At 64.0% G+C, this 113,661-nt stretch carries 107 protein-coding genes, 1 tRNA gene and 2 pseudogenes (1 of these 110 only partly in view); 78 read left to right on the forward strand and 32 right to left on the reverse strand.

The window, feature by feature from the left end; all coding sequences use genetic code 11:
- Positions 1-36 precede the first annotated feature (36 nt).
- On the reverse strand, positions 37-1,233 hold the full coding sequence (locus tag FXB38_RS03375; RefSeq protein ID WP_148749359.1) for an amidohydrolase family protein: 1,197 nt from the start codon (positions 1,231-1,233) through the stop codon (positions 37-39).
- 159 nt (positions 1,234-1,392) lie between these two features.
- Between FXB38_RS03375 and FXB38_RS03380 the strand changes: the two genes are divergently transcribed.
- The 9 genes from FXB38_RS03380 to FXB38_RS03420 all read left to right on the forward strand — a co-directional run bounded on the left by FXB38_RS03380 (position 1,393) and on the right by FXB38_RS03420 (position 5,838).
- Complete coding sequence (locus FXB38_RS03380) at positions 1,393-2,166, forward strand: ferredoxin--NADP reductase (protein WP_148749360.1); 774 nt, start codon at positions 1,393-1,395, stop codon at positions 2,164-2,166.
- Between the two features lie 106 nt (positions 2,167-2,272).
- Entirely contained in the window at positions 2,273-2,599 is a 327-nt protein-coding gene (locus FXB38_RS03385) for a hypothetical protein (protein ID WP_148749361.1), read from the forward strand.
- A 124-nt stretch (positions 2,600-2,723) separates the two neighbouring features.
- Complete coding sequence (locus FXB38_RS03390) at positions 2,724-3,992, forward strand: cytochrome P450 (protein ID WP_148749362.1); 1,269 nt, start codon at positions 2,724-2,726, stop codon at positions 3,990-3,992.
- A gap of 193 nt (positions 3,993-4,185) precedes the next feature.
- Positions 4,186-4,596, forward strand: coding sequence for a CBS domain-containing protein (locus tag FXB38_RS03395; protein ID WP_246229636.1), 411 nt, complete (start codon positions 4,186-4,188; stop codon positions 4,594-4,596).
- A gap of 50 nt (positions 4,597-4,646) precedes the next feature.
- Complete coding sequence (locus FXB38_RS03400; RefSeq protein ID WP_148749364.1) at positions 4,647-4,832, forward strand: hypothetical protein; 186 nt, start codon at positions 4,647-4,649, stop codon at positions 4,830-4,832.
- A gap of 15 nt (positions 4,833-4,847) precedes the next feature.
- The gene (locus FXB38_RS03405; RefSeq protein ID WP_148749365.1) at positions 4,848-5,048 is read left to right on the forward strand and encodes a hypothetical protein; all 201 of its coding nucleotides are present in this window, start codon (positions 4,848-4,850) and stop codon (positions 5,046-5,048) included.
- A 3-nt stretch (positions 5,049-5,051) separates the two neighbouring features.
- The gene (locus FXB38_RS03410) at positions 5,052-5,279 is read left to right on the forward strand and encodes a hypothetical protein (protein ID WP_148749366.1); all 228 of its coding nucleotides are present in this window, start codon (positions 5,052-5,054) and stop codon (positions 5,277-5,279) included.
- Between the two features lie 6 nt (positions 5,280-5,285).
- Positions 5,286-5,561, forward strand: coding sequence for a hypothetical protein (locus tag FXB38_RS03415; protein WP_246229638.1), 276 nt, complete (start codon positions 5,286-5,288; stop codon positions 5,559-5,561).
- Positions 5,562-5,595: 34 nt separating this feature from the next.
- Positions 5,596-5,838 (forward strand): hypothetical protein, encoded by a 243-nt coding sequence (locus tag FXB38_RS03420; RefSeq protein WP_148749367.1) that lies wholly within the window; start codon positions 5,596-5,598, stop codon positions 5,836-5,838.
- A gap of 41 nt (positions 5,839-5,879) precedes the next feature.
- On the opposite strand, the gene FXB38_RS03425 is transcribed toward FXB38_RS03420, so the two are convergent.
- From FXB38_RS03425 to FXB38_RS03435, 3 genes are all read right to left on the reverse strand, one after another.
- Entirely contained in the window at positions 5,880-7,130 is a 1,251-nt protein-coding gene (locus FXB38_RS03425) for a DUF763 domain-containing protein (protein ID WP_148749368.1), read from the reverse strand.
- A gap of 97 nt (positions 7,131-7,227) precedes the next feature.
- Complete coding sequence (locus FXB38_RS03430; protein ID WP_246229640.1) at positions 7,228-8,088, reverse strand: ABC transporter substrate-binding protein; 861 nt, start codon at positions 8,086-8,088, stop codon at positions 7,228-7,230.
- A 10-nt stretch (positions 8,089-8,098) separates the two neighbouring features.
- Positions 8,099-9,082: a tripartite tricarboxylate transporter substrate binding protein gene (locus FXB38_RS03435; RefSeq protein WP_148749369.1), complete on the reverse strand. Its 984-nt coding sequence runs from the start codon at positions 9,080-9,082 to the stop codon at positions 8,099-8,101.
- Between the two features lie 115 nt (positions 9,083-9,197).
- Here FXB38_RS03435 and FXB38_RS03440 point away from each other — a divergent pair, with 115 nt between their 5' ends.
- From FXB38_RS03440 to FXB38_RS03475, 8 genes are all read left to right on the forward strand, one after another.
- Positions 9,198-9,908, forward strand: a complete 711-nt coding sequence (locus tag FXB38_RS03440; RefSeq protein ID WP_148749370.1) for a TetR/AcrR family transcriptional regulator — start codon at positions 9,198-9,200, stop codon at positions 9,906-9,908.
- 74 nt (positions 9,909-9,982) lie between these two features.
- A complete protein-coding gene (locus FXB38_RS03445) occupies positions 9,983-10,954 on the forward strand; it encodes an amidohydrolase family protein (RefSeq protein ID WP_148749371.1) in 972 nt (323 codons plus the stop codon).
- Positions 10,954-11,838: an amidohydrolase family protein gene (locus FXB38_RS03450; RefSeq protein ID WP_148749372.1), complete on the forward strand. Its 885-nt coding sequence runs from the start codon at positions 10,954-10,956 to the stop codon at positions 11,836-11,838. The genes FXB38_RS03445 and FXB38_RS03450 overlap by 1 nt, the downstream gene beginning before the upstream one ends.
- Positions 11,835-13,136: a C4-dicarboxylate transporter DctA gene (gene dctA, locus FXB38_RS03455; protein WP_148749373.1), complete on the forward strand. Its 1,302-nt coding sequence runs from the start codon at positions 11,835-11,837 to the stop codon at positions 13,134-13,136. The genes FXB38_RS03450 and dctA overlap by 4 nt, the downstream gene beginning before the upstream one ends.
- A 66-nt stretch (positions 13,137-13,202) precedes the next feature.
- The gene (locus FXB38_RS03460; RefSeq protein WP_148749374.1) at positions 13,203-13,916 is read left to right on the forward strand and encodes a PIG-L deacetylase family protein; all 714 of its coding nucleotides are present in this window, start codon (positions 13,203-13,205) and stop codon (positions 13,914-13,916) included.
- Positions 13,913-14,596 (forward strand): 4-carboxy-4-hydroxy-2-oxoadipate aldolase/oxaloacetate decarboxylase, encoded by a 684-nt coding sequence (locus FXB38_RS03465; RefSeq protein ID WP_148749375.1) that lies wholly within the window; start codon positions 13,913-13,915, stop codon positions 14,594-14,596. The genes FXB38_RS03460 and FXB38_RS03465 overlap by 4 nt, the downstream gene beginning before the upstream one ends.
- Before the next feature lie 27 nt (positions 14,597-14,623).
- Entirely contained in the window at positions 14,624-15,493 is an 870-nt protein-coding gene (locus tag FXB38_RS03470; RefSeq protein WP_148749376.1) for a substrate-binding domain-containing protein, read from the forward strand.
- Positions 15,490-16,407 (forward strand): DUF1932 domain-containing protein, encoded by a 918-nt coding sequence (locus FXB38_RS03475; protein WP_187434645.1) that lies wholly within the window; start codon positions 15,490-15,492, stop codon positions 16,405-16,407. The genes FXB38_RS03470 and FXB38_RS03475 overlap by 4 nt, the downstream gene beginning before the upstream one ends.
- A gap of 16 nt (positions 16,408-16,423) precedes the next feature.
- Here FXB38_RS03475 and FXB38_RS03480 read toward each other — a convergent pair whose 3' ends face one another.
- From FXB38_RS03480 to FXB38_RS03490, 3 genes are all read right to left on the reverse strand, one after another.
- Positions 16,424-16,741, reverse strand: coding sequence for a hypothetical protein (locus FXB38_RS03480; RefSeq protein ID WP_148749378.1), 318 nt, complete (start codon positions 16,739-16,741; stop codon positions 16,424-16,426).
- Positions 16,742-16,893: 152 nt separating this feature from the next.
- Positions 16,894-18,099, reverse strand: a complete 1,206-nt coding sequence (locus tag FXB38_RS03485) for an amidohydrolase family protein (protein WP_148749379.1) — start codon at positions 18,097-18,099, stop codon at positions 16,894-16,896.
- Between the two features lie 36 nt (positions 18,100-18,135).
- Positions 18,136-19,377 carry an amidohydrolase family protein gene (locus FXB38_RS03490; protein ID WP_148749380.1) on the reverse strand — a complete coding sequence of 414 codons (1,242 nt, stop codon included), beginning with the start codon at positions 19,375-19,377 and terminating at the stop codon, positions 18,136-18,138.
- 236 nt (positions 19,378-19,613) lie between these two features.
- Here FXB38_RS03490 and FXB38_RS03495 point away from each other — a divergent pair, with 236 nt between their 5' ends.
- The 3 genes from FXB38_RS03495 to FXB38_RS03505 are packed head-to-tail and all read left to right on the forward strand — an operon-like array spanning position 19,614 to position 22,731.
- Positions 19,614-21,665: an FUSC family protein gene (locus tag FXB38_RS03495; protein ID WP_148749381.1), complete on the forward strand. Its 2,052-nt coding sequence runs from the start codon at positions 19,614-19,616 to the stop codon at positions 21,663-21,665.
- Complete coding sequence (locus tag FXB38_RS03500; protein ID WP_148749382.1) at positions 21,662-21,868, forward strand: DUF1656 domain-containing protein; 207 nt, start codon at positions 21,662-21,664, stop codon at positions 21,866-21,868. The genes FXB38_RS03495 and FXB38_RS03500 overlap by 4 nt, the downstream gene beginning before the upstream one ends.
- Positions 21,865-22,731 (forward strand): efflux RND transporter periplasmic adaptor subunit, encoded by an 867-nt coding sequence (locus FXB38_RS03505; protein WP_148749383.1) that lies wholly within the window; start codon positions 21,865-21,867, stop codon positions 22,729-22,731. Before FXB38_RS03500 ends, FXB38_RS03505 begins: the two co-directional genes overlap by 4 nt.
- Positions 22,732-22,760: 29 nt before the next feature.
- On the opposite strand, the gene FXB38_RS03510 is transcribed toward FXB38_RS03505, so the two are convergent.
- Together FXB38_RS03510 and FXB38_RS03515 are read right to left on the reverse strand one after the other, a co-directional pair.
- Positions 22,761-23,879, reverse strand: a complete 1,119-nt coding sequence (locus FXB38_RS03510) for a glycoside hydrolase family 172 protein (RefSeq protein WP_148749384.1) — start codon at positions 23,877-23,879, stop codon at positions 22,761-22,763.
- A 93-nt stretch (positions 23,880-23,972) separates the two neighbouring features.
- Positions 23,973-25,598, reverse strand: coding sequence for a long-chain fatty acid--CoA ligase (locus FXB38_RS03515; RefSeq protein ID WP_148749385.1), 1,626 nt, complete (start codon positions 25,596-25,598; stop codon positions 23,973-23,975).
- Between the two features lie 206 nt (positions 25,599-25,804).
- Between FXB38_RS03515 and FXB38_RS03520 the strand changes: the two genes are divergently transcribed.
- The 10 genes and pseudogenes from FXB38_RS03520 to FXB38_RS03570 all read left to right on the forward strand — a co-directional run bounded on the left by FXB38_RS03520 (position 25,805) and on the right by FXB38_RS03570 (position 34,795).
- Positions 25,805-27,664: a flavin-containing monooxygenase gene (locus FXB38_RS03520; RefSeq protein ID WP_148749386.1), complete on the forward strand. Its 1,860-nt coding sequence runs from the start codon at positions 25,805-25,807 to the stop codon at positions 27,662-27,664.
- 202 nt (positions 27,665-27,866) lie between these two features.
- The gene (locus FXB38_RS03525) at positions 27,867-28,685 is read left to right on the forward strand and encodes a lytic murein transglycosylase (protein WP_148749387.1); all 819 of its coding nucleotides are present in this window, start codon (positions 27,867-27,869) and stop codon (positions 28,683-28,685) included.
- 111 nt (positions 28,686-28,796) lie between these two features.
- The gene (locus FXB38_RS03530) at positions 28,797-29,018 is read left to right on the forward strand and encodes a hypothetical protein (protein ID WP_148749388.1); all 222 of its coding nucleotides are present in this window, start codon (positions 28,797-28,799) and stop codon (positions 29,016-29,018) included.
- A 12-nt stretch (positions 29,019-29,030) separates the two neighbouring features.
- A complete protein-coding gene (locus FXB38_RS03535; protein ID WP_148749389.1) occupies positions 29,031-29,453 on the forward strand; it encodes a hypothetical protein in 423 nt (140 codons plus the stop codon).
- Positions 29,454-29,843: 390 nt separating this feature from the next.
- A complete protein-coding gene (locus tag FXB38_RS03540) occupies positions 29,844-30,290 on the forward strand; it encodes a MaoC family dehydratase (protein WP_148749390.1) in 447 nt (148 codons plus the stop codon).
- Positions 30,291-30,391: 101 nt separating this feature from the next.
- Positions 30,392-30,889 carry a hypothetical protein gene (locus FXB38_RS03545; RefSeq protein WP_148749391.1) on the forward strand — a complete coding sequence of 166 codons (498 nt, stop codon included), beginning with the start codon at positions 30,392-30,394 and terminating at the stop codon, positions 30,887-30,889.
- Between the two features lie 162 nt (positions 30,890-31,051).
- Complete coding sequence (locus tag FXB38_RS03550) at positions 31,052-32,170, forward strand: helix-turn-helix transcriptional regulator (RefSeq protein ID WP_148749392.1); 1,119 nt, start codon at positions 31,052-31,054, stop codon at positions 32,168-32,170.
- A gap of 110 nt (positions 32,171-32,280) precedes the next feature.
- Positions 32,281-33,402, forward strand: coding sequence for a helix-turn-helix transcriptional regulator (locus FXB38_RS03555; protein ID WP_148749393.1), 1,122 nt, complete (start codon positions 32,281-32,283; stop codon positions 33,400-33,402).
- Between the two features lie 219 nt (positions 33,403-33,621).
- Positions 33,622-33,879: a hypothetical protein gene (locus FXB38_RS42550; protein WP_187434632.1), complete on the forward strand. Its 258-nt coding sequence runs from the start codon at positions 33,622-33,624 to the stop codon at positions 33,877-33,879.
- Between the two features lie 186 nt (positions 33,880-34,065).
- Positions 34,066-34,795, forward strand: a pseudogene (locus FXB38_RS03570) (sulfite exporter TauE/SafE family protein).
- On the opposite strand, the gene FXB38_RS03575 reads toward FXB38_RS03570, so the two are convergent.
- Complete coding sequence (locus FXB38_RS03575) at positions 34,792-37,992, reverse strand: efflux RND transporter permease subunit (protein ID WP_148749395.1); 3,201 nt, start codon at positions 37,990-37,992, stop codon at positions 34,792-34,794. The pseudogene FXB38_RS03570 and the gene FXB38_RS03575 sit on opposite strands and share 4 nt — an antisense overlap.
- A 185-nt stretch (positions 37,993-38,177) precedes the next feature.
- The gene (locus FXB38_RS03580; RefSeq protein WP_148749396.1) at positions 38,178-39,419 is read right to left on the reverse strand and encodes an efflux RND transporter periplasmic adaptor subunit; all 1,242 of its coding nucleotides are present in this window, start codon (positions 39,417-39,419) and stop codon (positions 38,178-38,180) included.
- 201 nt (positions 39,420-39,620) lie between these two features.
- Between FXB38_RS03580 and FXB38_RS03585 the strand changes: the two genes are divergently transcribed.
- Both FXB38_RS03585 and rnz read left to right on the forward strand, forming a co-directional pair.
- Entirely contained in the window at positions 39,621-40,223 is a 603-nt protein-coding gene (locus FXB38_RS03585) for a TetR/AcrR family transcriptional regulator (RefSeq protein ID WP_148749397.1), read from the forward strand.
- Positions 40,224-40,269: 46 nt separating this feature from the next.
- Complete coding sequence (rnz, locus tag FXB38_RS03590; RefSeq protein ID WP_148749398.1) at positions 40,270-41,175, forward strand: ribonuclease Z; 906 nt, start codon at positions 40,270-40,272, stop codon at positions 41,173-41,175.
- 16 nt (positions 41,176-41,191) lie between these two features.
- Here the strand turns inward: rnz and FXB38_RS03595 are convergent, their stop codons facing one another.
- Positions 41,192-42,040 (reverse strand): IclR family transcriptional regulator, encoded by an 849-nt coding sequence (locus FXB38_RS03595; protein ID WP_148749399.1) that lies wholly within the window; start codon positions 42,038-42,040, stop codon positions 41,192-41,194.
- A 139-nt stretch (positions 42,041-42,179) separates the two neighbouring features.
- On the opposite strand from FXB38_RS03595, the gene FXB38_RS03600 reads away from it, so the two are divergent.
- From FXB38_RS03600 to FXB38_RS03655, 12 genes are all read left to right on the forward strand, one after another.
- Positions 42,180-43,100, forward strand: a complete 921-nt coding sequence (locus tag FXB38_RS03600) for a dihydrodipicolinate synthase family protein (protein ID WP_187434646.1) — start codon at positions 42,180-42,182, stop codon at positions 43,098-43,100.
- A gap of 27 nt (positions 43,101-43,127) precedes the next feature.
- Positions 43,128-44,267, forward strand: coding sequence for a four-carbon acid sugar kinase family protein (locus FXB38_RS03605; RefSeq protein ID WP_148749400.1), 1,140 nt, complete (start codon positions 43,128-43,130; stop codon positions 44,265-44,267).
- Positions 44,264-45,301, forward strand: a complete 1,038-nt coding sequence (pdxA, locus tag FXB38_RS03610) for a 4-hydroxythreonine-4-phosphate dehydrogenase PdxA (protein WP_148749401.1) — start codon at positions 44,264-44,266, stop codon at positions 45,299-45,301. The genes FXB38_RS03605 and pdxA overlap by 4 nt, the downstream gene beginning before the upstream one ends.
- A 13-nt stretch (positions 45,302-45,314) precedes the next feature.
- A complete protein-coding gene (locus FXB38_RS03615; protein WP_246229641.1) occupies positions 45,315-46,445 on the forward strand; it encodes an iron-containing alcohol dehydrogenase in 1,131 nt (376 codons plus the stop codon).
- A gap of 66 nt (positions 46,446-46,511) precedes the next feature.
- Complete coding sequence (locus FXB38_RS03620) at positions 46,512-47,483, forward strand: Bug family tripartite tricarboxylate transporter substrate binding protein (RefSeq protein WP_148749403.1); 972 nt, start codon at positions 46,512-46,514, stop codon at positions 47,481-47,483.
- 178 nt (positions 47,484-47,661) lie between these two features.
- Positions 47,662-47,735: transfer RNA gene (locus FXB38_RS03625), tRNA-Gln, on the forward strand.
- Positions 47,736-47,890: 155 nt separating this feature from the next.
- Positions 47,891-48,256 (forward strand): DUF1428 domain-containing protein, encoded by a 366-nt coding sequence (locus FXB38_RS03630; protein WP_187434633.1) that lies wholly within the window; start codon positions 47,891-47,893, stop codon positions 48,254-48,256.
- A gap of 397 nt (positions 48,257-48,653) precedes the next feature.
- Positions 48,654-49,907, forward strand: a complete 1,254-nt coding sequence (locus FXB38_RS03635; protein ID WP_148749405.1) for an ABC transporter substrate-binding protein — start codon at positions 48,654-48,656, stop codon at positions 49,905-49,907.
- 67 nt (positions 49,908-49,974) lie between these two features.
- Positions 49,975-50,838: a branched-chain amino acid ABC transporter permease gene (locus FXB38_RS03640; protein ID WP_148749406.1), complete on the forward strand. Its 864-nt coding sequence runs from the start codon at positions 49,975-49,977 to the stop codon at positions 50,836-50,838.
- 27 nt (positions 50,839-50,865) lie between these two features.
- The gene (locus tag FXB38_RS03645) at positions 50,866-51,837 is read left to right on the forward strand and encodes a branched-chain amino acid ABC transporter permease (protein ID WP_148749407.1); all 972 of its coding nucleotides are present in this window, start codon (positions 50,866-50,868) and stop codon (positions 51,835-51,837) included.
- Positions 51,827-52,594: an ABC transporter ATP-binding protein gene (locus tag FXB38_RS03650; RefSeq protein ID WP_148749408.1), complete on the forward strand. Its 768-nt coding sequence runs from the start codon at positions 51,827-51,829 to the stop codon at positions 52,592-52,594. The genes FXB38_RS03645 and FXB38_RS03650 overlap by 11 nt, the downstream gene beginning before the upstream one ends.
- Positions 52,591-53,310, forward strand: a complete 720-nt coding sequence (locus FXB38_RS03655) for an ABC transporter ATP-binding protein (RefSeq protein ID WP_148749409.1) — start codon at positions 52,591-52,593, stop codon at positions 53,308-53,310. The genes FXB38_RS03650 and FXB38_RS03655 overlap by 4 nt, the downstream gene beginning before the upstream one ends.
- 45 nt (positions 53,311-53,355) lie before the next feature.
- Here the strand turns inward: FXB38_RS03655 and FXB38_RS03660 are convergent, their stop codons facing one another.
- The 3 genes from FXB38_RS03660 to FXB38_RS03670 form a co-directional block, all read right to left on the reverse strand.
- Positions 53,356-53,928 (reverse strand): invasion associated locus B family protein, encoded by a 573-nt coding sequence (locus tag FXB38_RS03660; protein ID WP_187434634.1) that lies wholly within the window; start codon positions 53,926-53,928, stop codon positions 53,356-53,358.
- A 64-nt stretch (positions 53,929-53,992) separates the two neighbouring features.
- Positions 53,993-57,130, reverse strand: coding sequence for a multidrug efflux RND transporter permease subunit (locus tag FXB38_RS03665; protein ID WP_148749410.1), 3,138 nt, complete (start codon positions 57,128-57,130; stop codon positions 53,993-53,995).
- A complete protein-coding gene (locus FXB38_RS03670; RefSeq protein WP_148749411.1) occupies positions 57,127-58,302 on the reverse strand; it encodes an efflux RND transporter periplasmic adaptor subunit in 1,176 nt (391 codons plus the stop codon). Before FXB38_RS03670 ends, FXB38_RS03665 begins: the two co-directional genes overlap by 4 nt.
- A 401-nt stretch (positions 58,303-58,703) precedes the next feature.
- Between FXB38_RS03670 and FXB38_RS03675 the strand changes: the two genes are divergently transcribed.
- The 7 genes and pseudogenes from FXB38_RS03675 to FXB38_RS03705 all read left to right on the forward strand — a co-directional run bounded on the left by FXB38_RS03675 (position 58,704) and on the right by FXB38_RS03705 (position 67,401).
- The gene (locus FXB38_RS03675) at positions 58,704-58,943 is read left to right on the forward strand and encodes a hypothetical protein (protein WP_148749412.1); all 240 of its coding nucleotides are present in this window, start codon (positions 58,704-58,706) and stop codon (positions 58,941-58,943) included.
- Positions 58,944-59,177: 234 nt separating this feature from the next.
- Positions 59,178-61,588 (forward strand): annotated as a pseudogene (locus FXB38_RS03680) (TonB-dependent receptor).
- 312 nt (positions 61,589-61,900) lie between these two features.
- Positions 61,901-64,414 (forward strand): TonB-dependent receptor, encoded by a 2,514-nt coding sequence (locus tag FXB38_RS03685; RefSeq protein ID WP_148749413.1) that lies wholly within the window; start codon positions 61,901-61,903, stop codon positions 64,412-64,414.
- Positions 64,415-64,434: 20 nt separating this feature from the next.
- Positions 64,435-65,124 (forward strand): Fe2+-dependent dioxygenase, encoded by a 690-nt coding sequence (locus FXB38_RS03690; protein ID WP_148749414.1) that lies wholly within the window; start codon positions 64,435-64,437, stop codon positions 65,122-65,124.
- Entirely contained in the window at positions 65,121-66,134 is a 1,014-nt protein-coding gene (exbB, locus tag FXB38_RS03695) for a tonB-system energizer ExbB (RefSeq protein ID WP_148749415.1), read from the forward strand. The genes FXB38_RS03690 and exbB overlap by 4 nt, the downstream gene beginning before the upstream one ends.
- 3 nt (positions 66,135-66,137) lie before the next feature.
- Positions 66,138-66,599 carry a TonB system transport protein ExbD gene (gene exbD, locus FXB38_RS03700; protein ID WP_148749416.1) on the forward strand — a complete coding sequence of 154 codons (462 nt, stop codon included), beginning with the start codon at positions 66,138-66,140 and terminating at the stop codon, positions 66,597-66,599.
- Positions 66,600-66,609: 10 nt separating this feature from the next.
- Complete coding sequence (locus FXB38_RS03705; RefSeq protein ID WP_148749417.1) at positions 66,610-67,401, forward strand: TonB family protein; 792 nt, start codon at positions 66,610-66,612, stop codon at positions 67,399-67,401.
- Positions 67,402-67,500: 99 nt separating this feature from the next.
- On the opposite strand, the gene FXB38_RS03710 is transcribed toward FXB38_RS03705, so the two are convergent.
- The 8 genes from FXB38_RS03710 to gntR form a co-directional block, all read right to left on the reverse strand.
- Complete coding sequence (locus FXB38_RS03710; protein WP_148749478.1) at positions 67,501-67,923, reverse strand: hypothetical protein; 423 nt, start codon at positions 67,921-67,923, stop codon at positions 67,501-67,503.
- A 103-nt stretch (positions 67,924-68,026) separates the two neighbouring features.
- Positions 68,027-68,707: a site-2 protease family protein gene (locus FXB38_RS03715; protein ID WP_148749418.1), complete on the reverse strand. Its 681-nt coding sequence runs from the start codon at positions 68,705-68,707 to the stop codon at positions 68,027-68,029.
- 181 nt (positions 68,708-68,888) lie between these two features.
- The gene (locus FXB38_RS03720; protein ID WP_148749419.1) at positions 68,889-69,281 is read right to left on the reverse strand and encodes a GFA family protein; all 393 of its coding nucleotides are present in this window, start codon (positions 69,279-69,281) and stop codon (positions 68,889-68,891) included.
- Positions 69,282-69,284: 3 nt separating this feature from the next.
- The gene (locus FXB38_RS03725; protein ID WP_148749420.1) at positions 69,285-70,442 is read right to left on the reverse strand and encodes a serine hydrolase domain-containing protein; all 1,158 of its coding nucleotides are present in this window, start codon (positions 70,440-70,442) and stop codon (positions 69,285-69,287) included.
- A 28-nt stretch (positions 70,443-70,470) separates the two neighbouring features.
- A complete protein-coding gene (locus FXB38_RS03730) occupies positions 70,471-71,217 on the reverse strand; it encodes an SDR family NAD(P)-dependent oxidoreductase (protein ID WP_148749421.1) in 747 nt (248 codons plus the stop codon).
- 21 nt (positions 71,218-71,238) lie between these two features.
- Positions 71,239-71,970: an SDR family oxidoreductase gene (locus FXB38_RS03735; RefSeq protein ID WP_187434635.1), complete on the reverse strand. Its 732-nt coding sequence runs from the start codon at positions 71,968-71,970 to the stop codon at positions 71,239-71,241.
- 165 nt (positions 71,971-72,135) lie between these two features.
- Entirely contained in the window at positions 72,136-73,965 is a 1,830-nt protein-coding gene (locus FXB38_RS03740; RefSeq protein ID WP_148749423.1) for an IlvD/Edd family dehydratase, read from the reverse strand.
- Positions 73,966-74,092: 127 nt separating this feature from the next.
- Positions 74,093-75,190 carry an HTH-type transcriptional regulator GntR gene (gntR, locus tag FXB38_RS03745; protein ID WP_187434636.1) on the reverse strand — a complete coding sequence of 366 codons (1,098 nt, stop codon included), beginning with the start codon at positions 75,188-75,190 and terminating at the stop codon, positions 74,093-74,095.
- Positions 75,191-75,395: 205 nt separating this feature from the next.
- Between gntR and FXB38_RS03750 the strand changes: the two genes are divergently transcribed.
- From FXB38_RS03750 to FXB38_RS03800, 11 genes are all read left to right on the forward strand, one after another.
- Positions 75,396-76,457: an ABC transporter ATP-binding protein gene (locus FXB38_RS03750; RefSeq protein WP_148749424.1), complete on the forward strand. Its 1,062-nt coding sequence runs from the start codon at positions 75,396-75,398 to the stop codon at positions 76,455-76,457.
- 56 nt (positions 76,458-76,513) lie between these two features.
- Positions 76,514-77,827 carry an ABC transporter substrate-binding protein gene (locus FXB38_RS03755; protein WP_148749425.1) on the forward strand — a complete coding sequence of 438 codons (1,314 nt, stop codon included), beginning with the start codon at positions 76,514-76,516 and terminating at the stop codon, positions 77,825-77,827.
- 68 nt (positions 77,828-77,895) lie between these two features.
- The gene (locus tag FXB38_RS03760; RefSeq protein ID WP_148749426.1) at positions 77,896-78,843 is read left to right on the forward strand and encodes a carbohydrate ABC transporter permease; all 948 of its coding nucleotides are present in this window, start codon (positions 77,896-77,898) and stop codon (positions 78,841-78,843) included.
- 2 nt (positions 78,844-78,845) lie between these two features.
- Positions 78,846-79,721 (forward strand): carbohydrate ABC transporter permease, encoded by an 876-nt coding sequence (locus FXB38_RS03765; RefSeq protein ID WP_148749427.1) that lies wholly within the window; start codon positions 78,846-78,848, stop codon positions 79,719-79,721.
- A gap of 97 nt (positions 79,722-79,818) precedes the next feature.
- Positions 79,819-80,805, forward strand: a complete 987-nt coding sequence (denD, locus tag FXB38_RS03770; protein WP_148749428.1) for a D-erythronate dehydrogenase — start codon at positions 79,819-79,821, stop codon at positions 80,803-80,805.
- Positions 80,806-80,835: 30 nt separating this feature from the next.
- Entirely contained in the window at positions 80,836-81,801 is a 966-nt protein-coding gene (locus FXB38_RS03775; RefSeq protein WP_187434637.1) for a sugar kinase, read from the forward strand.
- Positions 81,802-81,814: 13 nt separating this feature from the next.
- Positions 81,815-82,465 (forward strand): bifunctional 4-hydroxy-2-oxoglutarate aldolase/2-dehydro-3-deoxy-phosphogluconate aldolase, encoded by a 651-nt coding sequence (gene eda, locus FXB38_RS03780; RefSeq protein ID WP_187434638.1) that lies wholly within the window; start codon positions 81,815-81,817, stop codon positions 82,463-82,465.
- A gap of 60 nt (positions 82,466-82,525) precedes the next feature.
- Complete coding sequence (locus FXB38_RS03785; RefSeq protein ID WP_148749431.1) at positions 82,526-83,695, forward strand: acetyl-CoA acetyltransferase; 1,170 nt, start codon at positions 82,526-82,528, stop codon at positions 83,693-83,695.
- Positions 83,696-83,821: 126 nt separating this feature from the next.
- Positions 83,822-84,028: a hypothetical protein gene (locus FXB38_RS03790; protein WP_148749432.1), complete on the forward strand. Its 207-nt coding sequence runs from the start codon at positions 83,822-83,824 to the stop codon at positions 84,026-84,028.
- A 574-nt stretch (positions 84,029-84,602) separates the two neighbouring features.
- Positions 84,603-85,130 carry a carboxymuconolactone decarboxylase family protein gene (locus FXB38_RS03795; RefSeq protein ID WP_148749433.1) on the forward strand — a complete coding sequence of 176 codons (528 nt, stop codon included), beginning with the start codon at positions 84,603-84,605 and terminating at the stop codon, positions 85,128-85,130.
- Between the two features lie 28 nt (positions 85,131-85,158).
- Entirely contained in the window at positions 85,159-85,461 is a 303-nt protein-coding gene (locus FXB38_RS03800) for a nucleoside triphosphate pyrophosphohydrolase family protein (RefSeq protein ID WP_187434639.1), read from the forward strand.
- A 7-nt stretch (positions 85,462-85,468) separates the two neighbouring features.
- On the opposite strand, the gene glsA is transcribed toward FXB38_RS03800, so the two are convergent.
- Positions 85,469-87,313: a glutaminase A gene (gene glsA / locus FXB38_RS03805; RefSeq protein ID WP_187434640.1), complete on the reverse strand. Its 1,845-nt coding sequence runs from the start codon at positions 87,311-87,313 to the stop codon at positions 85,469-85,471.
- 146 nt (positions 87,314-87,459) lie between these two features.
- A complete protein-coding gene (locus FXB38_RS03810) occupies positions 87,460-87,681 on the reverse strand; it encodes an acyl-CoA carboxylase biotin carboxyl carrier protein subunit (RefSeq protein WP_148749435.1) in 222 nt (73 codons plus the stop codon).
- 94 nt (positions 87,682-87,775) lie between these two features.
- Between FXB38_RS03810 and FXB38_RS03815 the strand changes: the two genes are divergently transcribed.
- Both FXB38_RS03815 and FXB38_RS03820 read left to right on the forward strand, forming a co-directional pair.
- The gene (locus FXB38_RS03815; RefSeq protein WP_187434641.1) at positions 87,776-88,750 is read left to right on the forward strand and encodes an IclR family transcriptional regulator; all 975 of its coding nucleotides are present in this window, start codon (positions 87,776-87,778) and stop codon (positions 88,748-88,750) included.
- The gene (locus tag FXB38_RS03820) at positions 88,680-90,239 is read left to right on the forward strand and encodes an acyl-CoA carboxylase subunit beta (RefSeq protein ID WP_148749437.1); all 1,560 of its coding nucleotides are present in this window, start codon (positions 88,680-88,682) and stop codon (positions 90,237-90,239) included. Before FXB38_RS03815 ends, FXB38_RS03820 begins: the two co-directional genes overlap by 71 nt.
- Before the next feature lie 491 nt (positions 90,240-90,730).
- Here the strand turns inward: FXB38_RS03820 and FXB38_RS03825 are convergent, their stop codons facing one another.
- Positions 90,731-91,006 carry a DUF3303 domain-containing protein gene (locus tag FXB38_RS03825; protein WP_018319867.1) on the reverse strand — a complete coding sequence of 92 codons (276 nt, stop codon included), beginning with the start codon at positions 91,004-91,006 and terminating at the stop codon, positions 90,731-90,733.
- Positions 91,007-91,385: 379 nt separating this feature from the next.
- Here FXB38_RS03825 and FXB38_RS03830 point away from each other — a divergent pair, with 379 nt between their 5' ends.
- Positions 91,386-91,922 carry a hypothetical protein gene (locus FXB38_RS03830; RefSeq protein WP_187434642.1) on the forward strand — a complete coding sequence of 179 codons (537 nt, stop codon included), beginning with the start codon at positions 91,386-91,388 and terminating at the stop codon, positions 91,920-91,922.
- 27 nt (positions 91,923-91,949) lie between these two features.
- On the opposite strand, the gene FXB38_RS03835 is transcribed toward FXB38_RS03830, so the two are convergent.
- Both FXB38_RS03835 and FXB38_RS03845 read right to left on the reverse strand, forming a co-directional pair.
- Positions 91,950-93,425: an FAD-binding oxidoreductase gene (locus tag FXB38_RS03835; RefSeq protein WP_148749438.1), complete on the reverse strand. Its 1,476-nt coding sequence runs from the start codon at positions 93,423-93,425 to the stop codon at positions 91,950-91,952.
- Positions 93,426-94,390: 965 nt separating this feature from the next.
- Positions 94,391-95,587 (reverse strand): patatin-like phospholipase family protein, encoded by a 1,197-nt coding sequence (locus FXB38_RS03845; RefSeq protein WP_148749440.1) that lies wholly within the window; start codon positions 95,585-95,587, stop codon positions 94,391-94,393.
- A gap of 219 nt (positions 95,588-95,806) precedes the next feature.
- Here FXB38_RS03845 and FXB38_RS03850 point away from each other — a divergent pair, with 219 nt between their 5' ends.
- The 3 genes from FXB38_RS03850 (at position 95,807) to FXB38_RS03860 (ending at position 99,145) form a co-directional block, all read left to right on the forward strand.
- Entirely contained in the window at positions 95,807-96,589 is a 783-nt protein-coding gene (locus FXB38_RS03850) for an acetoacetate decarboxylase (RefSeq protein WP_148749441.1), read from the forward strand.
- Positions 96,590-96,699: 110 nt separating this feature from the next.
- Positions 96,700-97,719 (forward strand): transporter, encoded by a 1,020-nt coding sequence (locus FXB38_RS03855; protein WP_148749442.1) that lies wholly within the window; start codon positions 96,700-96,702, stop codon positions 97,717-97,719.
- A 22-nt stretch (positions 97,720-97,741) separates the two neighbouring features.
- A complete protein-coding gene (locus FXB38_RS03860; protein WP_187434643.1) occupies positions 97,742-99,145 on the forward strand; it encodes a carbohydrate porin in 1,404 nt (467 codons plus the stop codon).
- On the opposite strand, the gene FXB38_RS03865 is transcribed toward FXB38_RS03860, so the two are convergent.
- From FXB38_RS03865 to FXB38_RS03875, 3 genes are all read right to left on the reverse strand, one after another.
- Positions 99,142-100,437 carry an MFS transporter gene (locus tag FXB38_RS03865; protein ID WP_148749443.1) on the reverse strand — a complete coding sequence of 432 codons (1,296 nt, stop codon included), beginning with the start codon at positions 100,435-100,437 and terminating at the stop codon, positions 99,142-99,144. The genes FXB38_RS03860 and FXB38_RS03865 overlap by 4 nt on opposite strands.
- Positions 100,438-100,551: 114 nt before the next feature.
- Entirely contained in the window at positions 100,552-101,748 is a 1,197-nt protein-coding gene (locus tag FXB38_RS03870; RefSeq protein WP_148749444.1) for an acetyl-CoA C-acyltransferase, read from the reverse strand.
- Positions 101,749-101,877: 129 nt separating this feature from the next.
- On the reverse strand, positions 101,878-102,648 hold the full coding sequence (locus FXB38_RS03875; RefSeq protein WP_187434644.1) for an enoyl-CoA hydratase: 771 nt from the start codon (positions 102,646-102,648) through the stop codon (positions 101,878-101,880).
- 158 nt (positions 102,649-102,806) lie between these two features.
- Between FXB38_RS03875 and FXB38_RS03880 the strand changes: the two genes are divergently transcribed.
- Positions 102,807-103,346: a PaaI family thioesterase gene (locus FXB38_RS03880; RefSeq protein ID WP_148749481.1), complete on the forward strand. Its 540-nt coding sequence runs from the start codon at positions 102,807-102,809 to the stop codon at positions 103,344-103,346.
- Between the two features lie 59 nt (positions 103,347-103,405).
- Positions 103,406-104,026 (forward strand): TetR/AcrR family transcriptional regulator, encoded by a 621-nt coding sequence (locus tag FXB38_RS03885; protein WP_148749446.1) that lies wholly within the window; start codon positions 103,406-103,408, stop codon positions 104,024-104,026.
- A 115-nt stretch (positions 104,027-104,141) separates the two neighbouring features.
- Here FXB38_RS03885 and FXB38_RS03890 read toward each other — a convergent pair whose 3' ends face one another.
- Entirely contained in the window at positions 104,142-105,050 is a 909-nt protein-coding gene (locus tag FXB38_RS03890; RefSeq protein WP_148749447.1) for a LysR family transcriptional regulator, read from the reverse strand.
- Between the two features lie 98 nt (positions 105,051-105,148).
- Here FXB38_RS03890 and FXB38_RS03895 point away from each other — a divergent pair, with 98 nt between their 5' ends.
- The 8 genes from FXB38_RS03895 to FXB38_RS03930 all read left to right on the forward strand — a co-directional run.
- Positions 105,149-106,645, forward strand: coding sequence for a CoA-acylating methylmalonate-semialdehyde dehydrogenase (locus tag FXB38_RS03895; RefSeq protein WP_148749448.1), 1,497 nt, complete (start codon positions 105,149-105,151; stop codon positions 106,643-106,645).
- Between the two features lie 149 nt (positions 106,646-106,794).
- Positions 106,795-107,940: an isobutyryl-CoA dehydrogenase gene (locus FXB38_RS03900; protein ID WP_148749449.1), complete on the forward strand. Its 1,146-nt coding sequence runs from the start codon at positions 106,795-106,797 to the stop codon at positions 107,938-107,940.
- Positions 107,937-109,004, forward strand: a complete 1,068-nt coding sequence (locus FXB38_RS03905) for an enoyl-CoA hydratase/isomerase family protein (protein WP_148749450.1) — start codon at positions 107,937-107,939, stop codon at positions 109,002-109,004. Before FXB38_RS03900 ends, FXB38_RS03905 begins: the two co-directional genes overlap by 4 nt.
- Complete coding sequence (mmsB, locus tag FXB38_RS03910) at positions 109,001-109,921, forward strand: 3-hydroxyisobutyrate dehydrogenase (protein WP_246229645.1); 921 nt, start codon at positions 109,001-109,003, stop codon at positions 109,919-109,921. The genes FXB38_RS03905 and mmsB overlap by 4 nt, the downstream gene beginning before the upstream one ends.
- Entirely contained in the window at positions 109,921-111,636 is a 1,716-nt protein-coding gene (locus tag FXB38_RS03915) for an AMP-binding protein (RefSeq protein WP_148749452.1), read from the forward strand. Before mmsB ends, FXB38_RS03915 begins: the two co-directional genes overlap by 1 nt.
- Before the next feature lie 161 nt (positions 111,637-111,797).
- Entirely contained in the window at positions 111,798-112,277 is a 480-nt protein-coding gene (locus tag FXB38_RS03920; RefSeq protein ID WP_148749453.1) for a MaoC family dehydratase, read from the forward strand.
- A gap of 231 nt (positions 112,278-112,508) precedes the next feature.
- Positions 112,509-113,426: an SDR family NAD(P)-dependent oxidoreductase gene (locus tag FXB38_RS03925; protein WP_148749454.1), complete on the forward strand. Its 918-nt coding sequence runs from the start codon at positions 112,509-112,511 to the stop codon at positions 113,424-113,426.
- On the forward strand, positions 113,423-113,661 hold the start of the coding sequence (locus tag FXB38_RS03930) for a BaiN/RdsA family NAD(P)/FAD-dependent oxidoreductase (protein ID WP_148749455.1). Its footprint extends 988 nt past the window's final position; only the first 239 of its 1,227 coding nucleotides appear in the window; the start codon lies at positions 113,423-113,425; the stop codon falls past the right edge of the window. The genes FXB38_RS03925 and FXB38_RS03930 overlap by 4 nt, the downstream gene beginning before the upstream one ends.

The raw sequence follows: 113,661 nt of genomic DNA on the forward strand, positions 1-113,661 counted from the left end.
TTCGCTTTGCCCACCCTACTGCACCGTCTCGCCAGCCTACTTCGCCACCACCTCCGGCACTCTCCCCGCCGGCGGCGTATTGCGGCTACGTTGCGTGCGCACGATGCCATCGATGATGGTCATGCCGATGCCGGGGAGGTCGCCGAGCTGGACGCTCTCCAGAATGGTCTTGCCGGGCGAGTGCTGCGCCTTGTCCATGATGACGAAATCGGCGGAGCGGCCGACCTCGATCAGGCCGCAATCGAGCTGCCGCATCCGCGCGGTGTTGCCGGTGGCCAGGCAAAACGCGATCTCGGCCGGCAGATCGCCGAGCGAGGACAGCATCGAGACCATGCGCAGAATGCCGAGCGGCTGCACGCCGGAGCCGGCCGGCGCGTCGGTGCCGAGGATGACGCGATGCAGATCGCCCATCTCGCGCGCAATGCGCAGCGTGAATAGCGCCGAGCGCTCGTTGCCGTTGTGCACGAGCTCGAGGCCGCGCTTGCAGCCTTCACAGATGCAGCGGATCTGATCGTCGGGGAGCGCGGTGTGGCCGCCGTTGATATGGCCGACCACGTCGGTGTCGGCCTCCAGCACCACGTCCTTGTCGATCAGGCCGGAGCCGGGGATCGAGGGGCCGCCGGTGTGGATGGTGCTCTGGATGCCGTATTTGCGGGCCCAGCCAACCATCTTTCGCGCGGTCGGACCGTCCTTGACGCCGCCAAGGCCAACTTCGCCGAGCAGCTTGACGCCGGCCGCGGCCAGCTCCTTGAAATCCTCCTCGACCATCTCGCATTCGATCACGGGGGCACCGGCGTGAACCTTCACGCCGCCGGGCCGCAGATTCCAGAATGCGCGCTGGGCGAAGATCGCCATCGCCTTCAACCCGACGACGTCGCGCGGGCGACCGGGCATGTGAACCTCGCCGGCGGAAATCATCGTGGTGACGCCGCCGTGCAGGTTGCTGTCGATCCAGCCGATCTGGTTCTGCCGCGGCGTCCAGTCGCCCGCGACGGGGTGGACGTGGCTATCGATCAGGCCCGGCGCCACCGTGGTGCCGTTGGCCTCGACGATGGTGGTCGCATCGTCGGTATTGACGTCCTTGAAACGGCCGATCGCGGTGATCTTGCCGTTCTCGGCGACGATGGTGTCGCCATCCAGGATCGGCTTTTCCATCGCGCCGGACAGGATCAGGCCGATATTTCGGATCACGAGCTTCGAGGGTCCGGTGGCCTGGGGTGCGTCATGCGCCATGGAAGGGCTCCTTATTCCTAACTGCAACGCTTTCGATCTTGGGCAGCCTTGACCGCGGGATCAAGTCGGATTATTCATTTGTGTACGAATGATTGTGTATTAATGACGCATAGCTGACCGGCCTCGAAAAACCGCATTGGAAGCGACAGGGAAGGTGAGATGAGCAATTTCAATCAGGAAAGCGTTTTGAGCGTCCATCACTGGACCGACACGCTGTTCTCCTTCAAGACCACCCGCAGCCCGACCTTCCGTTTCCGCAACGGCGAGTTCACCATGATCGGGCTCAAGGTCGGCGAGAAGCCGCTGCTGCGGGCCTACAGCGTCGCCAGCGCCAATTACGAGGACACCCTCGAATTCTTCTCGATCAAGGTGGCGGACGGCCCGCTGACCTCGCGGCTCCAGCACCTGAAGGAAGGCGACGAGATCATCGTCAGCCGCAAGGCGACCGGCACGCTTGTCATCGACAATCTCGAAGAGGGCCGCAATCTCTATCTCATCGGCACAGGCACGGGTCTTGCGCCGTTCCTTAGCGTGATCAAGGATCCCGAGACCTACGAGCGGTTCGAGAAGGTCGTGCTGCTGCACGGCTGCCGCCACGTCAAGGAGCTCGCCTATGGCGAGATGATCACCGAGCACCTGCCGAAGGACGAGATGCTCGGCGAGTACATCCAGAACCAGCTTATCTACTACCCGACCGTGACGCGCGATCCCTTCCGCAACCGCGGCCGCATCACCGATCTTATCACCTCGGGCAAGCTGTTTGCCGATATCGGCCTGCCGGGGCTTGAGGCCGCCCATGACCGCGTCATGATCTGCGGCAGCCCGGCGCTGGTCGCCGACACCCGCATGCTGCTCGGCGAGCGCGGATTCGCCGAAGGTAACCACGGTGAGCCGGCCCAGTTCGTGGTCGAAAAGGCCTTCGCTGAGCGCTAGACGCGGAAGTTTCGCGCAATAAGACCGCATTTTCGCCGCCGCACGGGCGTTGCGGCGCCGATTCGGCGCGCGATACACTGTGGGAGCGAATCAGCGGAGTTCCCACATGGTTGCGGACAGCGACAGCAACATCGCCTGGCACCGGGTTCAGTTGAAGAAGAACCGCGCCGAGCTGAAGGCGCTCGAAACCGCGCGCTTCATGATGGGCGAGATCGCGTCCTCGAAGCGCGATGGCCAAACCCAGAAGTCGATCGCCGACCTCAAGCGCAAGATCGCGCAATCCGAACGCGCCATTGCCGACCACGACAAGCGCACGCGCCGTCCGCTCGGCACTGACGTGCAAAGCCTGAGCAATGGCAGCTGGAGCCATTGGGACGCCTATACCAACCAGCAGCAGCGCAAGGCCGGGCCGCGCTCGCCGGGGCGTGGTTAGTCCCGCTGCCCAAAAAGCCGGTTCCCGCCCTTGCGCCTGCGGCGTCGCTCACCATCTCGTTGACGCGCCACCAACCAGTTCGGTGATCCCATGTTCGGTGATCCCATATGCGTTCGGTGATCCCATGACACCGCGACTCGATTTAACCAGCGAGGCCTTCTTTCGCGATCCGCCCAAGGCCATCGCGGCCCTGCGGGCGTCCGGCCCTGTCGTCGCGACGCGCTTTCCGCTTGTCGGCGACGTCTGGATCACCACAACCCACGATGCGACCGCGCAGGTGCTGAAGGACAGCACGATCTTCACGCTGCGCAAGGAAGATGGCGACGTTGCCGGCTTGCGCTGGTGGATGCCGGGGCTGGTCAGGACCATCGCCAACAACATGCTGACGATGGACGAGCCGGATCACACACGGCTGCGCAGCATCGTGGACGAGGCCTTTCGCCGCCGCGCCATCGTTGCGATGGAGCCACGCATCCGTGCCATCGCGGATGGCCTGGCCGATGAGCTGTTTGCGAACGGCAGCCCTGCCGATCTCGTTCAGAGCTATGCGCGCATCCTGCCGCTCTCGGTGATCTCCGAGCTGCTCGGTCTGCCGATGGCCGATCGCCCGCGCTTCATTGCCTGGGCCAATGCGATGTCCTCGCTGACGAACGTCGTCAGCTTCTTTCGTCTGCTGCTCGCGTTCCGCAAGATGCGCTTCTATCTCGAAGAGCAATTGCAGATCGCGCGCGAGCGGGGCGGCGAGGGCCTGATTGCCGAGCTGGTCCAGGTCGAGCGCGAGGGCGGTGAGATCACGCCGGACGAAATGGTCTCGATGGTGTTCCTGCTGCTCGCGGCGGGCTCGGAGACCACCACGCATCTCATCAGCGGCTCGGTTTACGAACTGCTCAGGAATCCAGGATTGCGTGACTGGCTGGAAGAGGACTGGAGCCGCGTCGGGCTCGCGGTCGAGGAATTTTTGCGTTTCGTCTCGCCGGTGCAGTTTTCAAAACCGCGCTATGTGCGGCGGGACGTTGAGCTGGAAGGCGTCCGCCTGAGCAAAGGCGATCGCGTCATGGTCATGCTCGCGGCGGCGAACATGGACCCGGCGGTGCACGACCAGCCGGCGCGGCTCGATCTCGAACGCAAGCCCAACCGCCACATGTCCTTCGGCACGGGAATCCATTTCTGTCTCGGACATCAGCTTGCGCGGATCGAGGCGGCTTGCGCGCTGGAGGCACTGTTCGTGCGATGGCCGAAATTGGGTCTGGCCGTCGATCCCGCGCAGGTCCGCTGGCGCAGGCGTCCGGGCCTTCGTGCCATTGCGCGACTTCCTGTCGCGGCAGACGGCCGCGGAACGCATGTCGCTGCCGCGCAAATGGTGCCTGAGCGTTCCCTCGCGCAAGCGGACTGACCCCCGGGGTCTTCGAGAAATCGCCAGACCGGCCAGTTCCATCGGTCGAGCGCGGAACCTGCGTACGACGATACAGGATTCGTCGGAGCCAAAGCGAACGTCGCACCAGGCCTCGAAACCTTCTGTAGAACGGCCGCGTTATCCATGGAGCTCGCAAGATCATAGAGGTGCAATCATGCAAGTTCGGGAAATCATGACGCCGTCGGTGCATATTGCAGATCCCAACATGACCATCCGCGAAGCCGCACGTTGGATGCGGGCCGACAACGTCGGCGCGCTTCCGGTCGGCGAAAACGATCGTCTGGTCGGCATGATCACAGATAGAGACATAGTCATGCGTGCGGTCGCTGAGGAGCGATCAGCCGGCAACACCTCGGTTCGTGAGGTGATGTCGGAGGGCGTTTGCTATTGCTTCGAGGACGACGACGTGGAAGGCGCCTCGCAACAGATGGCGACACATCAGGTCCGACGCCTGCCGGTGCTCAACAGGCAAAAGCGTCTGGTTGGCGTCGTCGCGCTGGCCGACATCAGCAGGACTGATGACGAATGGGCGCAGGATGCGTTGAAGGACATTTCCGCGCCCACCGACATGGCGCGACTTTGAAACCAGTGCGCGAAATCAGTTTCGCCGCACCATTTTCGCAAGAGGCCGACATGACCAGCAAAATGCCACCAGTGCCAAATGCCAATCAAAGCCGAAAGGGAACCGGGGACGACAAACGGACGCCCCCAGACCATGTGCCGCACGGTCAGCAGCGCGTGCAGAATCCGAACCAGCAGGGTCAGCAGGGCAACATCAAGCAGAACACGACCAATCAGGGCTACCAGCAGGACCGCTAAGGAGGCTGCATTCCCATGTCGACATCCACCAAGACACCAAACACCATTCGTCAGGGCGGGCCCGGCGCTTCGCACGAGAACGCGAAGGCGCCGCTGGAGATCAAGAAACCACCGGCGGACGACCCGCACCGGCAGCACAGCCGGGTGTCGGGCGGCGGCGGTGAGCATGATTCCCATCACCGGCATGATCCCGCCGGAAAGGGAGGAGGCAGGTGATCCATGAGCAGCAAGCAACCGAAACTGTACACTCCAACCAGCAAGGACATGCGCGAAAATCCCCTGATCGGTGGATCGAAGGGAACGAACATGGCCGGTACTTCGCCTGACGATCTGGAAGACGCGATGGGCGAGAACACGATCGAAGGCGACGTCGAGAATGATGTCACCATTGGCGGCGGTATCGACAAGGACGTCGCGCGCAGTGGCTCACCACGTAGAGGCCGGTGAGAGGAATTGGAGATCGAGATGCAAGGCAAGAAAACCCATGAACAACAGGTCCGCATCCTCGAGCGCAAGACCGATGCACCCGATCGGCGCCAGCTCGAGCAGGCCATTGGCCACAATCCGGAGGACACGAGGGTTCATCGTCCCAGACCGGAGGCGCGGCATAGCGAGTTTGCGGTGAGTCGCGGCGGCCTCAACCAGGAGAGCGATCACAACAAGCACAACAATCCGGGGCAGAGCGGCCATAAGCCGCCCAAGCCTTCACCGCAGCAGCAGAAACACTGAGCTTCGGGGGCGAGCATTTCAAGAGGGTAAGCCGATGCCAGGTGGACGTGGCAGCAAGACGCATTTCGGAGCGGGCATGCATGGCAAGGGCGACGGTACCGGTGCCCTCGCCGATATAGCGAAGGACAAGATCGGCGACAACGAGGTCCTGTCCAATCGCGACAAGGCGCAGCATTCCGACATCAGAGGCATGGATAGCAAATTCATCCAGACCGAGCAGTATCAGGATCACGCAGCCAATCGCCTTGGACATGACGAGGAGCCTACGAACGATTGATCCACGTGGAGAAGCGTCCTCCCGTCCAACTGCGGACCCGATCACCCGGTCCGTTTTTTTGGTGTGGCGAGGTCGCGCTCCCAGCCGAATACTGAACGACCATCGAGCTCAGGCGAAGCCGCGCGCTCGCCGGCGATGAAGGCCTCAACCGACGGCCCCTGCGCGGTGCGCTCGAGCCGCCGCGCTTGGTCGTCGAGGCGCTTGATCGCCTGCATCTCCTCCTCGCGTCCGAGCTTGGCGTTCTCGATCGCGCCCTTCAGCACGCGGATGGTCTCGTCATAGACCTTGATCGGGACGGGGTAGGGATGCCGGTCCTTGCCGCCATGAGCGAGCGAGAAGCGCGCCGGGTCCTTGAAGCGATAGGGTGCGCCGTGCACGACTTCCGCGACCATCGCCAGCGACCGCACGGTGCGCGCGCCGACACCCGGCGTCAGCAACAGCTCGGGGAAGTCGACCGGGCCGCGCTCGGCGGCAGCTGCCAGCGTGCCATGCAGGCGGCGCGCGAACACGTCCTTCGGCCTGACATCATGGTGCGCGGGCATGATCAGATGCGGCAGCATCGCCTGCGCCGGCTCGGGCGGAGTCCCGGTGAGCCGCTCGAACTCGTTGAGGATGCGATCGGGGCCGAGGTCGGTCAGCAGCTCGAGCTGCGCATGGCGCGAGACGTCGGCGCGATGGTCGGTGAGATTGACGATCTCGCCTTGCTGCGGGCCGTCGATCGCGCTGTGCGGGGCCTCGACGAAACTCTTCAGCGCTTCCGAGTGCCAGTGATAACGCCGGGCCTGGCGTTTGTCGCCGTTCATTCCCTGCTGCACGACGGTCCACTTGCCGTCGGCTGTGACGAAGAAGCCGTGGAGATAGAGATCAAAGCCGTCCTGCACGGCGGCGCTGTCGACTTTCGCCACCAGCCGGCTGGCGCGCGTGAGCTTTGCGCCGTCGAAGCCGATGCGGTCGCCGAGCTGCATCAGCTCGTCCGGTGTCTTGCGCGAATGCTGGCCGCGGCCGCCGCAGACATAGATGCCGAGCTCGTCCTGAAGCGGGCCGAGCCCGCGCTTCAGTGCACCGATCACGGAGGTGGTTATCCCTGAGGAGTGCCAGTCCATCCCCATCACGGCGCCGAACGACTGGAACCAGAACGGATGCGACAGCCGCTGCAGGAATGCATCGCGGCCGTAATGATGTACCACCGCCTGCGTGACAATCGCGCCGAGCGAGGCCATGCGGCTCGCCAGCCATGGCGGAACCCGCCCGGTGTGGAGGGGAAGATCGGCGCTGCCGGTTCGTCTGGTCATGAGTGGCCCAAGCTAGCCCAGTTCGGCGACGGTTGCATCAGCGGAATGCTGTTGCATGGGACGGGGAAGCGGAGCGAGCCGGACAGCGTTGAGCGGGCTATCCGCGACGAGATGCCGGAAGCCCTGCTGCGCGAACGCGCGCAATTGAGCGGTGCGGTCCTGCCCTATTAGCCTTCGTCGCGCCGCGTAAGCCCGCCTGCTGCTGGATCGTATCCAAGGCGCCGGACGACTGCTCCTCTGCGACGAAGCTGTTGAGCAGCGGGAGCGCGCTCTCACGTCCCTTGGGGATCGCGATGGCCATGTGCTCGGCGCCCCAATTGCCGTCGAGGATCTTTGCGCCCGGCATCTGGTCGGACATCTCGAATAGCGTCGGCTTGTTGGTGGCGTAGAGATCGATCTCGCCGCGGCCGAACATGGCGATGGCGATCTTGACGCTCTCGGCAGGAACGATGGTTGCGTTCTTGAACTTTGCAGGCAACGTCCGCTCGGAGGTCGAGCCCTTGGTGACGCCGATCTTCACGCCCGGCTTGTCGATATCCTCGATCTTGCCGATCGGGGAATTCACTGGAACGAGATAGCCGAGCTCGATCGCCAGCACGGGCTGGCTGAAGCTGACCTCGTTGGCGCGGGCCGGGGTGGCGTTGGTCACGGTGAAATCGACCTGGCCGTCGTGGATCGCGGTGACGATGTCGGCGACACGCTGGAACCTGACATAGTCGATGGGAACGCCGAGCCGGTTCGCCAGCTCTCCGCCGAGATCGTAGGCGAGGCCGTGCGGCTTGCCGGCTGCATCTGTGACCATCGAGGTCGGGCTGCCCGGATAGATGCCGACGCGCAACGTGCCGCTCGGCGCCAGCAGTTTTGCTTCCCCGTCGGCGTGCGCGAGCGCGCCGAACATGCTGACGACTGCGATTGCGAGCACGGCGCCGCGTGCAACGTGCCCAGAAGAAGTCCTCATGTGAATGGTCTCACTGCGCGCGGATGTCGGCAGCCTTCAGCACCGGTTCCCATTTGGTCGTCTCGGCATGCATGTAGGCATCGAAATCCTTGGCGGAGGAGCCGACCGGGGCCGCGCCGATCTTGCCGAGCGTCGCCAGCACATTCGGATCCTGCAGCGCCGCCTTCAGGTCGGTCTCGAGTTTTGCGACGATCTCCGGCGGCATTTTTGCCGGTCCAAGCATGCCCCACCAGACCGAGACATCGTAGCCGGGGACGCCGGACTCGGCGACGGTCGGGACATCAGGTAGCGCCTTGGAGCGCTCGGCCGTGGTCACCGCGAGCGCGCGCACCGGGCCGCCGCCTTCGAGCTGGCCGATCGCTTCCGCGAGCGGATTGATGCTGAGCGGAATCTCGCCCGCGATCACGGCGGTCAGCGCCGGCGCCCCGCCCTTGTAGGGGATCGCGACGATCTTGGTGCCGGACATGTATTTCAGAAGCTCGCCGGCGAGATGCGCCGAGGTCCCGTTGCCGGACATGCCGTAGGAGAGCTTGTCCGGCTCCTTCCTGGCCGCGGCCAGAAGATCGCCGAGCGTCTTGTAGGGGCTGTCCTTGGCCACCACGATCGCAAGCGGCGAGGAGGCGACTTCACTGATCGCGGTAAAATCCTTGAACGTGTCATAGGGCACGCTCGGATAGATGAACTGGTTCAGCGGATGGCCGCTGGCAACCAGGATCAGCGTGTAGCCATCGGGCGCGGCCTGTGTCAGCGCCTGCGAGGCGACGATGCCGCCGGCGCCGGGGCGGTTGTCGATCACGGGCTGCTGGCCCCAGGCTTTTGCGAGTGCCTGGCCGAGCGTCCGCGCCAGCACGTCGACCGCGCCGCCGGCGGCGTAGGGCACGAGAATGTGGACCGGCTTGCTCGGATAATTGTCGGCGGCTTGCGCGAAGCCGCCTGCGAGCAGCAGACCGGCACCGAGCATCACGGCGCCGACCTTCTTGTTCAACCCCAGCATATTCAGCACTCCTTGGGGCATTCGCGTCCGTGCGGTGGTGTTCCGAGCCGCTTCCGGACGTTGCCCGTGGTTTTTGTTGACGAGACCTTATCTTTTGTACGATAGTACAAATCACATGCTACGCAAGCCCACCAGCAAGGAAACGGCCCGCAAGCCGAACATGCGCGAGGCGATCCTCGCCGCGGCCGAGGAGCTGTTCGCCACCAACGGCTTCAACGCCGTCTCGGTGCGCGACATCGCACAGGCGGCCGGGGCCAATCCCGGCAGCGTGACCTATCATTTCAAGACCAAGGACGGCTTGCTGCTGGAGATCTACCGGCGCCATTGCGGGCCGATGAATTTGCGCCGCTCGGAGCTGCTCGCCGCCGCCAAGCGCGTGCGCGATCTCCAGGACCGGCTGGAAGCGGTGGTGCGGGCCTATGTGGTGCCGGCCTTCACATCCGGCAGCGATCTTGCCGGCGGCGGCGCGCGCTTCACGCGGCTGCGCGCCGTGATGTCGGCGGAAGGCAACGAGGTCGCGCGAAAAATCATCGCGCAGACCTTTGACGACACCAGCCACGCCTTTATCGACGCGATCCACGACAGCCTGCCGCACATTCCGCGCACCGACATCGTCTGGCGCAGCCACTTCCTGCTCGGCGCACTCTATTACTCGCTGGTGACGCCGGATCGCGTCTCGCGCCTGTCGCGCGGCGAGGCCGACGGCGGCGATCCCGCCAATGCCATCGAGCAATTGGTGCAGGCCACCGTCGCCGCCTTTCAGGCGCCGGCGCTCGACCAGGCCGTACCCGCGAAGCGACGGCCGGTCGTCAGCAGCAAGACTTGAAAGAAACCGCCCGAGTGGAGGCGCGTAACAGCGCTTCCGCTCGCAAGCGGACATGTGATGGGGTGTTTGAGGAAATGAACAGGCGGGAGTGCTTGCATCTCTTGACCGGACTGGCCGGCGCCGCGCGCGCGAGCCAAGCGCGTGCGCAAGGGGCCGAGCCCAAAGCCGAATCCAAGCCGATCCCGACGATTGATCCGCCGGATCCAAATCCCAAGACGCCGTCGTTCAAGCTGCCACCGAAATCCTGCGACAGCCACACCCACATCTTCGGGCCGGCGTCCCGTTATCCCTTCTCGGAGAAGCGTCCCTACAACACCGCCGACGCGCCGCTGGAGATGTTCCGCAGTGTGCACGAGAAGATCGGCGTCGAGCGCTGCGTGATCGTCAATGCCACGGTCCACGGCACCGACAATCGCGTCGTCACCGATGCGATCGCGCAGAGCGAGGGCGCCTACAAGGGCATCGCCAATGTCAGCGACGAGATGACCGGGAAGGAGCTGGCGGCGCTCGACAAGGGCGGCATCTGCGGCTGCCGCTTCGCCTTCCTCAAGCGCCTCGGTGGCGTCGGCGACATGACCAAGTTCCAGCGTATCGTGCATCGGGTCGCCGAGCTCGGCTGGCACATCGACGTCTATTTCGAGCCCGGCACGATCGCCGAATTCGCGCCGATCCTGACCGCGCTGCCGACGCCTTACGTGATCGACCACATGGGCACGGTCCAGGCCGCGAAAGGTCTCGACGATCCCGGCTTCACTGCGCTGCTCGATCTCCAGAAGAGGGACGAGAAGTGCTGGGTCAAGATCACCGGCCTCGAGCGGGCCTCCGCCGCCGGCAAGCCGTTCCACGACGCGGTGCCGTTCGCGAAGGCGCTGATCGACAACGCGCCCGGGCGCGTCATCTGGGGCACCGACTGGCCGCACCCCAACGTCAAGGTGATGCCGAATGACGGCGATCTTGTCGATTTGATCCCGCTCTACGCGCCCGGCAAGGCGATCCAGCAGAAGTTGCTGGTCGACAATCCCGCCCGCCTCTTCAAGTTCAGCTGATGAATATGATGTACACGCCAACCATTCCGCCGCCGGATCCAAACACGCGCACGCCGAAGTTCAGGCTGCCAAAGCTGTCCTGCGATGCGCATTGCCACATCTTCGGGCCCGGCGCGAAATATCCTTATGCGCCGGATCGTTCCTACACGCCGCCGGATGCTCCGCTCGAGGACTTCAAGGTCCTGCACGCCAAGCTCGGTGTGGAGCGCGCGGTCATCGTCAATGCCAGCGTGCATGGCATCGACAATACGGTGGCGCTCGACGCCATCGCGCAGAGTAACGGCGCCTATCGCGCGGTCGCCAATATCGACGACACCATCACCGAACGCGGGCTTCGCACTCTGCACGAGGGCGGCTTCCGCGGCTGCCGCTTCAATTTCGTCCGCCATCTCGGCGGCGTCCCTGACAAGAGTGTATTCAACCGCATCATCGCGATGGTCGCGGCGCTCGGCTGGCACGTCGATCTGCATTTCGATGCGATCGACCTGCCCGAATATGCGGACATGCTGACAAGGCTGCCGCTGAGCTACACCATTGACCATATGGGGCGGGTGAAGGCCTCCGAGGGGCTCGACCAGCTTCCGTTCAAGATCTTGATCGAGCTGATGCAGCGTGACGAAAAGTGCTGGGTCAAGATCTGCGGCTCGGAACGGGTGTCCTCCGCCGGCCCACCATTCACCGATGCCGTGCCGTTCGCGCGCAAGATCGTCGAGACGGCGCCCGACCGCATCATCTGGGGCACGGACTGGCCACATCCCAACGTCAAGGTGATGCCGAATGATGGCGACCTCGTCGATCTGATCCCGCTATTCGCGCCGGAGCCGGAGCTTCAGCAGAAGATCCTGGTCGATAATCCCGCGCGGCTGTTTGGATTCGACGAATGACGGCGATGGCGGTCGACAAGCCGCGCGCCCGCGCCTGGTGGAAGGAGCTCTGGATCCAGGTGCTCATTGCCATGGCAGCCGGCATCGCGCTTGGGATCGTCAGTCCCGAGGCGGGCACGAAGATGCAGCCGCTCGGGGACGCCTTCATCAAGGCGATCCGGATGCTGATCGCGCCGATCATCTTCTGCACCGTCGTCCATGGCATCGCGCATATGGCCGACATGGCGCGGGTCGGGCGGGTCGCGGTCAAGGCCATCATCTATTTCGAGGTCATGACCACGATCGCGCTGATCATCGGTCTCATCGCGGTGAATGTGCTCAAGCCAGGCGCCGGCATGAACATCGATCCCGCCAGCATCAATGCCAGCGCGGTTGAGCCTTACGTCAAGCAGACGGCGGTGATCGGCTTCGTGCCGTTCCTGATGAATATCGTGCCCGCGACGTTCATCGGCGCCTTTGCCGAGGGCAACATCCTCCAGGTCCTGTTCATTTCGGTGCTGTGCGGCTTCGCGCTGGTGCAGCTCGGCGAGCGCGCCGCACCCCTGGTCAATTTGATCGACATCTCCGCCAGGATGGTGTTTGCCGTGGTCGGCTTCGTGATGTGGGCAGCTCCAATCGGCGCGTTTGGCGCGATCGCCTTTACCGTCGGCAAGTTCGGCGTCGGCTCGCTGGCCTCGCTCGGCAAGCTGCTGGGCGGGTTCTATCTCACCTGCGTGATTTTCATCATCGTGGCGCTCGGCCCGGTGGCGCGTCTCTGTGGCTTCTCGCTGCTGAAGCTGATCCGCTACATCTGGGAGGAGCTATTGATCTGCATCGCCACGACGTCGTCCGAGACGGTGCTGCCGCGGATGCTGACCAAGCTGGAGAAAGCCGGCTGCGAGAAGAGCGTGGTTGGGCTCGTGATCCCAACCGGCTATTCATTCAATCTCGACGGCACTTGTCTCTACCTTGCCGCCGCTTCCGTGTTCCTGGCGCAGGCGACCAACACCCCGTTGGGGCTCGCCGAGCAGATCGAGCTGCTGCTGATTCTGCTCGTGACCTCCAAGGGCGCGGCGGGCATCGCGGGCGCGGCCTTTGTCGTGCTGGCGGCGACGCTGTCCGCCACCGGCTCCATCCCGGTGACGAGCGTCGCGCTGGTGCTCGGCATCCATCGCCTGATGTCGCAAGGGCTGACGCCGACCAATCTGATCGGGAACGCGGTGGCGACCATCGCGATTGCCAAATGGGAAGGGGCACTCGATCGCGAGCGCCTGAAGCGCGTGCTCGACGGCGAGGAACCTGCGGCTGCCGCGGCCTGATGAAATTGCTGCCGGGATGACGCAACCAGCCTATGATGTTGACGAACGAAAGAGGGGAGTAGTCCCATGAAAACAGGTCTCGTGATCACCGCCCATCCCGGCGATTTCATCTGGCGCGCCGGTGGCGCCATCGCGCTGCATGCGAAGAAGGGCTATCGCATGAAGATCGTCTGCATGTCCTTCGGCGAGCGCGGCGAGAGCCAGTTCGCCTGGAAGGAAAAGGGCGCGACGCTGGAATCGGTCAAGGCGGGCCGCAAGGACGAGGCGGAGCGGGCGGCAAAGCTGCTCGGCGCGGAGATCGAGTTCTTCGATTGCGGCGACTATCCGCTGAAGCTGACCGAGGCGCATTTCGACCGCATGGTCGACATCTACCGCGAGCTCAATCCGAGCTTCGTGCTGACGCACGCGCTGGAAGACCCCTACAATTTCGACCATCCGAACGCGGCGCACTTCGCGCAGGAGACCCGTGTGGTCGCGCAGGCCATGGGTCACAAGCCGGGCGCTCAGTACCAATATTCGGCGCCGCCGGTGTTTCTGTTCGAACCGCACCAGCCCGAGCAGTGCAACTACAAGCCGGACCTGCTTCTGAAGATCGACGAGGTCTGGAAGGAAAAGTACGAGGCGTTCCAGATCCTCGCCGCGCAAAAGCATCTGTGGGGGTATTACGAGCGCGTCGCGCTCAACCGCGGCATCCAGGGTAGCCGCAACACCGGCATTCCCATGACCTATGGCGAGTCTTATCAGCGCCTGTTCCCGACGGTTGCGGAGGTGCTGGCATGAAGCCGGTCGTCGTTCGCAACATCAAGCGTGCCGATCCCGCTGGCATGGCGGAATATGGCGTCTCGACCGTGCACGAGGCCTATGGTCGCATCGGCCTGATGAAACCGTACTTGCGGCCGGTCTGGGCGGGCGCGTCGATCGCCGGTCCCGCCGTCACCGTGCTGGCGCAGCCAGGCGACAACTGGATGATCCATGTCGCCGTCGAGCAGTGCAGGAAGGGCGACATCCTCGTCGTCGGCTGCACCACCGACAATACCGACGGGATGTTCGGCGAGCTGCTGGCGACTTCGCTTCAGGCACGCGGTGTGCAGGGATTGATCATCGATGCCGGCTGCCGCGACGTCAAAGCGCTGCATGAGATGAGTTTTCCGGTATGGTCGCGCGCGGTCTCGGCCAAGGGCACGGTCAAGGCCACGCTCGGCTCGGTCAACGTCCCCGTGGTCTGCGCCGGCGTCAACGTTGATCCCGGCGACGTCGTCGTCGCCGATGACGACGGCGTCGTGGTGGTGCCGAAGCGCTATGCCACCGAGGTCGCCGAGAAGGCGAAGAAGCGCAATGCCGACGAGGGCGGCAAGCGCAAGCGCCTTGCCTCGGGCGAGCTGGGCCTCGACATGTACAGCATGCGCGAGGCGCTGGCGAAGGCCGGGCTCGTCTACGTCGACAATCCAGAGGACGTCTAAGCGGGATAAAAGAAGCGGAGCGCACCGATGGACCGTCTCAAGCTGAAGGCTGTGCTCGGCAGTCACCCCCATGTCCAGGCGATGAAGCGCGGCGAGCTCCGCTCCGAGCTGTTCGACCTCGATTTCATCGAGTACACGCCGACCAACGCGGCTTTCAGGCCGATGGTGCGCGAGCAGGCGTTTGACGTCTGCGAGATGGCGATCGTCACCTATCTGATGGCAAAAGCGCACGGCAAGCCGCTGGTGCTGCTGCCCGCGACCATGATGGGCCGCTTCCAGCATTCCTATGCGCTGTACAATCCCGCGCGTGGGATGCTGGGGCCATCCGATCTCGAAGGCAAGCGCGTCGGTATCCGCTCCTTCACGACGACGACGGGAGCCTGGATCAGGGGCATCCTCGCCAACGACTATGGCGTCAATCTCGACAGGATCCGCTGGGTGACGTTCGAGGATCCGCATGTCGCCGAATATGTCGACACCACCGAGCGGGCGCCGAAGGACAAGAAGGTTTTGGAGATGCTGCTTGACGGCGAGGTCGACGCTGTCCTCGGCGAGACGTCGAACGACCCAAAGCTGAAGCCGCTATTTCCCGATCCGGCTGCTGAGGGCGCGAGATGGTTTGCCCGCCGCGGCGTGGTGCCGGTCAATCATCTCGTGGTCGTGACCGAGAGCCTCGCGAGATCGCGCCCCGACGTGGTTGCGGGCATCTATGATCTGCTCAAGCAGAACAAGGCGCAGGTAGGATCGCCAGCGACGCCCGACTTCGTTCCGTTCGGGATCGAGGCGAACAGAAAGCCGTTGGAGCTGATCGTCGACTACGCATTCCAGCAGGGGCTGATTCCGCGCCGCTATGCAGTCGAGGAGCTCTTCGACGCGACGACACGAGGGTTGAACTGATGTCGGATCCGAGGCGATGGCAGATCGGGCTGGTTGGCTACGGCGAGGTCGGCAGGATTCTTGCTGAGGATTTGCGCCAACAGGACATCAGGGTCGCCGCCTATGACATCAAGCTCGGAGACGAGCAGGGCGCATCGCTGAAAGAGCACGCGACGAAATTCGGCGTGGCGCTCGCTGCCTCTCACACCGAGCTGACGGCGAAATCCGATTTCATCATCTCCGCCGTCACCGCGAGCCAGGCGGTGCCAGTGGCAAAAGCCTGCGCGGGTGCGATCAACCAGGGCACCTGGTTCCTCGATTTCAACTCGGCCTCGCCGGGCGCCAAGCAGCGTGCGGCGGCGCTGATCGATGGCGCCGCGGGCCGCTATGTCGAGGGTGCCGTGATGACCTCGGTGCCGCCTTATCGGATCAAGGTGCCGCTGCTGCTGGGCGGTCCCGGCGCGAAGGAGCTCGAGCCGCTGCTGAATACGATCGGCTTTGCGGCGAAGGTCGCGAGCGACAAGCTCGGTGTATCTTCAGCCGTGAAGATGTGCCGCAGCATCATGATCAAGGGCCTCGAGGCCATGGTCATCGAGAGTTTTACGACCGCGCGGGCCTATGGCGTCGAGGACGCGGTGCTGGCTTCGCTGACGGAAACCTTTCCCGCGATCGATTGGGAAAAGCAGGGCGCTTATTTCTTCCAGCGCGCGATCGAGCACGGCCGCCGCCGTGCCGAAGAGGTGCGCGAGGTCGCAGAGACCGTGCGCGAGGCGGGGCTGACGCCGTGGTCGGCGCAGGGTACGGCCGAGCGTCAGGCCTGGGTGGCCGATCTCGCCGACAAGGGCCTGTTCGGCACGAAGGGAACGAAGGAATTTGCGCGTAGCGCGGATTGGCGCACCGAGGCGGATCGCATTCTAGCGAAGATCAAGCGTTAGAGCCGAACGCACCCGCTTAGCTCGGGATACTGCCGCAGTCGCGATAGCCCGAGATCTCGTCGCGGGCGGCCTCGATCAAGTCGATGAGGCGCGTGGCTTCGCCGACGACGTCCTTGGTGCGCTCGGTCCTGAATTCGGTCAGGATCATGCGAATGCACTTGTCGGCGGTGTCGAGCGTCCGCAGCGCGCGAGCCGTGTCGTCCTGCGTTTGGATCGCCGAGATGTCGAGGCCCGACAGGACCTCACCAATGCCATTGAGCCGCTTGACGGCGGTTTCGGCGGGCGTGCTGGCCCGAAGGGACTGGTAATCAATGCTGCTGAATGCGCTGAACATATCCAGACTTCAGTAAACGCAGATGGTCAGTGCAAGGTCTTAGTAAGACGACCGGACCCTTCTCGCAACGCGTGGGGGCTACGGACCGGGATTCTACCGGACTCAGCCACCGCCCAGATCGGCGGTAAAATCGGATGGAAACGATCGGGGGATTAGCTGCGTTTTCCGACTATTTTACCGTTCGACGCAACAAGTTTGCCCTCCTTGTACACGGAGCGACCCTGCGGCACCGCCACCACAGCCTCCGGAACATGTTCCGCATTCAGTGTGACGAAATCGGCTTTGGCGCCGACGCGCAGGCCGTAGCCGTCGAGCCGCAGCGCTTTCGCGCCGGCTTGGGTGACAACATCGAATGCGATACGCAATTCCTCGTCGATGTTGAAGCCCGAGCGATAGCCGAGCGTCGTCGCCCGGCGCAGCATGTCGCCGTCGCCATAGGGCCACCAGGAATCGCGGATGTTGTCGTTGCCGCTGAACACGGTCACCCCGGCGCTACGCAGCGCCAGGATAGGCGGGAAGGCGCGGGCGCCGGGTGCATTCGTCATGATCGCGACGCCGGAGCGGGCGAGGGTGTCGGCGACTGTCTTGAGTTGATCTGCGGAAATATCGCCGAGCCCGTAAGCGTGGCTGATGGCGACATGACCTTCCATGCCGAGCGCACGCGTGCGCGCTGCGATCTGCTCGATCTCGAATGCGCCCAGCGTGCCCATATCGTGCAGGTGAATGTCGACGTCGATGCCGTGCTTGTTGGCGACGCCAAACACCACATCCAGATGCTTCTCGACATCGCGATCGAAGCTCGCGGGATCGAGCCCACCGACGAGGTTCGCGCCGAGGCCGATGGCTTCGTCGAGCAATTGCGGCGTGCCCAGGCTTGCCAAAATGCCGCTCTGGGGAAAGGCGACGAGCTGGATGTCGATCAGGCCGCGATAGTCCTCGCGCACGCGCAAGATCGTCTCCAGCGACTTCAGGCCGACCGAGCCGTCGACCATCACGTGGCTGCGCATCTGCGTGCTGCCGTGGGCGATGCAGAGATCGAGCTGGTTGCGCGCTCGCACGTCCATCGGCGCAGCCTCGGCCATATTCCGGGCCTGGAAAGCCACGCGCTCATGCACGTTGAATCCATCAGTGCATGGCTTGTGCGGACGCCAGGCGTCGCCATAGAAGCTGGTGTCGAGATGGATGTGGCCTTCGACGAAGCCGGGAACGACGAGGGCGTTGCCGAGGTCGATCGTCTCGGCACCGCCGGTGGGCGTGTCAGCCGGCATGATCGCGGCGATACGCCCGTTCTTGACCGCGATGTGATGGCGAGCCCCGCCGTCGAAGCGGGCGTTCAGGAAGATCTTGTCGAAGGCCATCCGGTTGCTCCGTTGGTCGATTTGTCGTTGTGTGGCTCAGTCTTGCGGCTTAAGCAGCGTCGCTCGCTTCCGCTCAAAAGTCTGCCGCCCGCTCTTGAACCCCATCAAGATATCCGGCAGCTCGGCGATGGCGAAGCGGCTGTCCTGCGTGTCGAGCACGACGAGATCGGCGGGCTTGCCCATCGCGATCCCGTAGTCTGTGAGGTTCATCAACCGCGCCGGCAGTTCGGTGACGAGATCGAGGCAGATGTCGAAGTCGCCGACGGTGGCGTGGGCGACATTGGCGTAAAAGTTCGCCATTCGCAGCAGCGAGGCATCGCCGAACGGCGTGAAGGGATTGAGCACGTTGTTGGTCGCGACCGAGCAGATGATGCCGTCGCCGGCGAGCTTGTGCGCGAGCGTCAGGCCGCGCGGCGCGTTGTGGGTGGCCTCGCGTCCCATCAGGTAGAGATCGGTCGCGGGTAGCACGGTGACGGCGACGCCGGCCTTCGCCAATTGCGCGATGGCCGCCTTCAGCCGTTCCGGCGGCAAGGCCGAGAGTTTTGTGGCATGTCCGATCGCGACGCGACCGCCGTAGTTGCGCTGTTCGGTCTGTCGGCAGACCTCGTCGAGATGCGACCAGGAGGGATCGAGATCGAAGTCGAGATGGAGATCGACGTCGAGGTCGAATTCCTCGGCGAGGTCGAAGATGCGCGCGAGATGCGCGTTCGGGTCGGTGTCCGTATAGGGGCAGCCGCCGATCGCTTCGGCGCCGTCGCGCAAGGCCCGGACCAGCAGATCCTCGGCTCCGGGATCGTTGGTCAGACCCTCCTGCGGAAAGACGCAGAGCGCAAGATCGATCGCCCAGGCATAATCGCGCTTGAGGGCCTTGACCGCCTCGAAGCTGCGCAAGCCGATGCGCGGGTCAACCTCGACATGGGTGCGCATCCGCGTCGTGCCGTGGACGATGGCGCGCTCGAGCACTTTTGCGCCGCGAGCATAGACGTCGTCGACGCCAAAATCCCGCTTCATCGCCGAGACGGCGCGGATGGCATCGCCGAGCGTCCCGTGGATGTGCCCGCAACGCTCGAGCAGGCAGGCCTTGTCGAGATGGATGTGGGTGTCGACGAAGCCGGGCAGAGCCAGCCGCCCCCCGATATCGATCTCGATCGCCTCGCAGGCCAGTTTTGGTTCGATCGCGGCGATCCGTCCGCTCTTCACGCCGATATCGACGGGCGTAGGGGACGATCGCAACAGGGCGTTGCGGAAGATCAGGTCGAGGGCGGTCTGGGCGGTCATCAGGGGAATCTTGCTGGAGAACTTATAGCGGTCGGCGAGCTGCGGTGGGCAGCAATGTAGCGGGGGACATGACGAAAATATATGCGTTCCCGGACCCCCCGGCGCACATCGAGAGCTGTGATAGCTGATCGACGCAGGCCGGTCTGGCGGAAGGCCCGCGCCTGGGCTATCAACCGTTCGATTGGCATGGATGCGCAACCCGCAGCGGCCGGTCGCGACCAAGAGGCGAAATAGCCATGCGGGCAGATGAGCCGTTCCTGGTCCGCCACGCGGACCTTATTTTCGCTTTGAAGACGTTTGCCGCGTCGATGCTGGCGCTGGTCATTGCGCTCGCGATGGATCTGCCGCGGCCGTATTGGGCGATGGCGACCGTCTACATCACCTCGCAGCCGCTCGCGGGCGCGACCAGCTCAAAGGCCTTCTTCCGCGTGATGGGCACGCTGGTCGGCGCGACCATGACGGTGGCGCTGGTGCCGAACCTCATCAATGCGCCCGAACTGTTGTGCCTCGCCATCGCGCTCTGGGTCGGGCTGTGCCTGTATCTCTCGCTGCTCGACGGCACGCCGCGCAGCTACGTCTTCATGCTGGCGGGGTATACCGTCGCGCTGATCGGCTTTCCCTCGGTGTCCGAGCCCGGCGCGATTTTCGACACCGCGGTGGCAAGGCTCGAGGAAATCTCGCTCGGCATCATCTGCGCCAGCCTGGTCTCGACCATCGTGTTTCCCCGCAGCGTCGCGCCGGCGGTCGCCGGCCGTGTCGACAGCTGGCTCCTGGATGCGCGCCGCCTCAGTCAGGTCGTGCTGCTGCGTGAGGGCACCGGCGAAACCCGCCGCGGCAAGCGCCTCAAGCTCGCGACCGATATCGTCGAAATCGACACCCTCTCCGCCCACCTCGCCTATGACCGGCTGACCGATCGCAATGCGGTGACCGGCCTCGGCGAAATCCGGCTGCGCATGCTGATGCTGCTGCCTGTGATCGCCTCACTGGAGGACCGGCTGGCTGCGTTGGGGGAGGAGGCTCTGCGCCGGCAGCCGGAGCTGAAGCGATTGCTGGAGGATATCGCGCAATGGATCGTCAGCGACGTGAGCGCGCGGCAACCGGCCGAGCGGATCCGCGCTATGATCGCGGAGCGGCAGGCGGTGCTCGACGACAGCGCGTCCTGGGAGCGGATCATTATCACGAGCCTGCTGTCACGACTGCGCGACCTCGTCGATCTCTCCCGCGACTGCCGCGAGCTGACCAAGGCGATCGCCGGGAACCGGAACGTCTCGACCCTCGATCTGGCCTTCCATTCCGAAGCCGGCGCCGCGCCCGTGCGCCACAGGGATCGCGGGCTCGCGCTGTGGTCGGCGGCCGGTGCGGCCGTGGCGATCCTGATCTGCTGCGCGTTCTGGATCGGCACGGGCTGGCCCGATGGCGCCTCGGCGCCAATGATGGCGGCGGTGGCCTGCTCGTTCTTCGCAGCCCAGGACGAGCCGGCGCGCTTCATCCGCAGCTTCGGCCTGTGGTCGCTGGTCGCCATCGTGGTCGTTGCGATCTATCTGTTCGCGCTGGTGCCCGCGATCTCCCATATCGAGGTGCTGGTCGTCGCGCTGGCGCCGACCTTCCTGCTCTATGGCTTCCTGATCGCGCGGCCGGCAACGGCGGGCACCGGCATGGCGCTCGCGGCCAACACCGCGACGCTGCTTGCGCTGCAATCGACCTATATCGCGGATTTCGCCTCCTACGCCAATTCCGCCGTCGCGTTCTTCGTCGGCGTCCTGATCGCCGAGCTGGTGACGCGGATCGCGCGCGGCGTGGGCGCGGAGTGGATCGCCAATCGCCTGGTGCTGTCGAGCTGGATCACGATCGCGGTTGCCGCCGAACGGCGTGGCAAACGCGACCGCGCGGAGTTCGCGGGCCTCATGCTGCACCGGCTCGGGCTTCTGGTGCAGCGCATCGCCTTCCTGTCGGAGAGCGACCGGCGCGACGCTGACAGTCTCGTGCAGCTCCGCATCGGCATCAATATCATCGATCTGCGCCGTGCGCGCTACGGGCTTGCGGCATCGACCATCTCCGTTATCGACGACATGCTCGACCAGCTCGCCATTGCCTGCCGCAGCTATGCGGGCGGGGGAATGCCGCGCGAGCTCCTGACCAGTGTCGATCTGGCTTTGGCCCAGGCGGTGAAGGATCCCAATGACAGCGCGCGCGAAGATGCGCTGATCGGCCTTGTCGGTATCAGGCGCGGCCTGTTCCCGGACGCACCGGCCTATCGGCCGCGCGCGGATGCGAGTGTGGCGGCATGAGATATGTGATCGACATCTACGGCGTGCTCGTGCCGGCGCTCTTGCTCTGGATCATCGTCGCCTATGTGCTGAGCGCGCTTCTGCGTCGGCTGATGCAGCGCTTCGACCTGTACCGGCTGGTCTGGCACCGCGCACTGTTCGATTTCGCGATTTTCGTCTGCCTTCTCGGCGGCGTCGTCTATCTCTCGGAGTATCTCTCATGAAGGGGAATTTCGCCTGGATTGCCCGGCTCGCGGTCACCGTCTTCGTGGTCGTGGCGGCGCTCGGCGTGGGCCGCGAACTGTGGGTCTATTATATGGAGTCGCCGTGGACGCGTGACGGCCGTGTGCGGGCCGACGTCGTGCAGGTCGCACCGGATGTCTCCGGCTTCGTCACCGAGGTTCTGGTCAAGGACAACCAGAAGGTCCATCGTGGCGACGTGTTGTTCAAGATCGACCGCGAACGGTTCGCGCTCGCGCTGCGGCAGGCCGATGCGTCGGTCGCCGGGCATCAGGCCACGCTGGATCAGGCCAATGCCGATCTGAAGCGCTACAGCACGTTGACAACCGATGCCGTCTCGCAACAGAAGCAGGAGCAGGTGCTTGCGACCCAGCTGCAGGCCAAGGCGGCCTTCGATGCAGCGGTTGCCGACCGCGCGGTCGCCCAGCTCAATCTCGATCGCAGCGAGGTCCGGGCTTCCGTCAACGGCGTGATCACCAACATGGATCTGCGGCCCGGCGCTTACGTCACGGCCGGCAAGGGCGTGATGGCGCTGGTCGACAGCGATACGCTGCATGTGGAGGGCTATTTCGAAGAGACAAAGCTCGCGCGCATCCGCACCGGCGACAGAGCGCAGGTCCGCCTGATGGGTGAGAAGGTCACACTATCAGGCCATGTCGAGAGCATCGCCGCCGGCATCGAGGACCGCGACCGCGCCGAAGGTGCAAGCCTGCTCGCCAACGTCAACCCGACCTTCAGCTGGGTGCGGCTCGCCCAGCGCGTGCCCGTGCGCATCAGGCTCGATCCAGTGCCCGACGGGATGTCGCTGGTCGCCGGGCGATCAGCGACGGTGGAAGTGTTGAACTAAGCGCATGCTGGACCTCCTCAGGTGTCGGGCTAGTCGATCTCGAGATATTCCGGGCCGGCCAGTTCAGGGAACGGCGCGGCCGGCAGCGTCTGGTACCAGAACGCCACGGACGCGATGTCGTCCTGCAGCGGGAGATATTTTGCCTCCTTGAGGCCCGTACGCCAGCCCAGCGCCTGGATGGTGACGCGAAGGTCGCTTTGGAAGCGAACGGGATCGGGGATGTGCCAGCGGTACATGCCGAAGCGCTGCTGCGATTTGTAGATGCCGTCGGGGCGGATCACCTGCGGCAGGCCGGCATAGGGCGTGGTGAATTCCTGATAGCGCGATTGCTGCACGAGGCCGCGGCCGGAATGCGCCACGTAGGGATCGAAATTATACGCGCCGCAGAAATAATCCTCGGTGCCGGTGCCGCAGATGGTAGGGAATTCGCCGTCGCCGTCTATGAAGAACTTGATCTCGCCCTCGCCCCACCAGCCGTTATTGTTGACGCCCCAGGCCATGTAGGTGCCGACATACTGGCCGCGCCCGCTGACGCCATCAAGGATGGTGTAGACGTCCTTGTAGGGCAGCGGATTGGTGCGGCGGAATTGCGCATGGAAATAAGCGCAGTCCTCGGGCACGTCGGTCAGCGCAAAGTTGATCTGGTAGTAGACCGTCAGCGCTTCCTCGCTGCGGTTCTCCATCGTGAAGCGCGCGCGCTTGCGGAACGGCATTTCCCAGTAGCAGTTGAACCCACGCCCGGGATTGACGCAGACGGCGAGCGACGATACCTGCGCAAACTCCTCCCATCCGCAGGCGAAGAAATCGCCGGCCGGGCATTCGACGCTCGGCTGCTCCTGACCATCCCAGTAGACCCGCAGGATCGAATGACGCAGACGTCCGCGCGCCAACGTCATCCAGATCTGCTGGATCGCGCCCTGGCCTTCGATGTTTGCGAGCGTGAATGTCGCGCCGGGCTCGATCACGACATAGGGCGAGACCTTCCAGCCTTGCCCGAGATCGCGGGCCTGCGACGCCGCAGGCCCGTCGACGGACATGCCGCCCTTGCCCTTCTCACCGGTGAAGTTCTCGGGGCTGATCGAACGCGTCTGCGCATTCGATAGGAGGGACAGATTGCCGAGATGCAGGCCCAATCCGGAAAACGCCATAATATCCTCGATGAGGGGTTCGCGATGCCACGGATATATCGCCCCCGAATCTACCAAAAGATGAAGATGATCGCGCAATGAGAGGGGCCAAACCTACCCGACACGGTACGCCCTGAACTTCTCGCGTAGCGCCGATTTGAGCACCTTGCCGGTGCCGGTCATCGGGAATTCATCGAGGAACTCGACCGCATCCGGCATCCACCAGCTCGCGATCTTGGGACGCATGTGGTCGAGCAGGGTCTTGCCGTCGACGGTCGCGCCCTTCTTGCGGACGACCAGGAGCAGGGGGCGCTCCTGCCATTTTTCGTGTGCAATGGCGACCACGGCGGCCTGCAGCACGTCGGGATGGGACAGGGCGATGTCCTCGAGCTGGATCGAGGAGATCCATTCGCCGCCCGACTTGATCACGTCCTTGGAGCGATCGGTGAGCGTCACATGGCCGTGTTGGTCGATCACGGCCATGTCGCCGGTGATCAGCCAGCCGTCGCGATCGAGGCCTTCGTCGAGCTTCATGTAGCCGGAGGCGACCCAGGGGCCGCGGGCGCGCAGATGGCCGACAGTCTTGCCGTCACGAGGCAGCTCGCTGCCGCCGTCGTCGACGATACGCAAGGTCGTGCCGAAACAGGCGCGGCCCGAGACCTGGCGGCGATCGAATTTTTCCGCTTCGCTGAGATGCTCCGAGCCCGGCCTCAATCCCGGCATCGAGCAGCCCAGCGCTTCCGTCATGCCCCAGGCCTGAATGTAATCGACGTGGTAGTCGCGCTTGAGTTTCTCGACCATGGCGCGGGGCGGCGCCGAGCCCGATGACAGCGTCGCGCGCAGGGTCGTGAATGTGTTGCCGGTGCGGCCGAGCCAGTCGAGCAGGATCAGCCAGAAGCTCGGCACGCCGGCCGACAGCGTCACCTTCTCGCCCTCCAGCAGCTCATAGAGCTTATCGGGCTCGTAATTGCGGCCGGGCAGCACCAGCTTCGAGCCGGTATAGGGCGCGGTGAACGGCATGTTCCAGCCGTTGCCGTGAAACAGCGGCGCCATCGGCATCATCACCTCGCGCACGCCTTCGAGATGCCCGGGAATGAAGTCGAAGTTGCAGCACGTCATGGTCTGGAGGACCGCGGCGCGGTGCGAATAGATGACGCCTTTGGGATTCCCCGTCGTGCCCGACGTGTAGCAGATGGTGGAGGCGGATTTCTCGTCGAACTCTGGCCAGGCGAAACCGGCGTCGCTCTCCTTGTCCAGGAGCTCCTCATAGCAATGCATGTTCGCAAGCGCCGTCTCCGGCATGCGTTCGCGCGAGGACATCATCACGTATGCCTCGACCGTATTCAGCTGCGGCGCGATCGCCTCGACAATCGGCAGTGTGGTGCGGTCGACGAAGAGGATGCGGTCTTCGGCGTGGTTGATGATGTAGACCAGCTGTTCGGGGAACAGTCGCGGATTGACGGTGTGCAGCACATAGCCCATGCCGGGCGCCGCGTAGAACATCTCGAAATGACGATGCGTATTCCAGGCCAGTGTCCCGACACGATCGCCTTGCTGCAGGCCGAGCCGCTCGAGCGCAAGTGCCATGCGCTTGATGCGCGGATGCGCCTGCGCATAGGTGTAGCGATGGATGTCGCCTTCGATCTCGCGCGCGACGATCTCCGCCTCGCCGTGATAATCGGCAGCATACTGGATCAGGCCACTGATCAGCAGCGGCATGTCCATCATCAATCCCTGCATTGTCCCCTCCGAAAGCCATGTCGTTTCTAAAATCATGACGTTTCTAAAATCATGTCGTCGCATGACGCATTCGCGCTCGCATTCAAGGTAGCGGAACGCCGCGCGGCGTACACGCGAAAAATGGCGGACGTGATTGCATGCGTCACTTTTCAGGGCTAACTGGTGCGCACTGCAGGCCGAAGCTGCGCCCGCCGTGGAGGAGATCGATGTCAGCGGAAAGACACAAGACCGGCGCAGCCGGCACACCTACCATCGACATTCAGGCCCTGCGTGCGCGCTATCGTGACGAGCGCGACCTGCGTCTGCGCTCCGAAGGCAAGGCGCAGTATGTCGAGATGGCCGCAGGCTTTGCCCGCTATCTCGACGATCCCTGGGCCGACGCCGGATTCGCCCGCGAGCCCGTCAGCGAAGAAACCGAGGTCGTCATCGTCGGCGGCGGCTTCGGCGGCTTGCTGTGTGGTGCGCGTCTGCGCGCGGCCGGCATCACTGATTTCCGCATCGTGGAAAAGGCCGCCGATTTCGGTGGCACCTGGTACTGGAATCGCTATCCCGGCGCGGCCTGCGACACCGAGAGCTACATCTATCTGCCGCTGCTGGAAGAGACCGGCTACATGCCGGTGCGCAAATATGCGCGTGCGCCGGAGATCTACGAACACTCGCGCCGCATCGGCCGTCACTTCGGCCTCTACGAACGCGCGCTGTTCCAGACCGTCATCTCACGCATGGCGTGGCAGGAGCGCGAGGGACGCTGGCTGGTCGAGACCGATCGCGGCGATCGCATCCGCGCACGCTTTGTGATCCTGGCCGGAGGTCCGTTGAGCCGGCCGAAGCTGCCGGGCATTCCCGGCATCGAAAGCTTCAAAGGCCACAGCTTCCATACCAGCCGGTGGGACTATTCCTACACTGGCGGCAGCGCCGAGGGAGGTCTCGACGGTCTTGCCGACAAGCGCGTCGGCATCATCGGCACCGGTGCGACCGCCGTCCAATGCGTGCCGCATCTCGGCCGCTCGGCGAAAGAGCTCTACGTCTTCCAGCGCACGCCATCGGCGATCGGCGTGCGCGACGACCGGCCGACGGATCATGCCTGGGCGGAAAGCTTGAAGCCCGGCTGGCAGCGCGATCGGATGGACAATTTCACCGCTGTGATTTCGGGTGAGCCGTTCGAGCAGGATCTGGTGCAGGACGGCTGGACCGGCCTGCTCGGCGAGATCTTGCTGGCGCCGCGTCGTCAGCCGCATAAGGTCGCCTCGATGGAAGAAGCGCTGAAAGTGATCGAGCAGGCCGACTATCGCAAGATGGAGGAGATCCGGGCCCGCGTCGACGCCGTGGTCAAGGACGACGCGACCGCAGCGGCGCTCAAGCCCTGGTACAAGGCGTTCTGCAAGCGGCCGTGCTTTCACGACGAGTATCTCGACACGTTCAATCGTCCTAACGTGCATCTCGTCGATACCGGGGGCAGGGGCGTCGAGCGCATCACCGAAAATGCGGTCGTCGCCGACGGCAAGGCCTACGAGCTCGACTGTCTGATCTATGCCAGCGGCTTTGAGGTCGGCACCGACTATGCGCGCCGCATGGGTTTTGAGGTCTATGGCCGCGACGGCGTCAGCCTGTCCGAGCGCTGGCGCGATGGCGTCAAGACGATGCACGGCTTCTACAGCCGCGGCTTCCCGAACTGCTTCCTGATCGTGACGGTGCAGGCCGGCCAGAGCGCCAACTTTCCGCACATCATCGACGAGCAATCGCAGCACATCGCCTATGTCATCGATCAGGCGCGCAAGCGCGGCGCACGGACATTGGAGCCGGCGCTTGCGGCCGAGAATGCCTGGGTCGACGAAGTCGTGAAGGCTGCGGTCGGCCGCCAGACCTACCTCGCCGAATGCACGCCCGGCTACTACAACAACGAGGGCGTGTTCGATCCGATCGCGGCGCGCAACAGCCAGTATTGGCGCGGGCCGATGGCGTTCCTGCGGTTGCTCGCCAAATGGCGGAAGGAGGGCAGCCTGGATGGATTGGAATTGACCTATGGAGCGGACGCGGAGACCGACGGCGCCCAGGTCCCGGCATGAGCGGCATGATCCCGGCGCCATCATGGCGGATTTCCTGCTCGGGACCGATGGCGGCCGCTAAGCGTTTGAACCATGTCAAGCGCAATGCTTGCATTGATTGCATCAGTCGGGGGCTTGAGCACGCGCCGCTGACGTAGGATCATGCCCGCGCGCGAGCCGGTCGCGCAAAATCGAGAGCAAAATCGAGAGAAGGGAACGCGCAATGACCAAGGGCAGGACCGTTGCGACGGCGATGATCGGCGCGGCCGCGCTGCTGCTGTCCCTGATCTCCGCTGCCCACGCCGCGCAATGCGGCAACGGGCCCGGCGGTTTCGAGGCCTGGAAGCGCGAGTTCAGCGCGGAGGCGCAGGGTAAGGGCATCGGCCAGACTGCGATCTCGGCGCTGATGCAGACCAATTATGCCAGCGCAACCATTGGCGCCGATCGCAGCCAGCACAGCTTTTCGCTGTCGCTCGAACAGTTTCTGGCCAAGCGCGGCGCCACCACCATCGTGGCACGCGGCCGGTCGCTGAAGCAGTCGCAGGCGGCGATGTTCGCCTCGATCGAGCAGCGCTACGGCGTGCCTCCGGGGCCGTTGATCGCGATCTGGGGCATGGAGACCGGGTTCGGCAGCCAGCGCGGCAACCAGAACATGCTCTCGTCGATAGCGACGCTCGCCTATGACTGCCGCCGTCCCGAATTCTTTACCGAGCAGCTCTATGCGGCGCTGAAGCTGGTCGACCGTGGCATGCTGTCGGGGGCAACCCGCGGCTCCATGCATGGCGAGGTCGGCCAGACCCAGTTCATGCCCAAGAACATCCTGGCCTATGGTACCGGCAATCTCGACGTCGCTGCCAACGCGCTGGGCTCGACTGCGAACTTCCTCAAAGCCAATGGCTGGCGTGCAGGAGCCGGTTACCAGCCAGGCGAGCCGAATTTCGCCGCGATCCAGGCGTGGAATGCGGCAGGGGTCTACCAGAAGGCCATCGCGCTGATGGGCCGGCAGATCGACGGGGGCGGCGGCGCGGCGGCGGCGCGCTGAGGCGCTCCGCAAGGCGTGACCTGCTTGTCAGAGAAAGTTGTTGCTTTCGGGAACCGACGGCACGAGGTTTGCTTAGATTAAGTTCAGGGCTGGGCATGAGGAGAACTCAACATGGCTACCCAGATCGTGATGGACCAGACCGGCGATAGACGCCACGAGTTTGATCCTGAAAATGCCGAAGCGTTGGCGAGGGCCGAACAACGCTTTCGGGAGCTGACCGGCGCGGGCTTTACCGCCGCGTACCGGACCGGGCCCGGCGAAGTCACGCGTATCAAATCGTTCGACCCGACCGCGCAGGAAACACTGTTCTATCCCCGCCTGGTCGGCGGCTGATCTGAACGGCCCATGGTCGCGGTCCTCAGGCTTCGTGCGCCCGCGCGAGCGCGTCTGCACGCGCTCCGCGAGCTCTACCGGCGCTTCTTCGGCGAGAACACGCCCGAGGCGCGCGGTCGCCGGCTTTTGTCCGAATGGCTGTCCGAAGAGCAGCGCGTACAATTCGAGCAGCACCGGCATTTCGACGTCATCGGTTGCGACAGCGGCAAGCGCTATCGCATTCACTACGGCACCGCCGCCAACGTCCACGAGGTCGACAATGCGGGAAATGCAACGATGGGGTGGTGCTTCGTCCCGTCAGGCTTCCTCGTGCCGGGCGACGTGATGCTGGCGCAGAAGATCGCGCTCGAGACGGACGAGAAGGGGGCCTTGGCACTCGCCAACCGGTTTCCACCGGCAACGCATTCCGAGCACTTCTACCGGCGGCCGTTCTAGCGGGCGGGCGCCGGGACCGCTGGTCAGAGGTGCGTGGTGCGATAGGCATCCAGCGCATGCGCCGCGAAGACGCCGATGCTGCAAAGGGCGAGGAGTGCTGAGATCAGCTCGATCATAGCTCGTCCTCCCCAAGCGGCTGGGCGACGAGGTGCTGGCAGCAGGCATATTCGTAAATCAGGTCGAGGAAGAATTGCATGACGCACGTCCCTGTATGATTTTGACAACCAGTTAACCGGCTATCTGTTTCAGGCGTGTTTCGTCGATTTGGGAAAGGGGTTTCGCGGGGAACCGCGGGCTGGTCTATGAGCGGTCAAAAACGCTATATTCACTGCCGATCCATCCCTTGGTCGTGTGTCTCGCGCGCGTCGCATCACATTTCGAGGCAAAATCATGGCACAGGTCGCCTGGTTCGACGATCTCACCGTCGGCATGCGTTTCAAATCTCCCGAGGTCGAGGTCACCGAAGCCGACATCAAGCGGTTTGCCGCCGAGTTTGATCCGCAGCCGATGCATCTCGACCACGAGGCCGCCAAGGCGACCTTGTTCAACGGGCTGGCTGCGTCGGGATGGCACACGGCGGCGATCGCCATGAACCTCGCGATCCAGACCCGTCCCTTCGGCCCGCACCCGCTGATTGGCGCCGGCGTCGACGGGCTGCGCTGGACCATTCCGGTGCGGCCGAATGACCGCCTGCATCTGGTCGGCGAGGTCATGAGCCTGACGCCGTCGAAGTCAAAGCCGCAGGGCATTGCGCTGGTGAAATGGACGATGTTCAACCAGAACGGCGAGGAGGTTTATACCTTCACCCCGATCGCGATCGTGCCGCGGCGCGCCTAGCTAGGGCGGGTCGCCTTTCACCATTGGCTGGACCGGGCCAGCCCTTGCGGCCTGCCGGGAGAGGTGGTCAGCTTGCTCCGGGGAAAACGCTGGAGGCTGACATGAAGCCAATCCTTCTTGCCGCTGTGCTGCTGGCCGGCGCCTTGAGTGCCGGGCCTGCGGTGGCGCAACAATCCAAAGTCGGTGACTGGACCATCGAGAAGCGCAGCCAGGACACCCATTGCAACGCCAGCCGCGGCTACAAGGACAAGGACGACGAGAACCGCGACTATGTCATCGTCATCACCTATTCCGACAAGGCCATCGTGATCGTGATGATCTACGACGGCTGGGAGTGGGACAAGCTCGGCGAGATCCTGAAGGCCGACGTCGGTACCGATGATGCCGACATCATGTCGAAGGCGAAGTGGGAGGTCATGGACAAGACCACCGTGCGCGGTATCTTCGAGTTCGATCAGTCCATCATGGACCGCCTGTCGAAAGCCAAGCGTCTCACGCTCGATTTCGAGGACGATGACGACGACAGCATCGAGATGCAGATTCCGCGCGCCGGCGAGGCGCTCGCCGCGCTGAAATTCTGCGAGGAGAACCGGAAATAAAGTGCCGGGCGCCTGAGGCGCAGCAGGGCGCCGGCGAGCTAAAGGCCGACGTCCATGCTGGCGTGATCACGTTCCAGCGCACCATCCTCCGATCGGATGATGAGGGTCTGCTCCTGTTGTGGTATCGTGCCCGACATTGTTCATCCAAAGCTATTCAACGCCATGCACAGACCGCGGAAGTTGCCCGATCTGGTCGAGTCCATCTACGATGCCGGTCTCGATCCCTCGCTGTGGAACGACGTCGTCGTGGGCATCCGCAATTTCGTCGGTGGCCAGGCCTGCGGGCTGTTTTCCAAGGATTTGATCAGCAAGTTCGGTGTCACGCATTATTATTGCGGGGCCGATCCGCACTACATCCAGCTCTATTCGGAGACCCATTCCAAGTTCGATCCGCTGACGATTCTGCCGCCGCACGGCCAGATTGTCAGCATCCCCGAGCTCGTCAACTTCGACGAATATCGCCGCGGGCGCTTCTATCAGGAATGGATGCGGCCGCAGGGCGCTCACGATGCCGCCAATGTCGTGCTCGAGAAGTCGAACGCGCACTGCCCGGTGATGATGACAGTGCTGTCGGGCCGGAGCATGGTCGACGCCGGGATGAAGCACCGGATGTCGCTGATCGTGCCGCACGCCAGCCGCGCGCTGCTCGTCAACCGCGCCATCAGCTCGAAGCTGACGCTGGCCACGGCGCTCGCGGATGTCCTGGACAATCTGTCATCCGGCATCTTCCTGCTCGATTCCTGCTGCCACGTGATCCATGCCAATGCGAGCGGCTACGCGCTGCTCGAGGCTGACGACGTGGTCCGCATTGTTGCCGGCCAGCTCGTGACGAGCGGCGCCGAGGCCAATCAGACGCTGCGTCAGGCTTTTGCGGCCCGCGGCGATGCTGCCTCGCTTCTCGCAGGCGGGCACGCGATTCCGCTGCTTTCGCACAAGGGCGAACGCTACGTTGCGCATATCCTGCCGCTGTCGTCGGTGCTGCGGAACGGCAGCGAGCGGTCGTCCGATGCCGTCGGCGCGCTGCTGCTGCGCAAGGTCACGCTGGGCGGGCGGTCTTACGGAGAGCTGATTGCTCGAACCTTCGATCTGACGCCGGCGGAACTGCGCGTGTTCCTGTCGATCGTCGAGGTCGGCGGCGTTCCGGAGACCTCCATCGCGCTCGGCATCGCGGAGACGACGGTGAAGACACATCTGCATCGCGTGTTCGCCAAGACGGGCACCGCGCGCCAGGCGGATCTCGTCAAGCTTGCGGCCGGATTCTCCAATCCACTCGTCAACTAGCTGGTCAATTGGCGCGAAACCGTTGAACCTATCGGTGTCTCGGCCGACTCCATAGAAAAGCCAGAGGGCATCAACGTCTTAAATCCTCGCGCCGGACTATTGACCTTTCAATGCAGCTGACCGCAAAACACTCCGAGCTGATCGAGAGCATCTACGACGCCGGACCCAATCCTGAGTTGTGGTCCGATGTTGTCGTCGTGCTCAACGGATTCTTCGGCAGCCGAGCCTGCGGCCTGATTTCAAAAGACAAGATCAGCAAGTCCGGATCGACGCACTATTATTGCGGGGTCGATCCGCACTTCATCCAGCTCTATGCCGACGAATATTCGCAGCATGACCCGCTCACCAGGCTGCCGCGCAACGGCGAGGTCCGCAACATCCCGGATCTCGTGAATTTCGACAAATATCGCCGCGGGCGCTTCTATCAGGAATGGCTGCGTCCTCAGGGATGTGCCGACGTCGCGAATGTGGTGCTGGAACAGGCGATCTCGCCGTGCCCGATGCTGATGACGGTGATCCCGGGCAGGGAGATGCTGGACGCGAAGATGCGTGCGCGCATGCAGCTCGTCGTTCCCCATGCAAGCCGCGCCTTGATGATCAACCGGACAATCGAGCGGAAGCAGCAGAAGGCAATCGCGCTTGCCGATGTCGTCGATCGATTGAGTGCCGGCGTGATCCTGCTCGATGCCGCCTGCAACATCGTCCACAGCAATCCGGCCGCCGACCTCATCCTGGACGAGAACGACGTCTTGCGGTCCGTCAACGGCCGCCTGCTGGCGAGATCGCCCGACGCGAATGCAGCGCTACGCAACGTCTTTCGTGACGAAGCGGAGGTGGTCGCAGCGGCGGCAGCGGACCGTAACATTTTGCTGACATCAAGCGGTGGGTCGCATCACGTCGCACATGTGATCGCGCTGCCCTCGCTGCTGCGGGAGGGGAGCGCAGGGCGCGCCTGTGGCGCCATCGGCGCCCTGTTCGTCTGGAAGGCGAAGCTCGACGCGCGCTCTTGCGCCGGGCTGATCGACCGCACGTTCGAGCTCACGCCTGCGGAACTCAGGGTTCTACAGTCGATCGTCGACGTCGGCGGCGTGCCGGAGACGGCCGGCGCGCTCGGGATCGCAGAGACGACGGTGAAGACGCATCTGCATCGCGTGTTCGCCAAGACCGGTACGAGCCGCCAGGCCGACCTCGTCAAGCTCGCGGCAGGTTTCTCCAACCCGCTGGTCCACTGACGCTCGTCAGCGCTGAATAAAGCATCAGCGCCGCGCCTGCAATTTCATCATCAGAATGTTATCGCGCGTCATTCGTTTGGGTGACGCGATTTGCTGCGTTCTCTCCTACGAGAGATCACACGACTTGTTGTTCGCCGCGTTGGATTCTTGTGTGAAGCCGCTCACAGCGGCTGGAAGTGAATTCCATCAATTTCGCTTTCAGGTTGAGAGGAGATCGTCATGCGAACAACGGCACGGAGCCTGGTTTGGAAGTTCCACGACGTTTTCGATCGCATGATCGCAACGCTGCATCAGCAGCGTGCGATCGAGGCGCGGCGCGTATTGCAGCGCTATCGCCACCTGCTGGAAACGCAGCACGAAACATCGCGTTTGAATGAAGCCAATTTTTTCTGCAGTGAAGAGGAATTTTCAGAAAATGCCCATCAATCTGATGCGTGCGAGCGCGGAGCCAGCCACCCCAGTCTCGCGCGCGCGTAACGGCAACGTTGTCGCGATAGCGCTCACCGCCGCGCTCGTCACCCTTCAGCTGGCCGGCCTCATCATGCTGGAACGATCGCACGCGCATGCCATGCGGGTGTCGTTTCCTCGCGAGCCTGTAAGTTGTGCAGAAGGCGCCGCCGCACCGGTCACGCAGATTCCCTATGATTGATTGGAGGGCAGACTGTGCCTGACACCACGACACTGCTGCTCCTCAGCGCCGCCGTGTTCGCCGGAGCCTTCGTCTCGGGGCTCTCGGGCTTCGCATTCTCCGCCGTCGCGGGCGCGATCCTGCTGCGGGTGTTTCAGCCGCTGGAGGCCGTACCGTTGATGATGGCGTGCAGTATCGGCGTGCAGGCGACCAATTTGTGGGCGCTTCGGCGCAGCATCCGCTGGGAGGGAAGCCTGTTCCTGATCATCGGCGGGTTGATCGGCGTTCCCATTGCGGTCTCGCTGTTGCAGTCGACCGACACGCATCTGCTTCGGCGCGGCTTTGGTGTCGTCGTAGCACTCTATGCCGCCTATATGCTGCTGCGGCCGACGCTGGTGACGGCGAGTGAAGCCGTCGGCCGTCACTGGGTTGCGCTGATCGGATTCGGAGGCGGGCTGGTCGGGGGCCTCACGGCGATGCCAGGCGCGATTCCGACGATCTGGTGCGACATGCGCGGCATGCCCAAGAGCGAGCAGCGCGGCCTCGTGCAGCCGTTCATTGCCGCGATGCAGCTGTTTGCGATCATCCTACTGGTCGGACACCAGGACCTGTCGTCAAAGGTTTTCGTCGATCTCGCGGTCAGCCTGCCGGCGCTGTTCGCGGGATTCCGCGCTCGGTGTGATCGCTTTTCACCGGGTCAACGAGACGGTCTTTCGCAAGACCGTGCTCGTTCTGTTGCTGATATCGGGGATTTCCCTGATCTAGTGGCCAGCCTCATGGCCAAGACTCTGGACAGGTGCCACAGTGGAGCCGCTGCCGTGATGCACCAGCGGCTTCATGCCGGTGACAGTCCGCAGCAGCACATAGAACACCGGGGTCAGGAACAGGCCGAACACGGTGACGCCGATCATGCCCGAGAACACCGCGACGCCCATGGCGCGCCGCATCTCCGAGCCGGCGCCGGTCGAGAGCACCAGCGGCAGCACGCCCATGATGAAGGCCATTGACGTCATCAGGATCGGACGTAACCGCAGCCGGCTCGCCTCGATCGCGGCCCGGATGGGCGTGCGACCGGCGAACTCGAGCTCGCGCGCGAATTCGACGATCAGGATCGCGTTTTTGGCGGAGAGGCCGACGAGCACGATCAAGCCGATCTGGGTGAAGACGTTGTTGTCGCCCTTGGAGATCCAGACGCCGAACATCGCAGCGAGCAGACCCATCGGCACGATCATGATGATCGAGAGCGGCAGGGTCAGGCTCTCATAGAGCGCCGCCAGCACCAGGAACACCAGCAGGATGGCCAGCGGAAACACCCAGAGGCCGGAATTGCCGGCGATGAACTCCTGATAGGTCAGGTCGGTCCACTCGAAGGCAAAGCCGGGCGGCAGCGTCTCCGCCGCGATCCGCGTCGCTGCTTCCTGTGCCTGGCCGGACGAGAAGCCGGGCGCTGCGGCCGCGTTGATGTCGGAGGACAGGAAGCCGTTATAGCGGATCGCGCGTTCCGGCCCCGCGCTCTGGCGGATCGTGAGCAGCGCCGACAACGGCACCATGTCGCCCGAGGACGAACGCACCTTCAGCTGCCTGATGTCGTCGGCGCGGGCGCGGAACGGCGCATCGGCCTGGACATAGACGGAGTAGGTGCGGCCAAACTTGTTGAAGTCGTTGACGTAGTAGGAGCCCAGATAAATCTGGAGCGTGTTGAACACTTCCGTGACGGGGACGCCAAGCTGCAGCGCCTTGGTGCGGTCGATGTCGGCGAACAGCTGGGGCACGTTGACCTGGAAGCTCGAGAACACACCGGCGATCTCCGGCGCTTTCTGCATCGCCGCCATGAATGCCTTGGTCGCCTCGTTCAGCGCTTCATAGCCGAGGCCGGCACGGTCCTCAATCTGGAGCTTGAAGCCGCCGATGGTGCCGAGGCCGTTGACCGGCGGCGGCGGGAACATGGCGATGAAGGCTTCCTGGATGCCCGAGTATTTCTTGTTGAGATCGGCCGCGATGGCATTGCCGCTCAATGCCGGGCCCTTGCGCTCGTCAAAAGGCTTCAGCGTCGAGAACACGATGCCGGCGTTGGACGAGTTGGTGAAGCCGGCGATCGACAGGCCCGGAAAGGCGACTGAACTCTCGACACCGGGCTGGGTCAGCGCGATGTCGCTCATCTTGCGGATCACCTCTTCGGTGCGATCGAGCGCTGCGCCGTCAGGCAGCCGCGAGAAGCCGACCAGATATTGCTTGTCCTGGCCCGGCACGAAGCCACTCGGCACCTGCTGGAACAGGAAGGCGGTTGCGCCGACCAGGACCACATAGAGCCCCATCACTGCGGCCTTGCCTGAGATCACCTTGGTGACGGTGCCGCTATAGTTCTCCGAGGAGCGCGTAAACGCCTTGTTGAAGCCGCGGAAGAACCAGCCGAGCGCTTTTTCGAGAATGATCGTCAGGCGATCCTTCGGCTCGTTGTGGCCCTTGAGCAGTAGGGCGGAGAGGGCCGGCGACAGCGTCAGCGAGTTGACGGCCGAGATCACCGTCGAAATCGCGATCGTCAGCGCAAACTGCTTGTAGAACTGCCCGGTGAGGCCGGAGATGAAGGCCAGCGGCACGAACACGGCGATCAGCACCATCGCGATCGCGATGATCGGGCCGGAGACCTCACGCATCGCTTGATAGGTGGCATCGCGCGGCGACAGCCCGCCCTCGATGTTGCGCTCGACGTTCTCGACCACGACGATGGCGTCGTCCACGACGATGCCGATCGCGAGCACCAGCCCGAACAAGCTGAGCGCATTGATGGAGAAGCCGAACACGTGCATCACCGCGAAGGTGCCGACGATCGATACTGGCACGGCCAGCAGCGGAATGATCGAGGCGCGCCAGGTCTGCAGGAACAGGATCACGACCAGCACCACCAGCGCGATCGCTTCCAGCAGCGTGTGGATCACGGCCTCGATCGAGGAACGCACGAATTGCGTCGGATCGTAGACGATCTGGTAGGACACGCCTTCGGGCATGTTCTTCTTGATCTCGGCCATGGTGGCGCGGACGTGGTCGGAAATCTCCAGCGCATTGGAGCCCGGCGCCTGGAAGATCGGGATCGCGACCGCCTGCTTGTTGTCGAGCAGCGAGCGTAAGCCGTACTCGGACGCGCCGAGCTCGATGCGGGCAACGTCACGCAAGCGCACGACTTCGCCGCGCGAGCCGGTCTTGACCACGATGTCGCCGAACTGCTCCTCGTTCGCAAGGCGGCCTTCCGCATTGACGGACATTTGCAGGTCGATACCCCTGACGTTGGGGGAGGAGCCGACCACGCCGGCGGCGGCCTCGACGTTCTGCGCCTGGATTGCCTTGACGATGTCGCTTGCGGTCAGCCCATGCTCGGCGGCTTTTTGCGGATCGACCCAGACCCGCATCGAATAATCGCCGGCGCCGTAGAGCTGGACGTCACCGACACCGTCGATGCGCGCCAGCCGGTCCTTGACGTTGAGCACCGCGTAGTTACGCAAATACGTCATGTCGTAGCGGTTGTTCGGCGATAGCAGATGCACGACCATGGTGAGGTCGGGCGACGACTTCTTGGTGATGATGCCGAGTTGACGTACCACCGCCGGCAGGCGCGGCTCGGCCTGCTGCACGCGGTTCTGCACCAGCTGCGTCGCCTTGTCGGGATCGGTGCCGAGCCGGAACGTCACCGTCAGCGTCATGGCGCCGTCGGTCGTCGCCTGGCTCGACATGTACAGCATGCCTTCGACGCCGTTGATCTGCTCCTCGATCGGCGTGGCCACGGTTTCCGCGATCACCTTTGGATTGGCGCCGGGATAGGTCGCGCGCACCAGCACTGATGGCGGCACTACGTCGGGATATTCCGAGATCGGCATCGCGAACAGCGAGATCAGGCCTGCGAGGAAGATCAGGACCGAAAGAACGCCTGCAAAAATCGGACGATCAATGAAGAACTTCGAGAGATTCATGGTTTTGCCCCTGGGCAATATTCTGCGGTTCTCCGACAGCTCTGCCGTCATTCCGGGGCGTGGGCGAAGCCCGCGAACCCGGAATCCAGAGGCGAAGTGATCGGAGTCTCGTAACTGCCGGATTCTCAGGTGCGCAATTGCGCACCCTAGTTCGTGCTATGTGCGCACCGGAATGACGGAGAACACTAGCGTTGCACCACGTCCTGGTTGCTGTGGTTAGAGGCCTGCTGCCCGCGCGCGCCCATTGTCGCCACCTCGGTCTTGAGGAGAGCGCCGGGACGCACGCGCTGCAGGCCGTTGACGACGATGCGATCGCCGGTCTTCAAGCCCGTTGTCACGATGCGCAGTCCGTCGACCGAGCCGCCCAGCGTGATCGACCGGTAGGCCGCACGGCTGTCGTCGCCAACCGCCATCACGAACTTCTTGTCCTGGTCGGTGCCGATCGCGCGCTCGTCGATCATGACCAGCGACTGCTGCTTCGGCTGGCCCATGCGCACGCGGGCGAACTGGCCGGGGATGAGACGCCCGTCTTCGTTCTGGAACACGGCGCGGACACGGATGGTGCCGCTCTGGCCGTTGACCTGGTTGTCAATCAGCTGGATATGGCCCTTGGCCGAGAGGCCGCCGGAGGTCGCCATCTCGACAGGGATCTGATCGAGATTGCCGCGCTTGCCGGAGGCATCGGCGATCGAGTTCAACGCCCGCAGCACAACCTCTTCATCCGCATCGAACGAGGCGTAGATCGGATTGACCGAGACAAGCGACGTCAGGACCGGAGAGGCGGTGCCGGCGGCGACGAGATTGCCGACCGTGATCTCGAACTTGCCGACGCGGCCGTCCACGGGCGCCCGCACCTCGGTGTAGTCGAGATTGAGCTTGGCGGTCTGCAGCGTCGCTTCGGCCGCCTTCACATTGGCAATGGCTTCGCGATTGGCGTTGTCGCGCTGGTCGTAGTCGCGCCGCGTGACGACAGCGTTGCCGACCAGCTGTGCGCCGCGCTCAAGCTCGCTCTGGGTGAAGACCACGCGCGCCTTCGCGGCCTCGAGCTGTGCGTTGGCTTTGTCGACCTCGGCCTCGTAAGGCGCCGGATCGATCTTGAACAGGACGTCACCGGCCTTCACCAGCGCGCCCTCGGTAAAATTGGTCGACAGGATCGCGCCGGCGACGCGCGGCCGAAGCTCGACACGGTTGATGGCCTCGAGCCGGCCGGAGAAATCGTCCCACAGCACGGTCTGCCGCGGCTCGATCATCGCGACAGTCACGGGGACGGCTTGCTCGGTGGCGGCGGCCGTTGCGGTCGCTTGTGCTGCATGAAAGTAATGGCCGGTCGCAATCGAGCCGGCTGCGGCGAGGGCGCCCACGATGGCAACGCCGCCAACAAGACGGCGGAGGCGGCCGGGGCGAGGGGTATTTTCGGACGGGGGCATTTGCGCGCTCCAGATATGTAGTGTTCGCTACAGATGTGGAGCTGGATATCGCAGCGCAAGATACTTATGTACCATTCACTAAGAAAATTGTAGCCCCTTACCGCAAGAATGGGACGGCGGAAGAGAAAATAAAGCGAGAACAATTAGATAGGATCAGGCGTTAGGTTCAGGGACGGCGCCGATACCGAGGAGAACAGGCACATGGGCATGGGACGCCCCCGCGAATTCGACGCCGAACTGGCGTTGGATCAGGCGATGGAAGTGTTTTGGCGCCATGGCTATGAGGGCGCCACGATTGCCCAGCTCACGGAGGCCATGGGTATCAACCCGCCGAGCCTCTATGCCTGCTTCGGCAACAAGGAAGGCCTGCTCAAGGCCGCGCTCGACCGCTACACCAAATTGCGCAACGTCTGGATGGACGGGGTCGTCGCGGCGCCGACCGCCCGAGACGTCGCCGAGCGGATGCTGATGGGCATCGCCGAGAAGCAGACCGATCCGGCCAATCCGCCCGGCTGTCTCCTGGTGCAAGGCGGCGTTGCCTGCGGCACCGGCTCCGAGAACGTCCCGTTCGAGCTCGCTGCCCGCCGCGCCCAGAACGAAGACCAGCTCCGCGACCGTTTTGTGCGCGCCAAGGCCGAAGGCGATCTCAAGCCGACGTCGGATCCAGCGGCACTCGCGCGATATGTGTCGGCCGTGTCGGTCGGTATGGGCGTGATGGCATCTTCGGGCTCCGACTGCGAGGCGTTGCGGCAGGTCGCGACCGTGGCGGTGCAGGCGGTTGAGGCGCAGTCGGAGCGCAGGTAAGGCTCCCAAAGGGGATAAGCCCTGCGACCTCGCACAAGAGCACGCAATGTTCGCCCTGACATTTCTCGGGACCTCGGCCAGCGTTCCATCCGCAGAGCGCAACCATCCGGCGCTTCTGCTGGAGGCCGCGGGCCAGCGCATGCTGATCGATTGCGGCGAGGGCACGCAGCGACAGTTGCTGCGAAGCGGCGCCGGCTTCCGGCGGCTCGATCGCATTTTGCTGACGCACGGACATCTCGACCATGTGCTCGGCATCCCCGGCCTGTTCTCGACATTGGGGCTGCGGCAGACCTCCGATGTGATGACCATCCATGGCGGGCCGGGCACGCTCGATATCGTCATCCGCATGCTCGCAGGCCTGTGGGGCGAGGGCCGGGCGCCGATCGCAATAGAGTTCGCGCCGCTCTCTGAAGGGCATGTCGTCGACGCCGGCGACTTCACCATCAACTGTTTTCCGGTCCGTCATCGCGACACCGACAGTTTCGGCTTCGTTTTCCAAAGCCCTGCGCGCCGCCATCTCTTGTCCGATCGCCTCTCTGCGCTCGGTGTGCCCGATGGTCCCATGCGCGGCGAGCTTGCCGCGGGTCGGCCGATCATGATCGAAGGTGGCCGGACGATCGATCCGGAGGATGTCCTGGGTCCGCCGAGTGGCGGCAACAAGCTGGTCGTGATCGGCGACACCGAGGCCACCGAGGGGCTATCAAGACATGCCGCGGATGCGGACCTGCTGGTGATCGAGGCGACGTTCCTGGATCGGGATGCGCCGACCGCGCGGGACTACGGCCATCTCACCGCTGCGGAGGCGGCTCGGTTCGCGGCTGCGAGCAATGTTCGGCAGCTCGTGCTGACCCATCTGTCAGGCCGCTATGAGGACGGAGAGATCCTGGCCGAGGCGGCAAAGATCTTTCCGAACGTCAGGATTGCCGCAGACTTCGATCGTATCGCTGTTTAGGCAGTGCATTGCGCGCTCAGCTCAACAGGCCCGACTTGATCGTGATATCCTGCACCGTGCTCGTCAGCCGCATCAGCTTCGGCAGCGCCTGATCGCGAAAGGTCGGCATGTCCATGCGCATCGCATCCACGGTGACGCTCAGTCCGGCAATCACAAAACCCTGCGCGTCCAGGATTGGCATCGCCAGCGTGCGCAGGCCATAGGCGTTCTCGCCGTCGGAGACGGCATAGCCCTTCTTCTTCACCTGATCGAGCCGGGCGAGCAGGGCGTCGAGATCGGTCAGCGTTCGCTCCGACAGCTTGACGCGGGGCCGTGACTCCAGCCGCTCGATCTGCTCGTTGCGCTGAAGATGCGCCAGCATGGCATGTCCGAGCGCGGCGCTATAGGCGGGGATGCGCGTGCCCGGCCGACGATCCATCTTGTGGCGGTCGAGGCCGGCGCCGACACGCGCGAGATAGATCACATCGCCACCATCGAGGATGCCGAGCGAGGCCGCATCGCCGACCTCGGGCACGAGGTCGCGCAGCAAGGGCTCGACGATGGTGCGCAACGATCCGTGCGACAGCACGGTGTAGCCGAGGTCGAGGCAGGCCACGCCGAGACGGAACCGGCGGCTCTGCGGTACCGCCTGGAGATAACCGAGCTCGATCAGGGTCTGGATCAGCCGGAACGCTGTGCCGCGATCGAGATCGGCGCGTGCGGCAACTTCACTCAGCGTCAGCTCGAACGCCTCGCTGGTGAAGCTCTTGAGCACGGCGAAGGCTTTGCCTACGGACGCGACATGATTCTTGGGATTTTTATTCTTGGGATTTTTCGGTGTAGCTTCCGGTGCGCGTTTCGCCGCCTTCTTTTCGACCTTGGCCATGCCCGTACGCCCTGCGATGACGGCCACAGCCCTTGACGCGGCGGCAGCCTGATCTTACCAACGGGTCAGATTATAACAAATGTTCGCATTCCGAACAACATCGATCTGACGATCGGAGGAAGCTTTGTCGACATCATCGCTGCACCCCCAGTCCTTGCACCCACATGGCGTGTTCTCCGCCGCGTTGACGCCGCTCGATGCCGAGCTCGTGCCCGATCATGCGCGCTTTGTCGCGCATTGCCGCTACCTGCTGGACGAAGGCTGTGATGCCATCGCGATGCTCGGCACCACGGGGGAGGCGAACTCCTTCTCGGTCTCCGAGCGCACCACGCTGCTGGAGGCCGTGATCGCCGGCGGCATCAAGCCGAAACAGCTGCTGCCGGGCACCGGCGTCGCCGCGTTCACCGACACCATCGCCTTAACGCGCCATGCGCTGTCGCTCGGCGTCGATACCGTGGTGATGCTGCCGCCGTTCTACTACAAGAACGTTAGCGATGACGGCGTCTATGCCGCCTATAGCGAGATCATCCAGCGCATCGGCGACAAGCGCCTCAGGATCGTGCTCTATCACATCCCGCAGATGTCGATGCAGCCGATCTCGCACGCGCTGATCGAGCGGCTGCGAGCGGCCTATCCGTCGACCATCGCCGGCATCAAGGATTCCTCGGGCGACTTCGCCAACATGACCGCGATGGTCGATCGGTTCCCGGGCTTTTCGGTACTGACCGGCGCCGACCCGCTGCTGCTCCCGCTGCTGCGCAAGGGCGGCGCGGGCTGCATCACCGCGACCTCGAACCTCGTCGCGCGCGATCTCGCCTATGTCTTCAAGCATTTCCGCGACAGCGACGACGACGCAAGCCTTGCAGCTGCACAGGCGCGCATCGTGAACGCGCGTGAGCTGGTCTCGCGCTTCGCGCAGATGCCCTCCCTGAAGGCGCTGATGGCCGAGCGCACCGGTCACGCCGGCTGGCAGCGCCTGCGGCCGCCGCTGGAGACCTTGCCGGCAGCTCAATTGAAAGAGCTGCTCGCGAATGCCGCGGCATTCGCGACGGCCGCTTAAGGCGGGCGCGAGCGGCGAGGCGATCCGATGTCCGAGTCTTTCCAGGACGCGCTGACCGGGCTCACCGCCATCCGCCTGCTTGCCGACGACCTGACCGGCGCGCTCGACACCGCGGCGGAGTTCTTCGGCCTGTGCGGACCGTTCGACGTCATCTGGGAGGATACGCCCGCGGCGTCAGGCTCCCCGAGCCTCGCGATCGACAGCGGCACCCGCGAACGTTCGAAAGCCGAAAGCGTCGCGATCGTCGCCCGGCTGGCGCCGCTGCTTCGCGACGGCACGATTGCCTACAAGAAGGTCGATAGCCTGCTCCGTGGCGCCTGGGCGGCCGAGCTCGGCGCCTGCCTGAGCACTGGTCACTGGGCATCATGCGTGGTCGCGCCTGCCTTCGGCTATCAGGGACGCCGCACCGTCGATGCCCAGCAATATGCGCGCATGATGGACGGCGACTGGCATCGCGTCGGCGACAATCTGCTGGACCAGTTGAGACAGGATGGCATCGAGGCGCAGCGCGGCAGCGCCGACACGCTGGCGCAAGGCGGTGTTCAGGTCTTCGATGCTGGAACCGACCTCGATCTCGATCGCGTCGTCGAGCTGGCGCGGCGGATGCCCGGGCCGGTGCTGTGGTGCGGAAGCGGCGGGCTGGCCGGTGCACTCGCGCGTGGCCACCGCGCAGATGCACTTTCGAAATTCAAGCGGCCGGTGCTGGGCCTGTTCGGCTCGGACCAAGCCGCCACCGCATCCCAGCTGGATGCATGTGGCGACGCTGCTGTTGCGCTCGCCGAAGGTGACGGCAGTGCGCTCGTTCAGCGCAAGCTGGCCGAGCGCGGCGTGGCGTTGGTGAAATTCTCGCTTGCCGAAGGATTGTCGCGCGCCGATGCCGCGCAACGGATCGCGCGCGAGCTGACGGCGCTGGTCGCGGAGCTCGATCCGCCTGGAACCCTGATCGTTGCTGGCGGAGAGACGCTGAAGGCCGTATGCCTTGCACTCGGCGCGCACGCGCTGCAGGTGACAGGGCGGATCGTGCCGGGCTTGCCGCGCTCGACGCTGCAAGGCGGCCGCTGGGCCGGCGTCGATGTGATCTCGAAATCCGGAGCGTTCGGCGGGCGCGATCTCTGGCGCGATCTGCTCCGGGACAATCATTTGCTCAATATGGGGAGCCCGACATGACCTCTCGTCATCTTGTCATCACCATGGGCGATCCCGCCGGGATCGGGCCGGAGATCATCATCAAGGCCTGTGTGGGATTGAAGGATCGGATCGCGAGTGGCGATCTGCGTCTGCTGATCATCGGCAGCGGCGCTGCGCTGGACGGCGCGAAGGCCGCGCTCGGTGCCAATGTTGCGATCCCGCAAGTCACGGCCGACGATCGCGGCTGGCCCAACCTCTGCTACCTGCAAGCCGACGCCGAGGGCGACCCGATCAGGCCAGGTGTGCTCAGCGCCGATGGCGGCCGCTTTGCCTACAAGGCGATCGAGCAGGGCGTGCGCCTGACGCAGGCGGGCCGGACCGGAGCCATCGTCACGGCGCCGCTCAACAAGGAAGCTCTCAACAAGGCCGGCTATCACTTTCCGGGGCACACCGAGATGCTGGCGCATCTCACCGGCGTGCGCGGCTCGGTGATGCTGCTGGCCCACGGCAACATGCGCGTCAGCCATGTTTCGACCCATGTGGCGCTGGAGGACGTGCCGAAGCGTCTGACACCGGAGCGGCTGCGCATGGTGATCGATCTCACCAATGATGCGCTGCTGCGGCTCGGCATCGCCAGGCCCAAGATCGCGATCGCGGCGCTCAATCCGCATGCCGGCGAGGGCGGCCTGTTCGGCCGGCAGGACATCGACGTCTCTGCGCCGACGATCGCGAAAGCGGTCGCCGACGGTCTCGACGTCGTCGGTCCTGTGCCCGGCGACACCATCTTCGTCAAGCTGCGCGCCGGCCAGTACGATGCGGTGGTCGCGATGTATCACGACCAGGGGCACATCCCGGTCAAGCTGCTCGGCTTCCAGGTCGATCCCGCCACCGGTCGCTGGCAGGAACTCTCCGGCGTCAACATCACGCTGGGCCTGCCGATCATCCGCACCTCCGTCGATCACGGCACCGCTTTCGACATTGCCGGCAAGGGCATCGCCAACGAGCACAGTCTGATCGAAGCCATCGACTATGCCGAGCGTCTCGCCGCCGGCGCCGCCGCTTCCAGGTCCTGAGATCGAGCCCTCCATGACCAACGCCTTCACGCCCATCGAAATTCTCCGCCCCACCATCCTGGAGTTCGGCAACGGCACGATCACTGCAGCAGCGCGCTTCGCCGAGCGGATCGGTGCCAAGCGGCCGATGGTGGTCTCCGATCCCTTCAATGCGCGTCGCGTCGACACGCTGGCCCTGCCGGGCGCAGTCAAAGTGTTCGGCGACGTCAAGCCCGAGCCGGACCTGCCCAATCTCGAGAAGGCGGTCGCGATGGCGCGCGACGTCAAGCCCGATCTCGTCGTCGGCTTCGGCGGCGGCAGCGCAATGGATATCGCCAAGCTGGTCGCCGTGCTCTGCACCAGTGATGTCGCCTTTGCCGACATCGTCGGGCCGGAGAAGGTCGCGGGCCGCAGCGTCGCGCTGATGCAGATTCCGACCACGTCGGGCACCGGCAGCGAGGCCGGCACCCGCGCGCTGGTTACCGATCCCGTCAGCCAGAACAAGCAGGCGGTGCAGAGCCGCTTCATGCTGGCCGATATCGCCATCGTCGACCCCGACCTGACGATGACCGTGCCGAAGGAGATCACTGCAGCCACCGGCGTCGATGCGCTGGCGCACTGCGTCGAAGCCTATACCAGCCGCAAGGCGCATCCGACGATCGACCTCTATGCGCTCGAAGGCGCGCGGCTGGTCGGCCGCTATCTCAAGCGCTCGGTCGCCGATGGCAGTGATCGCGAGGCGCGCGCCGGTCTGTCGCTGGCCTCGCTCTATGGCGGCTATTGTCTCGGGCCGGTGAACACCACCGCCGGACACGCAGTGGCCTATCCGCTCGGCACACGGCATCACATTGCCCACGGGCTCGCCTGCGCCGTGATCTTCCCGCACACGCTGGCGTTCAACATGCCGGCGGTCGAGGCGAAGACGGTCGCGGTGCTTGGAGCGCTCGGTCTGCCGGAGCAGAACGATCCCAAGCTTGCGTTCGATGCGACCTATGCGTTCTGCAAAAATCTCGGCGTCGAGATGCGGCTGTCGGCGCTCGGCGTGCCCAGGAATGATCTCGGTGTGATGGCCGACGAGGCGCACGCCATTCGCCGGCTGCTCGACAACAATCCGCGCGATCTGAGCCGGGATGCGATCCTGAGCATGTACGAGGTCGGGTTCTAGCTAGCTATCTCCGCCGCGCGCCCGCGGCAACTCAACAACAATACTGTAAAAGGTGAGGAAACTTCGATGAGATCGATGTGGCTTGGTCTTGCTTCGGCAATTCTGCTGGCGATGTCCCCGGCGAGTGCGCAGGACGGCTATCCGTCCAAGCAGGTGAGCGTGATCGTGCCCTTTGCCGCCGGCGGCACCGCGGACATCTTTGCGCGCATGGTGTCGAACCATCTGCAGATGAAGCTAGGCAAGCCGTTCGTGGTTGAGAATGTCGGCGGCGCCGGCTCGATCCTTGGCGTGACGCGGCTGGCAAAGTCGGCCCCCGACGGCATCACACTCGGGCTTGCCAGCACGTCGGCGCTCGCGATCAATCCGTCACTGTACGGGCCGAAGCTCAGTTATCAGCCGGACAGGGACCTGGCGCCGGTCGCCCAGATCAGCGTCGTGCCCAACGTGCTCGTCATCAACCCCAGCAAGATCGCGGCGCGGACCGTGCCGGAGCTGATCGCCTATCTGAAGGCGAACCCGGACAAGGTCTCGTTCGGCTCGGCCGGCGTCGGCACCTCGCAGCATCTCGCCGGCGAGCTGTTTCAGCAGATGACCGGCACCAGGATGGTGCACGTGCCCTACAAGGGCTCGAGCCAGATGCTGACCGACCTGTTGAGCGGCCAGATCGATCTCGCCTTCGACAACGTGCCGCTGCTGCTGCCGCAGGTGAAGACCGGTCAGCTTGCGATGCTTGCTACCGCAACGCCGAAGCGCGCTGCCTTCGATCCGGAAGTGCCGGCCGTGGCCGAATTCCTCCCCGGCTTCGAGGCGGTCGCCTGGCACGGCTTCTTCGTTCCGGCCAGCACGCCAAAGCCGATCGTCGAAAAGCTCTCGGCCGAGATCCGCGCCTACATGCAGCAGCCGGAGACGGTGCAGAAGATGGCCGAGCTCGGCGCCACCGCAGTCGCGGTCGATTCCGAGCCGTTCGCGGCCTACATCGCCTCCGAGACGGAGCGGTGGAAGAAGGTGATCGAGGCTGCGAATATCAAGGTGGAGTAGGGGCGGGGCGCGTGCTTGAAGCTGTGGCGGCTGCGCTTGATCCGTTCACAGCCGCGCTTGCCAGCCTAGGGCTGAGCAGGTAGAAGGCTGCCACGCCTGAGCCGCGATTTGCGCCAAACGCGCTTCCGGCCGCTGTCGGACAAATCGGTAAGACCTTGAATTTGTTCGGCTATTCCGTTGGGGAATGGTGTAACGGTAGCACAACAGACTCTGACTCTGTTTGTCTTGGTTCGAATCCAGGTTCCCCAGCCAATTCCAGGCGCTCCCACAAAGTCTGAATTGCCTCTGATCCGATGACCCGCGGCGGCGCGGCTCGCGACGGTTTGCCTCATCCCGACATTGCCAGCGCCGGTCGGATCGGGGCACATCCGATCGTCCTTGGGACGTATAACCCAAGGAGATCCGTGATGCCCTATGTCGATGGTTTCGTGCTGGCCGTGGCGAAGGACAAGATCGAGGCCTACAAGGCGCTGGCCCGAACGGCTTGCGCGGTGTGGATGGAGCACGGTGCGCTCGACTACGTCGAATGTATCGGTGACGACGTGCCTTACGGCCAGCTCACGTCCTTTCCCCGCGCGGTGATGGCAACGGAGGATGAGATCGTCGTGTTTTCGTGGATCGTCTACCGCGACCGGGCGACTCGCGATGCCGTCAACGCCAAGGTGATGGCCGATCCGCGGCTCAAGGCCGCCGACATGCCGTTCGACGGCAAGCGCATGATCTATGGCGGCTTCACGACGTTGCTTCAGGCGTTGGTCGAGCGTGCTTCGTAGGGTGGGTTAGCCTTGCGGCCGCGCGAAGCGCAGTCCGCTGGCGTAACCCACCTCTTTCGTGTCCGCGGAAATAGACGTGGTGGGTTACGCCGAGCGGTTTGCGCTTCGCGCAATCCGCGGGGCTAATCCATCCTAGAGATCTGCGCAGCCGCAAGACAGCGATGATAGTCACTCCGGTTGTTATCCCTGCACCGAACGACGCCAGACCGAATGCGGGAAGCAGCGTGCGTGATCGCTGCTCCCTTATCCAGCATCGTCGCAATTCGTTTCACCTTGCCGGTGTCCGGCTGGCATGCCATCCTCTCGTCGCCAAGTATAAATCAAACGGAAGCGGGGCGCCTCGCCCACGCTTTCCAAAAAATCTTGGTTGGGGAAACCCTTTGGGAGGTCTGATCTCATGACATTGAAGCATGTCACGGGGCTGCTTTGCGCGGCCGCGATGTCCCTTGCGTTCGCGGCCGGCGCGCGCGCCGAGGACAAGGTGGTCAAGATCGGCGTGATCATGCCGATGTCCGGCGGCACCGCCTCGATCGGCGCGCACGCCAAGGCGGCGCTCGAAGTCGCCATGGACATCATCAACAACGCCCATCCCGAGCTTGGCAATTTGCCGCTGGCGAAGAACGCAGGCCTTGCCGGCCTCGGCGGCGCCAGGATAGAGGCGGTCTTCGCCGACAACCAGGGCAACCCGGCGACGGGGCAGAACCAGGCGCTGCGCCTGATCACGGAAGACAAGGTCGCGGCCGTGTTCGGCTCGTATCAGTCCGGAGTGACGCTGACATCGAGCGCTATCGCCGAGAAATACGGCATTCCCTTCCTGAATTCGGAATCGGTCGCCGCCAATCTCACCGAGCGCGGTTTCAAATGGTTCTTCCGCACCACGCCGATTGCGACGGACTTCGCCAAGATCTACACCGACTTCCTCGCCGACATGAAGGCGACCGGCGCGAAGACCGACGCGATCGCGCTGGTCCATGACAACACCGAATACGGCACCTCGGTCGCCAACACGATCAGCGCCGCCTTTAAGGAGAAGGGACAGCCGGTCGCGCTCGACGTCGCCTATCCCGTCAATGCGACCGATTTGCAGGGGCAGGTGCTCCAGCTCAAGGATAAGAAGCCCGACGTGATCATCATGATCAGCTACACGTCGGATGCGATCCTGTTCGCCAAGACCATGCAGTCGCTCGACTACAAGCCGGCGATCCTGCTTGCCGACGATGCCGGCTATTCCGACCCCTCCTTCATCAAGGCGGTCGGCAAGATCTCGCAAGGCGTGTTCAACCGCTCGTCCTGGGTCGTCGGACCGCCGGGCTCGGTGTCGGCCGTCATCGCCGACATGTACAAGAAGAAGAGCGGTGAGGAGATGGATGACACGGTTGCCCGCCAGATGCAGGGCTTCTTCGTGCTGGCCGACGCCATCGACCGCGCCGGCTCGACCGACCCGGCAAAAGTCCAGGCCACTCTGAAGGCGACGGACCTGAAGGCCGACCAGCTCATGATCGGCTACAAGGGCGTCAAGTTCGACGACAAGGGCCAGAACATCCTGGCGTCCGGCGCCATCATCCAGCTTCAGGACGGCGAGAACTACGTCTCGGTGTGGCCGAAGGCGAATGCGGAAAAGCCGCCGGCGCTGCCCTACAAGGGCTGGTGAGGTTTTTTAAAGGCGGGGCCGCGCGCCCCGTCTGTCCTAATATGATCTGATCAGAGCAACGCGGCTGATGTCCTTTGTCCTCGTGCAGGTGATTGTCGGCGGCCTTCTGCTTGGCGCTGTCTATGCCCTGTTTTCCTCCGGCCTCACGCTGGTGTGGGGCATGATGAACATCGTCAATTTCGCGCATGGCGATTTCGTCATGCTCGGCATGTATGTCGCCTACGTAGTTTATACGTTGATGGGCGGCGGGCCGATCCTCGGTGCGCCGCTGGCAACGCTCGTTCTCGCAACCGTCGGCGTCGTCGTCTACTTCGCCCTGATCCGCGACATCATGAAGGGGCCGATGCTGGCGCAGATTCTCGGCACCTTTGGGCTCGCGCTCCTGCTGCGCTATTCCGTGTTCTGGTGGTTCGGCGCCAATTTCTTGTCGATGCCGCAGAACATCGTCGGCGGCACCTATGGGTTTGCAGGCCTGCGCATCGAGGCCTCGCGGCTGTTGGCCGGCGTGGTCGCGCTGCTGGTGACGCTCGGCCTGCATCTGTTGCTGACGCGCACCTCGCTCGGCTCGAAAATGCTGGCGGTGGCGGAGGATCAGACTGCGGCGCAGCTGATGGGGATCAGGCCCGACGCCATGCAGGCGATCGCCTGGGCGATCGCGGCCGGCGCCACGGGGCTTGCCGGCGCGCTGATCGCGAATTTCTTCTACATCGTGCCGACGGTCGGCGAGACGCTCGGCATCGTCGCCTTCGTCACGGTCTCGCTCGGCGGTTTTGGCAGCGTGCCCGGTGCGCTCGTCGCGGGTCTTCTGATCGGCGTGATCGAGTCGCTCTCCGGCTATCTGATCGGTGCGGTCTACAAGGACATCATCGTCTATGTCATGTTCCTGCTCTTCCTCTGGTTCAGGCCACAAGGCTTAATGGGCAAGACCTGATGGAGAAGTCCTGATGGGGAAGATGTGATGCGGCGCCTGATCTGGCTCTCGGTCGTCGCAGCGATTGCGATCGCCTATCCGTTGCTGTTGTCCTCGCCGTTCCAGCAGCGCCTCGGTGCGCTGGTGCTGCTCTACGCGATTGCAGCGTCGGCCTGGAACATCGTCGGCGGCTATGCCGGCCAGGTCTCGGTCGGCCATGTCGTGTTCTTCGGCTGCGGGGCCTATGCCGCGATGGGGTCCTACGCCAAGTTCGGCCTGTCGCCGCTGTTCGGCGTTCCCGGCGGCATCGTGATTGCGGTGGGGCTCGCCGCGATCATCGGCGTGCCGACGCTGCGGCTGTCGGGGCACTACTTCAGCATGGCGACGATCGCAGTCGCCGAGACGATGCGGTTGATCGTCACCAACACCGACTGGCTGGGTGCGGCGGTCGGCCTCTCGGGCCCGACCGTACCGCGCAACATCTTCGATCTCTCGTTCCTGTCGTCGCTGCCGTATTACTATCTCTTCCTCGTCATCCTCGCGGTTACGCTGTTCATCACCTGGTGGATGACCAACAGCCGGATGGGCTTTTACCTGCGCGCGATCAAGGATTCTGAGCGCGCCGCGCGCTCGCTCGGCGCCCCCGCGAGCCGCACCAAGCTTTACGCCTACATGCTGAGCGCCGCGTTCACCAGCGTCGCCGGCGCGCTCTATGCGATGATGTTCGGCTTTGTCGACCCCGAGTCAGGCCTCGGCATCCTGATCTCGGTGAAAATCCTGATCATGGCGGCGCTGGGCGGGGCAGGGCTGCTGTTCGGGCCATTGGTGGGTGCGGCGATCCTGGTGCCGCTGGAGGAGATCTCCAATAGCTGGCTCGGCGGCAGGGGCGCAGGCCTCACCTTCGTGCTCTATGGCGCGATCATCGTGCTGATCGCGCGATTCCAGCCCGGTGGTCTGCTCAGCCTGTTCACGCGACGCAGGAAACCAACATCCGACACGGGAGCAAGCCATGCTCCTTGAGGCGCGCGACATCACAAAAGCGTTCGGCAGCTTCAAGGCGGTGGACGATGCCTCTGTGACATTGGAGCAGGGCGATATTCTCGGCCTGATCGGCCCGAACGGCGCGGGCAAATCCACCTTCTTCAATTGCCTGACCGGCGATCTCAAGACCACCTCCGGCCGCGTCCTGCTCGAGGGACGCGATATCACCGACGTCACGCCGGAGCTGCGCGCCGGGCTCGGGCTTGCGCGCACCTTCCAGGTGCCGCAGACCTTTGAAGGCATGACCGTGCTCGAGAACGTCATGATCGGCGCCTTCCTGCGCACCGCGCATCGCAAGGAGGCCGAGACCAAGGCGCGCGCCGTGCTGGAGCGCGTCGGCATGAGCCGGCTTGCGGATGCACCGGCGCGCTCGCTCGGCACGCCGGGCCGCAAGCGGCTGGAGATCGCCCGCGCGCTCGCGACCGAGCCAAAAGTGCTGCTGCTCGATGAGGCCATGGCCGGCCTCAACGCGCATGAGGTGAAGCTCGCGATCGATCTCGTCCGCGAGATCCATCGTTCCGGCATCACGCTCGTCATCGTCGAGCATATCATGGAGGTGATCATGTCGCTCGCGAGCCGCGTCATGGTGTTTCACCAGGGCAAGGAGATCGCCCGCGGGTCGCCGCGTGAGGTCACCTCGAACCCGGCTGTGATCGAGGCCTATCTCGGCAAGCGCGCGGCGAAGGCCGCCGCCGGCCGCACGCCGGCCGAGCTGATGGGCGGGCCGGACCTATGAGCGGACCGTTGCTCAGGATCGAGCATCTCGAGGTGCGCTACGGCGACTTGATTGGTGTCTCCGACGTCTCGCTGGAGGTGCCCGAGGGCAGCGTCGTCGCGCTGCTCGGCTCCAACGGCGGCGGCAAGACCACGACGCTGAATGCGATCGCCGGCCTCATCCCGATGCATTCAGGCACGATCAGCTTTCGCGGCGAGGACATCGCCGGCCAGAAGGCTTTTGCGATCGTGCGCAAGGGGCTGGCGTTGTCGCCGGAGGGCTGGCGGCTGTTCGTGCAGCAGAGCGTCGAGAACAATCTCATGCTCGGCGCGACGCCGCTGCACGACAAATCGCGCCAGGCCGCGCTGCTCGAGCGCGTCTACGAGATCTTCCCGCGGCTGAAGGAACGCCGCAACCAGCGCGCCGGCACCATGTCCGGCGGCGAGCGGCAGATGCTTGCGGTCGGCCGCGCCCTGATGAGCGATCCGAAGCTCCTGATGCTGGACGAGCCCTCGCTCGGCCTCGCGCCGGCGGTGGTCGAGTCCATGTACGAAACGTTTGGTCGCCTGCATGGCGAAGGCCTGACCATCCTGCTCGCCGAGCAGTCGATCGAGCTCGCACTGGAGGTCTCGGACTTCGCGACCGTGCTCCAGGTCGGCAAGAGCGTGCTGTCCGGCACCGCGGCAGCCTTGGCCGAGGATCCGCAGGTGCAGAAGGCCTATCTCGGGGTCGGGTGACCGATCTCGGCTTGAGCTGGTCAGTGTTCGAGAGCGAGACGCCCGCTACTTGATCTTGTCGTAGGCCGTCGCGAAATCGCCGAGCGGCATCGGGATTGCGATGGTCTCCTTGGCCATGTTCTGGAAGGAGACCTTCAATTGCTTGCCCGACTTCAGGCTCGCAAGCAGATCCGGCGCGATCGGCGTCGAGGCATAGCAGCCGCGGTTCTCGCAGGTCTGGATCGGGAGATCGACCGTCTTGCCCTCGTCGACCTGAAGCTTGGCGCCGACCGGCAGGTTGAGGCCGAGCGGCAGCTGGAGCAGGGCGACCGGCGTACGGGTGTCGGGCGCGATGCGGATGTTGATCAGGACAATAGTCTGGCCGGTCTTGGTCAGGACCGCGTTCTGCTCGATCGCGCATTCGAGGGGAGCATCGCGGCTCGCGCTGGTGCAGCGCGCGATCCAGCCGGGCTGCGCCGGAGCGCCTTCGGCCTGCTGCGGCTGGGTCGGTGCGGGCGCGGGCTGCGTGGCAGGCGCCGCGGGAGCTGCGTTCTTCTTGGCGCCCTGCTGGGCGTACGTAACACCCGTCGACAGCAGAAGGGCGGCGGCGAGAACGACAAGTCTGGATTGCATGGGCATGGCGAGACCGCGTTGGCGTGAACCGAGGGGCTCGCTGTAGCGTCGCGGGAGCCGCGGCGCAAGCTTACTCGGCGGCTTCCTTCACGGTGCCGTGCTCCGACCTCTCGTGTCCTTCGCCCTCGGCGGAGCGGCCCGAGAACAGGTTCGAGAACTTGTCGAGATAGAGGTAGACCACCGGCGTGGTGAACAGCGTCAGCGCCTGGCTGACGATCAACCCGCCGACCATGGCGTAGCCGAGCGGCTGGCGGATCTCGGCGCCGGTGCCGTGGCCGAGCATCAGCGGCACGCCGCCGAGAAGTGCTGCCATCGTGGTCATCATGATCGGACGGAAGCGCAATAGCGCGGCCTGGCGGATCGATTCCTCCGGCGTCTTCCCGTCGCGTTCGGCAGCGATGGCGAAGTCGACCATCATGATGCCGTTCTTCTTCACGATGCCGATCAGCAGAATGATGCCGATCAGCGCGATCAGGCTGAAGTCGAAGCCGGCGGCCATCAGGATCAGGAGCGCGCCGACGCCGGCCGAGGGCAGGGTCGATAGAATCGTGATCGGATGGATGTAGCTCTCGTAGAGGATGCCGAGGATCAGGTAGACCACGACCAGCGCCGCGAGGATCAGCAGGGGCACGGTGCCGAGCGACTGCTGGAATGCCTGCGCCGTACCCTGGAAGCTCGAGTTCAGCGTCGCCGGCGCGCCGAGATCGGCCATCGCCTTCTGCACGGCCTCGGTGGCCTGGCCGAGCGCCACGCCTTGCGCGAGGTTGAAGCTGATCGTGATCGCCGGGAACTGACCCTGATGGCTGATCGAGAGCGAACGGACCGGATCGGTGGTCCAGGTCGCGAACGTCGACAGCGGCACCTGATCGCCGGTCAGCGGCGATTTCAGATAGAGCTTGTTAAGTGAATCGAGGTTGCCCTGCATCTCCGGCAGGATTTCCAGAATCACGTGATAGCTGTTCAGCTGGGTGAAATACTGCGTGACCTGGCGCTGGCCGAAGGCGTCGTAGAGCGTGTCGTCGATCAGCTGCGGCTGGATGCCGTAGCGCGATGCGGTGTCGCGGTTGATCTTGAGCTGGACCGTGGTGCCCTGGGTCTGCTGGTCGGTCGCGACGTCGCGCAGCTCCGGCAGCGTCTGCATCTTCGCGAGAATCTTGGGCGCCCACAAATTGAGCTCGCCGAGGTCGGCGTCCTGCAAGGTGAACTCAAACTGCGTGCGGGTCGGGCGGCCGCCGAGCCGGACGTCCTGGGCCGCCTGCATATAAAGGCGGGCGCCGGCGACCTTCTCGAGCTGGGGACGCAGCCGCGCGATGATCTGCTGCGCCGACGCCTGGCGTTCGTTGCGCGGCTTCAGGGTGATGAACATGTTGCCGTTGTTGCCGGCCCGGCCGCTGCCGCCGATGTTCATCGCCGTGGTCGCGACATCGGGATCGGCCAGCACGATCTTGCCGAGCTCGACCTGCCGCCGCTGCATCTCGGCAAACGAGATGTCCTGGGAGGCTTCGGAGGTCGCGGTGATCAGGCCGACGTCCTGCTGCGGGAAGAAGCCCTTTGGAATCAGGACGAACAGATAGACCGACAGCGCCAGGGTGGCGAAGAAGATGACGAGCGTGGTACGGCGCCAGGCGAGAGCGCGGTCGAGTCCGTATTCATAGCCGCGCAGCATCGCGTCGAACGCGCGCTCGCTCCACTGATAAAACTTGCCATGGGTCACTTCGCCATGTGAGCGCAGGAAGCGCGAGGCCATCATCGGCGTCAAGGTCAGCGACACGAACATCGAGACGAAGATAGTCATCGCCAGCACGACGGCGAACTCGCGGAACAGGCGTCCGATGATGCCGCCCATCAGCAGCAGCGGGATCAGCACCGCGACCAGCGAGACACTGATCGACACGATGGTGAAGCCGATTTCCTTGGAGCCTCTGAAGGCGGCGGCGAGCGGCTTTTCGCCTTCCTCGATGTAGCGCGTGATGTTCTCGAGCATCACGATGGCGTCGTCGACGACGAATCCGACCGCGATCGTGAGCGCCATCAGCGACAGGTTGTCGAGCGAATAGCCGAATACCCACATCAAGGCGCAGGCGCCTAGAAGCGCCAGTGGCACCGTGATGGCGGGGATGACGGTTGCCCAGAAACTGCGCAGGAAGACGAAGATCACCATCACCACGAGGAAAATGGTCAGCAGCAGCGTAAACTGGACGTCCTCGACGGCGGCGCGGATCGTCGTGGTGCGGTCGCTGATCAGCTCGATCTTGATCGCGGGTGGGATTGCAGCAACGAGCCGAGGCAGGGTGGCCTTGATCCTGTCGACGGTCTCGATGACGTTAGCGCCGGGCTGCTTGAACACCACCAGGAACACGCCGCGCTTGCCGTTGGCCCAGGCTGCCTGCTTGGCATCCTCGGCGCCGGTGACAGCCTGGCCGATGTCCTTGATGCGCAAGGGGCCGCCGTTGCGGTAGGCGATGATGACGTCGTTCCAATCCTTGGACTGCAACAATTGGTCGTTGGCGTAGATCGTGTAGGCGCGCTTGTCGCCGTCGATATTGCCCTTGGGGCTGTCGACCGTGGTGATCGCGATCGCGCTGCGCACGTCCTCCAGGGACAGGCCCTTGGCCACGAGTTTCGCCGGGTCGACCTGCACGCGAACCGAGGGCTTCTGCTGGCCGCCGATGAACACCTGCGCGACGCCGGAGATCTGGCTGATCTGCTGGGCGAGCTGGGCGTCAATCGAATCGCTGACGGTGGTCAGTGGCAGCGTGTCCGACGTCGCCGACAGCAGCAGGATCGGCGAGTCCGCCGGGTTCACCTTGCGATAGGTCGGCGGCGAGGGCAGGTTCTTCGGCAGCTGGCCGCTGGCGGCGTTGATGGCGCCCTGCACGTCGTTGGCGGCGCCGTCGATGCTGCGGTTGAGGTCGAACTGGATGGTGATCGACGCCGTGCCCAGATAGCTCGTCGAGGTCATCTGCGCGATGCCGGGAATCTGGGCGAACTGGCGCTCCAGCGGCTGCGCAACCGACGAAGCCATCGTCTCCGGGCTGCCGCCCGGCAGGTTGGCCGTAATCTGGATCGTCGGGAAGTCCACCTGCGGCAGCGGGGCGACCGGCAGCAGGGGATAGGCCACGAGACCGACAAAAAGAATGCCGGCCATCAGCAGCGATGTGCCGATGGGATAACGGATGAAAGGTGCCGAAATCCCGCCTTCGGTCATTCCTGCTGAACCTTGCTTTTCTGAACCGGATCCGAACTCGCCACGGCCGTCGACACGAGACTTCCGGGCTGCACTTTGTATTGACCGCCGGTGATGACTTGTTGACCTGGGCTCAATCCTTCCTCGACGACCGAACGTCCGTCGATGGCGTAGTTGACCTTGATCTTGCGAGCCTCGGCCTTGTTGTCCTGGCCGACGGTATAGGCGTAGAGGCCGTTGGTGGAATGCAGCACCGCGTCATCGGGGACGATGGTCGCATCCTTCAGGGTCCGCACCAGCAGGCGTGTCGACACCGATTGTCCCGGCCACAGCGTGTGTTCCTTGTTGGCGAACACCGCCTTGAGCCGAATAGTCCCGCTGGTCGTATCGACCTGGTTGTTGATGACGGCGAGCTTACCCTCGGCCAGCGTCTTCTTGCCGTCGGTGGTGAACGCAATCACCTTGAGCTCGCCGGACTTCTGGCCCTCGCTGATATAAGGCAGCTGGTCTTCGGGCGCTGTGAAGATCACCGTGATCGGCTCGACCTGGGCGATGGTGACGACGCCGGTCTGGGTCGAGGCGTTGACGATGTTGCCGATATCGACTTGGCGCAGGCCGGCGACGCCGGTGATCGGCGACTTGACCTGGGTGTAGTCGAGCTGGGTCTGGGCGTTGGCGATCGCGGCTTCGTCGGCGGCGATCTGGGCGGTGAGCTGGGCAACGGTGGAGCGTTGCGTATCGGTTTGCTGCCGCGTCGCGAATTCACCGAGCTTGGTGTAGCGCTGCAGATCGAGATTGGCGTTGGCGAGATTGGCCTCGTCCTGCGCCTTCTTGGCCTTGGCCTGATCGAAGGCGGCCTGGAACGGGCGCGGATCGATCTCGACCAGGAGATCGCCTTGCTTGACCATTTGGCCCTCGGTGAAGGCAATCTTGTCGATCTGGCCGTCCACCCGGGTCCGGACTTGTACGGTGTTGAAGCCCTGCACCGTGCCGAGGCCGGTGAGGTAGACCGGGAAGTCGGCCTTCTGGACCGGCGCAACGCTGACGGGCACGGCGGGGGCCCGCGGCGGACCCTTCTGCGCGGTCTGGGCTTTCGCGGCCTCAGACGCCGAAAAGCGCTGCCAACCGTAATAGCCGCCTCCGGCCACAGCTGCGATGATGACAATCCACAGGATCGGCCGTGACTTTTTCATATCTATTCGTATCGGCTTGTATGCCCAAAGGAACGAAATGCGACGCCAGCAAACGGGTTCCCGGCGCCTGTTGTATAATACACGCCAAGTTCCAGTGTAAACAGCACTATCGGTTGAGAATCCTAAACAATTGGAAAGCTTTGCACCCCTTAGGCAGACGGGTGCCGCCGCGGTGTGCAGTGCTGCATTTTCCCGCTGTAAGCCGGCAAAGTGCAAAAGCTGGGCAGTGCTCGCGGACCGCGTGAGTGGTCACTCATGCGCGTGGCGTTGCACGCGGCAGGACGCATCTTCGATGTTTCGGAGTAATCGCAATTAGGACGGTTCTAAACCGGCCGTGTGCCGTTTCGGTTGTCAGGAAAATCAGTGTCGTTCATATCGGCCCGCCACAACGGGAGCATATGATGGACGAGCTGAACGGCAAGCTGATCGCGTGTCAGATTCTGATCACGGGGTTGATCGCACGCGTCGCCAATGAGCAGCGCGATCCCTTGCGCTTCCTCACCGACTTCCGAGACGAGATCAAAGCCGTCGTCAAAGGCGTCAATATCGCCGGCATGGACAATTCCGATCGCGTGCGCGCGACCGCGCAGCGCACCGTCGACGAATTGTTTTCGCTGATGAAGCCGCCGAGCAGCGACTGACGGCTGCGCAAAATGATGCGCGAAGACAAGCGCGGCTGTGTCTGGCTGCTTCAATGTGTCGCGCGACATTTCGGTTATTTCAGATTCGCAATTTTAGAATCGATTTGAACTAGAGCGATTCAAGTGGTCGCGCGCGCCTGCTCGCATTGACCTGATTTTTCGTGATGGATAGCACCACCTCATCGTTCGCCGCGCATGTTGCGTATCGACGAACTTTAAATGGGGTGTGTTGGAATGGGGCTCGCGGTGGCTCCGCGATCGTTGCGTGCGATCGCGGCAAGAAATTCATTTGAACTCGATGGCAATTCCGGCAAGGCGGTGTCGGCCGTTGCCGGCCTGATTGCGGTGGCGTCGGTGTCGAGCGGCGCGCAGGCGCAGCAGTCGAGCCTGCCGCCGGTGAATGTCGATGCACCGGTCGAGCGTTCGCGTCCGGCGGCCTCGAAGCCGACGCCGGAGCAGGTCCGTGCGCGCAATGCGCTTCGCCGCGCCGCGCAGCGCCAGCAGGCGCAGCAGCAGGCTGCCGCTGCCGCACCGGCGCCAGCCGATGCCGTCGATCGCAATCCCTATGCCGATCCTGCCGCGCCCTACAAGGTCGACCACGTCCAGGCTTCCGGCAAGTTTCCCGAGCCGATGCTGAACACGCCGAAGACGATCACTGTGCTCAGCAAGGAAGTGCTGGAGGACAAGAACGCGACGACGCTGAAGGAGATCGGGCGCTCGACCGCTGGTGTGACGCTGGGATCTGGCGAGGGCGGCAACGCCTTCGGCGACCGCTTCTTCATCCGCGGCTTCGATGCGCGCAACGACGTCTTCATCGACGGTATCCGCGATCCCGCCGTGTCGATCCGCGAGAACTTCTTCACCGAGCAGATCGAGATTTTGCGCGGACCGGCATCGTCCTATGCGGGCCGCGGCACCGCCGGCGGCGCCATCAACATCGTGACCAAGCAGGCCGGCGACGTCAACTTCAAGCGGATGGATACCGAGTTCGGGACCGACAGGACCAAGCGCGTCACGCTCGACGTCAACCAGGTCGTCGATCCCTCGTTCTCGGTGCGCACCGGCGGCCTGTTCCAGGACGCCAATGTCGCCGGCCGCAACTACGTGACCGACGATCGCTGGGGCACCTTCCTTTCGACCAAGTATACCCCGACCAACGAGATCAAGATCACGACGAACTACGTCCACACCGATCTCAGCGGTCTGCCCGATTTCGGCGTGCCCTATTACAAGCAGGGCAACGTGCCGGCGACGTCGGCCGGCATTCCGCGCGGGACCTGGTACGGCTTTCTCAACCGCGACTTCCAGACCGCGCGGCAGGATTTCGGCACTGCGACCGCGGAGTACAAGGTCAACGACGCCATCACACTGAGCAGCAAGGTGCGCGGCGAGCATTCGCTGCTCAACTATATCGGCACGCTGCCGCAAAACCCGGTGACGACCAACATCAATCCTCTGCTCTGGACCACGACGGCGAGTGCGCAGAGCCGCTATCAGACCGTGGATGTGTGGGCCAACCAGAACGAGGCCACGTTCAAGCTCGACACCGGCGGGGTCAAGCACACGGCGGTGTTGGGCGTCGAATACACCAACGAGAACATCTCGATCGACCGTTATTCGGGCCTCGCATCGGAGCTGGCCGGCGCCGGCTTCACGAGCAACGGGGCTCTCCCGGGGATCAATCTCTACTCACCCCAGTCCACTTATGTCGGTGGCTTCGGTACGCCGTCGCTGACGGGCAATCCGACACGCTATGGCGTCAACACCAGCAGCGTCTACGTCATGGACACTGCGAACTGGCAGGACACCATCATCGTCAATGGTGGCATCCGCTATGACGGCTACAGCATGAGCTCGTCCACCAACGCGGCCTATCTGAAAATGAACTCCGATCTGGTCAACTACAACGTCGGCCTGGTCTACAAGCCGACGTCGATCGGCAGCATCTATGCGGCCTATGCGACCTCGGCCAATCCGTTCGGGTCGGAGCTTGACGCGACCGCCACCGATTACGGCGGCGTTCCCGCCAACACGACCGTTCTGCTGGGACCCGAGCGCAACAAGGCGGCCGAGGTTGGCACCAAGTGGGAGCTCGCCGATCGTCACCTGCTGGTCAGCGCGGCGCTGTTCCAGACCACGAAGGACAACGCGCGCGAGACCAACGCCGCGGGTTTGCTGACCTCGAATGCGGCCTACCGCATCCAGGGCATCGATATCGAGGCCGAGGGCAAGATCACCGATCGCTGGAGCATCTTCGGTGGCCTAGTGCTGAGATGCAGTCCAAGGTGACGCAGAGCAACATCGCCTCCAATCTCGGTCTGCAACTCGCCAACGTCGCGCACCAGTCGTTCAGCATGCTGACCAAGTACAAGTTCGACGGCGATTGGGAAGTCGGCGGACAGGCCGTGTACCGCTCCAAGGTCTATGGCGGCACGTTCGCGGCCAACACCGGCAACGAGCTACCGAGCTACTGGCGCTTCGACGCGTTCGTCGAGAAGAAGATCGACAAAAACTGGACCATGAAGTTCTACGCGCAGAACCTCACCAACAAGCTCTACTACGACACGCTCTATCGCAGCGCCGTGCCGTTCGTCGCGGTCGCGCCGGGGCGGGCGTTCTATCTGATCACGACGGCCAAGTTCTGATGAAGTTCTGATGAAGTTCTGATTGCGCCGATCCAAACCCGGGGTGCCTGCTACGGCAGGTATCCCTCTGCGTCCGTCACCCATTGCGATGCGCGAGAGCCGGCATTGCAGGGTCATACACCGGCTCCAGTTTAGAACGCCTACAAACTCGAATTTAGAACGGTTCAAGCTCGAGTTTAGAATCGTTTTGATCTGGATCGATTCAAGGTTGCTGCTGCCGTGACTTCGTTGACCCCCTTTGCCCCGCTCGTTACCACCAGTGTGTCGCATTGTCGCAATGCGACACACTGCAGAAATGAAATGGGGCGTAGGATGGGTATGGCGAGAACTCCGCGGTCGTTGCGTTCGACCGCGGCGCGGGGATCATTTGGCAGCAATTTCGATGTTGCGGCCGGCAAGACCGTTTCCACCGTTGCGAGTCTGATTGCGGTCGCGTCCGTCTCGACCGGCGCGCAGGCTCAGCAGTCAACTCTGCCGCCCGTGAACGTCGACGCGCCGAAGGAGCGGCCGCGCTCCACCGCGGCGAAGCCGACGCCCGAGCAGGTCCGCGCCCGCAACGCGCTGCGCCGTGCCGCACAGCGTCAGCAGGCCGCAACCGGCCCGGTTCTCGATGCGGCCGGTCCGGCGCCCGATCGCAATCCCTATGCGGACCCGGCTGCGCCCTACAAGGTCGATCATGTCCAGGCAGGCGGCAAGTTTCCGGAGAAGTTGGTCGACACGCCAAAGTCGATCACTGTTCTGAGCAAGGAAGTGCTCGAGGACAAGAACGCCACGACGCTAAAGCAGGCCATTCTCAGCACCGCCGGTGTGACCCTGGGCACGGGCGAGGGCGGCAACGCCTTCGGCGACCGCTTCTTCATCCGCGGCTTCGATGCCCGCAACGACGTCTTCATCGATGGCGTGCGCGATTCCGGTGTCAGCGTTCGTGAAAATTTCTTCACCGAGCAGGTCGAGATTTTGCGCGGGCCGGGATCGACTTTCGCGGGCCGTGGCACGGCCGGTGGCGCGATCAACATCGTCACCAAGCAGGCGACCACCGAGAAGAGCTTCTACAACATGGACACCACGTTTGGCACCGACAAGACCAAGCGTGTCGTGCTCGACGTCAACCAGGTGATCGATTCGACCTGGTCGGTGCGTGCGGGCGGCATGTTTCAGGACGCGGGCGTCGCCGGACGCGATTACGTCAAGGACAATCGCGACGGCGCATTTGTGGCCACGACCTGGAAGCCGATTGATGCGGTCAAGATCCAGGCCAACTACATCCACACCGAGCTGACCGGACTGCCGGATTTCGGTGTGCCCTACTACCGGCCGAGCACGGCCAGCACCGCGGGCGGACCGTTCCCCGACTTCGGCGCCAATCGCAACAACTGGTACGGCTTCGCCAACCGTGACTTCTTCCGGACGGGGCAGGACATTGGCTCGCTCAATGCCGAAGTTCAGATCACGCCTGATTTGCTGATCACCAACAAGTTCCGGGATTCCTATTCAACCCAGAATTACATCGGTACGCTCCCGGAGGGTCCGGTTCTTGCCACGCCGCTTTCGGCCTCGACACTCAGCGCCAATCCGCAGAGCCGCTTCCAGACTGTCAACGTGATCGCCAATCAGACCGAGGCGACCTACAAGTTCAACGACGATGCCGGCTTCAAGCACACCGCGCTCGCCGGTTTCGAATACGACAATGAAAGGTTGTCGATCGACAAATATCTCGGTCTTAGCTCCGAAGCCCTGGGCGGCTTCAGCGGAACCGGATCGTTATCCGGCGTTAGCGTCTTCAATCCGCAGTTCACGAATCTTCCGTTCGGAATTCCCGGAGGTCTGTCGGGTTTGCCCACCAAGGTCACAATCGACACCAAGAGTGTCTATGTGATGGACAGTGCGAACTACAACGATCTGCTCATCCTGAATGGCGGCTTCCGCTATGATGACTACAACATCAAGGTGAGCGGGTATGGCACCGTTGGCGGTGTCGCCAATACCTTCGGTCAGCAGCAGCAAGAGTACGGATTGCCGAACTTCAATCTCGGTCTGACGCTGAAGCCGCTGCCGAACGGCAGTGTTTATGTTGCCTATGCCACATCATCGAACCCAGTCGGTGCTGAATTCGACGGGACGAGCGTTCAGTATGGTGGCCTTGCTCCGTCACTCAACGGGAATCCGAACCAGATCTTCGGTCCCGAAAAGAACAAGGCGATCGAGTTGGGGACCAAATGGGAGCTGTTCAACAGGCATCTGTTGCTGACCGCTGCGTTGTTCCAGACCGAGAAGGACAACGCGCGTGAATCCCGCAATGTGGCAGGGGCCGGAGGAAGCATCGTATCCCTCATCACTGCAGGTGCAGCCTATCGCATCCGCGGTATCGACCTCGGCGTCGGCGGTAAGATCACCGACAAATGGAGCGTCTTCGGCGGTCTGGTGCTGATGCAATCGGAAGTCACGAAGTCGCTAATTCCGCCTGCGAACCCAATTCTCTACGCGACGAACGTCGGCCTGCCGCTCTCGAACGTGGCGCATCAGTCATTCAGCATGCTCAGCAAGTACCAGCTGAACGACACGTGGGAACTTGGTGGCCAGGCGGTGTACCGCTCGAAGATTTACGGCGGCACATTCCTCGCGGCCAACCAGGGCACGTCGATCCCGAGCTACTGGCGGTTCGACGCGTTCGCGGAAGCCAAGATCGACAAGAACTGGCAGCTCAAGCTGTTCGTCAACAACATCTTCGACAAACGCTACTATGACGCACTGTACCAGAGCGCCGCGCCCTTCGTGCTGGAAGCACCGGGCCGCGCCGCCTACCTGGTGATCTCTGCGCGCTACTGATGGAGAGATGACGAGGTGCCATGCTGACATGCATAGACGGTGTCCTGAGCAAGGATGACGTGGCGGATTTCCGCCGCATCATGGACGCCAACGAATGGGAGGACGGCCGTTCCACCGCGGGCGCGCAGTCGGCCATGGTCAAGCGCAACGAGCAGTTGCCGCCGGATAGCGAGGTCGCGCGCAAGCTCGGCCATCGTATCATCTCGGCGCTGACGGCGAACCCGCGATTTCTGGCCGCGGCGATCCCGCTTCAGATCTTTCCGCCGCTGTTCAACCGCTATGCGGCGGACAGCGGCCACCATTTCGGACTGCATGTCGACAACGCGATCCGCGGCGACCGGCTGACCGGCCTTCGCATCCGCACGGATCTCTCGGTCACGCTGTTCCTCAGCGAGCCCGAGGATTACGACGGTGGCGAACTTGTGATCGAGGACACCTACGGCTCGCACGAAGTCAAGTTGCCAGCCGGGGACTGCGTGCTCTATCCCTCGACCAGCCTGCATCTGGTCACCCCGGTGACCAGAGGGGCGCGGGTTGCGTCTTTCTTCTGGGTTCAGAGCATGATACGGGAAGATCAAGCCCGCAGCATGATCTTTGACCTCGACACCGCCATTCAGGCACTGGTGGCTCGGCTCGGGCGTGACGATCCCGAAACGGTCAAATTGACGGGTATCTATCACAACCTCATTCGCATCTGGGCCGAAGTATGAAGATCACATCTTTCCAAGCAAGCCTCGCTGCAGCCGTGCTGCTGGCGGCCACCTGGCTCGCTGCTCCTGTTTCTGCCCAGACGCAAACCCAGCCGGCCGCGCCGGCACGGCCGGTTGCGGCACCGGCACCTGTGGCGGCTCAGCCGGCTCCGGCTGCTCCCGCCGTCGCGGCACAGCCCAGCGCGATTACGGCACCCGCGCCATCGATTGCCGCCCCCACGGCGGCTAGGCCTGCAGCCGCCGCGCCCAGCGCGACCGAGGCTGCCGTGGCCCCGGCATCCGACACGGGTGGCACTGCGAAGGCCGGCATCGTGCCGGCGATGAAGGAACTGTCGCCCTGGGTTATGTTCATGTCGGCGGACATCATCGTGAAGGCGGTGATGATCGGGCTTGCCTTCGCCTCGCTCGTGACCTGGACGGTGTTTATCGCGAAGTCGATCGAGCTGTCGGTCGCGTCCGCCAAGCTCCGTTCGGCGTTGAAGAAGGTCGCGGAGGTGCGCTCGCTTGCGGAAGCCCAGATGGCGCTCGGCAGCAAGGAGGGCATCCTGCCGTCGTTCCTGACGGCCGCGCTGCGTGAGGCGCGGATGTCGGCCGGCCTGTCCAGCGATACCGGCATCAAGGAGCGCGCGGCCTCGAGCTTCGCCGAGATCGTGCGCGCGGAGCAGCGGCGCATCCGCATCGGAATGGGCTTCCTCGCCACCATCGGTTCGACATCGCCCTTCGTCGGCCTGTTCGGCACCGTGTGGGGCATCATGAACAGCTTCATCGGCATCTCGAAGTCGCAGACCACCAACCTCGCGGTGGTCGCGCCGGGCATCGCCGAGGCGCTGCTCGCCACCGCCATCGGCCTCGTCGCGGCGATTCCCGCCGTCATCATCTACAATCACTTCTCGCGCGTGACGAAGAGCTATCTCGAGCTCGTCAGCCGCGCCTCGGGTGCTGCGGCCCGGCTGTTGTCGCGCGATCTCGATCGCAGTCACGGCAGCGCGCATTCGCGCGCGGCGGAGTAGGCCATGGCAGTCTCGCTCACCGACAACGATGACGACGACGATTTCGCGGAAACGCATGAGATCAACGTCACGCCGTTCATCGACGTCATCCTGGTGCTGCTGATCATCTTCATGGTCGCTGCACCTCTGTCGACGGTCGATCTGCCGATCGACCTGCCGACCTCGAGCGCGACGCCACAGAAGAAGCCGGACAAGCCGACCTATGTCAGCATCAAGCCCGATCTGACGCTCGCAATCGGAGAAAATACGGTCAAGCGGACCGATTTGGTCAGCTCGCTCGACGGGATCGCCGACATGAGCAAGGACAAATACGTGTTCCTCCGCGCCGACAAGGCCGTGCCTTACGGCGAGTTGATGGGCGTCATGGAAATCCTGCGGTCCGGCGGCTATTCTCGGATCAAGCTGGTGGCGCTCGAAGCACCTCCTGCGGCGGCTGAGCCGGCGCAGGGGGCGGTCCAACCCTGATGGCAGCGCGATGTCCGACCCTGTGATCGAGGCGAAACCATCGCGGCGGCTCTGGATTCTGGCCGCGATTGCCGCGATCGGCCTGCATCTCGGTGGGGCCGCGCTGGCGCTCGCCAACCTTCGTGCCGACGACGGCGACGATGGCCTTGGTGCCAACGGCGCGGAATATGCCGTCGAGATGACCTCGCCGAAGCTCCCCGAGACGGATCTGCCGCCTGGCCCGGACAGCGAAGCCTCGCAGTTCCAGCCGCAGCAGATGCAGCAGCAGGCCGAGGTGAAAGAGACTGATCTGCCGAAGGAAATACCTCAGGAAGCCGAAGACCCGGACCGCCTCGTCACCGAAAACGACTCCAAGAAGCCGGTCGAGGACACCACCAAGGTGGCCAAGGTCGAAACCCAGGCGGTCGAGGAGATGCCGAACGCGCAGGAATCGGCGAGGCAGGCCCTGAACGAAGACGCGCGCGAGGACGAGAAGGCGGCCGCCCCGCACCAGGGCATCGGCAAGGATATTCGCAAGCTGACGGCCGAGTGGGGCAAGCGGATCAGCGCCTATTTCGAGCTTCACAAGCGCTATCCCAAGGACAAGAGCAAGACGACGACGGTCAAGCTCAGCCTGGTCCTGAACCGCCGCGGCAATGTCGTTTCCGTCGACGTGGCCGAGTCCTCAGGCGATCCGGCCTTCGACAGCGAGGCCATCTCGATGGTGCGCCGCTCGGATCCCGTGCCGGTCCCACCGGCCGACCTCACGGACGATCAATTCGCCTTCAGCCTGCCGGTGAATTTCAAGAAGCCGCCGAAATAAGCGACCAGAGCCTGATCCGGAAAAGTGCGAAGCGGTTTTCCGAAAAGATCATGCTTAAACAATAGGCTAAAGCGCGATGACGTCATCGCGCTTTAGCCGTCAGCGCCAGTAGAACTTGATCGAGACGTAGACCACGACCAGGCAGGCGAAGATCAGCGCCACCGGGAGGGGGCGCTTCTCGGTTCCACCAAACATAGCCGCCCCGAACCTGGCGGCCTTCTTCGGCTTGGGGGCCGGGCGCCGGAAGGCGGTAACATTGTCCGCCACCGGCTCGGTCGGCCGGCTGCGGACGTCGGGCGGGTTCCCGGCGCCGCCCATCTCCAGATAATAGGACTTGTAGACCTCGGCGATGGTGGCCTCTGCCGCTTCGCCCTCGCTCATCCGCTGCAAGAGCTTCTTGTAGCCGTCGAGGAAGCCCTGTGCGTCCTCGGGCAGAGCCGACAACCCATTCAGCTTGGCCATCATCTTCCAGGTGGCGAAATCGGCGCGGGCACGGGTGTCGGCGCGTCGCGCGATCAGCATATCGGCAGCTTTGACCAAGTTGGCCTCTAGCCCTTCGGCTTTGTCTTCAAGTGCGGGATCTTCAAGTGCAGAGTCTTGAAGTGCAGGATCTTTACCGCTTCAACTACGCATTGCCGGTCAGCAAGAGAACAGCTTGAATCACATAACCGGTCAACGTTCGCAGTATTGCTGAAATAACATCAAGATTTAGACCGAACTGGGAACCCGCCAGCGGCAACAGGATCAAGAGCGCGATCAGGATCATCATGCCGAACGGCTCGAGCCGCGACAGGGGCAGGGCGAGCGGCCGCGGCAACAGCCCGACCGCGACCCGTCCGCCGTCGAGCGGCGGGATCGGCATCATGTTGAAGACTGCCAGCACGGCGTTGATCAGCAGCGCATTCTTGAGGTTGTCGAATATCCATTGCGCCGAACCGGCCGGAGCCCAGGGCAGCGCATGGAGAGCGAGGCCCGCTGCGAGCGCCAGCAGAATGTTGGTGACGGGGCCGGCCAGGGCGACCCAGACCATGTCGAGCCTGGGATTCTTGAGATTGCGATAATTCACCGGGACCGGCTTGGCGTAGCCGAACAGGAACGGCGAATGCGCAAACAGCAGCATCGCCGGCAGGATCAATGTGCCGAACGGGTCGATGTGGCGGAGCGGGTTGAAGCTGACGCGGCCGAGCTGGAAGGCCGTGTTATCGCCAAGACGATGCGCGACGAAACCGTGCGCGGCTTCATGGAAGGTGATGGCGAGCACCAGCGGCAGCACCCACACCGAGAGGTCATAGTAGGAAATGTTCACGTCGCATCTCGCCCGGTTTTGCCTGTCGCCTTGCAGGCGACCTGGCCAAACCGGCGGTGCAGCAACGCTTCACCTCAACATAGGGTGGCCGGTTCCGAAATGCCACGCTGCAAATGATCGGTCGGGCCCGGCAGCCTTGGCGCCGAGGCTTGTCTTGGCGCGGAGCCTGCCGCCGGAGGGGCTACGTCGGGATCGTCCCCATATATTGGATTATACTTTCCTCGAGCGTGACCCAGCCGATCTTCTCGCTGACCCAGATATGCTCGGTCGGTGTGAAGGCGTTGCGGTCGTCAAACGTCGCGAGCGCCACGCCCGCCAGCGTACCGTTGCGGCGCCAGGAGAATAGCCGCGTGCCGCATGTCTTGCAGAATACGCGGTCGATATTCTCCGACGACGCATAGCGGCCGGTGTCGCCCTCGACGGTCAGCGCTTTCTGGTCGAACTGGGCGCGGGCGAAGTAGGGCGAGCCCATCGCCTTCTGGCACATGCGACAATGGCAGATGCGCACGTTCAGCGGCTCGCCCTCCGCCTTGAACCGCACCGCGCCGCACAGGCATCCACCTTCCCGGATCATGGTTCAGGCCACCCGCCATTCGCTGACCTGGCGGGCCATGTTCCAATTGAGCTCATCGAGTTCGTCATCCATCCTGGTGTTCGGCCGGCTCACATTGGTGAAGGCGGCCCAGCAGAAGCCGCCATGGGTTCTGACCGCAATGGTGCTGGTACCGGGCAGGCTGCCATTGTGCCACCAGTTTCCTGACTTGTTGATGCAAAAGCCCTTCGCGTAGTCCGCACTGTAGCTCGGCGCCGTGGTCATGACCTCGATGCTGCGCGGCCGCAGGATGTTCGCAGGCCGGGCATAGCCGTCGACGTGCATCAGGAATTGCACGAGGTTCGTCGGCGTCGCGATCCAGCCGCCATGGGAATCCATCCGCCGGACATTCATCTCGTAGGGACTTTCGACCTTGCAGTAATAGGCGACCTCGCCGGGCTGGCGCTGATCGCGGGTGTTGCCGGCGATCGTCATGTCGGTGACGCCGCAGCGCCCGAGCACCTCGGTGCGGACGTGTTCGGCGTAGTGCTGGCCGGTGAGCTTCTCGATGACGCGGCCCAGCACGCAATAGCCAAAATTGGAGTAGGCGTAGTGCTGCCCCGGCGGACGGTCCAGCGGCCGGTTCGCCAGCGTCCACGTGATCAGCTGCGCATGGTCCATGTGCGGATGCGTGAACATGGGATCGCGGTTGTCGTTGGTCCAGCCGCCGCCGGTATGCGTCAGGAGATGCTCGAGCGTGATCTGGTCAATGCCGGGCGAGTAGGGCGGCGCGCCGTAGTCGGTGCCGAGCAGCGCGCCGGGGCCGAACACGCGGTCGGTGAGCTTGACGCGATTCTCCTCGATCAGCCTGAACAGCGTGACCGAGGTGATCATCTTGCTGACGCTTGCGATGCGAAACAGATGCTGCGGCGTCGCTGCTTCATTCTGCTCGCGATCGGCAACGCCGAAGGCGACCTGATGGACGATCGCACCCGCATAGCCGATCGCGAAGGAGTGCCCCGGCACCTCGAATTTGTCCATGAAGGTCTGCGCCAGCCGGCTCATCGCCGTGCGCTCGGCCGGCGAGGGCGGGCGGATGCTCGGCGGGTTGGGCGCGAGCTGTGCCAGCGCAGCTCGCGAAAACAAAGGCAGCGCGCCTGCGCCCGCTGCGAGCTTCACAAAATCCCGACGTCCTAGATCCATGGTCCGCCCCCCTCGGGCGGCCAGTGCTTCAGTAGGTCGCCCGTCCCCCGGAAATATCAAAGACCGCGCCGGTGGAGAAGGCACAGTCTTCGGATGCAAGCCACGCGGCCATCGCGGCGAGCTCTTCCACCAGCACGAAGCGCGCTTTGGGGATTTTCGCCAGCATGAAATCGATATGCTGCTGCGTCATCTGGTCGAAGATCGCGGTTTTCGCCGCCGCCGGCGTCACCGCATTCACGAGAATGTCATGGGCGGCGAGCTCCTTGCCGAGCGACTTCGTCAGCGCGATCAGTCCGGCCTTGGACGCCGAATAGTGCGAGGCGTTCGGATTGCCTTCCTTGCCGGCGATCGAGGCGATGTTCACGATCCGCCCGTATTTCTGCTTGAGCATCACAGGCACGATGGCCTTGCAGACGATGAAGGGGCCGTCGAGGTTGATGCGCAGCACCTTGCGCCATTCCTCGAGATCGGTCTCCCAGACCGGCTTGTTGACGCCGGCGATGCCGGCATTGTTGACGAGGATGTCGATCTTGCCGAAGGCGGCAAGCGTCGCGTCGCGCGCCTGATCGACGCCGGCGGTGTCGGTGACGTCGACCTTGAAGACACGGGCGTTGTCGCCGATCTCCTTCGCCGTCTTCTCGGCCAGCGCGGCGTCGAAATCCCAGATCGCGACCCTGGCGCCGGAAGCTACGAAGCGCTCGGCGATCGCGCGGCCAAAACCCTGCGCGCCGCCGGTGATGACAGCGACGCGGCCGTTGAGATCAATCTTGTTCATGAGATGTGATCCCCGGAGTGATCAGAGCATGTAGCCGCCGTCGACGACGAGGTCGACGCCGGTGGTGAAGGCGCTTTCGTCACTGCCGAGATAGACCGCCATGGACGCGATCTCGTCGGCGGTGCCGAGCCGGCCCATCTTCTGGCGGGAGACGAACATCTCTTTGCCCTGCGGCCCTTGGGCTGCGGCGCGATCAAGCATCGACGGCGTCTCGACAGTGCCGGGGCAGATCGCGTTGCAGCGGATGCCCTTGGTGATGAAGTCGAGCGCGACGGCGCGGGTCAGCAACGACACCGCGGCCTTCGAGGAGCTGTAGACATAACGGTTCGCCGGCGGCCGCAGCGCCGCGCAGGACGAGATGTTAACGATGCTGCCGCCACCGCCGGCCAGCATATCCGGCAAGAATGCCCTGATCGTCCGGTGCATCGACTTGACGTTGAGGTCGAACGAGAAATCGAAATCCTCTTCCGTGCACTCCAGGATGGTGCCGTGATGCACGAAGCCGGCGGCATTGAGCAGGATATCGATCTTGCCGATACGCTTGGCGAAGGCGTTGACGTCGGCGGTGTTGCGCACGTCGAGCTTTGCGGTCTCGGCGATGCCTTCCTTGGTCAGGCCCGCGATGCCGGCCTCGTTGATGTCGGTGGCGATGACGGTTGCGCCTTCACGCGCGAATGCGAGGGCGCATGCGCGCCCGATGCCTGCGGCTGCAGCCGTGATGACGGCGCGCTTACCCTTGAGGCGGTCTGCCATGTTATTCTCCCTTGTGTTCATTCGAATGCCAACCCCACGTCATTGCGAGGAGCCCGCGACAAAATTGCAAGGCAATTTTGCGCTGGTGCGACGAAGCAATCCAGGACTGTCTCCGCGGAGATATCTCTGGATTGCTTCGCTTCGCTCGCAATGACGGTGTGGCTGCTAGTGATTATCCCGCGCCACACCGAAGGTGCCGGCGACGTTCTGGTAGCGTGTGGCGATCTCCACGCAGGCGCCGGTGGCGTGCTGGCCAACCGTGTTGCGATAGAGCTCCTGCCACGGCGTCTGGTTCGCCGGATGCTTGAAGCCGCCATTGGCCTTCAGCTCGGCGTGGCGCTTCTTCAGCTCGTCGTCCGAGATCAGGATATTGGCGCTGCCCTTGTTGAGGTCGATGCGGACCTTGTCGCCGGTCTTGAGGATCGCGAGCCCGCCGTTGGCGGCCGCTTCCGGTGAGGCATTGAGGATCGACGGCGAGCCCGAGGTGCCCGACTGGCGGCCGTCGCCGATGCAGGGCAGGGAGTGGATGCCGCGCTTGATCAGGGCGGCCGGCGGCTGCATGTTCACGACCTCGGCGCCGCCGGGATAGCCGATCGGGCCGGTGCCGCGGATGAACAGCACGCAGCGCTCGTCGATGTCGAGCGAGGCATCGTCGATCCGCGCGTGATAATCCTCCGGACCCTCGAACACGATGGCGCGGCCCTCGAAGGCGTTGAGATCCCCGGGGCTGCTCAAGTAGCGGTCGCGGAATTCCTTGGAGATCACAGAGGTCTTCATGATCGCGGAATCGAACAGATTGCCCCTCAGCACCAGGAAGCCCGCATCCTTCACCAGCGGCTTGTCATAGGCCCGGATCACGTCGTTATCGGGCTTGGGCGCATCCTTGCAGTTCTCGCCGATGCCGCGGCCATTCACGGTGACCGCGTCCTCATGGATGCGCTTGTGCTTCATCAATTCGCGCACCACGGCCGGCACGCCGCCGGCGCGGTGGAATTCCTCGCCGAGATAGAAGCCGGCCGGCTGCATGTTGACCAGCAGCGGCACGTCGTGGCCGAATTTCTGCCAGTCGTCGATCGACAGCTCTACGCCGATGTGGCGGGCCAGCGCATTGATGTGGATCGGCGCGTTGGTCGAGCCGCCGATCGCCGAGTTGATGACAATGCAGTTCTCGAACGCCTTGCGGGTCAGGATGTCCGACGGCTTGAGGTCTTCCCAGACCATCTCGACGGCGCGCTTGCCGGTCTCGTAGGCGATCTGGCCGCGCTCGCGGTAGGGGGCGGGGATGGCCGCGCAGCCCGGCAGCGAGAAGCCGAGCGCTTCGGCGAGCCCGTTCATGGTCGAGGCCGTGCCCATGGTGTTGCAATGGCCGACCGAGGGCGCCGAGGACGCCACGATCTCCATGAACTCTTCATAATCGATCTCGCCGGCGGCAAGCCGCTCGCGCGACTTCCAGACGATGGTGCCGGAGCCGGTGCGCTCGCCGGCATGCCAGCCGTTGAGCATCGGGCCGCCCGACAGCACGATCGCGGGCAGGTTCACGGTCGCCGCCGCCATCATGCAGGCCGGGGTGGTCTTGTCGCAGCCGGTGGTCAGCACCACGCCGTCGAGCGGATAGCCGTAGAGGATCTCGACCAGGCCGAGATAAGCGAGGTTGCGGTCGAGCGCGGCGGTCGGGCGCTTGCCGGTCTCCTGGATCGGGTGGGTCGGGAATTCCATCGCAATGCCGCCGGCCTCGCGGATGCCTTCGCGGACGCGGTGGGCCAGCTCGATATGATGCCGGTTGCAGGGGGAGAGGTCGTTGCCGGTCTGGGCGATGCCGATGATCGGCTTGCCGGACTGCAGCTCTGAGCGGGTGAGGCCGTAGTTCAGATAGCGCTCCATGTAGAGCGCCGTCATCCCCGGATTATGCGGGTTGTTGAACCATTCCTGCGAGCGAAGGTGGCGGCGGGTGCCGTTACCGGCGGGCGCATGCCCATTGGTTGGCTTTTTTGTCATTGGTTTCTCCTTCAATGCAAACGCGCGGACCGACGTCCGGGATGTCGATCGATGCGATGCCCGGCAGCGCGAGCATGTAACGACGGCCCGCCTGCTGGCGAACGTTTCCTCACAAATGCGATACTACTCATGGGTCGTTGGTAACGCTATCATTTTGTATGACTGGCGCCCATTCCGCCGCGCGCGGGCCGGCTGCGGGTCGCTGCGTCTGCGAGCTCTGCCGCTCGATCACGGTAAAGCCGAGATCGAGCACGGGCTCTTGGGGACGCTTGCCTTCGATCGCCTCGATCAGCATCGCGGCAGCGGCGCTGCCCATTTCGTAACGGTTGGTCCGCACACTCGTTAGCGTCGGCACCGAGGAGGCCATGAATTCGAGGTCGTTGAAGCCGACGATCGCGATCTGCTCGGGGACCGCGATCTCCCGGCGCCGGCATTCGAAGAGCACGCCGAGCGCGAGGTCGTCATTGGCGCAGAACACCGAGTCGATGCCGGACTCGCGCGCGAGCAGATCGGCGAACAGCGCGCCGCCCAGCGTCACCGAGGTCGGCGTCGCCGTCGTCACGATCAGTCTTTGGTCGAACAGGCCGGCGTCCTTCATGGCCGCGACATAGCCGTCGAGCCGGCGCTGCACCCGCGGGTCCATGCGTGCGCCGACGAAGCCGACCTTGCGGTGGCCCTGCGCGAACAAATGAGCAATCGCCGCGCGCGCTGCATCATAATGGGAAAAGCCGATCATCATGTCGACCGGGTTGGGCCCGATCTCCATGATCTGCACGATCGGGCAGTCGGCCGCCTCCAGCATCGCGCGCGATTCCGTGGTCTGGTCGATGCCTGTGACGATCAGTCCCGCCGGCTTCTGCGCCAGAAACAGGCGCAACAGCTTCTCCTCCTGGAGAATGGAGTAGCGTGTGTTGGACAATTGGATCGAGTAGGGGCTGCCTTCGAAAGCGTCATAGATGCCGCGCAGCACGTCGGAGAACACGTTGTTGGTCAGTGACGGAATCAAGACACCGATCACCTCGGTGCGCTGCGAGGCCAGCGCGCGTGCCGCCAGGTTGGGAACATAGCCGAGCTCCTGGGCCGCGCTTTCGACCCGCGTCCGCTTGGCGACCGAGAGCGCCTCGGGATTGCGGAAGAAACGGGAGGCGGTAATCGGGCTGACGCCGGCGAGCTCGGCGACTTCTGCCAGCCGAATCTTGCCAGACTTGGTGCGCTTTCGACCCATTTGTTGCTCTTAACACGGCCACTCCCGCAAACAAAGGATCGTTGACAGCGCTACCAGCAACGACTAACCAAAGACAAATTGCCAAAGCCGCACAAACTGCTGACAATGTCGCCTGTTAAGAAGGGCTTCGGGTCGGCGAAGTTCAGAAAAAACAAGACGGTGGCGGCGCCACAGTTGCGTCGTCTAAGTCGGAGGAGGGAGCTAGATGTCGTCTGTGCAAATCCGCGACGTGCGGAAATCGTTCGGCAATTTTGAAGTCCTGCACGGCGTCTCGATTCCGATCGAGGACGGCCAGTTCGTCGTCCTGGTTGGCCCCTCCGGCTGCGGCAAGTCGACGCTTCTGCGCATGCTCGCAGGCCTCGAGAACATCACCTCCGGCACCATCTCGATCGGCGACCGCGTCGTCAACAATGTCCAGCCCAAGGAGCGGGACATTGCGATGGTGTTCCAGAACTACGCGCTTTATCCGCACATGACGGTTGGCGAAAACATGGGCTTCTCGCTGAAGCTGCGCAATGCCGGCTCCGACGAGATCAACAAGCGCGTCAAGCGCGCCGCCGAAATCCTCGCGCTGACGCCATTGCTCGAGCGCTACCCGCGCCAGCTCTCCGGCGGCCAGCGCCAGCGCGTCGCCATGGGCCGCGCCATCGTGCGCGATCCCCAGGTCTTCTTGTTCGACGAGCCCTTGTCGAACCTCGACGCCAAGCTGCGCGTCGCCATGCGCACCGAGATCAAGGAGCTGCACCAGCGGCTCAAGACCACGACCGTCTACGTCACCCACGACCAGATCGAGGCCATGACCATGGCCGACAAGATCGTCGTGATGCATGACGGTATCGTCGAGCAGATGGGCACGCCGCTCGAGCTCTATGACAAGCCGGAAAACCAGTTCGTCGCCGGCTTCATCGGCTCGCCCGCGATGAACTTCCTGAAGGGGCATGTCCGCGTCAATGGCGTGGCGACCTTCGAGGGGCCGAACGGCGTCAAGTTGCCGCTCAGGAACGCCCCGGCCGGCTCGGATGGCAAGCCTGTGGTCTATGGCGTCCGTCCCGAGCATTTCACCATCGCCGATGACGGTGCCGACGCCGAGATCGTCGTGGTCGAGCCGACCGGCTCGGAGACGCAGGTGTTTGCGAAGGTCGGTGGCGAGCAGGTCGTCGCAGTTTTCCGCGAGCGTCACCAGTTCAACCCGGGCGACAAGGTCAAGCTGAAGCCCGATCCGGCCCTGGTGCATCTGTTCGACGAGGCGACGGGCAAGCGCATGTAGCGGCGTTTCGTGACGTAAGACGACCAAATACAAATATAAAATTCAGGGAGAGAACGATGAGCCATTTCGACAGGCGTAGTGTGCTTAAAGCCAGCCTGGGCGGCGCAGCTTTGCTCGCTGGCCCAGGGATCGTCCCGGTCCGTGCTGCGGAGTGGACCAACACGCCGGAGCCGAATGCCTCCATTCGCGTGTTGCGCTGGAAGCAGTTCATCCAGGCCGAGTTCGACAAGTTCGCCGAGCAGACCAAGAAGTTCTCCGAGAAGACCGGCGTCAAGGTGAAGCTCGAGGCCGAGAGCTGGGAAGACATCCGGCCGAAGGCCGCGGTTGCCGCCAATGTCGGCGCGGGCCCCGATCTCATCGTCGGTACGCTCGACGATCCCTTCAAATTCCCCGAGAAGCTGATCGACATGACTGACATTGCCGATTATCTCGGCAAGCAGTATGGCGGCTGGTATCCCGTTGCCGAGCGCTACGGCAAGAAGGGCAACAGCTGGATCGCCATTCCGCAAGGCGCGACCGGCGGCTGCCTGAACTACCGCATCAGCCACGTGAAGGCCGCGGGCTTCGACGAATTTCCCAAGGACACTGACGGCTTCCTCAAGCTGTGCCAGGCCCTGAAGAAGAACAACACGCCGGCCGGCTTCGCGCTCGGCCATGCCACGGGCGACGCCAACGGCTGGTGCCAGTGGGCGCTGTGGGCGTTCGGCGGCAAGGTCGTCAACGACAAGAACGAGGTCGTGATCGACTCGCCGGAGACGATCGCTGCTATCGAATACGTCAAGCAGCTCTATGCGACGTTCATTCCGGGCGTGCTGTCGTGGAACGACTCGAACAACAACAAGGCGTTCCTGAACGGCGAGCTCAGTCTCACCCTGAACGGCATCTCGATCTGGACCGTCGGCAAGAACTCCACCGATCCCAAGCAGCAGGAGATCGCCAAGGACATGAATCACGCGCCGATGCCGATCGGGCCCGTGGGCGTGTCGACCGAGCAGCAGAACGTCCTGGTCTACTACGGCTACAAGCACTCGAAGTATCCGAAGGCGGTCAAGGAATTCATCAAGTTCATGATGGACAAGGAGAACTACGACGCGTGGGAGGTCGCCTCCAACGGCTACGTCTCGCCGCCGCTCCCGGCCTATAACGACAACCCGGTCTGGACCTCCGATCCCAAGATCACGCCGTATCGCGACTGCCTGAAGCGTTGCCGCGACAACGGCTATGCCGGCGATCTCGGCTACGCCTCGGCCGCCGTGATGGGCGACTTCGTCGTGGTCGACATGTTCGCGGAAGCCGCCTCCGGACAGGCCACGCCGAAGGAAGCTGCCGCCCGCGCCGCCGAGCGTGCCAAGCGCTACTACCAGGTCTGATCAGCCACAGCCGGCGGCGTCCAGTTCGCTGGGCGCCGCCGTCGTCGTTTCCGTGAGGGGAGTCCGACATGGCAGTTATGGCCGAGCCCGTCGCCGCGCAGGTCAAGCGCAGCAGCCTGTGGTCCAGAGCATTCGAAAGCCGAAACTTTCTCGGCGCGATGTTCATGGTGCCGGCAATCGCCATCCTCATTCTGTTTCTGGCTTATCCTCTGTTGCTGGGGTTGTGGCTCGGCATGACGGATACCAAGATCGGGGGCGTCGGCCGTTACATCGGCTTCGCAAACTTCGTCTCGCTGGCAAAGGACTCCGTGTTCTGGCTGTCGGTGTTCAACACGATTTTCTACACGGTGGCCGCCAGCGTCGTGAAATTCGCGATCGGGCTTTACCTGGCGCTGCTGCTCAACGAGCGGCTGCCGTTCAAGTCGATGATCCGGGCGATCGTGCTGTTGCCCTTCGTGGTGCCGACGGTGCTCTCGGCGATCGCGTTCTGGTGGATCTATGACAGCCAGTTCTCGATTATTTCCTGGGTGCTGATCAAGGCCGGCCTGATCACGCACTACATCGACTTCCTCGGCGATCCCTGGAATGCGCGCTGGTCGGTGGTCGTGGCCAATATCTGGCGCGGCGTGCCCTTCGTGGCGATCACGCTGCTCGCGGGATTGCAGACCATCTCGCCCTCGCTCTATGAGGCCGCCAACCTCGACGGCGCCACCAATCTGCAGCGCTTCCGACACATCACGCTGCCGATGCTCTCGCCGATCATCGCGGTCGTGATGACGTTCTCGGTGCTGATGACCTTCACCGACTTCCAGCTGATCTACACCATTACCCGCGGCGGGCCGATCAACGCCACGCACCTGATGGCGACGCTGTCGTTCCAGCGCGCCATCACCGGCGGCAATCTCGGCGAGGGCGCGGCGATCTCGAACGCAATGATCCCGTTCCTGGTCGCGGCGATCCTGTTGAGCTTCTTCGGGCTTCAGCGCTCCCGCTGGCAGCAGGGCGGAAGGGACTGACCATGAGCACAGCGGACGACCAAAGCGTCGGAATGGACTACCTGGAAAGTTTTCCGCGGAAGTTTCTCCGCGTCTACCTTCCGCTCGGCCTGATCATGGTCTTCCTGCTGTTCCCGTTCTACTGGATGACGGTCGCGACCTTCAAGCCGGATGCGGAAATGTACGACTACGAGAAGTACAATCCGTTCTGGATCTTGCATCCGACGTTCGAGCACATCACAAAACTGTTCTTCGAGACCGACTATCCGCTGTGGATGTGGAACACCATCATCGTCTCGGTGTCCTCGACCTTCATCTCGCTGTTCGCCAGCGTCTGCGCGGCCTATGCAATCGAGCGCCTGCGTTACAAGGGCTCGCGCTATGTCGGCCTGGCGATCTTCCTCGGCTATCTCGTCCCGCCCTCGATCCTGTTCATTCCGCTGGCCGCGATCGTGTTCCAGCTCGGCTTGTTCGACGGCAATCTGGCGCTGATCCTGACCTATCCGACCTTCCTGATCCCGTTCTGCACCTGGCTCCTGATGGGCTATTTCCGCACCATTCCCTACGAGCTTGAGGAATGCGCGCTGATCGACGGGGCGACGCGGCTCCAGATCCTGACCAAGATCACGCTGCCGCTGTCGCTGCCGGGGGTGATCTCGGCGGGCATCTTCGCCTTCACACTGTCCTGGAACGAGTTCATCTACGCGCTGACCTTCATCTCCTCGTCGGAAAACAAGACGATTCCCGTCGGGGCCATCACCGAGCTCGTCAATGGCGACGTCTACCATTGGGGTGCCCTGATGGCGGCGGCCCTGACCGGCTCGGTCCCCGTAGTTATCCTTTATTCCTTCTTCGTAGAGTACTATGTGTCGGCGATGACCGGCGCCGTGAAGGAATGATCGCGGGGCCTGCCTGAGAACGCGCCAAAAACGTCCCAAAAGGGGCTTTCAAGAGCGGCGCGTTCCGGCCAATAAGCCAATAAGAAGGAGTAGGCTCTTGCACATTCTGGTTCTGGGCGCTGCCGGCATGGTCGGCCGCAAATTGTGTGAACGGCTATTGCGCGACGGCCGGCTCGGCAAGAGCGACATCACCAAGCTTACCATGCACGACGTGGTCGAGCCCAAGAAGCCGGAGAAGGCCGGTTTTCCCGTCGAGACCGTCTCGGGCGATTTTGCCGTCCCGGGTGCCGCCGAAAAGCTGATCGCCGGCCGCCCCGACGTAATCTTCCATCTCGCTGCGATCGTCTCGGGCGAAGCCGAGCTCGATTTCGACAAGGGCTACCGCATCAATCTCGACGGCACGCGGATGCTGCTGGATGCCGTCCGCCTCGTCGGCGGCGGCTACAAGCCGCGTGTGGTGTTCACGTCCTCGATCGCGGTGTTCGGTGCGCCGTTTCCGGATGCGATCGGCGACGAGTTCTTCCACACGCCGCTGCTCAGCTACGGCACCCAGAAAGCGATCGGCGAGCTGCTGCTTGCGGATTATTCGCGCCGTGGCTTCCTCGACGGCATCGGCATTCGCCTGCCGACCATCTGCATCCGTCCCGGCCTGCCCAACAAAGCGGCTTCGGGCTTCTTCTCCAACATTCTGCGCGAGCCGCTCGCCGGCAAGGAAGCGGTCCTCCCGGTGTCCGAGGACGTCCGCCACTGGCACGCCACGCCGCGCTCGGCCGTCGGCTTCCTGCTTCACGCCGGCACCATGGATCTCGGCAAGGTCGGTCCGCGCCGTAACCTGACCATGCCGGGCCTCTCGGCCACGGTCGGTGAGCAGATCGCCGCGCTCAGGCGTGTCGCCGGCGACAAGGTCGCGGCGCGCATCAAGCATGAGCTCGATCCGTTCATCGCAGGCATCGTCGGCGGCTGGCCGCGCAATTTCGAGGCGAATCGGGCGCGCGAGCTCGGCTTCACCACCGAAGAGAAGAGCTTCGACGATATCATCCGCATTCACATCGACGACGAGCTCGGCGGCAATTTCGTCGCCTGATCGTTGGAGATGAACAGCCTGGATATGACGATGGCGAGCGTTGCTTGCATCGGTGAATGCATGGTCGAGCTTCGGCAGGCCCAAGGTGGGCAAGCCGGGCAGGGCGGTGGCCTGTTCTCGCGCGGCTTCGGCGGCGACACCCTCAACACGGCGGTGTATCTGGCGCGGCTCGAGGTCAAGGTCGATTATCTCACGGCGCTCGGCGACGATGGGATGAGCGAGGAGATGATCGCGGCCTGGAATGCCGAGGGCGTCGGCACGCGGCGCGTGGTGCGGCTGCCGGGCAAGCTGCCCGGCCTCTACATGATCCAGCTCGATGCCAATGGCGAGCGTCAGTTCTTCCACTGGCGCGACAGTGCGGCGGCGCGCCAGCTGATGAGCCTGCCGGAGACCGACGAGCTCCTGAACTCGCTGATGAGCTATGACATCGTCTATCTCTCCGCGATCACGCTCTCGATCTACGAGGCGGCCGGACGCGATCGCCTGTTCGCGGCGATCAAGCGCGCCCGGCTGCTCGGCACCCGCTTCGTGTTCGACACCAATTTTCGCGCGCGCGGCTGGCCGGACCGCGACGTCGCGCGCGAGGTGTTCGCAGTGGCGTTTGCAGCCGCCGATATCGTGCTGACCTCGACCGAGGATCTGCTCGCGCTCTATCCCGGCGAGAGCCCCGAGCAATTGATGGCGCGCATCCCTACGCCCGAGCTGGTGTTCCGGCTCGTCGAGCCTGTCAGCCTGCTGCGCTTTCCCGGCGGCACGAGCGAGGTCCGCGCCGAGCCCATGACCAAGCCCGTGGTCGACACCACAGCGGCCGGCGACAGCTTCGCTGCGGCCTATATCGCGGCTCGCCTGGCCCGTTCCGAACCTGTCGAGGCCGCCCAGGCCGGGCATCGCCTCGCCAGCCTCGTGATCTGCTATCCTGGTGCCATCATTCCGGGCTATGCCATGCCGCCAAAGAAGCGGCACCGGCCCGCGACCACGCGTCAAGCGACCAAGTAAAACGAAAGCCAAGATGACCACCGCTGCCCAACAGAACCACCTCGTCGCGCTGTTCAAGACCGCGACCGTCATTCCAGTCCTCACCATCGAGCGTATCCAGGATGCCGTGCCGCTGGCGCGTGCGCTGGTGGCCGGTGGCGTCCGCACGCTGGAGGTGACCCTGCGCACCCCCGTTGCGATCGAGGCGGCGAGGGCGATGATGGCCGAAGTCCCCGAGGCAATCGTCGGCATCGGCACGATTCTCAATCCGGCCGACTTTACCCGTGTCGAGAAGCTCGGCGTCGCGTTCGGCATCAGCCCGGGCCTGACGCCCGATCTGCTGAAGGCCGCCACCGATAGCTCCTTGCCGTTTGCGCCGGGCATTGCCACGGCGTCCGAACTGATGGTGGCGTTGTCCTACGGCTTCGACGTCGCAAAATTCTTCCCGGCCGAGCAGGCCGGCGGCATCAAGGGCCTCCGCGCGCTCGGCGGACCATTCCCGAATGTGCGGTTCTGCCCGACCGGCGGGGTCGGCGAGGCCAATGCGGCGAGCTGGCTCGCCGAACCCAATGTGGTTGCGGTCGGCGGTTCCTGGCTGTGCCCGACGGCGGAGATCAGGGCCGGGAACTGGGCCGGCATAACTGCCATCTGCCAGCGCACCCTCCAGGCCCTTAAACCTGCGTGAAGTCTTGCCGTCCCTGGGCTAAGACTTAGCTCAGCAAGAGACCGCCAGGGAGAAAAGACCATGACCGCCAGCATCGTCGGGTGGGCGCATACGCCGTTCGGCAAGTTCGACACCGAAACCGTCGAAAGCCTCGTCACCCGCGTCGCCAACGAGGCGATGGCCGATGCCGGCATTTCGGCCGCCGATGTCGACGAGATCGTGCTCGGCCATTTCAACGCCGGCTTCTCGGCGCAGGATTTTACCGCCTCGCTGGTGCTCCAGGCCGACCCGAAGCTGCGCTTCAAGCCGGCGACCCGCGTCGAGAACGCCTGCGCCACCGGCTCCGCGGCCGTGCACCAGGGCCTGCGCGCGATCGCCGCAGGGGCCGCCAAGATCGTGCTGGTCGTCGGCGTCGAGCAGATGACCCGCACCCCGGGTCCGGAGATCGGCAAGAACCTGCTCAAGGCGTCGTACCTGCCTGAGGACGGCGATACCGTCGGCGGTTTCGCCGGCGTGTTCGGCAAGATCGCCAGTTCCTATTTCCAGAAATACGGCGACCAGTCCGATGCGCTGGCGCTGATCGCGGCCAAGAACCACAAGAACGGCGTTGCCAATCCCTTCGCCCAGATGCGCAAGGATTTTGGCTTCGAGTTCTGCCGCGCCGAGAGCGAGAAGAATCCGTATGTCGCGGGCCCGTTGAAGCGCACCGACTGCTCGCTGGTCTCCGACGGCGCGGCCGCGCTGGTGCTGGCCGATGCCGAGACCGCCAAGGGCATGGGCAAGTCGATCGGCTTCCGAGCCACCGCGCACGCGCAGGACTTCCTGCCGATGTCCAAGCGCGACATCCTTCAGTTCGAGGGCTGCACCGTCGCTTGGCAGCGCGCGCTGGAGCAGGCGGGCGTTGCGCTCACCGATCTCTCCTTCGTCGAGACCCATGACTGCTTCACCGTCGCCGAGCTGATCGAGTACGAAGCGATGGGCCTGACGCCGAAGGGGCAGGGCGCCCGCGCCATCAAGGAAGGCTGGACGCTCAAGGACGGCAAGCTGCCGGTCAATCCGTCCGGCGGGTTGAAGGCCAAGGGCCATCCGATCGGCGCCACCGGCGTCTCCATGCATGTGATGACCGCGATGCAGCTCGCAGGGCAAGCGCCCGAGGGCATGCAGCTCAAGAACGCAAAACTCGGTGGCATCTTCAACATGGGCGGCGCCGCCGTCGCCAACTACGTCTCCGTCCTGGAGCCGCTGAAGTAGGTCTCGTCGGGTGGGCAATGGCGCGTGCGCGCCGTGCCCACCTTTTTCTCGCGCTAGATCATGGTGGGCACGCTGCGCTTTGCCCACCCTACCTACCGCTCCTGATTGATTTGCAGGGGATGTATTATGAGCAATAGCTACGAAGATTCGCTTCCTCTCGACGCCCTCAACGAGCGCATCGCGATCCTCGAGGACAATATCCGCCAGCTGATCGAGCAGGCCGCGGCCGCCTCGGGCGAGCAGAACGAGTCGCGGATCGCCGACCGCATCAGCCAGCAGAACGACGAACTCGATCGTCTCATCAAGATCCGCGACTCCCGCCAGAAGAAATAGCGGACGCATCGCGCATGCGGCCATACCGCGGCCGCCCTTGCGCGCGCGAAAGCTGGTCCCGTTCTTTGAAGAAGACGTAGTGGGATTCCGTCATTCGGGGGCGGTCCCAGGAAAAACAACTTGGGACCGAGCCTGGAACGGGTATTCTGGGCCTGGCTTGTGCGAAGGCCACCCCGGAATGACGAAAACTCTGAGAGCCTAACTCAACGCCCGTAGAACAAGATGCTGGCGATGACCAGCATCGCCGTCACCGCCAGCATATGCGCGAGCGCACCCGAGGCCGCCCCCTTGGTGGCTTCCTTCATGCCAATTTCTCCCTAGACTTGGGCGTGACTCGTCGTTGCGTGGTGAGCGCAAGGACGGCCAGTTTATTTTACTCGGAACACCCCACTTCGCGTATTCGCCGCGATCAAGTCCCCACGCGGCGAATATCGACTGTACCAAGGTCGATCAGCAATGCGGCGGCATTTTGACTCGATGTTGTTGCTCCTGCGTCGCTGCGCGAATACAATTTTTCGGGAACTTGCCCCGACGACGACAATAAGCATCAAAGGCTCAAGGAAAAAATTCCACCATGGCCCGCATCGACTACAGCGATCCGTCCAAGGCATCCGACCGCACCCGCGAAATCCTCGACAAGAACCGTAATGCCAACATCTTCCGAATGATGTCGCATTCGCCGAGCTATTTTGAGCAGTACTGCCGCCTCGGCGGCGCCATCCGCCACAAGGGCGAGCTCGATCCGATCGTGCGCGAGCTCGCGATCACGCGCACCGGAATTTTGTGCGAGGCGCCGTACGAGATCATCGCGCACAAGCGCATCGGCAAGAACGTCGGCGTCACCGACGCGCAGAACGAGGCGCTGGAAAACTGGCAGGTCGCTGACTGTTTCGACGAGACGCAGCGCGCCGCGCTCGCCTTCACCGACGAGATCGTGAATCTGAAGAAGCCGACGGATGCGACCTTCAAGGCGATTGCGGCAAAACTGACGCCGGCAGCGCTCATCGAGCTGCAGCTCTCGGTCGGCTTCTACATCATGACGTCAAAATTCCTGGAGACATTTGAGATCGATCTCCAGCCCGTCACCGAAGTGGTAGGCTGAACCAAGGCTTGGCTTGCGAGGGATGATCATGACTATCGATGAATATGCGGCCTGGGCCGCAACCATTGCCAAGGTCGATGAGCATCCCTCGAACGAGCGGCTGTCCTATCTCGGGCTCGGCCTCGCCGGTGAAGCGGGCGAGGTGGCCGACCACATCAAGAAGCTGCTGCGCGACGACTGGCTCGACAAGGCGGGTCTCGTCGACGAGCTCGGCGATGTCATCTACTACTGGGCCTGCCTGTGCGCCGCGACCGGCCAGCAGCCGTCCGAATTGCTCAAGGCCAGCGCAGCCAAGATCAAGCGGCGGCTCAGCGAGGCGGCGAGCCGGTAGGCTTGGCTCACGTCGACGTCAGGATATCGACCTTGGTGTTGGCCACGATCAGGCGATCGGCCAGGAGCTGCGCCAGATTGCGCATGATGCGCTCGGAGGCGCGCGGGTGCTGCCTGCGAAAACGCTCGAAATCCTTCAGCGGCACTTCGAAAGCGGTCGCGGCCATGTCCGCGAACACATCGGCTGAGCGGGCGGTCTCGATCAGCGCCATCTCGCCAAAGGCCATGCCCGCGGTCAGCGTCGCGAGCCTGACGCCGTCGGGCAGGGTGACATGCACCGCGCCGCTGCGCAGGAAGAACAGAGCGTCCGCAGGATCGCCTGTCGTGAGGATCTTTGCGCCGGACTGATAGGTCCGGATCGTGCAGATCGAGGCGAGGTCCGTCAGCTCTTCCGCACTCAGGCCGTCGAGCAGCGGCTGTTCGGACAGCTCGGTGGTCTCGTGAAAATCGATCGAGCCGCCATAGCGGTAGACGATCTGGTCTTCCGCCCATTCGATCGCGGTATCGAGCAGATAGAAGTCGCGGACGTTCTTCAGCTCCGCAGTCCATTCCCGCAGCGTATTCCACTCCTTCGACGCGCGCCTGACGCCGGATATCACCACCGTGACGTCGAGCGCGGCGAGATCCTCGAAGGCCTCCGCGATCAGCCGCGCGCCGGCCCGCGTGGTGGCGGTCACACGGTGCAAGTCGAAGATCACGAATTGCGGCCGCGGCCGCTCCGCCAGCCGGCGCGAGACGTAGTCGACCGCCGACAGCGACAGCGTGCCCACCAGCTCGATGACCCGCACCTCCTGCTCGTGCGCGGCCAGGATGTCGCGCTCCTGCTGGCGGCGAACGCGGCGTGACGGGCTCTTGCCGATGTCGTAGTCGGCGATCACCGCGTTGCGGGCGTCGTCGCTACGGTTGAGCATGTGCAGATCGTAATGCGAGGACAGCGCCTCGCAGACCTTGATGCCGCGCACGCTGTTGCCGTGCTTGTCGAGCTTCGGCGAATAGCTGCCGAGCCCGAGGCGGGCGGGGAGCGCCGCCAGAATGCCGCCGCCGACGCCGCTCTTGGCGGGAATCCCGATCCGGTAGATCCACTCGCCGGCATAGTCGTACATGCCCGATGACGTCATCACCGACAGCGTGCGCGAGATCGCGTAAGGCGTCAGCACCTGCTCGCCGGTGACCGGATTGACGCCGCGATTGGCGAGCGTTGCCGCCATCACCGCGATGTCACGCGCGGTGACAAGCACTGCGCATTGCCGGAAATAGACGTCGAGCACGCCGGCGACGTTGTCCGAGATCACCGCATTGGTCTTGAGGAGATAGCCGATGGCGCGATTGCGGTCGCCGGTCTGGCTCTCCGACGTGTACACCGCCTCGTCGACGGCGAGGTCGCGTCCGGCAAAGCGGCTGAGAGCGAGCCGGATCTGCTCGAAAGCCTCAGCGCCCTTGCTGTCGTAGATCAGCCCGGTGCAGGCGATCGCGCCGGCATTGACCATCGGATTGAACGGATGGTTCTCCGCATTGAGCCGGATCGAGTTGAAGGGATCGCCCGAGGGCTCGACGCCGATCGCGCTCTCGACCTTGCCTGCGCCGAGCAAGTCCAGCGCCAGCGCGAACACGAACGGCTTCGACATCGACTGGATGGTGAAGGGCACCCGGCTGTCGCCCACTTCATAGACATGGCCGTCGAGCGTCGCGAGGCTGATGCCAAAATAGGCAGGGTCGGCCTTGCTCAGCTCGGGAATGTAGTCGGCGACATGGCCCGAGATCTCGGCGGAGAATTCGTTGAGACAAGTGTCGAGAAACCGCAGCAACGGCGGTCTCGAGCGGGTCCAGGCGGAGGCGGGCGGTTGCGCTATCATCGGCTCCCTTGTGCAACGCAATCAGAGCACGCGCAACCCGTCCGGCACCTGTGTCCGTCGTGACGCCCGAACGCAAGACGCCGCGCAGCATCGCAATATGATCTGTTTCAGATTGTCGCGGATGAGAAGCCGCTGGCGGCGCGTGCTCAGCTCGCGACGATCGCGATCGTCTGGCCTTCGGCGACGAGGTCATCGATCTTCACGAGCAGCGATGTAAGCGTGCCTGAAGCAGGCGCGGGCACCGGTATCTCCATCTTCATGGCTTCGACGAACACAATTTCATCGCCATCCACGACGGTTCCTCCAACTTGCACGGGCGTTGCGCAGATGCGGCCGGCGACTTCAGTGACGATCTTAATTTCTGGCATGCCATCGCCTTTTTGTTGTGGTGGCAAAATGCCTGAGGTAGCGTCGTCTGCAAGCGGAATTTAATTCCGCACAGCGGAACAACTGGTAGGGATCATGGGACGACGTTCGGAGCGGTTGAGCAGACAAGGTGCACTCGCTGGCGATGCCGGTGAAGGTGATGTCATCCAGGTGGTGTCGCGCGCGTTCGACGTGTTGCGATGCTTCGAGGGCCACGATAGCAGGCTCGGCAATCTGGAGATTTCAAATCGCTGCGGCTTGCCGCGCTCGACGGTGTCACGGCTCACGCACACGCTGACGCGCATGGGGCAGCTGGTCTATCTGCCGCGTGACCAGAAGTATCGCATCGGTCCGAGCGCAGTGGCGATGAGCGCCTCGATGATGAAGGGCGCGCAGCTGCGCAGCATGATCCGGCAGCGGCTGCAGGAAGTCGCCGAGCAATTGCCGGGCACCGTCGGCTTCGTCGTGCCCGATCGCTTCCATCTCGTCTATCTCCAGTTCGCGCGCTCGGCCTCTGCGCTCGGTTTGCACGAGGGCACCGGCAGCCGCATCTCGATGGCCTCGACCGCTGCGGGCGCGGCCTACACCGCGGCCTTGTCGCCGGAAGTCGGCGATGCCTACATTGCGGAAATGGAGCGCGAAGCGCCGGAGGCCGCAAAAATCCTGCGGCCACGCATCGAGGCCAACCGGCAGTCGCTGCGCGAGCGCGGCTATGTCACGGCCTGCGGCCTGTGGAGCCCGCACATCAACGGGCTCGCGGTGCCGATCTGGTCGCCGCAGTATCAGACCTTCGTGGTCGTCACGATCGGCCTTCTCTCGGCGATGTATGACGAGCAGCGTCTGCATGCCGAAGTCGCGCCGTCGATGGTCGCGCTCGGCCGTTCGCTCGGCAGCCTGATGGAGGGCGCGGAAGGCGACGTCTTCAACGCGCGCATCCCGCGCAAACCGGTCGCAATGGCCGTGCACAACAATAACAAGCCGATCAATTCGGAGGGAGTGAATGAACTGGAAGCCGGAACTCGACGAGCTCGCCCGGCGCGAAGCCTTCGCGCGGGAGATGGGCGGCGTTGACAAGGTCAAGCGACAGCATGACCAGGGCCGGCTGACTGTTCGGGAACGCATCGACAGACTGGTCGACAAGGGCAGCTTCCACGAGATCGGTGCCGTTTCCGGCATCGGTGAGTACGATCCCAAGGGCGAGCTGAAAACCGTGACGCCGGCGAACTGCGTGTTCGGCCGCGCGCGCGTCGACGGCCGCACATTGGTCGTCGTCGGCGACGATTTCACGGTTCGCGGCGGCTCGGCGGATGCGTCGATCTCGGCAAAGCCCTTGATGGCGGAGGAGATGGCGCACGACTTCCGTCTGCCCATCATCCGCATCATCGAGGGCTCCGGCGGCGGCGGCTCGGTCAAGACCATCGAGACCAAGGGCGCGGCCAACCTGCCGGGTGGCATCGGCGGCACGCGCTGGTATCGCTTCACGACCGAGAATCTGTCGCGCGTGCCGGTGGTCGCGCTCGGCCTCGGCTCGGTTGCGGGCTTAGGCGCCGCGCGTCTGGCCGCAAGCCACTATTCCATCATGACGCGGAAGTCCGCGATGTTCGTCGCGGGTCCGCCGGTGGTGAAGGCGCTGGGGCAGAACCTCTCGAAGGAGGAGCTCGGCGGCGCCGACATCCAGACCCGCGCCGGTGCGGTCGATCATGCCGTCGACACCGAGGAGGAAGCTTTTGCCTGCGCGCGGCGCTTCCTGTCCTATCTGCCGTCATCGGTCTACGAGCTGCCGCCGACCTTGCCCTGCATCGACAATCCGGAGCGCAGCGAAGAGGCGCTGATGAATGCGGTGCCGCGCAACCGCAAGCAGGTCTACAAGATGCGGCCGATCATCGAGCAGGTGGTCGACAAGGGCTCGTTCTTCGAGGTCGCCAGTAATTTCGGCAAGCCGATCATTGTTGGTCTGGCGCGGCTCGAGGGCAGGGCGGTGATGTTGCTCGCCAGCGACAGCTTCCACTATGGCGGCTCCTGGACGGCGGATGCCTGCCAGAAGGTGGTGCGCTGGGTCGACTTCGCCGAGACCTTCCATCTGCCGATCGTCTATCTCATGGATTGCCCTGGCTTCATGATCGGTCTCGACGCCGAGAAGGCGGCGACCATCCGCCACGGCGTCCGCGCCATGGCCGCGGTCAACCAGACCACCGTGCCCTGGTGCACCGTGATCCTGCGCAACGCCTTCGGCGTCGCCGGCGTGGTGCATCAGCCGGCCGACCGCTTCTCGATCCGCTACGCCTGGCCGTCGGCCTATTGGGGCTCGCTGCCGCTCGAGGGCGGCATCGAAGCCGCCTACCGCGCCGACATCGACGCGGCCGAGGACAAGGCCGCCAAGCTCAACGAGATCCAGGAGCGGCTCAACAAGCTGCGCTCGCCGTTTCGCTCGGCCGAAAAATTCTGGGTCGAGGAGATCATCGACCCGCGCAAGACGCGCTCGCTGCTGTGCGAGTTCGCACGGCTCGCCGAGCCGCTGCGAAAAGCAGGACCGCCGGAGAACATGACGATCCGGCCGTAGGTTTCGTCGGGCCTCAGGAACGATTTTCGGCGCTCCGCATTCAACCCGCATGAGGAACCTGTATTTCGGCATCGGCGCTCTCGCCGGCGCGCTGGTTCTCCTCACGGTTTGGCTGGGCCAGCACGAACGCCAGGCGTCAATCGATCGCCTCGAGCAATGGGAGCTTCCGCGCTCACCTGAGCGCTAGAGCATGATGATCAGGCTCGATGTGGCAACGAGTGAGATGCGCTCCCTCCCTCGCTTGCGGGGGAGGGTTGGGGAGAGGGTGTCTCCACAACGGGACAGTCCCCAAGAGGAAAGAACCCTCACCCGGCGCGCAGGACCATGCTTCGCATCGCCCGGACGCGCCGACCTCTCCCGTAAGCAGGAGAGGTGAACGAGCCCGCCGGTTGATTCGGCCTAAAGCCATTCCGTTTTAGCGGCGATGTCACCACTGGCGGGCACGCCACTGCCGCCGGCGTTGGCGGCGGCAGTGATGTGAGTGTTGACGATCAACGCTTGGGTAGCGACGCCATCACTTCGCCCGCGTCTCCGTCTTCGAGGCAGGGTGTGACGGTCAACGGGAGCAGGTCGGACCATTGCGCGAGCCAACGATACATGGCTTTGGGATCACTCGATTCAGAGATCGCAAATCCCTGTCCGTTCATGCCATGCCAGCGCCCCAACATCTTGACGCCTTCGGGTGGTGCGCCGCCGGTTTCTAGAAATCGGGCGACGGCTGCATTGAAGGTGCCTTGGGGTACACTCCAGGTGGTTATGAATTTCATGCGATTCTCCCATAACTGGAATTATTGGATGAATGCCGCGGCTGCGCCGCCTGCGCACGATAGCGCCTGCGTATCGAATAACAACGGCGAATGAATGGGTGCGTTGGTTTGATCCAGGGCGCGGTTCTCTGACACCGTCGCGATCTTCTGCGTCGGGCGCAAAGCGAGCCTGGTCGCATGTCGCAAAGCGTTGGAAGCGCCAAAGGCAGGCGTTCGTACTCTGCGAGTTAATCATGTCGATCGCAACGTGTAGCTTATGAAAATTGAAGAGCGCGGCGTACAAATACAGCCGGTTTCGGCCGTTCTTTAGGCCCATTTCAGCCAAACTGATATTGGTTTCTCATTGCCCGGGGCAGGTCTTCAATTTCGGAGTCCTGCAATGTTCAAGCAAGTTCTTTCTGCGTGTTTCTTCTTTGCCGTTAGCTCCATCGCCTCGGAAGCGCGACCGTACCACCTTCAACAAGCTTCCGAATGCAATGTGACCATGCCCTGCGACTTCTCGTATTCGCAAACGCGCCGCGAGCGAGTGTCCAGGAGCTCACTGCAGGCGTACCGTTCGATGCGACTGACAGTGACTGACGCCGGTGGCGCCGCCGCGGCGGCGAATGTCTCCGGCGCGCAAATCGTCGGCGGCAGGCCGGCCGGTTGCCCGTCGTCCTTCTGCGGCTGCGGCGCGGCCCTGCGCGTGTTTGGTCATATCGTGCCGGAATTGAATCTCGCGGCCAATTGGCTGCGCTTTCCGCGGACATCGCCGGCGCCGGGAATGGTTGCGGCGCGACACGGCCACGTCTTCGTCCTGGAGCAGCCGCTGGGAGGCGACATGTGGATGGCCTATGACGCCAATTCGGGCGGCCATGCCACGCGCATGCACGCGCGTTCGCTACGGGGCTACACCGTCGTCAACCCGCGCGGCTGAAATGACAGGGAGGGTGCCCGGCCTTCATCACAGCCGCAGCACCTTCCCCGGATTCATGATGTTCTGCGGGTCGAGCGCGCGCTTGATGGTGCGCATGATGTCGAGCTCGGTCTTGGAGCGGTAGTGGCTGAGCTCGTCGAGCTTTTCGATGCCGATGCCGTGCTCGGCCGAGATCGAGCCGCCCATGGAGGTGATGAGATCGTTCACGGCCCGTGTGATCGCGGCGGTGTATTGGTTCAGGGCCTGCTGATCCATACCCTTCGGCCCCATGAACGAAAAATGCAGATTGCCGTCACCGATGTGGCCCAGCGGATAGGGGCGAATGGACGGGAGAATATCGAGCGCGGCCTTGAGCCCCTTGTCGATGAACTCCGGAATTTTGGAGATCGCCACCGACACGTCGTAGCTGAGCCCCGGACCCTCGGCGCGTGAGGCCTCGGCCATGGCCTCCCGGATGCGCCACATGTTGCGCGATTGACCGACGGTCTGCGCGATCGCCGCGTCGAGCACGCGACCGGCCTCGAGCTGGTCGGCGAGAAACTGCTCCAGCTTCTCGGACATGCCATCGGCCCCGTCCTGCCGCGGGCGCGAGGACGACCATTCAAGCAGCAGGTACCACGGCGTATCCGCCTTGAGTGGATCCTGGACGCCGGGGATGTGGCGCATCACAAGGTCGACGGCCGCACGGCTCAGCAGCTCGCAGGACCCGACATTGTCCTCGGAGGCCGCATGCGCGTCGGACAGGATCTCCAGCGCCGCGCGCGGATCGCGGACAGCCAGCCACGCCGTGGCGACGTCCTTCGGCGCCGGCCATAGCTTGAGGACGGCCTTGGTGATGATGCCGAGCGTCCCCTCGGCGCCCATGAAGAGGTGCTTGAGGTCGTAGCCGGTGTTGTCCTTCTTCAGCGCACGCAATCCGTTCCAGACCTCGCCGTTCGGCAGGACGACCTCGAGCCCGAGCGCGAGGTTGCGCGCGTTGCCGTAGCGCAGCACCTGCACACCGCCGGCATTGGTCGAGAGATTGCCGCCGATCATGCAGGAACCCTGGGCGCCAAGGCTCAACGGCAGGAACCTGTCGTGCTCGGCCGCGGTCTCCTGAAGCGTCTGCAAAACGCAGCCGGCCTCGACCGTCATCGCATAGCCGACGGGATCGACGTCCAGCACGCGGTTCATGCGGCCCAGCGACAGCACGATGCCGGTGTGTGCAGGCCAGGGCGTGGCGGCGCCCATCAGCCCGGTGTTGCCACCCTGCGGCACGATCGCGACGCCGTGCTCATGGCAAAGCCGGACCACTTTCGAGACTTCCTCGGTGCTGCCAGGACGTATGACGGCCCCGGCGCCACCAGCCAGCAGCCCCCGCCAGTCTGTCACGAACGGCTGCTTGCCGTGCTCGTCTTCGATAATGCCCTTCGCGCCCACGATCGCGCGCAACGCGTCGCGTAGCTGGGCGGTCAAAGGCGCGGTCGGAATGGCGGGTACGGGCGACGGGAAGGCAGTCGGCATTTTGTTTCCCCTGGCGCATCTTGGTGTGCACTGCGCGCGCGAAGCGCTTGGACCGCATTGTCCACGTTTGGGCCGCGAAGTCTATCGGCAACACTTGAACGATTTCAGCAAGGCGGTTGTCACATGCCCGCGCCCGTCAGGCAAAAACACCCTGTCAATCCCTCCGTGCAAAAACATTCTTGTTTACCGAAATTCGGTTATAGCGCATATTGCGTCCATCCCGCCCGCCACAAGGGGCGTTTCGCGATCGTCACGAGACGCGGGCAGGGAGGCGGTGGCCGCGACTGCGTCGGCGCGCATTCCAGGCTGCAGGGCGGGGCTCCTTCAGGGGTGTTCCGTGAGCAGCATGAGCGCGGCACGACACGGCGCTGACAGCGTCTTCGTCCGGCCCGGATGGCGAGCGCACGCCAGCCATCGGGGCGAGGGGCGGAGATGTGTGCGGACGGCAAAATCGTGTGGTCCTGGCGCCCGGAGCCTGTGCGTCAAGTCTTGTGGTGATGTGCGCTGTCCAACCGGGCTCGCAGATCAGTCATCCGCAAGGTGACGGGGGCAATAGTGCATCGCTCCCCGGGGAGAGCGCGACATAAGCCGTAAAGCCATTCGCGCAGGGAAGGCCGGGCGTTCCGGCGTCACCTGTTGTCCACCCCGTGCGCGTTTTTCCGCACACGGGACGCGGGTGCCAGCCGGCGCCCGGCCTTCCCTGTGCCCTTTCCATCAGAAGGGCGCGAAGATGAGAGCAAAGCTCGGGCGAAATGAGCCGCGAGGATGCGAAGGTGTGTCTGCAAGCGAAAATGCGAATTGGGTGAGCGCAACGATGCGTCATACTCCGTCATTGCGAGCGCAGCGAAGCAATCCAGACTGTCTCCGAGGAAAGACTCTGGATTGCTTCGCTGCGCTCGCAATGACGATGGGAGGCAGCTCTCGTTCCACGCTCGATCAGGCTCGCAATGACGAGGAGAATAGGACTACGACGCGCTCTCCGTCTCCCGGTGCACGTCGTGCACCACGAGCCCCATGCCTTCGTCTGGCATCTTGATCCAGTCGCGGCGCTTCAGGGTGCGCTTGGTGTCCTCGTACCCGCTCGTCCAGTGCTCGCGCATCGAGGTGCCAGAGAATTCGTGGTCCTTGGCGTCGCCTTCATAGGCCTTCTGCTGGTAGATCAAATGCAGGATCGCGATCTCCGGCATGTTGCGCAGGCTCGTCTTGAGGCTGCGATCCTCGTCGGACAATTGCTCGTCCGGAATCTTCGCGAGCGCCTTGTAGAGCAGCACCTTGAGATTATGCGTGCGGCGGTAGACGTCGGTGTTGTGGCGGGTGCGCGAGGAATACATGATGTCCTTGTGGCGGGCCATCACGTCCTGGATCGAGCGCGGCAGCACGCCGCGCGCGCTGAACAGGTCGACCTGGAACACCAGCGAATTGATCGCGTCCTCCTGGTCGAGCAGATGCTGCAGCGGCGTGTTGGAGACGATGCCGCCGTCCCAGAAATGATCGGTGCCGATCCGCACCATCGGCAGCGCCGGAGGCAGCGCGCCGGACGCCATGATGTGCTCCGGCTCGATCTCGTCATGGGCGTTGTCAAAATAGATGAAGTTGCCCGAGAGCACGTTGACCGCGCCGACCGCGAAGCGGATCTTCTTCTCGTTGATGAGGTCGAAGTCGACGAGCTCCAGCAAGGTCGCCTTGAGTGCCGCCGTGTCATAATAGCTCGTCGCGGTTCTGGCGCCGACGGCGCTGAACCAGGGATTGACCTGGTGCGGGGTGAAGAAGCCCGGCTGGCCCATCGCGGACGTCATCCAGGAGCTGTAGAGGTTGCGCCACTGGCGGAAAATGTCGCCGTCGGGCGTGTAGTGCCAGATCTTGCGATTGGTGATGCGCTCCCAGAACACGCGCAGCGCATCGAGCCGCTTCTCCGGCCTGTTGCCGGCGATGATCGCCGAGTTGATCGCGCCGATCGAAACGCCGGTGACCCAGTCGGGCTCGATGCCGGCCTCGTGCAGCGCCTGGTAGACGCCGGCCTGGTAGGCGCCGAGCGCGCCGCCGCCTTGCAGGACCAGCGCGACGCGGTCGCAGCGCTCCGGCCGCCAGCCCCGTGCGGGCGGCTGGCGGGTCTGATGTGTCTGTTGCGACGTCTGTGTCGCCTGCGACGTCCGGGCGTCCATGATGATGCCTCCTGCCTTGATTGGACGATTGCGGCCGGTGGTGACGGCGTGATGACAAAGCCGGCCGATGCATCCTTTGCATGCAGGTCAGTTGGGGCGGGAATGGCAGGAGGTCGTGCGGCTGACGGAAATCGTCACACCGCAGTCAATGACGGCGGCTAGCAATTTGGGTAAAGTCGGAACTTGCCGGACATCACAGCATCACCAGAGGAGACAGCGATGCGCAGGGAAGATTTGCTGAGGCTTCCGTCCATGCCGGCCGCCGGGCCGAGCTATCCGGCCGGGCCGTACCGCTTCGTCAACCGCGAATTCCTCGTCATCACCTACGAGACCGATCCGGACCTGATCCGTGCCGGCCTGCCTGAGCCGCTGGAGCCGATCGACCAGCCGATCGTGCACTACGAATGGATCAAGATGCCGGACTCCTCCGGCTTCGGCAGCTACACCGAGTCCGGCCTCGTAATTCCAGCGCGGCTGCACGGCGAGGAGGTCAACTTCGTCTCGCAGATGTATCTCGACGATGATCCGCCGATCGCGGCCGGCCGCGAGATCTGGGGCTTTCCCAAGAAGTACGCCCATCCCAAACTCGAGATCGTCAAGGACACGCTGACGGGCACGCTTGAATATGCCGGCCAGCTCGTCGCCATGGGCACGATGGGCTACAAGCACGAGAGCATGGCCGGCAACGGCGATCTCACCCGCGCCACGCTGTCGAAGACGCAGATCAATCTGAAGATGATCCCGGGCGTCGACGGAAATCTCGAGGTCTGTCAGCTCGTCGCCATTAACCTGATCGACATCGTGCCGAAGGGCTCCTGGATGGGTCCCGGCCGGCTGCATTTGGTGCCGCACGTCAACGCCCCGGTCGCGGATTTTCCGGTCCGCCGCTGTATCGGCGCGCATCACTATATCGCCGACCTGACGCTGCCGTTCGGCCGCGTGGTGCACGATTACATCAAGGAAGCGGAGACTGAGGCTGCGACGGGGTTGGCGGCGGAGTAGGACGGCGCGCCATCATCAAACTGTAACACTGGCGTAATTGACTGCACCGGAGGACCCGGAGGAGGCCAGTAACGGCCCCCGGGCATGGGCTGCAATGATTTGGGGTCAGCATGGCTGAGCCGGCAAAGCTTGTCAGCGCGACATCGGATGTCGCGCCTGTCACTCCTGGACTGGTGTGGGCATTTCGTTTGCATGGTGACGGCAGCGCCGAGGCGCTGCCGATCGACCAGCCGATCGAGTTCAGCCATGATGGCCGGCTCTGGCTGCATTTCAATTTGACAGATGGTCGCGTGCGGCCGTGGATCGCGACATCAACGTTGCCGCCCCTGGCGCGCGACCTGTTGCTGTCGAGCGACACGTTCCAGCAGCTTCACGTCATCGACCATTGCGTCTACGGCGTGTTCTCCGATCTCGTCCGCGACATCGATGCTGCTACGGAAGAGACCGCGTTCCTGCGCTTCGCCATGACCGAGCATCTCTTGGTCTCGGGCCGCCATCAGGCGCTGTGCTCGGCGGATGCGATGCGGCGCGTCCTCGAAGGCGGTTATCGCGTCGACAATGTCGCCCATCTTCTGGAGAAGATTGTCGACGAGGTCGCCGATACGCTCGACAGGATGGCCGACAAGCTCGGCCAGGAGATCGACGGCATCGAGGAACGCATTCTCGCCGACGACGCCAAGCCGGAGATGCGCCGCACGCTCGGAAGGTTGCGCCGGACCTGCGTGCGGCTGCACCGCCAGCTCACCGGCCTGCGCGTGCTGTTCCATCGGCTCGACCAGAAGAACACCGATCATCTGTCGCCGGGCCTGCGCATCCAGGCCGGCAAGCTCGCCCAGCGGCTCGACGGTCTCGACCACGACATCGTCGAGCTCCGGGAGCGCAGCCGCCTGCTCGAGGAGGAGCTGCGCTTCAAGAACGAGGAGGAGAGCAACAAGCACCTCCACACGCTCTCGATCGTGACGACGCTGCTGCTGCCGCCGACGCTGATCACCGGCATCTTCGGCATGAACACCAAGGGCTTGCCGCTCACCGACGTGGACGAGGGCTTCCTCTGGGCGGCGGCGCTGATGGTGAGCTCGATCGGCCTTGCCTACCTGTTCATGCGGCGCACCGGCATCTTCAAAAAGTAGCGCATGCAAGCCGGTGTCAGCCGTGAGTGGGATTGCCCAGACATTTGCGTTGCGACGTTCGGTCGTGATCGCGGCGATGTTGCTCGCGAGCACCGGCGCGTTCGCCGGCGCCAAGGATGAGAGCGCTGCCGACTGGCTGTTCCCAAGATGGTTCAACGAGTGGCATGACGGTCTCGCCAACAAGGGGCTCAATTTCGGCGCGACCTACATTGCCGACAACATCGGCAATGTCTCGGGCGGCGTCTCGCGCGGCGCCATCCATTTCGGCCGGCTCGATCTCTCGGTCGATGCCGATCTCGACAAGCTTGTCGGCTGGACCGGCGGCCGCATCTTTGCCAATGGCTACATCATCTACGGCCGCGGGCTCAGCCGGAATTACATCCATAATCTCGCTACCATCAGCGAGATCGAGGCACTGCCCGACCAGCGGCTCTACAACGCCTATTTCGAGCAAAGCTTCTTCAACGACCGGCTGAACATCAGGGCCGGCCAGCAGGCGGCCGACGTCGAGTTCTTCGACAGCCAGACCGATGACCTCTTCATCAACGGCACCTTTGGCTGGCCCGCGATCAAGGCGTCAAACCTCCCGGCCGGAGGCCCGGCGCCGCCGATCGCGGTGCCCGGTATTCGCGTCAAGGTTCAGGTCGCGGACAACGTCACCGTCTTCGGTGCTGTGTTCAACGGCAATCCAGCCGCGCCCGGCGGCGGAGATCCGCAGACGCGCGACAATCATGGTCTGGCGTTTCGCGTCAATGATCCGCCCTGGCTGATCGGGCAGGTCCACTTCGACTATCATGTCGACATCGGCGGAAGCACGCTTGCCGGCAATGTCACACCCGGAGGCTGGTATCATTTCGGCGATTTCGACAGTCAGCGCTTCACGGCGGACGGCTTCTCGCTCGCAGACCCTACCGGATCCGGCATTCCGGCGAAGCTTCGCGGCAATTACGGAATCTATGCGGTCGTCGAGCAGGCCCTGTGGCGGCCGCCGGGGACAGAAACCGAAAAGACCGTGTCGGCCTCGATCCCCGGCGTCACCGCCTTCGGCCGCGTCGCCTACAGCCCGCCCGACCGCAATCTGATCGATCTCTATCTCGACGGCGGCGTCGGCTTTGTCGGCTTTACGCCCGGCCGTCCGCTCGACCGGTTCGGGGTCGGGGTGGCCTATATGCGGATTTCGGGCGCAGCACGAAGCCTCGACGTCGATACGCAGTTTTTCGACGGCATCCGGAGCCCGGTGCGCAGCAGCGAGGCCTTGCTCGAAATCATCTACGAGGCGCACATCAGGCCGGGCTGGCTGATCGCGCCTTACTTCCAATATGTATTCAGACCGTCGGGCGGCATCCCCAACCCGAACGATCCGACCGGCGCGTCGCGGATCGGTGACGCCGCTGTATTCGGCGTCACCACCACGATCAAGTACTAGGCCATCGCGGGTTTTGCTTGCGGCTTCGGCTGCCGCGACAGTGCCAGCACGATCAGCGAGGCGAACACGCAGAGCGCGCCGGCCACGAAGAAGGCGGGCAGGTAGCTTTGCAGCAGCGTCCGCGACAGGCCCGCGCCGAAGGCGGCGGTGCCGGCGCCGAGCTGATGGCCGGCAAAGATCCAGCCGAACACCAGATTGGCGCGTTCGGGCCCGAATTTCTGCGCGGTCAGCCGCACCGTCGGCGGCACGGTCGCGATCCAGTCGAGGCCGTAGAACATCGCGAAGATCGACAGGCCATAGAACGAGAAATCGCTGAACGGCAGGAAGATCAGTGAGAGCCCGCGCAGGCCGTAGTACCAGAACAGCAGGAAGCGGTTGTCATAGCGGTCCGACAGCCAGCCCGACATGATGGTGCCGAAGAAATCGAAAATGCCCATCGCCGCCAGCAGGCTCGCCGCCTGCACCTGCGGGATGCCGAAGTCGAGACACATCGGAATCAGATGCACTTGCACGAGGCCGTTGGTCGAGGCGCCGCAGACGAAGAACGTTGCAAACAGGATCCAGAACGCGCTCGACTTCGAGGCGTCGCGTAGCGTGCCGAGCGCAACACCCGTGATCGAGCCGTGGTTCACTGGTGGTGCGGGCAGCGGCTCGGTGCCTTCGTCGCCGAAGGGGCGCAGGCCCAGATCGGTCGGGCGATCGCGCATCACGAGCAGCACTGCCAGTGCAGAAACGCCGAGCATGATGCAGACGAAGCCGAGCGCAAGGCGCCAGCCGAAGCGTTCGGTGAGGCTTGCGAGCAGCGGCAGGAACACGAGCTGGCCGGTGGCGACGCTCGCGGTCAGGATACCGACGACCAGGCCGCGCCGCGCGGCAAACCAGCGCGTGGAGATGGTGGCGCCCAGCACCAGCGCGGTCATGCCGGTGCCGATGCCGATGACAACGCCCCAGAGCGCCACGAGCTGCCAGATCTCTGTCATGCCGAGCGAGAGCACGAGCGCCGAGACGACGATGAGCTGGGCGGTCAGCGTGACGTTACGCAGGCCGTAGCGGTTGAGCAGGGCGGCCGCGAACGGCGCCATCAGCCCGAACAGGATGAAGCGGATCGAGAGCGCGGAGGAGATCTCTGCAGTGCTCCAGCCGAACTCCTTCTGAAGCGGAACGATGAACACGCCGGGCGCGCCGACCGTGCCGGCGCTGATCAGCGCGGCGAAGAAGGTTACGCCGACCATCACCCAGCCGTAGTGGATGTTGCGACGGCCGAGTGCGGCCGAAAGCCAGTTCGAGATCATTGCCCCTCAATCCAGGTTGGCGGGTTTCGGGCGACCCGCGTCATTGTTGTAATCTGGCACGGAAACGGGAGGTCTGAAATGACAGACTTCCCTCAATTCAGGACGTCGCGGCCGCTAGTGCGCGAGACGTTCCACCGCGATCGCAGTGGCCTCGCCGCCGCCGATGCAGAGTGCCGCAACGCCGCGCTTGAGGTTGTTGGCCTCGAGCGCATGCAGCAGCGTCACGATCAGCCGTGCGCCGGTGGCGCCGATCGGATGGCCGAGCGCACAGGCGCCGCCATTGATGTTGAGCTTTTCGCGGGGAATGCCGAGATCGCGCTGCGCTGCCATCGCGACCACTGCGAACGCTTCGTTGATCTCAAAGAGATCGACATCGCCTGCGCTCCAGCCGACCTTCTCGAGCAGCTTGCGGATCGCCGGGATCGGCGCGGTGGTGAACCATTGCGGCTCCTGGCTGTGGGTGGCATGCCCCTTGATCACGGCGAGTGCGGGCAGGCCGTTACGATCGGCGAGCGAGCGCTTCGTCAGCACCAGTGCGGCGGCGCCATCGGCATTGGCGGAGGAGGCCGCGGGCGTGATCGTGCCGTTGGCACGGAACGCCGGCTTCAATCCGGGAATCTTCGCCGGATCGACCTTCAGTGGGTGCTCGTCATTGGCAATCACGCGCGGTCCGGCCTTCTCGGTTAGCGTGATCGGTGCGATCTCCGCCTTGAAGGCACCACCCTCGACCGCCTTGCGCGCGCGACTCAGCGTCTCCATCGCATAAGCGTCCTGGTCCTTGCGGGTGAATTGATAGGCCTCGGCCGTCGCCTCGCCGAAATCGCCCATGGAGCGGCCGGTCTCGTAGGCGTCCTCCAGGCCGTCCATCATCATGTGGTCGATGATGCGGTCGTGGCCGGCGCGATAGCCGCCGCGCGCCTTCGCCAGAAGATACGGCGCGTTGCTCATGCTCTCCATGCCGCCGGAGACGACGATCTCGGCCGAGCCGGCGCGGATGATGTCGTGCGCCAGCATGGTCGCCTTCATGCCCGAACCGCAGACTTTGTTGACCGTGGTCGCCCCGGTCGCGTCGGGGAGGCCCGCGCCACGTGCGGCCTGGCGCGCCGGTGCCTGGCCCTGGCCGGCCGGCAGCACGCAGCCCATGAACACCTCATCCACTTTCTCAGGCGCAAGCTTGGCGCGTTCCAGCGCCGCATCGATGACGTGCGATCCGAGCTTGTGCGCGGCAAGCGGCGACAACTCGCCCATGAAGCGGCCGAGCGGGGTGCGGGCGGCGGAGACGATGACGACGGGATCGGCGGCTTCGGCCATGACGAGACTCCCTGGCGATGGCGACTGAGATTATGGTCATCATATGATGCGGCGCAAAAAATGCAACCGCGCGAGCATGAGAAATTGTCGTGGATTGGATGAGAATTGGTCGTTCGAACGGAGGAGTCGCTACCGCTTCCGGTTCACAAACGCCCGCATCAGCCGCGTGGGCTCGTCCGTCAGAAACGACTCGCCGAACACCTTGACGCTCAAATTCACCGACTCCGTCAATGGCAGCTCCTCCCATTGCCGCAGCAGCGCCTTCTGCGAACGCAGCGCCTCGGGGCCGCATTCGAGCAGCGCGTTCACGAGATGCTCGATCTCGGCATCCAGTCCGCCGGCCGGCGCGATTCTGTCGATCAGGCCCCAGGCCAGCGCCGTCGGCGCGTCGATATTCTCCGCGGTCATCACCAGCCAGCGCGCGCGGGCCCAGCCGATCAGGCGCGGCAGCAGCGCGGCGTGGATCACCGATGGAATTCCGACGCGCACCTCCGGCATGCCGAAATGCGCATCATGCGCGGCGATGCGGAAATCGCAGGCCGCGGCGACTTCGAGCCCGCCGCCGAGGCACCAGCCGGGCAGGCGCGCGATCACGGGGGCCGGGAAGTGGCGTACCGCTTCGCAGAGATCGCGCAGGCGGCTGATGAACGCTTCGGCCGATGTCTGGTCGAGCTTGGCCATCTCCTTGATGTCGGCGCCGCCGATCATGCTCTTCTCGCTCTGGCCGCGTAGCACCATGATTCGGATGCTGCGGTCGCTGGCAAGCTTTTGCAGGCCTTCGCGCACTGCATCGGTCACGGGCGATCCCAGAATATTCAGCGGGCCGGCATTGCAGATCGCGACATGGACGACGCCACGGGCATCGCGCGTCACGCCGCAGTGGTTGTTGAGCATTTCCATCGTGGGATCTCTGAGTTTCGTGGATGCGCGCGGGCGCACCGGTCGGTCGGGTTCACTTCCGGGCCGAAATGCATTGCTTGTCAAGCGGGGATGGGCGGTGGAGTTGCCAGCGCGAAGTCCGCAGCATAGTATGATATTTATCATACAAAGGGATGGACATGACCAAACCCGCTCAACTCGACCTGTTTTCGCCAGCGCAGCGGCGCGAGCGCGTGGTGGATTGGCAGGTGCCGGCGCCGGTTGCGAAAGCGGCCATGGGCCTTTCCGGCATCGACGCCATGCGCGGCATCCGCGACGGCTGGCTGCCGCCCCCACCCTTCGCCAAGCTGATCGGTTTCGTCATGGCCGTGGTCGAGCCGGGCCGGATCGTGATGGAACTGGAGCCGCGCGAGGATCTCGAAAATACCATCGGCCTCCTGCACGGGGCGACCGCCGCCGCGCTCCTCGACACCGCCATGGGCTGCGCGATTTCCACGCGGCTGGAGGCCGGGCAGTCGTCGGTGACGCTCGACCTGAAAATGACCTTTCTGCGTCCGCTCTCGGTCCGGTCGGGGCTGATCTCGGCCGAAGGCAAGATCATCAAGCTGGGGCGCCAGAGCAGCTACACCGAAGGCTTCGTGCGCGACGGCAAAGGCGCCCTCGCAGTCCATGCAACTGCAACCTTTTCCATGATCGGCAACAATTTTACCGGGAATTAATGCGCCGCCGGACCGATATTCGTGTTATGAGATGACCTCCGACATCCAATGAGAGCCGCATGCGCTATTCCCGGGAACACAAGCAGGAAACCCACGACCGCATCGTGAAGAAGGCGTCCGTGCGGCTGCGCGAAAAGGGCGCCCACGGCATCGGCGTCGCCGACCTCATGAAGGAGGCGGGCCTCACCCATGGCGGCTTCTACGCGCATTTCGATTCGCGCGAGGCGCTGGTGATCGAGGCCTTCGGCTACGCCATGGACCGCGCAATGGAGCACTGGCGCAAGCAGTCCGACCAGGTCGCGCCCGAAAAGCAGCTTGCCCAGATCGTTGAGACCTATCTCTCCACATTGCACCGCGACAATCCCGGCCACGGCTGCTCGATCCCCGCGCTCGGCGCCGAGATCGCCCGCGAGAGCCCGAAGACGCGAAAAGCCTTTGCCGGCAAGCTCGATGAGATGGTCGAGATGATCACCGATTTCATCCCCAATTTGCCGCGCAAGGCCGCGCGCAAGCAGGCGATCGCGACGCTGGCCACGATGGCCGGTACCATGCTGCTGGCGCGGATCGCCGGCTCCAGCGAGCTGTCGGACGAGGTGCTGAGGGCCGGGAAGGACAGCGCGCTTGAGGGTGCGCGGCGCGAGCCGAAGCTGACGGCGGCGAAGAAGGCGAAGCAGAACTAGGCGAGATGCTGTAGGGTGGGCAAAGGCGCTCTTGCGCCGTGCCCACCATCTCTCCGCGTTCGCGTTTGGCAATGGTGGGCACGCTTCGCTTTGCCGCACCCTACGGGAGCCGCGTCTACCGCCCCGCAAACAACGCCCGCTCGCGCTCCACGATCTCGCCGATGTAATCCGCCACCGCCCTGATCCGCGCGAGATCCTTGCTGTCGGCGTGCATCAGCATCCAGAACGTGCGCGTGATCGAAACCTCCTCCGGCAGCACCGCGACAAGCTGCGGATAGTCGCTCGCCATGAAATGCGGCAGCACCGCGATGCCGAAGCCTGATAGCGTGGCGTTGAGCTGCGCGATCAGATTGGCGCTGCGGAAGCGCGCCGAGATGCGCGGCGACACCTGCGGCAGATAATCGAGCTCGGGCGTGAACAGCAGCTCCTCGATGTAGCCGACGAAGCGGTGCTGCGGCAGCACCTCGCGCGAGGCGATCTTCGGGAAACGGTCGAGATAGGCCGGCGAGGCATAGAGCCCGAGGCGGTAATCGAGCAGCTTGCGGCCGACGATGCGGCCTTCCTTCGGCATGGTCAGGCTGATCGCGATATCGGCCTCGCGCTTGGAGAGACTGAACAGCCGCGCGGTGGCTACAAGTTGCAGATCGAGATCAGGATAGCGGTCGGCGAAGGGCGCCAGCCGCGGTGCCAGGAAGGCGGTGCCGAACCCGTCAGGCGCGCCGATCCGCACCGTCCCGGTCAGTCGTGCCACGGAGCCGCCGACCTGCTCCTGGTTGGCGACGATGGTGGATTCCATCGCCTCGGCGCTGTCGGCGACGCGCTGGCCGGCCTCGGTGAGGAGGTAGCCGGTCTTGCGCCGGTCGAACAGCTTGGCTGAGAGGTGCTTTTCCAGCCGGTCCACACGGCGGATCACCGTGGCATGGTCGACGCCGAGCTGTTTTGCCGCAGCCGACACCGAGCCGCCCCGCACGATGGCCAGCACGAAGCGGAAGTCGTCCCAGTCGATGTGACCTTGATCCAGCATTTTCGCACATCTATGGTGCATTATCTCAGACTTGAATCCTATAAAATGCAGGTCGATAGGATTTGTCAAAGCGGATCAGGCCTGAAGGAGTTCATTCCATGCGCGCAGTCGGACATTTCATCGGTGGCAAGGAGGTCAAGGGCACCTCGGGCCGCACCGCCGACGTTTTCGAGCCGATGACCGGTGATGTCCAGGCCAAGGTCGCGCTGGCGTCCAAGGCCGAAGTCCGCGCCGCGGTCGAGAACGCGCGCGCAGCACAGCCCGAGTGGGCCGCGACCAACCCGCAGCGGCGCGCCCGCGTCATGACGAAATTCGTCGAGCTGGTGCAGCGCGACTACGACAAGCTCGCCGAGTTGCTCGCGCGCGAGCACGGCAAGACCGTGCCCGACGCCAAGGGCGACATCCAGCGCGGCCTTGAAGTCGCCGAGTTCGCCTGCGGCATCCCTCATCTGATGAAGGGCGAGTACACTGAAGGCGCCGGCCCCGGCATCGACATCTATTCGCTGCGCCAGCCGCTCGGCGTCGTCGCCGGCATCACGCCGTTCAACTTCCCAGCGATGATCCCGATGTGGAAATTCGCGCCCGCGATCGCCTGCGGCAACGCGTTCATCCTCAAGCCGTCCGAGCGCGATCCCGGCGTGCCGATGATGCTTGCCGAGCTGATGATCGAGGCGGGCCTGCCGGCCGGCATCCTCAACGTCGTCAACGGCGACAAGGAAGCGGTCGACGCCATCCTCGACGATCCCGATATCAAGGCCGTCGGCTTCGTCGGCTCCACGCCGATCGCGCAGTATATCTATGAGCGCGCCGCCCAGACCGGCAAGCGTTGCCAATGCTTCGGCGGTGCCAAGAACCACGCCGTCATCATGCCGGATGCCGACATGGATCAGGCCGTCGACGCTCTGATCGGCGCGGGTTACGGCTCGGCCGGCGAGCGCTGCATGGCGGTTTCGGTCGCCGTGCCCGTCGGCAAGACCACCGCGGACCGCCTCATGGAAAAGCTGATCCCGCGCGTCGAGTCCTTGAAGATCGGCACCTCGATCGATCCGTCCGCCGATTACGGTCCGCTGGTCACGCGCGAGGCGGTCGAGAAGGTCAAGAGCTACATCGATATCGGCATCAAGGAAGGCGCGACGCTCGCCGTCGACGGCCGCGGCTTCAAGATGCAGGGCTACGAGAAGGGCTTCTATCTCGGCGGTTCGCTGTTCGACAACGTCACCAAGGACATGCGGATCTACAAGGAAGAGATCTTTGGCCCCGTGCTCTCGGTCGTGCGCGCGCACGACTACAAGGAAGCGCTGGCGCTGCCGTCCGACCATGACTACGGCAACGGCGTCGCCATCTTCACCCGCGACGGTGACGCCGCGCGCGACTTCGCGGCCAAGGTCAATGTCGGCATGGTCGGCATCAACGTGCCGATCCCGGTGCCGATCGCCTATTACACCTTCGGCGGCTGGAAGAAGTCGGGCTTCGGCGATCTCAACCAGCACGGTCCGGACTCGATCCGCTTCTACACCAAGACCAAGACGGTGACCTCGCGCTGGCCGTCCGGCGTCAAGGAAGGTGCGGAGTTCTCGATCCCGCTGATGAAGTAATCTCCTCGGCCGTCATTGCGAGGAGCCCGCGACAAAATTGCGAAGCAATTTTGCGCTGGTGCGACGAAGCAATCCAGCATCTTTCCGCGGAGTCGGTCTGGATTGCTTCGCTTCGCTCGCAATGACGAGAGAAAAATGAGCAACCCAGCATGCAGTTCGCTCTGAACGAGGATCAGGTCGCGGTTCGCGATATGGCGTTGGCGTTTGCGGCGGAAAAGATCGCGCCGCACGCGCTGCGCTGGGACGAGGAGAAGCATTTCCCCGTCGAGGTGATGCGCGAGGCGGCCACCCTCGGCATGGGCGGCATCTATATCCGCGAGGATGTCGGCGGTTCTGCCATGACGCGGTTCGACGCGGCGCTGATCTTCGAGGCGCTGGCGACGGGCTGCCCGACCACCTCGGCCTTCATCTCTATCCACAACATGGCAAGCTGGATGATCGATGCCTACGGCAACGACACCCAGCGCCACACATGGCTGCCAAAGCTCTGCACCATGGAGCTGATCGCGAGCTACTGTCTGACCGAGCCGGGCGCGGGCTCCGATGCGGCCGCGTTGCGCACCCGCGCGGTGCGCGACGGCGATCACTATGTGCTCAACGGCCAGAAGCAGTTCATCTCCGGCGCCGGCGGCACCGATCTCCTGGTCGTGATGGTCAGGACCGGTGGCGATGGCCCCGGCGGCATCTCGACTCTCGTTATCGACGGCAAGACGCCGGGCGTCTCGTTCGGCGCCAATGAGCGCAAGATGGGCTGGAACGCGCAGCCGACCCGCGCCGTGATTTTCGAGAACGCCCGCGTGCCTGTTACCAACCGGCTCAGCGAGGAGGGCGTCGGCTTCAGGATCGCGATGGCCGGCCTCGATGGCGGCCGCCTCAATATCACGGCTTGCTCGCTCGGCGGCGCGCAGACCGCGCTCGACAAGGCGCGCAGCTACATGAAAGAGCGAAAGGCGTTCGGCAAACGCCTCGACGAATTTCAGGCGCTGCAGTTCCGCCTCGCTGACATGGCGATCGAACTGGAAGCGGCGCGCACCTTCCTGTGGCGTGCCGCGGCGGCGCTCGACCGCAAAGACCCCGACGCCACCATGCTGTGCGCGATGGCAAAACGCTTCGGCACCGATGTCGGCTTCGAGGTCGCCAACCACGCCCTCCAGCTCCACGGCGGCTACGGCTACCTCAGCGAATACGGCATCGAGAAGATCGTGCGCGATCTGCGCGTGCACCAGATCCTCGAAGGCACCAACGAAATCATGCGGCTCATCGTGGCGCGCAAACTGATCGAGGGCGCGCGATGAGTTCGGTGGAAGAGGGCGACCTGATCGTTCGCCGCGAGGGCGCGGCGGGCGTGATCCGGCTGAATCGTCCGAAGGCGATCAACGCCATGACGCTGGAGATGTCCGAGGGCATCGATGCTGCGCTTGACCGCTTCGAGACCGATCGTGAAGTCGCCGTGATCATCCTGGAAGGCGCCGGCGAACGTGGCCTGTGCGCCGGCGGCGACATCCGTGGCCTCTGGGAGAGCTCGCGCGAAGGCGGCGACCTCGGCGCGCGGTTCTGGCGCCAGGAATACGTCATGAATGCGCGGATCGCGAAATATCCGAAGCCCTATGTCGCCTTCATGGACGGCCTCGTGATGGGCGGTGGCGTTGGCCTGTCCGGTCATGCCAGCCATCGAATCGCCACTGATCGCACCAGATTGGCGATGCCCGAGGTCGGGCTCGGCTTCTTCCCGGATGTCGGCGGCACCTGGCTGCTGTCGCGCTCGCCGGGTGAGATCGGCACTTATTTCGGCCTGACCGGCCAGACCATGAACGGACCCGACGCGATCCATGCAAAATTTGCGGATGCCGTGGTGCCTGCGGCGAAATGGCCTGAGCTGCGCGCGGCGCTGACGAAGGTTCGTAAGGGCGTGACTGCGGCTGATGTCACCAAGCTCATCAACGGAGTTGCAACCGGCGAAACCTCAGGGCCGGTGGCCGCAAAAGAACCGATCATCAACGCGTTATTCGGTTTCGACCGTATGGAAGACATCTTCGCGGCGCTCAAGCGCGACGGCTCGGAGTTCGCGCTGGCGACGCTCAAGACGCTCAACGAAAAATCGCCGCGCGGCATGGTGGTTACCCTAAAACTCTTGCGGCTGGCGCGCAGCGCGTCGAGCCTGGAACAGTGTCTGGTGCGCGAATATCGCGCCGCGCTGGAGGTCTTCCGCAGCGACGATTTCCGCGAAGGCGTGCGCGCGGCCGTGATCGACAAGGACCGCAATCCGAGCTGGTCGCCGCCGCGGATCGAGGATGTGACGCCGCAAATGCTCGCGCGGTATTTCGCGGAGATCGGCGCCGACGAGCTGAAGTTCAACTGACAACGTTACAAGCGGAGGAAACGAAGATGGCCACGATCGCATTCATCGGTCTCGGCAACATGGGCGGCCCGATGGCCGCCAATCTGGTCAAGGCCGGCCACAACGTGGTGGCGTTCGATCTCGCCGAGACCTCGCGCAATCAGGCCAAGGCCGACGGCGCCAGCATCGGCGAAAGCGCTGCGAGTTCAGTGAAGGGCGCCGACGTCGTCGTCACCATGCTGCCGGCCGGCAAGCATGTGCTCGGCGTCTGGAACGAGGTGGTGCCCGCCATGGCCAAGGGCGCGCTGATCATCGATAGCTCCACCATCGACGTCGAAAGCGCGCGTCAGGCGCATGCGCTCGCAGCAAGGCATGGCGTGCTCTCCGTCGATGCGCCGGTCTCCGGCGGCACCGGCGGGGCCAAGGGCGCGACGCTCACCTTCATGTGCGGTGGCGAGGAGGGCGCGTTCGCTGCGGCCAAGCCGGTGCTGGAAAATATGGGCAAGAAGATCGTGCATTGCGGCGGCAGCGGCGCCGGCCAGGCCGCGAAGATCTGCAACAACATGATCCTCGGCATTTCCATGATCGCGGTCAGCGAGGCCTTTGTGTTGGCTGAGAAGCTCGGGCTCTCGCATCAGGCGCTGTTCGACGTCGCCTCGACCTCGTCGGGTCAGTGCTGGTCGCTCACGACCTATTGCCCGGTGCCGGGCCCGGTGCCGACCTCGCCCGCCAACAATGATTACAAGCCCGGCTTCGCTTCGGCGCTGATGGTGAAGGATCTGACCCTGGCGCAGGACGCTGCGAAGGCCGCCGGCGCAGCAACGCCGCTCGGCCAGCACGCGCAGGAGATTTACCAGGCCTTCGACAAGGCGGGGCAGGGCGGGGTGGATTTTTCCGGAATTATCAAGCACGTTAGGGGGCTGACCGGGAAAGCTTAATGACGACATTTCAGGAAGCGCGCGCGTTTCTGCTGCACAACCGCACGGATTACGAGACAGCAGTCAGGGATTTCCGCTGGCCCGATCCGGTTGCTTTCAACTGGGCGCTCGACTGGTTCGACGAGCTGGCGAAAGATGCGGAAGCCAAGGACAGACCCGCGCTCTGGATCGTCGATGCCGCGCAGGACAAGCAGACCAAACTGTCTTTCGCGGCGCTCTCGAGGCGCTCCAATCAGGTCGCCAACTTTCTCCGCGCGCAGGGCCTGAAGCGTGGCGATCATCTTCTGCTTCTCCTCGGCAATGTAGTCCCGCTCTGGGAGACGATGCTCGCCGCGATGAAGCTCGGCGTCGTCGTCATTCCCGCGACCACGTTGCTTACCGCGGATGAGCTGCGCGACCGGCTCGATCGCGGCAAGGCCAAGGCGGTGGTGGCGGCCGAAGACCAGGTCGCGAAATTCACAAGCCTCGACGCCGAGAACATCGTGCGCATCGTGGTCGGCGCGGCCTCCGACGGCTGGCTCGCCTATGATGAGGCAACGAAAGCGCCGGAAAGTTTTGCCGCTGACGGTCCGACCAAGGCCAACGACCCGATGCTGCTCTATTTCACCTCGGGCACGACTGCAAAACCAAAGCTGGTGCGGCACAGTCAGCGCAGCTATCCCGTCGGGCATCTCTCGACCATGTACTGGATCGGGCTGAAGCCCGGCGATATCCATCTCAACATCTCCTCGCCCGGCTGGGCCAAGCATGCCTGGAGTTGCTTCTTCGCACCATGGAATGCGGGTGCAACCGTGTTCGTGGTCAACCAGCCGCGCTTCGATGCCAAGGGCCTGCTCGCCACAATCGGCCGCTGCGGCGTCACCACGCTGTGCGCGCCGCCGACGGTGTGGCGGCTGTTCATCCAGGAGAACCTGGCGTCGTTCAAGGTGAGCTTGCGCGAAGTCTGCGGCGCCGGGGAGCCGCTCAACCCTGAGGTGATCGACCGGGTCCAGGCCGCCTGGAGCCTCACCATCCGCGACGGCTACGGCCAGACTGAAACGACCGCACTCGCCGGCAACTCGCCGGGGCAGAAGATCAAGGTCGGCTCGATGGGCCGGCCGCTGCCGGGCTTTCGCGTGCAGGTGAGCGATGCCGACGGCCATCCGGCCAGGGAAGGCGAGGTAGCGTTGCTGCTCGGCACTGACCGTCCGGCTGGCCTGATGCAGGGCTATCAGGGCGATGACGGCGAGCTCTCGGGCGCCGAAGGCGAGCTCTATCGCAGCGGCGACGTCGTGTTCGAAGACGAGGATGGTTACCTCACCTTCGTCGGCCGCTCCGACGACGTCTTCAAATCCTCCGACTATCGCATTAGTCCGTTCGAGCTGGAGAGCGTGCTGCTCGAGCACGAGCTGGTTGCCGAAGCCGCGGTGGTGCCGAGCCCCGATCCGATCCGGCTCGCGATCCCCAAGGCCTTCGTGCTGCTGACATCGGGCGCCGAGCGAACGCCGGAGACAGCACTCTCCATCTTCAGGCACCTGCACACGCGGCTTGCGCCGTTCAAGCGCATCCGCCGCCTCGAAATCGTCACCGAACTGCCGAAGACGATCTCTGGCAAAATCCGCCGCGTGCAGCTACGACGGCTCGAACGCGACGATGATCGCAACGATCCGCTGCGCGGCCGGGAATTCCGCGAGGAGGATTTTCCGGAGCTGCCGAAAACAAGAAGTGAAACGTAAGTGAACAGTCTACGCTCGTCATTCCGGGGCGCGCGAAGCGCGCGCCCGGAATCCATTTCGCAACAGACTCTGCCGCGTGATGGATTCCGGGCTCGATGCTCCGGGCCGCGCTTACGCGGTCCCGTCGCATCGCCCCGGAATGACAGCAGTTGGAGTTGCTAATGAACGAAATCTGGAAGAAGCCGCCGATCACGCTGGAGGCCTATCAGGCCATGGTTGGCACGGAGATCGGCGTGTCCTCGTGGCACCTGGTCGATCAGCCCCGCATCGACACCTATGCCGATGTGATCGAGGATCACCAGTTCATCCACGTCGATCCCGAGCGTGCCAAGAAGGAAACCGCCTTCGGCACCACCATCGCGCACGGTTTCCTGACGATGTCGCTGCTGTCGATCATGTCCTACGAGGTGATGCCGGTGATCGCCGGCACTACAATGGGTGTCAATTACGGCTTCGACAAGCTGCGCTTCATCTCGCCGGTGCGTTCGGGCAAGCGCATCCGCGGCCGTTTCGTGCTGGCCGAAGCCAAGCTGCGCAAGCCCAACGAGTTGCAGTCCCGTACCAGCGTGACGGTGGAGATCGAAGGCGAGGACAAGCCCGCGCTGGTCGCGGAATGGCTGGGCCTGATCTATTTCGCGTAAGTCGGCCGGGGCTTGACCCGGAAACCCATCGCTGCTCAAAAGTCTGTTAAATCGCGCTCGGTGCACCCTCTCCCCTTGTGGGAGAGGGTGGCGAAATCGAGCGGAGCGAGATGACGCCGGGTGAGGGGTGTCTCTCCACACGCTTATCTGCCGAGACAACCCCTCATCCGGCGCTTCGCGCCACCTTCTCCCACAAGGGGAGAAGGGAAGAAAGCACAGGGAAGCACACTCATGGCAATCAGGTTCGACGGACGCGTCGCCATCGTCACCGGCGCAGGCAATGGTCTCGGAAAGGCGCATGCGCTGGGCCTGGCGAGCCGCGGCGCGAAAGTCGTGGTCAACGATTTCGGCGGCGCGCGTGACGGCAGCGGCGGTTCGCTCTCGCCGGCCGAGACCGTCGTCGAGGAGATCCGCAAGGCCGGCGGCACCGCGATGGCCGACGGCGCCGACGTCTCGAATTTCGAGCAGGTCACCGCCATGGTCGAGCGCGCCACCAAGGAGTGGGGCAGCGTCGACATCATGTGCGCCAATGCCGGCATCCTGCGCGACAAGTCGTTCGGCAAGATGGAAGCGACCGATTTCCAGAAGGTGCTCGACGTGCATCTCGTCGGCACCTTCTATTGCTGCAAAGCGGTCTGGGCCGGCATGCGCGACCGCAATTACGGCCGCATCGTGCTGACGACCTCGTCCTCCGGCCTCTATGGCAATTTCGGCCAGGCCAATTACGGCGCGGCCAAGTCCGGCATGGTTGGCCTGATGAACGTGCTGGCCGAGGAAGGCCGTAAGACCAACATCCGCGTCAACATCATCTCGCCGACCGCGGCCACCCGCATGACGGAAGAGCTGCTGCCGCCGCAGGCGCTGCAATTGATGAAGCCGAACGCGATCACGCCCGCCGTCGAGTACATGCTGAGCGAGGACGCACCGACCCGCACCATCATGGGCGCCGGTGCTGGCTCCTTCGCCGTGATCAAGATTCTTGAGAGCGAGGGCATCAATCTGCCGGAGTCCGACTGGACCCCCGACGCGATCGTTGCGCATTTCGCCGAGATCAGCGACATGTCGAAGGCAAAAGCGCTGACGGGTGCGTTCGAGCAGACCCAGAAGTATGTGGCGCAGGCCGCTGCGCGGGCGGGGATCAAGCTCTGACTGACGTCGCCGTCATCGGTGCCGGTCCCGCCGGGCTGATGGCGGCGGAGGCGCTCGTGTCGGGTGGCGCCCGCGTCACCGTCTATGACGCCATGCCGTCCGCAGGCCGCAAATTCCTGATGGCCGGCCGTGGCGGTCTCAATCTCACGCACAGCGAGCCGTTGGCGGATTTTCTTGCGCGCTACCGGGAAGCAATGCCGGATCTGCGCGCGGCGATCGAGGCGTTTCCGCCGGA

This window comes from Bradyrhizobium cytisi (assembly GCF_008123515.1).
GTDB classification, from domain to species: domain Bacteria; phylum Pseudomonadota; class Alphaproteobacteria; order Rhizobiales; family Xanthobacteraceae; genus Bradyrhizobium; species Bradyrhizobium cytisi.

Bases quoted from the DNA above. Each gene is read 5' to 3' on its own strand.
- FXB38_RS03375 (WP_148749359.1), bottom strand. From the start codon at position 1,233: ATGGCGCATGACGCACCCCAGGCCACCGGACCCTCGAAGCTCGTGATC.
- FXB38_RS03380 (WP_148749360.1), top strand. From the start codon at position 1,393: ATGAGCAATTTCAATCAGGAAAGCGTTTTGAGCGTCCATCACTGGACC.
- FXB38_RS03385 (WP_148749361.1), top strand. From the start codon at position 2,273: ATGGTTGCGGACAGCGACAGCAACATCGCCTGGCACCGGGTTCAGTTG.
- FXB38_RS03390 (WP_148749362.1), top strand. From the start codon at position 2,724: ATGACACCGCGACTCGATTTAACCAGCGAGGCCTTCTTTCGCGATCCG.
- FXB38_RS03395 (WP_246229636.1), top strand. From the start codon at position 4,186: ATGACGCCGTCGGTGCATATTGCAGATCCCAACATGACCATCCGCGAA.
- FXB38_RS03400 (WP_148749364.1), top strand. From the start codon at position 4,647: ATGACCAGCAAAATGCCACCAGTGCCAAATGCCAATCAAAGCCGAAAG.
- FXB38_RS03405 (WP_148749365.1), top strand. From the start codon at position 4,848: ATGTCGACATCCACCAAGACACCAAACACCATTCGTCAGGGCGGGCCC.
- FXB38_RS03410 (WP_148749366.1), top strand. From the start codon at position 5,052: ATGAGCAGCAAGCAACCGAAACTGTACACTCCAACCAGCAAGGACATG.
- FXB38_RS03420 (WP_148749367.1), top strand. From the start codon at position 5,596: ATGCCAGGTGGACGTGGCAGCAAGACGCATTTCGGAGCGGGCATGCAT.
- FXB38_RS03425 (WP_148749368.1), bottom strand. From the start codon at position 7,130: ATGACCAGACGAACCGGCAGCGCCGATCTTCCCCTCCACACCGGGCGG.
- FXB38_RS03430 (WP_246229640.1), bottom strand. From the start codon at position 8,088: ATGAGGACTTCTTCTGGGCACGTTGCACGCGGCGCCGTGCTCGCAATC.
- FXB38_RS03435 (WP_148749369.1), bottom strand. From the start codon at position 9,082: ATGCTGGGGTTGAACAAGAAGGTCGGCGCCGTGATGCTCGGTGCCGGT.
- FXB38_RS03440 (WP_148749370.1), top strand. From the start codon at position 9,198: ATGCTACGCAAGCCCACCAGCAAGGAAACGGCCCGCAAGCCGAACATG.
- FXB38_RS03445 (WP_148749371.1), top strand. From the start codon at position 9,983: ATGAACAGGCGGGAGTGCTTGCATCTCTTGACCGGACTGGCCGGCGCC.
- FXB38_RS03450 (WP_148749372.1), top strand. From the start codon at position 10,954: ATGAATATGATGTACACGCCAACCATTCCGCCGCCGGATCCAAACACG.
- dctA (WP_148749373.1), top strand. From the start codon at position 11,835: ATGACGGCGATGGCGGTCGACAAGCCGCGCGCCCGCGCCTGGTGGAAG.
- FXB38_RS03460 (WP_148749374.1), top strand. From the start codon at position 13,203: ATGAAAACAGGTCTCGTGATCACCGCCCATCCCGGCGATTTCATCTGG.
- FXB38_RS03465 (WP_148749375.1), top strand. From the start codon at position 13,913: ATGAAGCCGGTCGTCGTTCGCAACATCAAGCGTGCCGATCCCGCTGGC.
- FXB38_RS03470 (WP_148749376.1), top strand. From the start codon at position 14,624: ATGGACCGTCTCAAGCTGAAGGCTGTGCTCGGCAGTCACCCCCATGTC.
- FXB38_RS03480 (WP_148749378.1), bottom strand. From the start codon at position 16,741: ATGTTCAGCGCATTCAGCAGCATTGATTACCAGTCCCTTCGGGCCAGC.
- FXB38_RS03485 (WP_148749379.1), bottom strand. From the start codon at position 18,099: ATGGCCTTCGACAAGATCTTCCTGAACGCCCGCTTCGACGGCGGGGCT.
- FXB38_RS03490 (WP_148749380.1), bottom strand. From the start codon at position 19,377: ATGACCGCCCAGACCGCCCTCGACCTGATCTTCCGCAACGCCCTGTTG.
- FXB38_RS03495 (WP_148749381.1), top strand. From the start codon at position 19,614: ATGCGGGCAGATGAGCCGTTCCTGGTCCGCCACGCGGACCTTATTTTC.
- FXB38_RS03500 (WP_148749382.1), top strand. From the start codon at position 21,662: ATGAGATATGTGATCGACATCTACGGCGTGCTCGTGCCGGCGCTCTTG.
- FXB38_RS03505 (WP_148749383.1), top strand. From the start codon at position 21,865: ATGAAGGGGAATTTCGCCTGGATTGCCCGGCTCGCGGTCACCGTCTTC.
- FXB38_RS03510 (WP_148749384.1), bottom strand. From the start codon at position 23,879: ATGGCGTTTTCCGGATTGGGCCTGCATCTCGGCAATCTGTCCCTCCTA.
- FXB38_RS03515 (WP_148749385.1), bottom strand. From the start codon at position 25,598: ATGCAGGGATTGATGATGGACATGCCGCTGCTGATCAGTGGCCTGATC.
- FXB38_RS03520 (WP_148749386.1), top strand. From the start codon at position 25,805: ATGTCAGCGGAAAGACACAAGACCGGCGCAGCCGGCACACCTACCATC.
- FXB38_RS03525 (WP_148749387.1), top strand. From the start codon at position 27,867: ATGACCAAGGGCAGGACCGTTGCGACGGCGATGATCGGCGCGGCCGCG.
- FXB38_RS03530 (WP_148749388.1), top strand. From the start codon at position 28,797: ATGGCTACCCAGATCGTGATGGACCAGACCGGCGATAGACGCCACGAG.
- FXB38_RS03535 (WP_148749389.1), top strand. From the start codon at position 29,031: ATGGTCGCGGTCCTCAGGCTTCGTGCGCCCGCGCGAGCGCGTCTGCAC.
- FXB38_RS03540 (WP_148749390.1), top strand. From the start codon at position 29,844: ATGGCACAGGTCGCCTGGTTCGACGATCTCACCGTCGGCATGCGTTTC.
- FXB38_RS03545 (WP_148749391.1), top strand. From the start codon at position 30,392: ATGAAGCCAATCCTTCTTGCCGCTGTGCTGCTGGCCGGCGCCTTGAGT.
- FXB38_RS03550 (WP_148749392.1), top strand. From the start codon at position 31,052: ATGCACAGACCGCGGAAGTTGCCCGATCTGGTCGAGTCCATCTACGAT.
- FXB38_RS03555 (WP_148749393.1), top strand. From the start codon at position 32,281: ATGCAGCTGACCGCAAAACACTCCGAGCTGATCGAGAGCATCTACGAC.
- FXB38_RS42550 (WP_187434632.1), top strand. From the start codon at position 33,622: ATGCGAACAACGGCACGGAGCCTGGTTTGGAAGTTCCACGACGTTTTC.
- FXB38_RS03575 (WP_148749395.1), bottom strand. From the start codon at position 37,992: ATGAATCTCTCGAAGTTCTTCATTGATCGTCCGATTTTTGCAGGCGTT.
- FXB38_RS03580 (WP_148749396.1), bottom strand. From the start codon at position 39,419: ATGCCCCCGTCCGAAAATACCCCTCGCCCCGGCCGCCTCCGCCGTCTT.
- FXB38_RS03585 (WP_148749397.1), top strand. From the start codon at position 39,621: ATGGGCATGGGACGCCCCCGCGAATTCGACGCCGAACTGGCGTTGGAT.
- rnz (WP_148749398.1), top strand. From the start codon at position 40,270: ATGTTCGCCCTGACATTTCTCGGGACCTCGGCCAGCGTTCCATCCGCA.
- FXB38_RS03595 (WP_148749399.1), bottom strand. From the start codon at position 42,040: ATGGCCAAGGTCGAAAAGAAGGCGGCGAAACGCGCACCGGAAGCTACA.
- FXB38_RS03605 (WP_148749400.1), top strand. From the start codon at position 43,128: ATGTCCGAGTCTTTCCAGGACGCGCTGACCGGGCTCACCGCCATCCGC.
- pdxA (WP_148749401.1), top strand. From the start codon at position 44,264: ATGACCTCTCGTCATCTTGTCATCACCATGGGCGATCCCGCCGGGATC.
- FXB38_RS03615 (WP_246229641.1), top strand. From the start codon at position 45,315: ATGACCAACGCCTTCACGCCCATCGAAATTCTCCGCCCCACCATCCTG.
- FXB38_RS03620 (WP_148749403.1), top strand. From the start codon at position 46,512: ATGAGATCGATGTGGCTTGGTCTTGCTTCGGCAATTCTGCTGGCGATG.
- FXB38_RS03630 (WP_187434633.1), top strand. From the start codon at position 47,891: ATGCCCTATGTCGATGGTTTCGTGCTGGCCGTGGCGAAGGACAAGATC.
- FXB38_RS03635 (WP_148749405.1), top strand. From the start codon at position 48,654: ATGACATTGAAGCATGTCACGGGGCTGCTTTGCGCGGCCGCGATGTCC.
- FXB38_RS03640 (WP_148749406.1), top strand. From the start codon at position 49,975: ATGTCCTTTGTCCTCGTGCAGGTGATTGTCGGCGGCCTTCTGCTTGGC.
- FXB38_RS03645 (WP_148749407.1), top strand. From the start codon at position 50,866: ATGCGGCGCCTGATCTGGCTCTCGGTCGTCGCAGCGATTGCGATCGCC.
- FXB38_RS03650 (WP_148749408.1), top strand. From the start codon at position 51,827: ATGCTCCTTGAGGCGCGCGACATCACAAAAGCGTTCGGCAGCTTCAAG.
- FXB38_RS03655 (WP_148749409.1), top strand. From the start codon at position 52,591: ATGAGCGGACCGTTGCTCAGGATCGAGCATCTCGAGGTGCGCTACGGC.
- FXB38_RS03660 (WP_187434634.1), bottom strand. From the start codon at position 53,928: ATGCCCATGCAATCCAGACTTGTCGTTCTCGCCGCCGCCCTTCTGCTG.
- FXB38_RS03665 (WP_148749410.1), bottom strand. From the start codon at position 57,130: ATGACCGAAGGCGGGATTTCGGCACCTTTCATCCGTTATCCCATCGGC.
- FXB38_RS03670 (WP_148749411.1), bottom strand. From the start codon at position 58,302: ATGAAAAAGTCACGGCCGATCCTGTGGATTGTCATCATCGCAGCTGTG.
- FXB38_RS03675 (WP_148749412.1), top strand. From the start codon at position 58,704: ATGGACGAGCTGAACGGCAAGCTGATCGCGTGTCAGATTCTGATCACG.
- FXB38_RS03685 (WP_148749413.1), top strand. From the start codon at position 61,901: ATGGGTATGGCGAGAACTCCGCGGTCGTTGCGTTCGACCGCGGCGCGG.
- FXB38_RS03690 (WP_148749414.1), top strand. From the start codon at position 64,435: ATGCTGACATGCATAGACGGTGTCCTGAGCAAGGATGACGTGGCGGAT.
- exbB (WP_148749415.1), top strand. From the start codon at position 65,121: ATGAAGATCACATCTTTCCAAGCAAGCCTCGCTGCAGCCGTGCTGCTG.
- exbD (WP_148749416.1), top strand. From the start codon at position 66,138: ATGGCAGTCTCGCTCACCGACAACGATGACGACGACGATTTCGCGGAA.
- FXB38_RS03705 (WP_148749417.1), top strand. From the start codon at position 66,610: ATGTCCGACCCTGTGATCGAGGCGAAACCATCGCGGCGGCTCTGGATT.
- FXB38_RS03710 (WP_148749478.1), bottom strand. From the start codon at position 67,923: ATGCTGATCGCGCGACGCGCCGACACCCGTGCCCGCGCCGATTTCGCC.
- FXB38_RS03720 (WP_148749419.1), bottom strand. From the start codon at position 69,281: ATGATCCGGGAAGGTGGATGCCTGTGCGGCGCGGTGCGGTTCAAGGCG.
- FXB38_RS03725 (WP_148749420.1), bottom strand. From the start codon at position 70,442: ATGGATCTAGGACGTCGGGATTTTGTGAAGCTCGCAGCGGGCGCAGGC.
- FXB38_RS03730 (WP_148749421.1), bottom strand. From the start codon at position 71,217: ATGAACAAGATTGATCTCAACGGCCGCGTCGCTGTCATCACCGGCGGC.
- FXB38_RS03735 (WP_187434635.1), bottom strand. From the start codon at position 71,970: ATGGCAGACCGCCTCAAGGGTAAGCGCGCCGTCATCACGGCTGCAGCC.
- FXB38_RS03740 (WP_148749423.1), bottom strand. From the start codon at position 73,965: ATGACAAAAAAGCCAACCAATGGGCATGCGCCCGCCGGTAACGGCACC.
- gntR (WP_187434636.1), bottom strand. From the start codon at position 75,190: ATGGGTCGAAAGCGCACCAAGTCTGGCAAGATTCGGCTGGCAGAAGTC.
- FXB38_RS03750 (WP_148749424.1), top strand. From the start codon at position 75,396: ATGTCGTCTGTGCAAATCCGCGACGTGCGGAAATCGTTCGGCAATTTT.
- FXB38_RS03755 (WP_148749425.1), top strand. From the start codon at position 76,514: ATGAGCCATTTCGACAGGCGTAGTGTGCTTAAAGCCAGCCTGGGCGGC.
- FXB38_RS03760 (WP_148749426.1), top strand. From the start codon at position 77,896: ATGGCAGTTATGGCCGAGCCCGTCGCCGCGCAGGTCAAGCGCAGCAGC.
- FXB38_RS03765 (WP_148749427.1), top strand. From the start codon at position 78,846: ATGAGCACAGCGGACGACCAAAGCGTCGGAATGGACTACCTGGAAAGT.
- FXB38_RS03775 (WP_187434637.1), top strand. From the start codon at position 80,836: ATGGCGAGCGTTGCTTGCATCGGTGAATGCATGGTCGAGCTTCGGCAG.
- eda (WP_187434638.1), top strand. From the start codon at position 81,815: ATGACCACCGCTGCCCAACAGAACCACCTCGTCGCGCTGTTCAAGACC.
- FXB38_RS03785 (WP_148749431.1), top strand. From the start codon at position 82,526: ATGACCGCCAGCATCGTCGGGTGGGCGCATACGCCGTTCGGCAAGTTC.
- FXB38_RS03790 (WP_148749432.1), top strand. From the start codon at position 83,822: ATGAGCAATAGCTACGAAGATTCGCTTCCTCTCGACGCCCTCAACGAG.
- FXB38_RS03795 (WP_148749433.1), top strand. From the start codon at position 84,603: ATGGCCCGCATCGACTACAGCGATCCGTCCAAGGCATCCGACCGCACC.
- FXB38_RS03800 (WP_187434639.1), top strand. From the start codon at position 85,159: ATGACTATCGATGAATATGCGGCCTGGGCCGCAACCATTGCCAAGGTC.
- glsA (WP_187434640.1), bottom strand. From the start codon at position 87,313: ATGATAGCGCAACCGCCCGCCTCCGCCTGGACCCGCTCGAGACCGCCG.
- FXB38_RS03810 (WP_148749435.1), bottom strand. From the start codon at position 87,681: ATGCCAGAAATTAAGATCGTCACTGAAGTCGCCGGCCGCATCTGCGCA.
- FXB38_RS03815 (WP_187434641.1), top strand. From the start codon at position 87,776: ATGGGACGACGTTCGGAGCGGTTGAGCAGACAAGGTGCACTCGCTGGC.
- FXB38_RS03820 (WP_148749437.1), top strand. From the start codon at position 88,680: ATGAACTGGAAGCCGGAACTCGACGAGCTCGCCCGGCGCGAAGCCTTC.
- FXB38_RS03825 (WP_018319867.1), bottom strand. From the start codon at position 91,006: ATGAAATTCATAACCACCTGGAGTGTACCCCAAGGCACCTTCAATGCA.
- FXB38_RS03830 (WP_187434642.1), top strand. From the start codon at position 91,386: ATGTTCAAGCAAGTTCTTTCTGCGTGTTTCTTCTTTGCCGTTAGCTCC.
- FXB38_RS03835 (WP_148749438.1), bottom strand. From the start codon at position 93,425: ATGCCGACTGCCTTCCCGTCGCCCGTACCCGCCATTCCGACCGCGCCT.
- FXB38_RS03845 (WP_148749440.1), bottom strand. From the start codon at position 95,587: ATGGACGCCCGGACGTCGCAGGCGACACAGACGTCGCAACAGACACAT.
- FXB38_RS03850 (WP_148749441.1), top strand. From the start codon at position 95,807: ATGCGCAGGGAAGATTTGCTGAGGCTTCCGTCCATGCCGGCCGCCGGG.
- FXB38_RS03855 (WP_148749442.1), top strand. From the start codon at position 96,700: ATGGCTGAGCCGGCAAAGCTTGTCAGCGCGACATCGGATGTCGCGCCT.
- FXB38_RS03865 (WP_148749443.1), bottom strand. From the start codon at position 100,437: ATGATCTCGAACTGGCTTTCGGCCGCACTCGGCCGTCGCAACATCCAC.
- FXB38_RS03870 (WP_148749444.1), bottom strand. From the start codon at position 101,748: ATGGCCGAAGCCGCCGATCCCGTCGTCATCGTCTCCGCCGCCCGCACC.
- FXB38_RS03875 (WP_187434644.1), bottom strand. From the start codon at position 102,648: ATGGAAATGCTCAACAACCACTGCGGCGTGACGCGCGATGCCCGTGGC.
- FXB38_RS03880 (WP_148749481.1), top strand. From the start codon at position 102,807: ATGACCAAACCCGCTCAACTCGACCTGTTTTCGCCAGCGCAGCGGCGC.
- FXB38_RS03885 (WP_148749446.1), top strand. From the start codon at position 103,406: ATGCGCTATTCCCGGGAACACAAGCAGGAAACCCACGACCGCATCGTG.
- FXB38_RS03890 (WP_148749447.1), bottom strand. From the start codon at position 105,050: ATGCTGGATCAAGGTCACATCGACTGGGACGACTTCCGCTTCGTGCTG.
- FXB38_RS03895 (WP_148749448.1), top strand. From the start codon at position 105,149: ATGCGCGCAGTCGGACATTTCATCGGTGGCAAGGAGGTCAAGGGCACC.
- FXB38_RS03900 (WP_148749449.1), top strand. From the start codon at position 106,795: ATGCAGTTCGCTCTGAACGAGGATCAGGTCGCGGTTCGCGATATGGCG.
- FXB38_RS03905 (WP_148749450.1), top strand. From the start codon at position 107,937: ATGAGTTCGGTGGAAGAGGGCGACCTGATCGTTCGCCGCGAGGGCGCG.
- FXB38_RS03915 (WP_148749452.1), top strand. From the start codon at position 109,921: ATGACGACATTTCAGGAAGCGCGCGCGTTTCTGCTGCACAACCGCACG.
- FXB38_RS03920 (WP_148749453.1), top strand. From the start codon at position 111,798: ATGAACGAAATCTGGAAGAAGCCGCCGATCACGCTGGAGGCCTATCAG.
- FXB38_RS03925 (WP_148749454.1), top strand. From the start codon at position 112,509: ATGGCAATCAGGTTCGACGGACGCGTCGCCATCGTCACCGGCGCAGGC.